This is a genomic window from Synechococcus sp. CCY 9618 (assembly GCF_019038415.1).
Lineage (GTDB): Bacteria > Cyanobacteriota > Cyanobacteriia > PCC-6307 > Cyanobiaceae > Cyanobium.
This window is the reverse complement of the sequence record NZ_JAFKRG010000010.1, coordinates 1-97,076: the sequence shown is the minus strand read 5'-3', so window position 1 is coordinate 97,076 and position 97,076 is coordinate 1. Positions and strand designations below refer to the sequence as shown.

General features: G+C 70.1%; 95 protein-coding genes, 4 tRNA genes and 1 other RNA gene. 55 read left to right on the top strand and 45 right to left on the bottom strand.

Going from position 1 to position 97,076, the window contains the following annotated elements; translation table 11 throughout:
- The first annotated feature begins 1,423 nt into the window (after positions 1–1,423).
- The gene (locus KUG41_RS03480) at positions 1,424–2,959 is read left to right on the top strand and encodes an APC family permease (RefSeq protein WP_216901137.1); all 1,536 of its coding nucleotides are present in this window, start codon (positions 1,424–1,426) and stop codon (positions 2,957–2,959) included.
- 67 nt (positions 2,960–3,026) lie between these two features.
- Here the strand turns inward: KUG41_RS03480 and KUG41_RS03475 are convergent, their stop codons facing one another.
- The 4 genes from KUG41_RS03475 to KUG41_RS03460 form a co-directional block, all read right to left on the bottom strand.
- Positions 3,027–3,197 carry a hypothetical protein gene (locus KUG41_RS03475; protein WP_216901115.1) on the bottom strand — a complete coding sequence of 57 codons (171 nt, stop codon included), beginning with the start codon at positions 3,195–3,197 and terminating at the stop codon, positions 3,027–3,029.
- 208 nt (positions 3,198–3,405) lie between these two features.
- Positions 3,406–3,642, bottom strand: coding sequence for a hypothetical protein (locus tag KUG41_RS03470; RefSeq protein ID WP_216901113.1), 237 nt, complete (start codon positions 3,640–3,642; stop codon positions 3,406–3,408).
- A gap of 348 nt (positions 3,643–3,990) precedes the next feature.
- On the bottom strand, positions 3,991–6,591 hold the full coding sequence (locus KUG41_RS03465; protein ID WP_216901111.1) for an arylsulfatase: 2,601 nt from the start codon (positions 6,589–6,591) through the stop codon (positions 3,991–3,993).
- Positions 6,584–7,573 (bottom strand): formylglycine-generating enzyme family protein, encoded by a 990-nt coding sequence (locus tag KUG41_RS03460; RefSeq protein WP_371734011.1) that lies wholly within the window; start codon positions 7,571–7,573, stop codon positions 6,584–6,586. The genes KUG41_RS03465 and KUG41_RS03460 overlap by 8 nt, the downstream gene beginning before the upstream one ends.
- Before the next feature lie 344 nt (positions 7,574–7,917).
- Here KUG41_RS03460 and KUG41_RS03455 point away from each other — a divergent pair, with 344 nt between their 5' ends.
- Together KUG41_RS03455 and KUG41_RS03450 are read left to right on the top strand one after the other, a co-directional pair.
- Positions 7,918–8,919, top strand: a complete 1,002-nt coding sequence (locus KUG41_RS03455; RefSeq protein ID WP_216901109.1) for a hypothetical protein — start codon at positions 7,918–7,920, stop codon at positions 8,917–8,919.
- A 202-nt stretch (positions 8,920–9,121) separates the two neighbouring features.
- A complete protein-coding gene (locus tag KUG41_RS03450; RefSeq protein WP_216901107.1) occupies positions 9,122–9,820 on the top strand; it encodes a hypothetical protein in 699 nt (232 codons plus the stop codon).
- Positions 9,821–9,826: 6 nt separating this feature from the next.
- Here KUG41_RS03450 and KUG41_RS03445 read toward each other — a convergent pair whose 3' ends face one another.
- On the bottom strand, positions 9,827–10,162 hold the full coding sequence (locus KUG41_RS03445; protein WP_216901105.1) for a helix-turn-helix transcriptional regulator: 336 nt from the start codon (positions 10,160–10,162) through the stop codon (positions 9,827–9,829).
- Positions 10,163–10,236: 74 nt separating this feature from the next.
- On the opposite strand from KUG41_RS03445, the gene KUG41_RS03440 reads away from it, so the two are divergent.
- The 4 genes from KUG41_RS03440 to KUG41_RS03425 are packed head-to-tail and all read left to right on the top strand — an operon-like array spanning position 10,237 to position 15,328.
- Positions 10,237–11,262 (top strand): ArsJ-associated glyceraldehyde-3-phosphate dehydrogenase, encoded by a 1,026-nt coding sequence (locus KUG41_RS03440; protein ID WP_216901103.1) that lies wholly within the window; start codon positions 10,237–10,239, stop codon positions 11,260–11,262.
- On the top strand, positions 11,259–12,515 hold the full coding sequence (gene arsJ, locus KUG41_RS03435; RefSeq protein ID WP_216901101.1) for an organoarsenical effux MFS transporter ArsJ: 1,257 nt from the start codon (positions 11,259–11,261) through the stop codon (positions 12,513–12,515). Before KUG41_RS03440 ends, arsJ begins: the two co-directional genes overlap by 4 nt.
- Before the next feature lie 54 nt (positions 12,516–12,569).
- On the top strand, positions 12,570–14,216 hold the full coding sequence (locus KUG41_RS03430; RefSeq protein ID WP_216901099.1) for a mechanosensitive ion channel family protein: 1,647 nt from the start codon (positions 12,570–12,572) through the stop codon (positions 14,214–14,216).
- 56 nt (positions 14,217–14,272) lie between these two features.
- Positions 14,273–15,328: a mechanosensitive ion channel family protein gene (locus KUG41_RS03425; protein WP_216901089.1), complete on the top strand. Its 1,056-nt coding sequence runs from the start codon at positions 14,273–14,275 to the stop codon at positions 15,326–15,328.
- 15 nt (positions 15,329–15,343) lie between these two features.
- Here KUG41_RS03425 and KUG41_RS03420 read toward each other — a convergent pair whose 3' ends face one another.
- Positions 15,344–16,879: an apolipoprotein N-acyltransferase gene (locus tag KUG41_RS03420; RefSeq protein ID WP_216901086.1), complete on the bottom strand. Its 1,536-nt coding sequence runs from the start codon at positions 16,877–16,879 to the stop codon at positions 15,344–15,346.
- Positions 16,880–16,947: 68 nt separating this feature from the next.
- Between KUG41_RS03420 and KUG41_RS03415 the strand changes: the two genes are divergently transcribed.
- The 3 genes from KUG41_RS03415 (at position 16,948) to KUG41_RS03405 (ending at position 18,642) form a co-directional block, all read left to right on the top strand.
- On the top strand, positions 16,948–17,289 hold the full coding sequence (locus tag KUG41_RS03415) for a phasin family protein (RefSeq protein ID WP_216901085.1): 342 nt from the start codon (positions 16,948–16,950) through the stop codon (positions 17,287–17,289).
- 40 nt (positions 17,290–17,329) lie between these two features.
- The gene (locus KUG41_RS15540) at positions 17,330–17,977 is read left to right on the top strand and encodes an FKBP-type peptidyl-prolyl cis-trans isomerase (protein ID WP_254216791.1); all 648 of its coding nucleotides are present in this window, start codon (positions 17,330–17,332) and stop codon (positions 17,975–17,977) included.
- Between the two features lie 65 nt (positions 17,978–18,042).
- Entirely contained in the window at positions 18,043–18,642 is a 600-nt protein-coding gene (locus tag KUG41_RS03405; RefSeq protein ID WP_216901083.1) for a superoxide dismutase, read from the top strand.
- A gap of 104 nt (positions 18,643–18,746) precedes the next feature.
- On the opposite strand, the gene KUG41_RS03400 is transcribed toward KUG41_RS03405, so the two are convergent.
- From KUG41_RS03400 to lipB, 7 genes are read right to left on the bottom strand one after another with little or no spacing between them, the layout of a single operon-like run.
- Positions 18,747–19,700: a phytanoyl-CoA dioxygenase family protein gene (locus KUG41_RS03400; protein ID WP_216901081.1), complete on the bottom strand. Its 954-nt coding sequence runs from the start codon at positions 19,698–19,700 to the stop codon at positions 18,747–18,749.
- 59 nt (positions 19,701–19,759) lie between these two features.
- Complete coding sequence (gene queA / locus KUG41_RS03395; protein WP_216901079.1) at positions 19,760–20,884, bottom strand: tRNA preQ1(34) S-adenosylmethionine ribosyltransferase-isomerase QueA; 1,125 nt, start codon at positions 20,882–20,884, stop codon at positions 19,760–19,762.
- Positions 20,884–22,737 carry an APC family permease gene (locus tag KUG41_RS03390; RefSeq protein WP_216901077.1) on the bottom strand — a complete coding sequence of 618 codons (1,854 nt, stop codon included), beginning with the start codon at positions 22,735–22,737 and terminating at the stop codon, positions 20,884–20,886. Before KUG41_RS03390 ends, queA begins: the two co-directional genes overlap by 1 nt.
- Before the next feature lie 20 nt (positions 22,738–22,757).
- Positions 22,758–24,098 (bottom strand): dihydrolipoamide acetyltransferase family protein, encoded by a 1,341-nt coding sequence (locus KUG41_RS03385; RefSeq protein WP_216901075.1) that lies wholly within the window; start codon positions 24,096–24,098, stop codon positions 22,758–22,760.
- Positions 24,099–24,143: 45 nt separating this feature from the next.
- Positions 24,144–24,587 (bottom strand): YlqD family protein, encoded by a 444-nt coding sequence (locus KUG41_RS03380; RefSeq protein WP_216901073.1) that lies wholly within the window; start codon positions 24,585–24,587, stop codon positions 24,144–24,146.
- A 47-nt stretch (positions 24,588–24,634) separates the two neighbouring features.
- Positions 24,635–26,572 (bottom strand): AMP-binding protein, encoded by a 1,938-nt coding sequence (locus KUG41_RS03375; RefSeq protein WP_216901071.1) that lies wholly within the window; start codon positions 26,570–26,572, stop codon positions 24,635–24,637.
- Between the two features lie 27 nt (positions 26,573–26,599).
- On the bottom strand, positions 26,600–27,316 hold the full coding sequence (gene lipB, locus KUG41_RS03370) for a lipoyl(octanoyl) transferase LipB (protein WP_216901069.1): 717 nt from the start codon (positions 27,314–27,316) through the stop codon (positions 26,600–26,602).
- Positions 27,317–27,380: 64 nt separating this feature from the next.
- Between lipB and hpf the strand changes: the two genes are divergently transcribed.
- The 7 genes from hpf to KUG41_RS03335 all read left to right on the top strand — a co-directional run bounded on the left by hpf (position 27,381) and on the right by KUG41_RS03335 (position 34,053).
- The gene (gene hpf / locus KUG41_RS03365; RefSeq protein ID WP_216901067.1) at positions 27,381–27,968 is read left to right on the top strand and encodes a ribosome hibernation-promoting factor, HPF/YfiA family; all 588 of its coding nucleotides are present in this window, start codon (positions 27,381–27,383) and stop codon (positions 27,966–27,968) included.
- Positions 27,958–28,635 carry a deoxyribose-phosphate aldolase gene (gene deoC, locus KUG41_RS03360; protein WP_216901064.1) on the top strand — a complete coding sequence of 226 codons (678 nt, stop codon included), beginning with the start codon at positions 27,958–27,960 and terminating at the stop codon, positions 28,633–28,635. The genes hpf and deoC overlap by 11 nt, the downstream gene beginning before the upstream one ends.
- Entirely contained in the window at positions 28,628–29,434 is an 807-nt protein-coding gene (recO, locus tag KUG41_RS03355; RefSeq protein WP_216901062.1) for a DNA repair protein RecO, read from the top strand. Before deoC ends, recO begins: the two co-directional genes overlap by 8 nt.
- On the top strand, positions 29,431–30,771 hold the full coding sequence (locus tag KUG41_RS03350; protein WP_216901060.1) for an MFS transporter: 1,341 nt from the start codon (positions 29,431–29,433) through the stop codon (positions 30,769–30,771). Before recO ends, KUG41_RS03350 begins: the two co-directional genes overlap by 4 nt.
- Before the next feature lie 52 nt (positions 30,772–30,823).
- A complete protein-coding gene (locus tag KUG41_RS03345; protein ID WP_216901058.1) occupies positions 30,824–32,008 on the top strand; it encodes a glycosyltransferase family 4 protein in 1,185 nt (394 codons plus the stop codon).
- A gap of 78 nt (positions 32,009–32,086) precedes the next feature.
- Complete coding sequence (locus KUG41_RS03340) at positions 32,087–32,551, top strand: response regulator transcription factor (protein ID WP_216901056.1); 465 nt, start codon at positions 32,087–32,089, stop codon at positions 32,549–32,551.
- A 14-nt stretch (positions 32,552–32,565) separates the two neighbouring features.
- Positions 32,566–34,053, top strand: coding sequence for a cell wall metabolism sensor histidine kinase WalK (locus tag KUG41_RS03335; RefSeq protein WP_216901054.1), 1,488 nt, complete (start codon positions 32,566–32,568; stop codon positions 34,051–34,053).
- Here KUG41_RS03335 and KUG41_RS03330 read toward each other — a convergent pair.
- Together KUG41_RS03330 and KUG41_RS03325 are read right to left on the bottom strand one after the other, a co-directional pair.
- Positions 34,047–35,915 carry a glycosyltransferase family 39 protein gene (locus KUG41_RS03330; RefSeq protein ID WP_216901052.1) on the bottom strand — a complete coding sequence of 623 codons (1,869 nt, stop codon included), beginning with the start codon at positions 35,913–35,915 and terminating at the stop codon, positions 34,047–34,049. The two genes, KUG41_RS03335 and KUG41_RS03330, sit on opposite strands and share 7 nt — an antisense overlap.
- Positions 35,916–35,940: 25 nt before the next feature.
- The gene (locus tag KUG41_RS03325) at positions 35,941–36,936 is read right to left on the bottom strand and encodes a DMT family transporter (RefSeq protein WP_216901043.1); all 996 of its coding nucleotides are present in this window, start codon (positions 36,934–36,936) and stop codon (positions 35,941–35,943) included.
- A gap of 104 nt (positions 36,937–37,040) precedes the next feature.
- Between KUG41_RS03325 and sppA the strand changes: the two genes are divergently transcribed.
- The 10 genes from sppA (at position 37,041) to KUG41_RS03275 (ending at position 43,711) form a co-directional block, all read left to right on the top strand.
- Entirely contained in the window at positions 37,041–37,853 is an 813-nt protein-coding gene (gene sppA, locus KUG41_RS03320) for a signal peptide peptidase SppA (RefSeq protein ID WP_216901041.1), read from the top strand.
- Between the two features lie 4 nt (positions 37,854–37,857).
- Positions 37,858–38,274, top strand: a complete 417-nt coding sequence (gene aroH, locus KUG41_RS03315; protein WP_216901039.1) for a chorismate mutase — start codon at positions 37,858–37,860, stop codon at positions 38,272–38,274.
- A 54-nt stretch (positions 38,275–38,328) separates the two neighbouring features.
- Positions 38,329–38,940: a DUF2808 domain-containing protein gene (locus KUG41_RS03310; protein WP_216901037.1), complete on the top strand. Its 612-nt coding sequence runs from the start codon at positions 38,329–38,331 to the stop codon at positions 38,938–38,940.
- Positions 38,941–38,968: 28 nt separating this feature from the next.
- Positions 38,969–39,106 (top strand): 50S ribosomal protein L34, encoded by a 138-nt coding sequence (gene rpmH, locus KUG41_RS03305; protein ID WP_216901035.1) that lies wholly within the window; start codon positions 38,969–38,971, stop codon positions 39,104–39,106.
- A gap of 18 nt (positions 39,107–39,124) precedes the next feature.
- A complete protein-coding gene (gene rnpA, locus KUG41_RS03300; protein ID WP_216901033.1) occupies positions 39,125–39,541 on the top strand; it encodes a ribonuclease P protein component in 417 nt (138 codons plus the stop codon).
- A complete protein-coding gene (locus tag KUG41_RS03295; RefSeq protein ID WP_216901031.1) occupies positions 39,498–39,962 on the top strand; it encodes a PH domain-containing protein in 465 nt (154 codons plus the stop codon). The genes rnpA and KUG41_RS03295 overlap by 44 nt, the downstream gene beginning before the upstream one ends.
- 75 nt (positions 39,963–40,037) lie before the next feature.
- On the top strand, positions 40,038–41,171 hold the full coding sequence (gene yidC, locus KUG41_RS03290; RefSeq protein ID WP_216901029.1) for a membrane protein insertase YidC: 1,134 nt from the start codon (positions 40,038–40,040) through the stop codon (positions 41,169–41,171).
- Positions 41,168–41,659, top strand: coding sequence for a DUF177 domain-containing protein (locus KUG41_RS03285; RefSeq protein ID WP_216901027.1), 492 nt, complete (start codon positions 41,168–41,170; stop codon positions 41,657–41,659). The genes yidC and KUG41_RS03285 overlap by 4 nt, the downstream gene beginning before the upstream one ends.
- Before the next feature lie 3 nt (positions 41,660–41,662).
- On the top strand, positions 41,663–43,153 hold the full coding sequence (locus KUG41_RS03280; protein WP_216901025.1) for an AAA family ATPase: 1,491 nt from the start codon (positions 41,663–41,665) through the stop codon (positions 43,151–43,153).
- 369 nt (positions 43,154–43,522) lie between these two features.
- Positions 43,523–43,711, top strand: coding sequence for a hypothetical protein (locus KUG41_RS03275; RefSeq protein WP_254216798.1), 189 nt, complete (start codon positions 43,523–43,525; stop codon positions 43,709–43,711).
- A gap of 612 nt (positions 43,712–44,323) precedes the next feature.
- On the opposite strand, the gene KUG41_RS03270 is transcribed toward KUG41_RS03275, so the two are convergent.
- Positions 44,324–44,518 (bottom strand): hypothetical protein, encoded by a 195-nt coding sequence (locus tag KUG41_RS03270; protein WP_216901021.1) that lies wholly within the window; start codon positions 44,516–44,518, stop codon positions 44,324–44,326.
- 2,436 nt (positions 44,519–46,954) lie between these two features.
- Here KUG41_RS03270 and KUG41_RS03265 point away from each other — a divergent pair.
- Positions 46,955–48,193, top strand: a complete 1,239-nt coding sequence (locus tag KUG41_RS03265) for an aminotransferase class V-fold PLP-dependent enzyme (protein ID WP_216901019.1) — start codon at positions 46,955–46,957, stop codon at positions 48,191–48,193.
- Here the strand turns inward: KUG41_RS03265 and aqpZ are convergent.
- The 4 genes from aqpZ to yidD all read right to left on the bottom strand — a co-directional run bounded on the left by aqpZ (position 48,160) and on the right by yidD (position 51,134).
- A complete protein-coding gene (gene aqpZ, locus KUG41_RS03260; RefSeq protein ID WP_216901131.1) occupies positions 48,160–48,882 on the bottom strand; it encodes an aquaporin Z in 723 nt (240 codons plus the stop codon). The genes KUG41_RS03265 and aqpZ overlap by 34 nt on opposite strands.
- A 96-nt stretch (positions 48,883–48,978) precedes the next feature.
- Positions 48,979–50,511: a UDP-N-acetylmuramoyl-L-alanyl-D-glutamate--2,6-diaminopimelate ligase gene (locus KUG41_RS03255; RefSeq protein WP_216901017.1), complete on the bottom strand. Its 1,533-nt coding sequence runs from the start codon at positions 50,509–50,511 to the stop codon at positions 48,979–48,981.
- A gap of 60 nt (positions 50,512–50,571) precedes the next feature.
- Entirely contained in the window at positions 50,572–50,853 is a 282-nt protein-coding gene (locus tag KUG41_RS03250) for a glutaredoxin family protein (RefSeq protein ID WP_254216789.1), read from the bottom strand.
- On the bottom strand, positions 50,853–51,134 hold the full coding sequence (gene yidD / locus KUG41_RS03245; RefSeq protein WP_216901015.1) for a membrane protein insertion efficiency factor YidD: 282 nt from the start codon (positions 51,132–51,134) through the stop codon (positions 50,853–50,855). Before yidD ends, KUG41_RS03250 begins: the two co-directional genes overlap by 1 nt.
- Before the next feature lie 92 nt (positions 51,135–51,226).
- On the opposite strand from yidD, the gene rpsD reads away from it, so the two are divergent.
- Positions 51,227–51,835: a 30S ribosomal protein S4 gene (gene rpsD / locus KUG41_RS03240; protein WP_216901013.1), complete on the top strand. Its 609-nt coding sequence runs from the start codon at positions 51,227–51,229 to the stop codon at positions 51,833–51,835.
- A 552-nt stretch (positions 51,836–52,387) separates the two neighbouring features.
- Here the strand turns inward: rpsD and KUG41_RS03235 are convergent.
- Positions 52,388–53,023: a TetR/AcrR family transcriptional regulator gene (locus KUG41_RS03235; protein WP_254216788.1), complete on the bottom strand. Its 636-nt coding sequence runs from the start codon at positions 53,021–53,023 to the stop codon at positions 52,388–52,390.
- A gap of 112 nt (positions 53,024–53,135) precedes the next feature.
- Between KUG41_RS03235 and KUG41_RS03230 the strand changes: the two genes are divergently transcribed.
- From KUG41_RS03230 to KUG41_RS03220, 3 genes are read left to right on the top strand one after another with little or no spacing between them, the layout of a single operon-like run.
- A complete protein-coding gene (locus tag KUG41_RS03230) occupies positions 53,136–54,227 on the top strand; it encodes an HlyD family efflux transporter periplasmic adaptor subunit (RefSeq protein ID WP_216901009.1) in 1,092 nt (363 codons plus the stop codon).
- Positions 54,224–55,417, top strand: a complete 1,194-nt coding sequence (gene devC / locus KUG41_RS03225; protein ID WP_216901007.1) for an ABC transporter permease DevC — start codon at positions 54,224–54,226, stop codon at positions 55,415–55,417. Before KUG41_RS03230 ends, devC begins: the two co-directional genes overlap by 4 nt.
- Entirely contained in the window at positions 55,417–56,112 is a 696-nt protein-coding gene (locus KUG41_RS03220; RefSeq protein ID WP_216901005.1) for an ATP-binding cassette domain-containing protein, read from the top strand. The genes devC and KUG41_RS03220 overlap by 1 nt, the downstream gene beginning before the upstream one ends.
- On the opposite strand, the gene trpC is transcribed toward KUG41_RS03220, so the two are convergent.
- From trpC to KUG41_RS03195, 5 genes are all read right to left on the bottom strand, one after another.
- On the bottom strand, positions 56,099–56,983 hold the full coding sequence (gene trpC, locus KUG41_RS03215) for an indole-3-glycerol phosphate synthase TrpC (protein WP_216901003.1): 885 nt from the start codon (positions 56,981–56,983) through the stop codon (positions 56,099–56,101). The genes KUG41_RS03220 and trpC overlap by 14 nt on opposite strands.
- A 1-nt stretch (position 56,984) precedes the next feature.
- A complete protein-coding gene (locus KUG41_RS03210) occupies positions 56,985–58,457 on the bottom strand; it encodes a dihydrolipoyl dehydrogenase (RefSeq protein WP_216901001.1) in 1,473 nt (490 codons plus the stop codon).
- Positions 58,458–58,493: 36 nt separating this feature from the next.
- Positions 58,494–59,273: a TrmH family RNA methyltransferase gene (locus tag KUG41_RS03205; RefSeq protein WP_371734012.1), complete on the bottom strand. Its 780-nt coding sequence runs from the start codon at positions 59,271–59,273 to the stop codon at positions 58,494–58,496.
- A gap of 77 nt (positions 59,274–59,350) precedes the next feature.
- Complete coding sequence (locus tag KUG41_RS03200; RefSeq protein ID WP_216900999.1) at positions 59,351–59,599, bottom strand: hypothetical protein; 249 nt, start codon at positions 59,597–59,599, stop codon at positions 59,351–59,353.
- Positions 59,600–59,609: 10 nt separating this feature from the next.
- A tRNA-Leu gene (locus KUG41_RS03195) sits at positions 59,610–59,693 on the bottom strand.
- Positions 59,694–59,911: 218 nt separating this feature from the next.
- On the opposite strand from KUG41_RS03195, the gene murA reads away from it, so the two are divergent.
- From murA to KUG41_RS03170, 5 genes are all read left to right on the top strand, one after another.
- Positions 59,912–61,213 carry a UDP-N-acetylglucosamine 1-carboxyvinyltransferase gene (murA, locus tag KUG41_RS03190; protein ID WP_216900997.1) on the top strand — a complete coding sequence of 434 codons (1,302 nt, stop codon included), beginning with the start codon at positions 59,912–59,914 and terminating at the stop codon, positions 61,211–61,213.
- Between the two features lie 12 nt (positions 61,214–61,225).
- Positions 61,226–61,307: transfer RNA gene (locus KUG41_RS03185), tRNA-Leu, on the top strand.
- A gap of 11 nt (positions 61,308–61,318) precedes the next feature.
- A complete protein-coding gene (locus KUG41_RS03180) occupies positions 61,319–62,497 on the top strand; it encodes an aspartate aminotransferase family protein (RefSeq protein WP_216901125.1) in 1,179 nt (392 codons plus the stop codon).
- A 15-nt stretch (positions 62,498–62,512) separates the two neighbouring features.
- Positions 62,513–63,817, top strand: coding sequence for a folylpolyglutamate synthase/dihydrofolate synthase family protein (locus tag KUG41_RS03175; RefSeq protein ID WP_216900993.1), 1,305 nt, complete (start codon positions 62,513–62,515; stop codon positions 63,815–63,817).
- Positions 63,818–63,849: 32 nt separating this feature from the next.
- Positions 63,850–64,365, top strand: a complete 516-nt coding sequence (locus KUG41_RS03170) for a pentapeptide repeat-containing protein (RefSeq protein ID WP_254216787.1) — start codon at positions 63,850–63,852, stop codon at positions 64,363–64,365.
- Here KUG41_RS03170 and KUG41_RS03165 read toward each other — a convergent pair.
- The 3 genes from KUG41_RS03165 to KUG41_RS03155 are packed head-to-tail and all read right to left on the bottom strand — an operon-like array spanning position 64,362 to position 67,547.
- Positions 64,362–65,807, bottom strand: coding sequence for an FAD-binding oxidoreductase (locus KUG41_RS03165; protein ID WP_216900991.1), 1,446 nt, complete (start codon positions 65,805–65,807; stop codon positions 64,362–64,364). The genes KUG41_RS03170 and KUG41_RS03165 overlap by 4 nt on opposite strands.
- On the bottom strand, positions 65,800–67,077 hold the full coding sequence (locus KUG41_RS03160) for an amidohydrolase family protein (protein ID WP_216900989.1): 1,278 nt from the start codon (positions 67,075–67,077) through the stop codon (positions 65,800–65,802). The genes KUG41_RS03165 and KUG41_RS03160 overlap by 8 nt, the downstream gene beginning before the upstream one ends.
- 35 nt (positions 67,078–67,112) lie before the next feature.
- Complete coding sequence (locus KUG41_RS03155; RefSeq protein ID WP_216900981.1) at positions 67,113–67,547, bottom strand: DUF4359 domain-containing protein; 435 nt, start codon at positions 67,545–67,547, stop codon at positions 67,113–67,115.
- Positions 67,548–67,589: 42 nt separating this feature from the next.
- Between KUG41_RS03155 and KUG41_RS03150 the strand changes: the two genes are divergently transcribed.
- Positions 67,590–67,662: transfer RNA gene (locus tag KUG41_RS03150), tRNA-His, on the top strand.
- 14 nt (positions 67,663–67,676) lie between these two features.
- Here the strand turns inward: KUG41_RS03150 and KUG41_RS03145 are convergent.
- Together KUG41_RS03145 and KUG41_RS03140 are read right to left on the bottom strand one after the other, a co-directional pair.
- The gene (locus tag KUG41_RS03145; protein WP_216900979.1) at positions 67,677–68,777 is read right to left on the bottom strand and encodes a DUF1611 domain-containing protein; all 1,101 of its coding nucleotides are present in this window, start codon (positions 68,775–68,777) and stop codon (positions 67,677–67,679) included.
- Complete coding sequence (locus tag KUG41_RS03140) at positions 68,764–69,843, bottom strand: enolase C-terminal domain-like protein (protein WP_216900977.1); 1,080 nt, start codon at positions 69,841–69,843, stop codon at positions 68,764–68,766. The genes KUG41_RS03145 and KUG41_RS03140 overlap by 14 nt, the downstream gene beginning before the upstream one ends.
- A 79-nt stretch (positions 69,844–69,922) precedes the next feature.
- Here KUG41_RS03140 and miaB point away from each other — a divergent pair, with 79 nt between their 5' ends.
- The 5 genes from miaB to ftsZ all read left to right on the top strand — a co-directional run bounded on the left by miaB (position 69,923) and on the right by ftsZ (position 75,057).
- Positions 69,923–71,332, top strand: a complete 1,410-nt coding sequence (miaB, locus tag KUG41_RS03135) for a tRNA (N6-isopentenyl adenosine(37)-C2)-methylthiotransferase MiaB (protein ID WP_216900975.1) — start codon at positions 69,923–69,925, stop codon at positions 71,330–71,332.
- 26 nt (positions 71,333–71,358) lie between these two features.
- Complete coding sequence (locus KUG41_RS03130) at positions 71,359–72,477, top strand: D-alanine--D-alanine ligase family protein (protein WP_216900973.1); 1,119 nt, start codon at positions 71,359–71,361, stop codon at positions 72,475–72,477.
- The gene (locus KUG41_RS03125) at positions 72,474–72,884 is read left to right on the top strand and encodes a hypothetical protein (RefSeq protein ID WP_216900971.1); all 411 of its coding nucleotides are present in this window, start codon (positions 72,474–72,476) and stop codon (positions 72,882–72,884) included. The genes KUG41_RS03130 and KUG41_RS03125 overlap by 4 nt, the downstream gene beginning before the upstream one ends.
- A complete protein-coding gene (locus KUG41_RS03120) occupies positions 72,881–73,753 on the top strand; it encodes a cell division protein FtsQ/DivIB (RefSeq protein ID WP_371734010.1) in 873 nt (290 codons plus the stop codon). The genes KUG41_RS03125 and KUG41_RS03120 overlap by 4 nt, the downstream gene beginning before the upstream one ends.
- Positions 73,754–73,968: 215 nt before the next feature.
- Positions 73,969–75,057, top strand: a complete 1,089-nt coding sequence (ftsZ, locus tag KUG41_RS03115) for a cell division protein FtsZ (RefSeq protein WP_216900969.1) — start codon at positions 73,969–73,971, stop codon at positions 75,055–75,057.
- A 33-nt stretch (positions 75,058–75,090) separates the two neighbouring features.
- On the opposite strand, the gene ffs is transcribed toward ftsZ, so the two are convergent.
- Positions 75,091–75,187: signal recognition particle sRNA small type (gene ffs, locus KUG41_RS03110), an RNA gene on the bottom strand.
- 44 nt (positions 75,188–75,231) lie between these two features.
- Between ffs and panB the strand changes: the two genes are divergently transcribed.
- Positions 75,232–76,065, top strand: coding sequence for a 3-methyl-2-oxobutanoate hydroxymethyltransferase (panB, locus tag KUG41_RS03105; protein WP_216901121.1), 834 nt, complete (start codon positions 75,232–75,234; stop codon positions 76,063–76,065).
- On the opposite strand, the gene hemW is transcribed toward panB, so the two are convergent.
- Positions 75,986–77,206, bottom strand: coding sequence for a radical SAM family heme chaperone HemW (gene hemW / locus KUG41_RS03100; protein WP_216900966.1), 1,221 nt, complete (start codon positions 77,204–77,206; stop codon positions 75,986–75,988). The two genes, panB and hemW, sit on opposite strands and share 80 nt — an antisense overlap.
- A gap of 92 nt (positions 77,207–77,298) precedes the next feature.
- Here hemW and KUG41_RS03095 point away from each other — a divergent pair, with 92 nt between their 5' ends.
- The 6 genes from KUG41_RS03095 (at position 77,299) to cbiB (ending at position 82,975) form a co-directional block, all read left to right on the top strand.
- On the top strand, positions 77,299–78,462 hold the full coding sequence (locus KUG41_RS03095; RefSeq protein ID WP_216900964.1) for a PIN/TRAM domain-containing protein: 1,164 nt from the start codon (positions 77,299–77,301) through the stop codon (positions 78,460–78,462).
- 31 nt (positions 78,463–78,493) lie between these two features.
- Positions 78,494–79,165 carry an ATP-dependent Clp protease proteolytic subunit gene (locus KUG41_RS03090; RefSeq protein ID WP_216900962.1) on the top strand — a complete coding sequence of 224 codons (672 nt, stop codon included), beginning with the start codon at positions 78,494–78,496 and terminating at the stop codon, positions 79,163–79,165.
- An 88-nt stretch (positions 79,166–79,253) separates the two neighbouring features.
- Positions 79,254–79,865 (top strand): ATP-dependent Clp protease proteolytic subunit, encoded by a 612-nt coding sequence (locus KUG41_RS03085; RefSeq protein WP_216900960.1) that lies wholly within the window; start codon positions 79,254–79,256, stop codon positions 79,863–79,865.
- 53 nt (positions 79,866–79,918) lie between these two features.
- Positions 79,919–80,914, top strand: coding sequence for a ketol-acid reductoisomerase (gene ilvC, locus KUG41_RS03080; RefSeq protein ID WP_216900958.1), 996 nt, complete (start codon positions 79,919–79,921; stop codon positions 80,912–80,914).
- 10 nt (positions 80,915–80,924) lie between these two features.
- Complete coding sequence (locus KUG41_RS03075) at positions 80,925–81,989, top strand: MFS transporter (protein ID WP_216900956.1); 1,065 nt, start codon at positions 80,925–80,927, stop codon at positions 81,987–81,989.
- Positions 81,986–82,975 (top strand): adenosylcobinamide-phosphate synthase CbiB, encoded by a 990-nt coding sequence (gene cbiB, locus KUG41_RS03070; RefSeq protein ID WP_371734009.1) that lies wholly within the window; start codon positions 81,986–81,988, stop codon positions 82,973–82,975. Before KUG41_RS03075 ends, cbiB begins: the two co-directional genes overlap by 4 nt.
- A 6-nt stretch (positions 82,976–82,981) precedes the next feature.
- Here cbiB and KUG41_RS03065 read toward each other — a convergent pair whose 3' ends face one another.
- Together KUG41_RS03065 and KUG41_RS03060 are read right to left on the bottom strand one after the other, a co-directional pair.
- A complete protein-coding gene (locus KUG41_RS03065; RefSeq protein WP_216900954.1) occupies positions 82,982–83,698 on the bottom strand; it encodes a sugar transferase in 717 nt (238 codons plus the stop codon).
- 65 nt (positions 83,699–83,763) lie between these two features.
- Entirely contained in the window at positions 83,764–84,957 is a 1,194-nt protein-coding gene (locus KUG41_RS03060) for a glycosyltransferase (protein WP_216900952.1), read from the bottom strand.
- Positions 84,958–85,064: 107 nt separating this feature from the next.
- On the opposite strand from KUG41_RS03060, the gene KUG41_RS03055 reads away from it, so the two are divergent.
- A complete protein-coding gene (locus tag KUG41_RS03055; RefSeq protein ID WP_216900950.1) occupies positions 85,065–85,307 on the top strand; it encodes a hypothetical protein in 243 nt (80 codons plus the stop codon).
- 37 nt (positions 85,308–85,344) lie between these two features.
- On the opposite strand, the gene KUG41_RS03050 is transcribed toward KUG41_RS03055, so the two are convergent.
- The 7 genes from KUG41_RS03050 to hisF all read right to left on the bottom strand — a co-directional run bounded on the left by KUG41_RS03050 (position 85,345) and on the right by hisF (position 90,656).
- Positions 85,345–85,429: transfer RNA gene (locus KUG41_RS03050), tRNA-Ser, on the bottom strand.
- 24 nt (positions 85,430–85,453) lie between these two features.
- Positions 85,454–87,451 (bottom strand): ComEC/Rec2 family competence protein, encoded by a 1,998-nt coding sequence (locus KUG41_RS03045; protein WP_216900948.1) that lies wholly within the window; start codon positions 87,449–87,451, stop codon positions 85,454–85,456.
- Positions 87,452–87,492: 41 nt separating this feature from the next.
- Positions 87,493–87,675 (bottom strand): hypothetical protein, encoded by a 183-nt coding sequence (locus KUG41_RS03040; RefSeq protein WP_216900946.1) that lies wholly within the window; start codon positions 87,673–87,675, stop codon positions 87,493–87,495.
- Positions 87,672–88,607, bottom strand: a complete 936-nt coding sequence (gene glyQ / locus KUG41_RS03035) for a glycine--tRNA ligase subunit alpha (RefSeq protein ID WP_254216786.1) — start codon at positions 88,605–88,607, stop codon at positions 87,672–87,674. The genes KUG41_RS03040 and glyQ overlap by 4 nt, the downstream gene beginning before the upstream one ends.
- Before the next feature lie 97 nt (positions 88,608–88,704).
- Entirely contained in the window at positions 88,705–89,406 is a 702-nt protein-coding gene (ubiE, locus tag KUG41_RS03030) for a bifunctional demethylmenaquinone methyltransferase/2-methoxy-6-polyprenyl-1,4-benzoquinol methylase UbiE (protein WP_216900944.1), read from the bottom strand.
- Between the two features lie 33 nt (positions 89,407–89,439).
- The gene (locus tag KUG41_RS03025; RefSeq protein ID WP_371734008.1) at positions 89,440–89,769 is read right to left on the bottom strand and encodes a hypothetical protein; all 330 of its coding nucleotides are present in this window, start codon (positions 89,767–89,769) and stop codon (positions 89,440–89,442) included.
- A gap of 95 nt (positions 89,770–89,864) precedes the next feature.
- Positions 89,865–90,656 carry an imidazole glycerol phosphate synthase subunit HisF gene (gene hisF / locus KUG41_RS03020; RefSeq protein ID WP_216900942.1) on the bottom strand — a complete coding sequence of 264 codons (792 nt, stop codon included), beginning with the start codon at positions 90,654–90,656 and terminating at the stop codon, positions 89,865–89,867.
- 43 nt (positions 90,657–90,699) lie between these two features.
- Between hisF and KUG41_RS03015 the strand changes: the two genes are divergently transcribed.
- From KUG41_RS03015 to KUG41_RS03005, 3 genes are read left to right on the top strand one after another with little or no spacing between them, the layout of a single operon-like run.
- Entirely contained in the window at positions 90,700–90,912 is a 213-nt protein-coding gene (locus KUG41_RS03015; protein WP_216900940.1) for a DUF2862 domain-containing protein, read from the top strand.
- 12 nt (positions 90,913–90,924) lie between these two features.
- Positions 90,925–91,941 (top strand): chlorophyll synthase ChlG, encoded by a 1,017-nt coding sequence (gene chlG / locus KUG41_RS03010; protein WP_216900938.1) that lies wholly within the window; start codon positions 90,925–90,927, stop codon positions 91,939–91,941.
- Positions 91,938–94,127 carry a transglycosylase domain-containing protein gene (locus KUG41_RS03005; protein ID WP_216900936.1) on the top strand — a complete coding sequence of 730 codons (2,190 nt, stop codon included), beginning with the start codon at positions 91,938–91,940 and terminating at the stop codon, positions 94,125–94,127. Before chlG ends, KUG41_RS03005 begins: the two co-directional genes overlap by 4 nt.
- A gap of 16 nt (positions 94,128–94,143) precedes the next feature.
- Here the strand turns inward: KUG41_RS03005 and KUG41_RS03000 are convergent, their stop codons facing one another.
- Positions 94,144–95,547 (bottom strand): 16S rRNA (cytosine(967)-C(5))-methyltransferase, encoded by a 1,404-nt coding sequence (locus KUG41_RS03000; protein ID WP_216900934.1) that lies wholly within the window; start codon positions 95,545–95,547, stop codon positions 94,144–94,146.
- A gap of 18 nt (positions 95,548–95,565) precedes the next feature.
- Complete coding sequence (locus KUG41_RS02995) at positions 95,566–95,943, bottom strand: MGMT family protein (RefSeq protein ID WP_216900932.1); 378 nt, start codon at positions 95,941–95,943, stop codon at positions 95,566–95,568.
- Positions 95,944–96,001: 58 nt separating this feature from the next.
- On the opposite strand from KUG41_RS02995, the gene trmH reads away from it, so the two are divergent.
- Entirely contained in the window at positions 96,002–96,691 is a 690-nt protein-coding gene (gene trmH / locus KUG41_RS02990; RefSeq protein WP_216900931.1) for a tRNA (guanosine(18)-2'-O)-methyltransferase TrmH, read from the top strand.
- Positions 96,692–96,718: 27 nt separating this feature from the next.
- On the opposite strand, the gene KUG41_RS02985 is transcribed toward trmH, so the two are convergent.
- The gene (locus tag KUG41_RS02985) at positions 96,719–96,955 is read right to left on the bottom strand and encodes a hypothetical protein (RefSeq protein ID WP_216900929.1); all 237 of its coding nucleotides are present in this window, start codon (positions 96,953–96,955) and stop codon (positions 96,719–96,721) included.
- Positions 96,956–97,076 lie beyond the last annotated feature (121 nt).

Below are 97,076 nucleotides of genomic sequence, written 5' to 3'. Positions count from 1 at the left end.
GAGCAAGACTCCCGGCGGGAAAGCCACAAGGCTCACAGCAGAACCCACTCTGCTCTGGAGGGTCTTGGAGCGGCGGCTATTTCAGCAGCCTCTTAGGGCGCGGGCACCGTCGTCGCGGCTCGCCCCGCTTGGGTCAACCAACTCCAGCGGCTGGGCCAGACGGTCTGGCTTGGGAGCAGCAGCGGTCTTTGTATTACGTTTCACGGCCCCCACATAGAGCCGCCCACCCCTTGGGTGGAGCACCCCTAGCTCTGCAGGCCTGAGTCCGAAGCAACCCACCAGCGCGACCGCCAGCCATAGCTCCGGGCGGATGGCCTCCAGGTGATCGAGCAAGGCGGCAAGGGCCTCTGGACTGATCGGAATTGTGGGCTCGGAGTGGGAGGCGCTTACACCCACCAGTTCGGCTATGTGGGCAGGAGATGGAGGCAACCAACAGATTGGCGCTCCCCGTCGCTCCACCGCCCAGCGTAGGAAGCGGGCGGCGTCGAGTAGCTGCCGCTTGCGCCCCTGGCCCCCCGGCGGGCAGCGGTCGAAGTGTTGACGTGCGAAAGCCTGCAACAGTTCGGGGCCATTGCGGGGTGTCGGGCGGCTGGCGAAAGTGACCAGCAGCCTCTCCAGTCGCGTCTTCAGATCCCTGAGGGTGGTTGGGCGCAGATCGCTGCGAGTCGCCTGGTGACTGGCAGCCAGGGAGGCCCAATCCACTGGACCTGTAGCGGGTGCGGCGGCCAGCAATTGAGCCGCAGCGGCCAGGCTGATTCCCCGTTCCTCCATGCGCTCCCGCAGGGCCGAAACGGTGCCGATCACAGCGGACATGCAATCACGCCGCCAGTTGATTGGAAGGGTGACGGTGGAACGGCTCCCGGTTGAGTCGCGGCGGGTGAGCCGCACCTGCCCGTGGGATGGGGCCACGCTCCAGCCGCGACCGTGCTCATGCCTGAGGGCATCGCGAAGGGTTTGGACCCAGGCCGGTTGACGGCTGGTGGCGGGCACCGAGGTGTGTGCAAAAACGTGTGCAAAACAGTGTAAAGCGTGTTGTGACACACCGTGCCAAATCGGCAAAGAAATAGCCAAGATCCATTGCCATAGCATGCGTTTTCTTAGCATTGACCACGACTTCGGGAAGCTCGATTTCCCTACATGGCATGCAGGGGGTCAGCGGTTCGAATCCGCTTGGCTCCATTTCAAGAACATCCCGGCAACGCTGGGGGGCTTCTTTGTTTTTGCTCCGCGCTGAGTGCGGAGCGTGCCCACGGAGCGGGGCGGCCCCGTGGGAAAGCGCCCCAGAGGACAGGGGCCCTTGGTCAGGATCACTTCGGTGCAGCCTGGCGTGGCAGCCCATTCGCCTGCAGGATGCCCCCAGCCCCGTTGCTCCCCAGCCTCGTTGAGCGACACCGGCCTCTCCCGCCAGCTCGGCCTCCGGTCGATGACGCTGGCCGTGGTCACCAGCACCATCGGTTCGGGCTGGTTGTTCGCACCGTTCTATGCGGCGCGCTTCGCCGGACCGGCCGCCCTCGGCGCCTGGTTGCTGGGCGGGCTGCTGGCCTTTGCCCTGGCCCTGGTGTTTGCCGAGCTGGGCTCCCTGGTGAGCAGTTCCGGCGCCCTGGCCCAGATTCCCCTGCTCAGCCACGGCCGCACCGCCGGCTTCATCGGCGGTTGGTGCGCCTGGGTCTCCTATCTGGCCCTGCCCAGCATCGAAGTGATGGCGGTGATGCAGTACCTGGCCAGCAGCGCCCCCTGGCTCACCGCTGACGCCGGCGCCGGCCAGGTGCTCAGCGGAGCCGGCCTGGCGCTGGCCAGCCTGCTGCTGGTGCTGCTGGCCTGGATCAACCTGGCCGGCGTGGGCTGGCTGGCCCGCTGGATCGACGGCCTCACCAGCTGGAAGCTGGTGGTGCCCCTGGTCGTCTCGATCACCCTGATGCTGATGTCCGGCCACTGGGGCAACCTGGTGCCCCTGGCCCAGCCGGCAGGCACCACCCTTGAAGGCATGGTGCGGGCCATCAGCAGCGGCGGCATTCTGTTTTCGCTGCTGGGCTTTCGCACCGCCATGGACCTGGCCGGAGAGGCCCGCCAGCCGCAGCGCACCGTGCCCATCGCCATGGCCCTGGGCCTGGGGATCTCGCTGCTGATCTACCTGATGCTGCAGCTGGCCTTCCTCGTGGCCGTGCCCCCCGACCAGCTCGGCGCCGGCTGGGCCGCCCTGCGCCTGAGCGCCCATGGCGGGCCGCTGGTGGCCCTGGCCCTGGGGCTGGGCCTGGGCTGGGTCGGCCGGTTGCTGCTCCTCGATGCGGTGATCTCACCGACCGCCACCGCCATGGCCTACATGGGGGCCGCCTCGCGGGTCGGCTGGATGATGGGCCGCTGCGGGCTGCTGCCCAACGTGCTCGGCCGGATCAATCGCCAGGCGGTGCCGTCGGTGGCCCTGCTGATCAGCCTGGCCCTGGGCATCGGCATGCTGCTGATCGGGCCCGGCTGGCAGAGCGTGGTGAGTCTGCTCACCGCGACCCTGGTCATCGCCCTGGCCATGGGCCCGGTGAGCCTGGCCGCCCTGCGGCGGCAGCTTCCCGGCCGACCCCGACCCTACCGCCTGCCCTGGGCAGGGCTGTGGTGCCCCCTGGCCTTTGTGCTGGCCACCTGGGCGATCAGCTGGTGCGGCACCACCTCCCTTCGTGGGGCCGTGCTGATCGTGCTGGTGCCGGCCATCGCCTTCGTGCTGCTCTCTCCCAGGAGTACGCCCCATCGCGAAGGGCAGAGCGGCGCGCCGCCCCAGGCCCCGCTGAACCTGCGCCAGGGGCTGTGGTGGTTCCTCTATCTCGGTGGCCTGGTGGCCATCACCGCCTGGCCGCTCCCGCTGGCCGCCGAGCTGATCGTGCTGGGGGTCTGGGCGCTGCTGGTGTTCCCCTTGGCGGTGCACTCCCGGCTGGCGGCGGTGTCTCCCTGGGCAGGGATCGGCGCCGACTGAAGGCCCAGGTCGCGTGATGGCGCTCGGCCGGGTGGAGGCAGGCGGTGGGGCTGCCCCGAAGCCACCCTCAGATCACAATCACCGTGGATCCGTAGTGCCGCAGCTGGCTGTCGGCGCTCAACTGCAGCATCGGCTCCACCAGGCTCTGGCACACCAGCAGGTGCGCGTTGCCGACCGGCAGCCAGCGGAAGCCCTGCAGCGGCACCTGGCGTTCCAGCTCCCCCAGATCCACCCGCAACCGCCCCACGAGTGCTTGATCGCATTGCCCACAGGGAGGCCTGGCTCACGAACATCGATGACGACAGCACAGCTCTCTCACGACCCGACGGGCCGAAACTGATCACGCAGGCTTCCGATCGTCTCGACGAAGGGGAAGATCAGTTGCGGGAACCGACTCTGCCTCCCAGCACCCCCTGGGAACGCCTGCCATGGCTGAGATTCCCCGCTCAGGCCGTGTTCGCCATGGTCAACGCCATCGGCCTTGCCGGAGCACAGCGTGTGGGAACCGTCCTGGACAGCACGGGGCGAGCCGGGAGCGAGGCTTCGGAGGATCCGATCGTCTCGCCGGTGGTGCGCATCAGTCCGGGCAGGAAAACCACCAGGAAAAGCATCGCCGGCAGACCGACGAACAGGACCATCACGAACCCGTAGCCAAGAATCATCTCGATGATTGTGCTGGTCATGGCAACCTCAACGTCTGGGAATCAGTGACTGCAAGGGATCGAATGGAAGCGCATCACTACGAGACATACCCTCCTGTACAGAACGTCGATCTACCGATGAATCCCCTTCCCTCGGGGTGGATCCGCATCTGAGCGCTGATCCACCCGCTCCCTTGCGCTGGGGTCAGTCTAACGCCGAGACACAGCTGATGATGCCTGGACGGGAAGTAGGGAGTAAACACCTAAGGATCGATCGGGAGGCCTGGATTGGGCGTCCCCCCTTGATCGATTCCGCAGCGCCCTCCCGGCTCGACGCCCCAATGCCCGTTCGGGGGAGCGGCGGGGGGGGTTGGCCTTGCCCTGCTGGCCTCACTCACTGACCGCCTTGGTGCGCATGGCCGCCTCCAGGCTCCTGATCTCCTCCGGAGACAACCGGGGCCGATCCAGCTTGAGGGTGAGCTTGTCGAGCGTGCCGGTGAACGTGTACGGCGGCTTGTAGTCGGCGTCGTTGACGCCGGTGAGGGTGTCGGAGCCGATGTCGAAGCTCTCGTCCCACTGCAGGATCATCGGCAGGGTTTTGGCCATGGTTTTGGTGGCCACCACCTTGCCGTCCACCTTGAGGGTGCCCGTGCCGGGGCGGCCGACACCGCTGAAGTTGTTGAAGGCCAGGGTGCCCGACCCCTTGCCGTCGTAGACGAAATCGAACGCCAACCGGTGCTTGCCGGGGGAGAGCGGCTCGGTGCCCTCCCACTTCAGGCGCTCCAGATCGACCAGGTTCCACAGCCACACCGGCCGGTTGTTCTTCAGGTAGAAGCCGTAGCCGCCGAAGCGGCCGCCGGAGGTGAGCAGCATGCCCTCGGCGCCGCCGGCCGGCACCTCGATGTCGGCGGTGACGGTGTAGGAGGTGTTGAGCAGCAGAGGCGAATCGCCCTGGGGCAGCCCCACCATCGGATGGGTGTAAACGAATTCGGTGCGCCCGGCGGTGATATTCGGCCGAGGCGCCACGATGCGCGCCGCCACCGAAGCATCGAGCGGAAACACCTGGTATTTCTTCGCTTCAGCGATGAAGACCTCTTTCATCTCCTTCACCTTCTGGGGATTGCCGGCCGCCAGGTCGGTGCTCTGGCTGAAATCATTGTTCAGGTTGTAGAGCTCGAGCACCTGGTTGTTCAGCGGATCCGGGTTGGCCGGGCCGAAGGCGTCCCAGGGGGCTCGGTTCACCTTGGTGCTCAGCAACCAGCCCTGGTCGTAAAGCGCCCACTGGCCCATCATCTCGAAGTACTGGGTCTTATGGCGGGTGGGCACCTTGGCGTTCCTGGCATCAAAGGTGTAGAGGAAGCTGGTGCCCTCGATCGGTTTCTGGGGGATCCCGTCCACCACCTCGGGCGCCTCCAGGCCAGCCGCCTCGAGGATCGTCGGCACCACGTCGATCACATGCACGAACTGTTCGCGCAGACCGCCCTTGTCCTTGATGCGCGCCGGCCAGGACACCACCATGTTCTGGTTGACACCGCCCAGCTTCGAGGCGTTCTGCTTGAACCAGGTGAAGGGGGTGTCGAAGGCCCACGACCAGCCGGCCGACATGTGGTTGTAGGTGAGGTCGGTCCCCCACACGTCGTAGAACTTCATCTGCACCTCAACGGGAAGTTTGTTGAGGCCATTGAAGAAAGCCACCTCGTTGGGGGTGCCCAACGGACCACCTTCGGCGCTCGTGCCGTTATCACCATTGATGTAGATCACCAGGGTGTTATCGAGCCTGCCGAGATCATCGAACTGCTGGATCACGCGGCCGATTTCAGCATCGCTGTAGGCGGCGTAGGCGGCGAACACCTCCACCTGGCGGATGAACAGTTTCCTGGCCTCCGGGATCAATTGGTCCCAGGGAGTGATCACATCGGCGGGCCAGGGCTCGAGTTTCGAATCCGCCGGGATCACCCCCAGGCGCTTCTGATTCTCGAAGATCCTTTCCCTGAGCTTCTCGTAGCCGTCATCGAACAGATGCATCGCATGGATCCGGTCGACCCACTCCTGGGTGGGATGGTGGGGCGCGTGGGTGGCGCCGGGGGCGTACTTGATGAACAGTGGCTTGCTGGGATTGATCTGGTGCATCCGGTTCATGTAGTCGATGGCGTCATCGGCCATGGCGGTGACCAGGTTCCAGGTGCCGGGCGTCTTGCCCTCGAAGGGATAGATCTGGGTGGTGTTGCGGAACAGGTTCGGCTGCCACTGGTTGGCATCCCCACCCACGAAGCCATAGAAGTATTCGAAGCCCATGCCAGTGGGCCAAAGATCAAACGGTCCGCTCTGGCTGGCCTGGAAGGCGGGGGTGTTGTGATCCTTGCCGAACCAGGCGGTGGAATAGCCGTTGTCCTTGAGCAGCCGGCCGATCGTGGCCTTGTCGCCCTCGATGATGCTGTTGTAGCCGGGGAAGCCCGTCGACTGCTCCGAGATCACCCCGAACCCGGCCGAGTGGTGGTTGCGGCCGGTGATCAGGGCCGCACGGGTGGGGGAGCACAGGGCCGTGGAGAACATGCGGTTGTAGCGAAGTCCCTCCCGGGCGATGCGATCCATGGCCGGCGTGGGGATCACGCCGCCGAAGGTGCTCGGCACTCCGAAACCGGCGTCGTCGGTGATGATCAGCAGCACGTTGGGGGCCTGCTGCGGCGGCACGATCCGCGGTGCCCACCACGGCTTGGACTGCAGGGCGCCGTCCCTGATCACGCCGCCGAAGGGCGGCGCCGGGGCCGGCAGCTGGTTGCCGGGGAGCGTGGTGGTGGCATTCGGGGCTCCCAGGGTGCCGGTGATCCGCTGGGCGGCGGCCGGCACCCAGCCCGCCTGCCAGCCCACCAGGGCCAGGGCCAGGGCCACCAGGAGCAGTCGCCGGCCCAGGCCCGAGGGGCCAGCGACGCCGAAGAGGCGGGCCAGACGAGCGGTCGCGGCGGTCAGGGCCTGGATCAGTCGTTCAGCCATGGGTCGTCAGGGAAGGGGAAACGAGACGGAAGCCGATGTGGGAGGTGCCGGTGTCGGGGCTTTCCGCTTCCCGGGCCGCGGGCCGGTAGCGGCTGCAGAAGTTGGGGGCGCAGAGGAAGGATCCTCCCTTGATCACGTGTTTGGCGACCCCCGGGTCCCGGGGATCGCTGCTGGCGGAGGGATCCGCCAGCCGGGGGTCCTCCTGCCCGGCGAGGCGTTCATGGCCCGGGCGGTACCAGTCCGCCGTCCACTCCCAGACATTGCCGGTCATGTCGTGCAGGCCATAGCCGTTGGCGGGAAAGCGGCCCACCGGGGCGGTGCCGAGGTAGCCATCCTCGCCGGTGTTGCTGAGGGGGAACTCCCCCTGCCAGGTGTTGGCCTGGCCGGGCTTCCAGGTGTCGCCCCAGCTGAAGGCCCGATCCTTCAGCCCGCCCCGGGCGGCGAACTCCCACTGGGCCTCACTGGGCAGGGCCGCGCCGGCCCATGCCGCATAGGCCTCGGCATCCTCCAGCGACACCTGCACCACCGGATGATCGAGCCGCTCCTCGATCGTGCTGCCGGGCCCCTCGGGGTGGCGCCAGTCGGCGCCGGGCACCCACCGCCACCAGCTGAGCTCCTGAACGGGCTCTCCGGGGGCAGGCGGATGGAACACCACCGACCCCGGGCGGCGCTCGGCGGCGGAGAGCTCCGGGAACGGCTCCGCCGGCAGGGGGCGTTCCGCCTGGGTCCGGTAGCCCGTGGCGGCCGCGAAGGCGGCGAACTGCCGGTTGGTGACCTCGGTCTGGCCCAGGCAGAAGGGCCGCAGCCGCACCGGCGCCTCCGCCTCCTCCGGCAGGCGACCTGCCGCACCGATCCGGTAGCGGCCACCGGGGATGGGAACCATCCCAGCAGGGCACATCTCCGCCGCCAGGGCGGGCATGGGCCGCACCACCATGATCGCCAAGCCCTGGCCCAGGGTCAGAAGGACGAGCAGGGCCGCCAACAACACGAGCTCCGGGCGATGGACGGGCACAGGTTGTTCGAGCTGGGCGGACGTGGACAGACGCTCAGTTGAAACGACACGGCGCCAGCTGAGTGTGCGGCGGGCCACAGTTTTCACACAGAGCCAACAACAGCCGGATCATCAGGTCGGCACGAGGACGCCGGCCGGCAAGCCTGGCGCTGGAGCACAGGATCGATGGCCTTGTCCTGATCCATGAACACGGCCGGAAGGAAGCTCCAGGCGCCCCGTCGAGAGTGGGATCCTCCAGGATTCCGGGCAGAGAACCATGCTGGGGCGATCCGCTGTCCGGCCCCGATCCTCCCCCCCCCTCCACGTTCTGCTCCATGCGATTCGGCCTCCTCTTCCTCACCTGCGGACTGCTGCCGTTGATCGCAGGGGCCACTCCGGCCCTGGCCGAGGGCCCTGGCGTTGAGGCGCCCGCCGATGGGGGAATCGACGACCCAACGCCGCTCCCCTCACACACCGAGGCAGAGACCAGGCCAGAGCCCGCCTGGGCCGGCACCGTGGAGCTTTACGGCTTCGGGCCCCTGCGCACCCGCGGCACCACCACCGTCCGGGGGGTGAACTCCGACTTCGACCTCGACCTGGATCAGGTGCTGCGGCCCCTCACCGGCATCGCCACCGTGCGCGGCAGTGTCGAGTACGGGCGCCTTGGCCTGCTCACTGACATCAGCTACCTGTCGATCAAGGGCTCTGAAGGCAGCACCAGGGGTGCCATCCAGGTGGATCGCAGCCTCGGTTCGCTCGATCGCCGCAGCGCCAGCCTCGACATCGGGCCACGCACCCGGAACGCCAGCCTCAGCACCATCCAGGGCATCTACGACCTGGCCCTGCGCTATCGCTTCGGCGACCGGGAGACGGCCGTGGCCCGCCCCGGCAGCTTCACGGTGATCCCCTACGCCGGGGTGCGCATCGTCAACGTCCAGTCCCAGGTCGGCATCGAAGCCCAGGGATCGGGGTCCGGCCTCACCTTCTCCGGCCCGCGCAACAGCATCAGCCTGGAGGGTCCCCCCCGCAGCTTCGTCCGCTACGGCAATTTCAACTCGACGGTCGCCCAACCGCTGCTGGGAACCCAGGCCATGGTGTTCCTGTCGCCGCGGCTGCGGATCTTCGGCCGCGCCGACATCGGTGGCTTCGGCATCGGCCAGCCCGACAACATTTCCTGGAATACCCAGGCCGGAGTTGGCTACGCCATCGGCAACAGCACCCAGCTCAATCTCTCCTGGCGACTGCTGCACCTGGGCGGAAGCAACGGCGCCACACCACGGAACGCCTACCTCATCAACGAAAACGGCATCGAAGTGGGTGTGAAGTTCTTCTTCTGAGGCCGACCCCTGCAGCCGTTCAGGGCCCATGGGAGCGACCTGGTCTGCCTTCGCCGGAGCTCTGCCTGCGGGTACGGCATCCGGTCCAGGTGGTCAACCCCGGCCAGGCGGCGGAGTCAACCCCGCCAGGAGCCCATCGCTACCGACAGGCCTCACCGCGCACAGCTAGAGCAGAGCCATCACCCGTTCCGCGCGCACCCCGATGTCCCCCTCCTTCTCCCAGGCGATCGAGGCCCTGAACGCCCAGGCCCAGAGCCTGATCGCAATCACGTCTGACGAGGTCGACAGCCTGCGCGAGGAGCTGGAGCAGGAGCGTCGCTTCCGCCGCCACCTGGAGGCCGCCGCCGCCACCCGGGCCCACGAATGGGCCGCCCGGGAGGAGGACTCCCGGCAGGCGAGGCAACGGCTCGAGGCCGAGCTGGCCGGGGCCCTGGAGGGTCGCCGCCTGGCGGAGGCGGAGGTGGAGCGCTTCCACGAGGCCGTGCGCCAGCAGATCGCCATCGCCGAGCAGGAGCAGACGGCGCTGGAGGAGGCGGAACGGGAACGGGAGCGCCAGCGGGAAGCGCAACTGGCGCAGCGTCTGCAGGAGGCCGCCGCGGCCGCGGCCCAGCGGGAGTGCGCGCTGCAGGAGGCCGCCGAACGGCAGCGGCAGGCACTGCTGCAGGAACGGGAGGCGGAACGGCGGCAGCGCCAGCGACTGGAAAGGCGGCTGGCCGGGGTGCGCCAGGCGGTGCTGGATCTGCTGGCGCCCACTAGCGCCGAGGACGGGGCCGAGGACGGAACCGCAGAGGCGGGAGCATCCGCAGAGCCCTCATCGGAAGACGGCGCCAGCCGCCTCGCCCTGCGCAAAGTGCTGGTGCCCCGCCCCTTTGGCCCGTTCTCCCAGCCCGCCCTCAGCTGATCCGGCTCAGGGGCAGGGCGGCGCCGGCTCCGCGCAGGCGCGGCTGAGGGCGGCCAGCCAGGCGCGCAGCTCCTCGATGGCCTCGCTGCGCAGCCGGTAATAGATCCAGCGGCCCTCCTGGCGGTCGGCCAGCAGGCCCGCCTGCCGCAGCACCTTGAGGTGGAAGGACAGCCGCGACTGGGCCAGGTTCAGGTCGGTGGTGAGATCACAGACGCAGCGCTCCCCCCGGCCGAGGGCCTCGATGATCTCCAGGCGGATCGGATCGGCCAGGGCCTTGAGCAGCAGGCGGGCCCCCTCGGCGGCCAGGGGCGGGGCGGCAGGGGACGTGACGGGGAGCACCATCAATCAAGTTTGGTTGATGTAATTTTCGGTCCTCCCCCATTTTCGCCCCCGCGTCCTTCGATGTCTGTGCTGCCATGAGGGTCGGCATCAACGGCTTCGGGCGCATCGGCCGCCTGCTCTTCCGCGTCCTCTGGGGCCGCCCCGGCATTGAGGTGGTCCATGTCAACGACCACGGCGGCGATGCCGAAGCCGCCGCCCATCTGCTCAGCTTCGATTCGGTGCACGGTCCCTGGACCCAGCCGGTGACGGCGGCAGAGACCGGCTTCCGGGTGGGGCCGCAGGCTGTCGGCTGGAGTCGCCTCAGCGATCCAGCCGCCGTGCCCTGGGCCGCGGCCGAGGTGGAGATGGTGCTGGAGTGCACCGGCGCCATCAGGACGCCCGAAACCCTGGCGCCCTACTTCGACCAGGCCGGCCTGAAGCGGGTGGTGGTGGCCTGCCCGGTGAAGGGCACCATTGCCGGCGCCGAGGCCCTCAACATCGTCTACGGCATCAATCACCACCTCTACGACCCCTCCCGTCACCGGCTGGTGACCGCCGCCTCCTGCACCACCAACTGCCTGGCGCCGGTGGTGCAGGTGGTGCACGAGACCTTCGGGATCCGCCACGGCGCGATCACCACCCTGCACGACATCACCAACACCCAGGTGCCGGTCGATGGCTTCCACAGGGATCTGCGCCGGGCCCGCAGCGGCCTCACCTCCCTGATCCCCACCACCACCGGCTCGGCCCGGGCCATCGGCCTGATCTTCCCGGAACTGGAGGGCCGCCTCAACGGCCACGCCGTGCGGGTGCCCCTGCTCAACGCCTCCCTCACCGATGCGGTGTTCGAGCTGGAGCGGATCGTGACCGCCCAGGAGGTGAACCGGGCCTTCGCCGCCGCCGCCGCCGGCCCCCTGCAGGGGATCCTCGGGTTCGAGGAGCGCCCCCTGGTGTCGGTCGACTACGTCAACGACAGCCGCAGCGCCATCGTCGATGGCCTCTCCACCCAGGTGGTGAACGGCACCCAGCTCAAGGTCTACGCCTGGTACGACAACGAGTGGGGCTACAGCTGCCGCATGGCGGATGTGGCCTGTCACGTGGCGGAGCGGGAGCAGCCATGACGCCCCTGCGCCAGTACGTGATCGTCACCGCCAACTACTGGGCCTTCACCCTCACCGACGGGGCCCTGCGGATGCTGGTGGTGTTCCACTTCCACCAGCTGGGCTACTCCACCCTGGAGATCGCCCTGCTGTTCGTCTTCTACGAGTTCTTCGGGGTCCTCACCAACCTCGGCGGCGGCTGGATCGGCGCCCGCTACGGCCTGCGTCTCACCCTCTGGGTGGGCACCCTGCTGCAGATCCTCGCCCTGCTGCTGCTGGTGCCCGTGGCGGCCAGCTGGCCCCGGGCCCTCTCGGTGCTCTACGTGATGGGGGCCCAGGCGATCAGCGGCATCGCCAAGGATCTCAACAAGATGAGTGCCAAGAGCGCCATCAAGACGGTGGTGCCCACCACCCCCGACGACGCCGCGCGGGGGGAGGGCCAGCTGTTCCGCTGGGTGGCCCTGCTCACCGGCTCCAAGAACGCCCTCAAGGGCGTGGGCTTCTTCCTCGGCGGGGTGCTGCTCAGCGGCCTGGGCTTCAACACCGCCGTGGCGGCCATGGCCGGTGGCCTCAGCCTCGCCTTCCTGTTCACCCTGCAGCTGCCCGGGGACATCGGCCGCATGAAGGCGAAACCCGCCTTGCGCACCCTCCTCTCCCCCTCGAGCGGCATCAACGTGCTTTCCCTGGCCCGCTGTTTCCTGTTCGCCGCCCGCGACGTCTGGTTCGTGGTGGCCCTGCCGGTGTTCCTGGAGGCGGCCCTGGGCTGGCGCTTCTGGGAGGCGGGCGGCTTCCTGGGGCTGTGGGTGATCGGCTACGGGATCGTCCAGGCCGCCGCCCCGGCCCTGCGCCGCTCCTGGGGCCGCGGCGCGCCGCCGGGGGTGGCGGCGGTGCAGTTCTGGAGCGCCGCCCTGTGCGCCATCCCGGCCCTGATCGCCGTGGCCCTCTGGCGCGGGGCCCATCCGGCCCTGGCGGTCTGTGGCGGCCTGGTGGCCTTCGGGCTGGTGTTCGCCATGAACTCCTCGATCCACAGCTACATGGTGCTGGCCTATGCCGGCACCGAATCGGTGAGCCTGGACGTGGGCTTCTATTACATGGCCAACGCCGCCGGCCGGCTGGTGGGCACCCTGCTCTCCGGAGCCGTTTTCCTGCTGGGGGGCACCCCCAGCAGCGGTCTGCAGGCCTGCCTGTGGTGCTCCGCACTGCTGGTGGCCCTTTCCTGGCTGGCCTCCCTGCGGCTGCCCAGCCCGGCCCGCCAGCCCCTGGCAGCCGCCTGAGACACACTCCGGGCGCCGGGATCGGCGGCAAGCTGGTCGCAGTGCCCCGTCCCCATGGCCCTCCCGCCCGCCGTGCCCCCGCGTCCAAGGCCACGCCGACGCCTCCGGCCCTGGGGCTGGGGTGCCCTTGTGGCGCTGGTGCTGCTGCTGGTGGCGGCACCACCCTTTCCCGCGGCCCGCGCCCAGACGACTCCGGCAGCTCCCGCCTTCCTGGAACTGGACGGCAACCGCCTGTTCGAGGTCACCCCCTCGAAGGACTACACGGCCGAGCAGCGGGTGGAGCGGGCCAACCGGCTGCTGCAGGAGGTCGTGGCCTCCGGGAAACCGGGCCGGATCGGGGTCGAGGAACTCAACAACCTGCCGGTGATCACCCTCGATGGCGAGGTGATCCTCACCGTCACCCGGCGCGACACCCCGGAGACCCTGGCAGTGCAGGGTCAGGCCGAACTCTGGCGGCGCAGCATTGCCAAGGCCATCGAACGGGGCCGCTCCGAACGCAAGGCCGCCTATGTGGCCCGCATGGTTCCGGTGTCCCTGGCGATCCTGGTGGCCGCCTTCCTGCTGCAGCGGCTGCTGTTGCTGCTGTGGCGCCGGTTCCTGCCTTCCGCCCTCACCCAGCCGCTGCCCAGCGACCCGGGCAGCGTCAAACCGCTGCGGGGCATGGACTGGCTGCTGCACGGACTGTTGGTGGTGCTGCAACTGGGGGGCTGGGTGGCGGCGATCTGGGTGATCGCCGGCTTCTTCCCCACCACCCGGCTGCTGGTGAGCCGCCTGTTCGATGCGATCACCGAAAGCCTGGGCTCCCCCTTCCTGCCCCTGGGGGGACGCAGCTATTCGGTGCTCGACGCCGTCATCCTGGTGGCGCTGTTCCTGGTGCTGGTGCGGGGCGTGGCGTTCCTCAAGGCCATGCTCCGCACCCGGGTGCTGCAGCGCACCGGCATCGAACCGGGCTCCCAGGAGGCGATCGCCTTCATCGTTCAGTACGGCCTGCTGTTCCTCGGCACCCTGGTGCTGCTGCAGCTCTGGGGCCTCGATCTCACCTCCCTGGCCCTGTTCGCCAGCGTGCTGGGGGTGGGCGTCGGTCTGGGCCTGCAGGGGATCGCCAAGAACCTGATCAGCGGCCTGATCATCATGTTCGAGCGGCCCATCCAGGTGAATGACTTTGTCGAGGTGGGCGACCTGCAGGGCACCGTGACGCGGGTCAATCTGCGCAGCACCGAAGTGGTGACTCTCGATCGCATCTCGATCATCGTTCCCAACGCGGAATTCCTCGAATCCCGGGTCGTCAACTGGAGCCATGGCAGCTCGGTCGCCCGGCTGCAGATCCCGGTGGGGGTGGCCTACGGCTCCGATTGCCAGCTGGTTCGCCAGGCCCTGCTGGAGGCCTGCCAGGGATACTCCGACATCATCCCGGCCCCGCCGCCCCGGGTGTTCTTCACGGGCTTCGGTGAGAGCTCTTTGGATTTCCGTCTGCTGGTCTGGATCAACCAGCCCCGGCGCCAGTACGAGATCCGCAGCGAGCTCAATTACCGCATCGAAGCGATGCTGCGCCGCCACGATCTGACCATCCCATTCCCCCAGCGGGATCTGCACCTGCGCAACGACCGGATCCAGGTGGCCCTCCCCCCCGACATCACCGACGCCCTGATGGCCCACCTGGCCCCGAACAAGCCGGAAGAGAGCACGGACACGGACGACTGAGGCGCGTCAGCGCACCGGCCGGATATGCAAGGGTGGCCCGAGCCGCATGCGAACCCATGACGACCCTGGGCGTCACGTTCCTCTCGGCCGCGATCCGTGTGCTGGGGGGTTCCGCCGTCATCTGGATGGCCACACGCGTCGTGCGGCGCCTGCTGCGGCGCCTCTCCGCCCGCACCGCCACCAGCACCGATGACACCCTGATCCGCCTGGTGCTGGGCACCCTCGCTCCGCTGGGCTATCTCGCCATGGTCCTGTGGGGCTGGCAGACCCTGGTGCGGGACATCGACGGGCTGCAGTTCGACCAGGGCCCCGACCGGTTCGTGAGCGCAGCCGTGGAGCTGGTGGCGATCGTGCTGGTGGTGCGGCTGGTCAACCGCGCCCTGCTGCTGCTGGTCAACCGCTCGATGCAGCGGCTGGGGCGGGAGGAGCAGCTGAGCACCCTGGACGGACTGGCCCCGATGATCGGCACGATCCTCTGGATCGTCGGCGCCCTGGTGTTCCTGCAGAACCAGGGGGTGGAGCTGGGTGCCGTCTACGCCTCCCTGGCCGGCGCCGGCATCGGCATCGGTCTGGCCCTGCGGGGGCCGTTCACCAACTTCATCAATTACCTGACGATCCTGCTGGACGAACCCTTCCAGATCGGCGATTTCATCCGCTTCGGCGATGTGCTCGGCCCGGTGGAGCAGGTGGGTCTGCGCTCCTCGATCATCCGCAGCCTGAGTGGCGAGCGGATCGTGATCAGCAACGAGGAACTGCTCAACCAGACGATCCACAACTTCAGCGACCTGCCCCGGCGGCGGGTGGCCCACACCATCGGGGTGCTCTACGAAACCCCGGTGGAGAAGGTGGCCGCCATCCCCGAGCTGGTGGCGCAGGTGGTGCAGGCCCATCCGCCAGCGGAATTCGACCGCTGTCACTTCACTGGTTTCGCCGACAGCGCCCTGGATTTCGAGTTCGTGTTCTTTGTCCCCGACGGCGACATCGTGCTGTTTCTCGATCTGCAGCAACAGATCAACCTCGGCATCCTGCGCAGCTTCGAGGATCAGGAGATCGGCTTCGCCTATCCCACCCAGACCCTCTATCTCGAGCAGGGCCAGCCGGCGGAGGCCTGAGCGAGCCCGGCGCTTTCAGGGGCGCCAGCGCCAGAGCCCGGCCAGGGCGGCGATCCCCAGCAGGGGCCAGTCCCCCCAGCGGTCGTAGGGCGTCAGGTCCGAACGCTGCCGCAGGCTCAGGATCCCGGTGACCGGCCGCCCCGCCGGCAGCTGGGCGGCCACCCGGCCGCCGGGGTCCACGACCAGGCTGGGGCCGGTGTTGGCGGAGCTGATCAGCCAGCGGCCGGTCTCGATCGCCCGCAGCTGGGCCAGGGCCCTGAACTGCCCCTGCAGCATCGCCGGATAGGGATCCAGGTTGGCGGTGGCCAGCAACCAGCGGGCCCCGTCCCGACTGGCGGCCGCCAGGGCGGAGCCGTCGGAGAGCTCGTAACAGATGGCCACCCCCACCGCACCGCCGGGTCGCTCCAGCAGCCGCGAGGCCGCTCCCGGCTCGATGCCGCCAACCGCCGAGAGGCCGCTCCAGCGCCACAGGCCCGCCAGCGGCACCCATTCCCCCAGCGGCACAACACGGTGCTTGTCGATCCAGGTGCCGGCCGTTCGCTCCCCGGGGGCGAAACGCAGCACGCTGCTGCGCTGCTCCAGCCCCTGGCGACGGAACCCGCCGCTGAGCACCTCCAGCGGCGCCGACTCCGGCAGGGGCTGGCCGAGGCTCAGAGCGCCCTCCGGCAGCAGCAGCCCCGTGATCGGCCCCCCACCGGGCCGCTCATCGGGGAGCAGGGCCTGCCGCTGGGCGGCGGCCAGCTGGCGCAGCAGCCGCTGCTGCTGGGCAGGCTGGAACTTCTGGCGGGTGGGAATGGCGGGCTGGACCACCAGCCATCGCTGGGGCGGCCCGCCCGCACTGTCCCCATCGGATCCGGCCGCAGGGACGGGCAGAGCGACCAGTGCCAGCCCAAGCAGATGGGCCGCCAGCACAGCGACCAGGCCCAGGCCCGACCAGCGCAGCCGGGCTGCCGCGGTCGCAGCCGTGATGGTGCGCCAGAGCCCCCAGCCGATCAGCAGCTGAAGTGCCGCCAGCAGGCCGGCCCCCCCCAGCGAGGCCAGACCGGCCAGGGCCCGGTCCGCCGGCAGGGCGGAGGCGCCCAGGCCTAGCCAGAACAGCGGCCCGCTGGACAGCCACACCTCCGCCAGACCCCAAAGGGCCGCCGCCAGCAGGGCCGTGCTGAAGCGGCGCCCGTCGAGCCGCGCCACCAGCACCCCCCAGCCCCCGACCAGGACGCCCGCCGCCAGGCCGCAGGCGAGCCAGAGGGCCAGGCAGATCGGCAGACTCAGGGGGCCGGGCACCCCGATCCAGTCGAGGGGGTGGAGCCAGAGCAGCCAGCGGTGACTGACCAGCACCGCCGCCAGCCCCCAGCCGAAGCCGGCCCGGAGCGGTGCCCAGGGCGATGGCCTGGGCACGGCAGCGGCGGCTCCCCCGCCAACGGCCACCAGCCCCCAGAGCACCGCCAGGGCGGGCCAGAGCAGCCAGGGCCAGCCGAGCGGCGGCAGGCTGAGGCCCGCCAGCAGGCCGGCCCCAGTGGCGACGATCCAGCGGGGCCGACGGTCATTGCCCATGGTCGGCGGGCGCCTGAGGCGCCAAGGTCATGGGAGTACCACGCCGTTTCCCCAAGGAAACCTCTTTCATGGACCAGGGCAATCTGCTGCAGATGCTGCTGCTGCGCGGCCTCGGCACCACCTCACTGGTGGCCGACCGCCTCAAGTACGTGAGTCAGGAATGGGTGAGCAGCGGCCGCCTCGACCCCAACCACGCCTCCGCCCTGGTCGAGGACGTGCTGCGGGCCCTGCGCGGCGAGACCCCGGAGGTGGAACAGCAGGCGGAACGCCAGCTGGAACGCAACCGCGACCAGTTGCTGCAGGACCTGGGCCTGGCCCGGCAGCGGGAGCTGGACGAACTGCGAGGCCGGATCGATCGCCTGGAGCAGACCCTGCGGCAACGCCAGAACGGCGGCGACGGCGCCGACTGACGTGCCTGGCAGAATCGACCGGCCCGGAGGACTTTTCCGCATGCGCGACATCCTGATCAGTTCGATGGTCTGCGTGGCCTGCCTGATGCTTGCGCTGGTCAGCCAGCTCGTCTCCCCCTCGGTGGTGGAGGCGGCCCCGCCCTCGGCGGCCGAGGCGGGCCTCCAGCAGGCGGTGGTCTCCTCCAGCCCTGCTGCTGCGCCACCGGCGGCCCGCCCCGCCGTGGCGGCGCCCCTCGAACTCGACCCCGACGTCCCCAACCCCACCCTGTTCACCATGGCCCCTGACGCCTCCGAAAACCTGGCCTCCACCGGCGCCGCGGCCCTGGGCGGCGAACTGGTCTCCCCCACCGAACGCACCACCCCCAGCGGTCTGCGGATCACCGACCTGACCGTGGGCGAAGGGGCCGAGGCCAGCTCCGGCCAGACAGTGGTGGTCAACTACCGCGGCACGCTCACCAACGGCAAGGAATTCGACAGCAGCTACGGCCGTGGCCCCTTCAGCTTCCCCCTGGGAGCCGGCCGGGTGATCCGTGGCTGGGACGAAGGTGTGGCTGGGATGAAGGTGGGCGGCAAGCGCAAGCTGGTGATTCCCCCCGACCTGGCCTACGGGGAACGGGGTGCCGGTGGTGTGATCCCCCCCAACGCCACCCTGGTGTTCGAGGTCGAGCTGCTGGAGGTGAAGGGCTGAAGAGCAGGGCATCAGCCGGCCTGCCTGTGACCTTCGTTACAATGGGGTAGACGAAATTTTCAGCCATGGCTCATCAGCTGCCCGAACTGCCCTACGGCCTCGACGCGCTCGAGCCCCATATCTCCCGGCAGACCCTGGAGTTTCACCACGGCAAGCACCACGCCGCCTACGTCACCAACCTCAACAAGGCGATCGAGGGCGGTGACCTTGAGGACAAGACCCTGGAGGAGGTGATCCTGGCGGTGGCCGGCGACGCCGGCAAGGCCGGCGTCTTCAACAACGCTGCCCAGGTCTGGAACCACAGCTTCTACTGGCAGTGCATGAAGCCCGGCGGCGGCGGTGCCCCCACGGGCGCCCTGGCCGACAGGATCAACGCCGACTTCGGCAGCTTCGACGCCTTCAAGGAGCAATTCAAGGCCGCCGGTGGCACCCAGTTCGGCAGCGGCTGGGCCTGGCTGGTCCTCGACGGCGGCAGCCTCAAGATCACCAAGACCCCCAACGCCGACCTGCCCCTGGCCCACGGCATGAAGGCCCTGCTCACCATGGACGTCTGGGAGCACGCCTACTACCTCGACTACCAGAACCGCCGTCCCGACTACATGACCACCTACCTCGACAAACTGGTCAACTGGGATTTCGTGGCCGCCAACCTGGCCGCCGCCTGATTCTTCGCCATCGTGCCTGATGCCGTCTGGGCTCCCCGGGGGAGTCGCAGACGGCTTTTTCATGGCATGGGAGGGGCAACGGGGAGCGAGGCGGCGGATCCCGTTCAGTTCACGGTGCGGATTTCCGTGAGTGCATTGCCGCTGCCCACCAGTTCCGGAGATCTGATCGCCGAAAGGCCGATGCAGAGGCCGCTGTAGAGCAGGGGGTGAATGGTGGCGGCCTTGAGGATCTTCTTGTGCCGCGACGTCGCCGGCTGGCGATGGTCGTAGATGGAGAACGACCGCTTGATCGGTTGATCCTGCACCGCCCTGCCGTGGCGATAGAAATGGGCCGTGAGGGACTTGCGGGTCTTGACGTCGGAGGCCGGCATGTCGGCCCCGTGCACCAGCAGGGAATCCCAGAGGATCACGTCCCCCTTGGCCGGCAGCAGGCGCACACAGCGCCCCTCGGGGTGATCGCACTGGAAGGCCCGGTCGTTCTCCAGATCGCCGAAGTCGTAGGCCCCAGGATCGATCCGGCCCCGGTTGGTGCGTTCGTAGATCTTGAAGGGACCGCAGTCCATCGTGATGTCCTCCAGGGCGATCCAGGCCCCGATCACACCGCCGGGGGGGTCGGTGTCGAGATACCAGCTGTCCTGATGGTTCCGGGTGCCGACGCTGCGATCGAACAGCATCGTCTGCCAGTTCACGTACACCCCCTCTCCGGCCTGGTCGTGCAGGCAGCGGTAGAGCGGCTCGGAGAAGATGATCGCCTCCACCTTCTGCTGAAATCCGGGCAGGGCCCCCAGCAGATGGGGATTGTGAATCGAATTTCTCAGGTTTCCATGGCCATCGAGGTTGGGAGCCTCGAAGGAATTGGTGCCCTGGGCGCGGAACCGGAATCGGCGCGATCGCTTGATCCGCCCGAGGGAGTCCAGCAGGGCATCGATGCGCTCCGCCGGAATGGCGCCCTTGATGAGCGCGTAGCCGTTGCGGGCCAGCGGGGTTGAAAGATTGCTGGAAAGGTTGCTGGCAACCGTGCCGGCAGAACTGGTTGCCTGGCTCGTCGCAGGGGCCATGGCCAAATGAAGCATCAACGCCGACCTTGACGGTAGGTCAGGACTCCGGCAGACGCCGCTCAGACCCGGGCCGCCTCCAGCACCGCCTCGGGCGGAACCCACATGGCATCGCCGTAGGAGAAGAAGCGGTACCGATGGGCGATCGCCTCGTCGTAGAGGGCCAGCAGCCGGGGACGGCCCACGAGCGCGCTGACCAGCAGCAGCAGGGAGCTGCGCGGCAGATGGAAATTGGTCAGCAGCCCCTGCACCACGGCGAAGCGGAAACCGGGCTGAATCACCAGATTGACCGGGCCCGTGTGGGGCACCAGCCGACCACCGTTGAGGGCCGCCACCCCCTCCAGGCTGCGCACGCAGGTGGTGCCCACGGCGATCACCCGCCCGCCCCGGGCCCGGCAGGCCGCCACCGCCGCCACCAGCTCGGGGCGCACCTCCACCCACTCACTGTGCAGCTCCAGGGCGCTGAGGTCCTCACTCTCCACCGGCCGGAAGGTGCCCAGCCCCACGTGCAGGGTCACTGTGGCCAGGAGGACACCCCGGGCCCGCAGGGCCTCCAGCAGCTCGTCGCTGAGATGCAGCCCCGCGGTCGGCGCCGCCACCGCGCCGGGCCGGGCGGCGTAGCGGGTCTGATAGCGGCTGTCATCCACCCCCTCCGGCGCCGCGATGTAGGGCGGCAGGGGCATGGACCCGTAGCGCGCCAGCAGGGGCTCGATCGCCGCCGCGTCGGTGCAGTCCGCCGGAAAGCGCACCAGCCGGCCTCCACTGGCCGGGTCGGTGGCCTCGATCCGCACCGGCAGGGGCGGCTGGCCCGCCGCTTCCAGGCGGAGCTCCTCTCCCTGGTGCAGCCGCTTCGCCGGACGTGCCAGGCAGAGCCAGAGGCCCTCGCCGCGGGCTTCCAGCAGCAGCAGCTCGACGGCGCCGCCGCTGGCCCGCCGTGCCGCCAGCCGGGCCCGCAGCACCCGGGTGTCGTTCACCACCAGCAGATCACCGCTCACCAGTTCCTCCTGCAGGTCCCACACCGTGCGGTGCCGGGCCGCCGCCGCATCGGTGTCCGTTCCGGCACCTTCCAGCACCAGAAGTCGGGCGGCATGACGGGGTTCGGCCGGCTGCTGGGCGATCAGGTCCTCGGGCAGGGCGAAGGAGTAGCTGGAGAGGAGCCCGTCGGCGGGATCGGGAGGGACGGACATCAGGCCGGCAGGAAGAAACGCACGAGGGTGAAGACCCGGTTGCGCTCGGCCAGCAGGGCCTGGCGCAGGTTCAGGCCCCGCTGGTTGAGCAGCAGGCCGTCGAGGGGGTAACGGGGGATGGCCACAGGCATGACGATGGTGTGGGAACGGTCGGGATGCAGGGCTTCCCGCTCGGCCACGAAGCCCACGAAGGGCTGGATCAGGGAGGCGTAGGGACTGTCCAGAATGGCCAGGCCCAGCCGGGGATCCTCCCCCACCCACTGGCGCCACTGGGCCCGGATCCGTTCCGGATCCTCCCGCTCAGCGCGCACCCACACCGCCGTGACCCGGTCCGACACCCGGGCGGCGTAGCGCAGGGCCTCCAGGGAGGGGCGGCTGAGCGAGGGGACCCAGACGATGCTGTCGTTGCCGATCGGTTCGCTGCGCTCCGGGATCCGGATCGGCCCGCGGTCGGCCTCGCCGGGGGCGATCGCCGCGTCCACCTGGCGGTACCGCCGCCGGATGCGCGCCAGGCCGGCCACGATCACCGGGATGGCGATCACCACCGCCCAGGCCCCCTCATCGAACTTGCTGATCACGATCACCACCAGCACCAGCAGGGTGGTGAAGGCCCCGGTGGCGTTCATCAGCAGCCGGCCCAGCCAGCCGCCACCGCGCCGGCGCCACCAGTGGACCACCATCCCCGCCTGGGAGAGGCTGAAGGCCAGGAACACCCCCAGGGCATAGAGGTTCACGGCCATGGTCGTGTCGCCGCGGCAGAGCAGGATGAACAGGGCGGTGCCCACCACCAGCACGGCGATGCCGTTCTGGAACACCAGCCGGTCGCCGATCCAGCCCATCTGGCGGGGCAGGAAGCGGTCCTCCGAGAGCATCGCCGCGAGCCGCGGAAAATCGGCGAAGGCCGTGTTCGCGGCCAGCACCAGGATCAGCAGGGTGGCGATCTGCAGCCCCCAGAGCAAGGGACTGCCCGCCCCGAACACCCGGGCCCCGATCAGGGCCATCACCGTGGTGCCCGGCCGCGGAGCAATCCCATACACGTAGCCCAGGCCACTGACAACCAGGAACATCGCCGACAGCATCAGGCCCATCACCAGCAGGGTGGAGCGGGCCCGGGCCGCAGCCGGCTCCCGGAACACCTTCACCCCGTTGGCGATCGCCTCGATGCCGGTCATGGCTGAGCAGCCCGAGCTGAAGGCCCGCAGGATCAGGAACAGCCCGAGAGGCTCCAGGGCCGCCACCGACGGCGGCGGGTCGGGGCGGAACCCGTGGGCCAGGAGCAGGTTGCCGAAACCGGCCAGGGCCAGCAGGGCCACCATCCCCACGAACGCGTAGGTGGGCAGGGCGAACAGGCGGCCCGCCTCCCGCACTCCCCGCAGGTTGGCCCAGCCCACCAGCAGCAGCAGCACCAGGGAGAAGGACACCTCGTGGCGCAGCAGATCCGGCCACAGCGAGGCCAGGGCACGGGTGCCGGCCATCAGGCTCACGGCGGCGGTGAGGGTGTAGTCGACCAGCAGGGCCGCCGCCGCCACCAGCGACGGAGCCGTGCCCAGGTTCTCCCGCGCCACCACGTAGGAGCCGCCCCCCTGCGGGTAGGCCTCGATCGTCTGGCGGTAGGAGAACACCACGATGGCGATCAGCACGACGATCGCGCCGGTGATCGGCAGGGACAGGCCCAGGGCGCCGCTGCCGGCCAGCACCAGCACCCCCATAGCCGCCTCGGTGGCGTAGGCCACCGAGGAGAGGGCATCGGAGGAGAGGATCGCCAGGGCCTGGAAGCTCGGCAGCCGTTCGCTGCGGGCGGCGGAGCGTGGCAGGGGGGGGCCGAAGAGCCGGCTGAGCAGCGCGACGGCCACGGCGGGGGGAGCGCAGGGACCTAGAGCGCCAGGCTGTCGGGGCGGTTCTCGATCAGGTCGGCCAGATCCTTGAGGAAGGCGGCCCCATGGGTGCCGTAGATCACCCGGTGATCGGCGGTGAGATTCACCTGCATCTGGCGCCGGACAGCGATGGAGCCGTCCTTGAGAGCCACGACCACCGGCCGGGAGGCGGCCACCGCCAGGATGGCGCCGGTGCCCGGCGGCAGGATCGCGTCGAAGCGGTCGACGCCGAACATGCCCAGGTTGGAGAGGGTGAAGGTGCCGGTGGAGTATTCCTCGGGCTTGAGCTGCTTGGAGCGGGAGCGGGCCACCAGATCGGCCCAGTTCCGGGAGAGGGAATAGAGGTCGGTGCTGTCGGCGGCCGCCAGCACGGGGGTGATCAGGCCACCGTCGTCCATGGCCACCGCCACCGCCACATTCACCGCCGCCGGATAGGTCATGCCGGTATCGGAGGCGGCGGCGTTCACCTGGGGATGGCGCGCCAGGGTGACGCCCACGGCCTTGGCCAGAAGGGCGGTCATGGTGACGCCCTTGGGTTTCACCTGTTTGTAGAACGCGTCGAGCCGGTCGGTGGTGATCGTGTAGCCGACGTGGAAGCAGGGGACAGCCAGGCTGACGTTCATGTTGCGAACGACGGCCTGCTGCAGGGTGTTGAAGGCCACCGTCTCACCGGGTCGCCCGAAGGTCTGGCCGGCGGGGGCGGCAGGGGCCGGAGCAGAGCCGTTGCCGGCGGCGGGCGCCATCGCGGCAGCTGTGCCCTCGGCCACCCGCGGCACGCTCACCGGCTGGCCGGCGGCCTGCTCCACGTCCTCGGCCTGGATGCGGCCGTTGGGACCAGTGCCCCGCACCGAAGCCAGGGCCACGCCGAGCTGGCTGGCCAGCTTGCGGGCCCGGGGGGTGGCCACCACGCGGCCGTCCGTGACGGCGGGTGCCGCCACCGGGGCCGGAGCGGCCGCCACGGGGGCAGGGGTAGGGGTGGCCGCAGGGGCCGGTGGCGGTGCGGCTGGGGTGACGGTGAGCGTCGGGGCAGCAGGAGCGGGGGCGGCAGCCGCAGCAGCCGGAGCGGGAGCCGCGGCCTTCGCCGCGGCGATCTCGGCTTCGCTCTCGACGATCAGACCGATCGTTTCGCCCACCGGGGCCGTGCTGCCGGCCTCCATCAGCACCGCGGCCAGAAAACCCTCCTGGAAGGCCTCCACATCCATGTCGGCCTTGTCGGACTCCACCACCAGCACCGACTCACCCCGCTCCACCCGCTCGCCGGGCTTCTTGAGCCACTCCACGATCTTGCCCTCCGTCATGGTGGAGCTGAGGGCCGGCATGAAGATTTCGTGGGTGGCCAACGGAGATCTGACTCTGTGATGGGGGGATTTTAGGCAGCGAAAGGATCAGCCCCCCTCGATCGCCTCGATCACCCCATCGCGCACCAGCACCGACACCTGCAGCTTCTGCACCAGGTTGTCGCCCACCTGCACGTCGCAGAAGCTCTCGATCTGCCCCTGCTCCACCACCTGCTCCATCTCCAGCTCTCGCACCTGGCGCTGCTGCTCGAGCACCTGCCGCTTCTGCTCCTCGAACTCGGCCCGCTTGGCCGCCACCTGCTGCTGCACCGAACCCACCTGCTCCTGCACCCGGGGATCCAGCGGATTGGCGCTCTGGCGGCGGATCTCGTCGATCAGGCGCTGGCCCTCCTGCTCCAGCTGGGCCAGCTGCTGGTCGAAGTTGGTAAGGGCATTGCTGAGCTCCCGCTCGGCATCCTCCTTCCAGCGGGGGGTCACCACCGCCCGCACCGTGATCGAACGCTTGATGCTGAGGGTGTTGCAGTCGGCCATGGGAGGTGAGGTGCAGGGGTCAGGCTGTCAGGCGGCGGGCGATCCGGTCAACCACCCGCATAGATCGCGGCGATGGCGGCCCTGTCCCGATCGGCGATGCGGTCCCGCCGCTGCTTGAGGGTCTGGGTGAGCAGGCCGTTGTCGATGCTGAAAGGTTCCACCAGGGCCACACCGCCCAGCCGCTCGTCCGGCCGGGAGCCTGGTCGGGCGGCCAGCAGCCGGTTGCACTCCCGGCAGAGAGCCCGCAGCAGGGCCGGATCGGCGGCACCGTCCCCGGGCAGGGGCAGCTCCGCCGCCGCCGCAAAGGCCTGCAGGACCTCCGGTTTCGGCACCAGCAGGGCACCGAGCTGCTTGCGGTCCTGACCCACCAGCATCACCTGCTCCACCAGGGGGGAGGCCACCAGGGCCTCCTCCAGGGGGCCCGGCTCGATGTTCTCGCCGCTGCTGAGCACGATGGTGTCCTTGGCCCGGCCGGTGAGCACCAGGGTGCCGTCGGGCAGCAGCAGGCCCAGGTCGCCGGTGTCGAACCAGCCCTCCCCATCGAGCACCCTGGCAGTGGCCTCGGGCTTGTGGTGGTAGCCGGCCATCACCTGGGGGCCGCGGGCCAGCACCAGTCCGCGCTCACCGCAGGCCAGGGTGGCGCCGCTGGCCGGGTCCACCACCTTGAGGGCCGTGTCCGGCAGGGGCTGGCCGGCGCTGCCGCGGCGGTTGCTCCAGGGCCGCCGGCAGGAGAGCACCGGACTGGTCTCGGTGAGGCCGTAGCCCACCAGCAGCTCGATGCCGACGGCCTCGAAGAAGCCATCGACATGGATCGCCAGGGCACCACCGCCGCTGATGGCCGTACGCAGACGTCCGCCCACCAGCTGGCCTCGCACCTTCGGCCAGAGCACGGCTCCCGCCAGAGCGTGCAGGGGCCAGACCAGCAGGGCGCCGGCAGCGGCCAGGACGCGACCGGGCACCGCCTCGGGGGCCAGGGTCAGATCCAGCGCCACCCGGCGGCGGCGGTGGTACCCCCGGCTGAGGGCAAGGGCCGTGCGCAGCAGCCGCTGGCGGGAGGGGGGCATGGCGGCCAGGGCGTCCTCGAAACCGGAGAGCAGGGCTTCCCACAGCCGCGGCACGCTGATCAGGTACTGGGGCCGCACCTTCTGCAGGTCGGAGCGCAGCTGCCTGAGGGTGGTGTAGGTCTGGCGGCAGCCGCAGCTCAGCAGGAAGTACTCGGCCGTGCGTTCGTAGGCGTGCCAGATCGGCAGCACGCTGAGCACCTGGTCGCCGGGGCTCGGGGCCACCGCCACCCCCAGGTTGCGCAACTGGTGCAGCAGGTTGGCGTGGCTGAGGGGCACCCCCTTGGGCTGGCCCGTGGTGCCGGAGGTGTAGAGCAGGCTGGCCAGTCGCTGGGGACCCCCGGCAGGAAGCGGCGGCGGCGGTTTGTCCGCTCCCCGTTCCAGCAGCTCCGACCAGGTGAGACAGGGCACCGGGGGCGGCACGGCGGGAGCCTCGCCCTCCAGCAGCACCACAAAGCGCAGCCGCTCCAGGGCCGGCCCGGCCAGCTCCAGGCGCTCCAGCAGGGCGGCCGATTCCAGCACCAGGCCGATGGCGCCGGCATCCTCGAGGATGTAGCGCAGCTCCTCGACCGGCGCTCCGCTGCCCCGCACCGCATCGGCGGCGCCGGCCCGCATCAGGCCCTGGTCGGCCACCAGCCAGCGGGGGCCATTCTCGGCGAACAGGGCGACCACGTCCCCGTCCACCGCCCCCAGATCGGCAAAGGCCGCGGCGGCCCGGTCGATGGCCTGGCGCAGCTCGGCGAAGCGCAATGTTTCCGGATGGCGGCCATGGGGGGCCTCCAGGGCGACCGCATCGCCGTAGAGACGTTCAAGCTCGGGCCAGAGGCCTTCGAGGCCCTCGAGCCGGCTCCAGTCGTGGCGAGCGGCCAGGGCGCGGCGGTCCTGGGGGCTGCCGCTCCATTGGATCTCGGCTCTGGCGTTCATGGGCGGCAGGCGCGGGAGAGCGGAAGCTCAGGATTCTCCCAGGCCTGGCCCGATCCCTCCAGCTCCTGCCCTCGCCAGTTCCTCCTCCGGCCGGGGCGACCGCAGCACCAGCCCGAACCGCCGGACGAAGGCCGCCAGCAGCAGCGGCGCCACCTGCTCCGGGGTGAGGCCGGGCCGCCAGTCGACCAGCCGGCCCACGGGCCGGTCCTGGATGCCGCAGGGAACGATCGCCCCGAAACCCTCCAGGGCACAGTCCACGTTCAGGGCCAGCCCGTGCTGGCTGATCCAACGCCGGGCGCCGACGCCGATGGCCGCCAGCTTGCGGCCCTCCAGCCACACCCCGGTGAGGTCCTCGACCCGCTCCCCTTCCAGCCCCAGGTCCCGCAGCACCGCCAGCACCACCTCCTCCAACGCCCTGAGATAGAGGTGCAGGTCGGCGCCGTGGCGCTGCAGATCGAGCACGGGATAGAGCACCAGCTGGCCCGGCAGGTGGTGGGTGACCTCACCGCCCCGGTCGATGCGGAACAGGGGCAGGGGGGGATGGGCGGGATCGAAGCCCAGATGGCGCAGGCTGGCCCCCCGACCCAGGGTGTAGCAGGGCTCGTGCTCGAGGAGCAGCAGAGCGTCTGGGGCGGCGGGATCGTCGAAGCGACGCCGCTGCAGCCGGCGCTGCCATTCCCAGGCCAGCGGGAAGGGAACCGGGCCCCGGGGTTCAAAAAGAATTGCGGGAGTGTTGGGGGCCATGCACCGGCGTTCCTAGCCTGAAAGGGACTCCAGAGTCCGCATTCCTCTGGAGGGGCGCCTCCGAATGAAACTGCTGATCCACGGCCGCAACCTCGACGTCACACCGGCGATCAGGGAGTACACCGAAACCAAGCTCAACCGCGCCATCAGCCATTTCAATGGCATGGTCAAGGAAGCCGACGTCCATCTGTCGGTGGCCCGCAATCCGCGGGTTCCCCAGCAGACCGCGGAAGTCACCGTCTTCGCCAACGGCATGGTGATCCGGGCCCAGGAACGCAGCGAGAATCTCTACGCCAGCATCGACATGGTGGCGACCAAGCTGAGCCGCCAGCTGACCCGTTACAAGGACCGGCTGCAGGAGCGCACCCAGGGGCCGGTGCACCGCTCCGCCGCCGCCGAGGAGGCCGGTGCGGCCAGCCTGCCCAGTCCAGGAGGCTCCCTCACCGATGGCCTGGAACCCGCGGTGCCCCATCGCGGCGTGCGCCGCAAGTACTTCGCCATGCCGGCGATGGAGCTGGAGGAGGCCCTGCACCAGCTGGAGCTGATCGACCACGACTTCTACATTTTCCGCGATGCGGCCACCGACCAGATCCAGGTGGTCTACCGCCGCAACCACGGTGGCTTCGGCGTCATCCAGCCCCGTGACGCCTGAGCGGACCGAGGAACGACCCGATCTCGCCCCCCTGATCGACCATGCCCTGCTGGATCCCCACCGGGGCGTGGAGGCGGTCCACCGCTGCTGCGATGAGGCCCGCCACTTCGGCTTCGCCGGGGTGTGCCTGGCCTCCCGCTGGCTTCCGGTGGCCCGCGAGCGGCTGCCGCTCGATGGGCCGGTGAAGCTGATCGGCGTGGTGGCGTTCCCCTTCGGTGCCGTGCCCACGGCCATCAAGCGGGCCGAAGCCGAGTGGGCCGCCGCCGCCGGCGCCGACGAGCTGGACGTCGTGCCGGATTTCGGCGCCCTGGCTGATGGGGACGGCGGCGCCGTGCTTGACGATCTGGCGGCCATCACCGATCTGGGCCTGCCGGTGAAGGTGATCCTGGAGGCCGGGCGCCTCGACCCGGAGGCCCTGGCCCTGCTGGTGGAGATCAGCATCGATGCCGGCGCCCGCCACCTCAAGACCGGCAGCGGCTTCGGTCCACCGGTCACGGCCGATCAGGTGACCCAGCTGGTGGCCCTGGCCCGGGGGCGGGCGGCGGTCAAGGCCGCCGGCGGTATCGCCGATCTGGACCAGGCCCTGGCCCTGGTGGCGGCCGGCGCCGGCCGGCTGGGCACGAGCCGGGGCGTGGCCCTGATGCAGGCCCTGCGGGCCCATGCCTGAGCGGAGCCTCGATGGCCTGGTGCTCACCGCGCGTCCCCTGGGGGAACACGACCGGCTGCTCACCCTGCTGAGCGAGGCGGAGGGGCTCACCCGCCTGGCGGCACCGGGGGCGCGGCGGCCGAAGAGCAGCCTGGCGGCGGCCGTGCCCCTGACCCACCTGCACCTGCAGGTGGGGGGCCGGGGCGGCCTGGGGCGGGTGCGCCAGCTGCGGGTGCTGCGCAGCTACAGCGGTCTGGCCCAGCGACTCGAGACCCTGGCCGCCGCCCAGGCTCTGGCCGAGCTGTGCCTGAAGCTCGTGCCCGGCGAGGCTCCGGCCCCGGGCATGCTCGCCGACCTGCTGCTGCAGCTGGGCCGCCTGGAGGGGGTGGTGACGGAGCGGGCGGAGCCGCTGGAGGCCCTGGCCGTGGCGGTGCAGGGGAGTGTGCACCTGCTCGCCCTGGGGGGTTTCGCCCTGCCGCTGCAGCACTGCTCCCGCAGCGGCGCCCCACTGGCGCCCCCGATCGGCGACTGGGACTGGCGCTGCAGCCTGCTGCCCAGCGAGGGCCTCGCCATCGGTGCCGTTCCCGGCGCCCGGGTGATGCTCAACGCCTCCGAACTGGCCCTTCTGCAGCGGCTTACGCGCCCCGCCCTGCCCCGCCGACGGGATGGCAACCTGATGGGGCCTGAAGCGGTGTGGCTGCACCTGCTGGCTCTGGTGGAGGCCTGGTGCGGCGAGCATCTCGGCCAGCGACCGCGAGCCTTCAGACTGCTGCGCACTGCCTGCGAACCCATGGCCCCGCAACCGTCCGAGCCCACATGAGCCCGAGCGGGCCCAACGAGAGGGGGCTGGCCGGGGTCCTGGCCATGCCGGGCTTCCGGCGACTCTGGATCGGCCAGGTGTTCTCCCAGCTGGCCGACAAGTTCTACATCGTTCTGATGGTGTTCCTGATCGCCCAGTACTGGGTGACGGACACCCCCCAGAGCAATGAGGCCCTCGCTGAGGCGGCCGCCGCCATCCGGATGAGCTTCGAGACCCGGGCCCAGATGATCACGCTGCTGGCCACGGGCATCTACGTGGCCAACACCGTGCCGGCCATGCTGCTCGGCACGGTGGCGGGCGTCTGGGCCGACCGCTGGCCGAAACGCACCGTGATGGTGGCCTCCAACGGCCTGCGCGCCGCGCTGACGCTCCTGGCCCCCTTCTGCCTGCTGCCCGGACCGATGTGGCTGGGGCTCAGCTGGGGCTACTGGGCGCTGCTGGCCATGACCTTCGGCGAGTCGGTGCTGACCCAGTTTTTCGCCCCGGCCGAGCAGGCGGCCATCCCCCTGCTGGTGACCAACCCCCAGCTGCTGGCGGCCAACTCGGTGTACCAGGCCACCAGCATGGCGGCCACCATTGTCGGATTTGCCCTGGGCGACCCGATCCTGCGCCTGCTGCGCTCCCTGCTGGCCCAGGTGGGGATCCCGGGAGGAGAGTTCGTTCTGCTGCCCCTCTGCTACGGAGCGGCGGCGGTGGCCATTGCCGGGATCCGGATCCCCGAGCCGCCCCGGGAGCCCCGGTCCATCTCCGTCTGGCAGGAGATCGGGGAAGGGCTGCAGGTGCTGCGGGAGAGGCCCAACGTCCGCAACGCCATGCTGCAACTGGTGCTGCTCTACAGCCTGCTGGCCGCCCTCTACGTGCTCGCCATCAGCCTGGCGGCGGCGATCGGCGGCCTGGGGCCCACCCGCTTCGGCACCCTGCTGGCCATGAGCGGGCTGGGCCTGGCCCTGGGGGCCGTCGCCATGGCCCAGCTCGGTGACCGCTTCAACCGGCGCCTGCTGGCCAGTGCTGGGCTGGGAACCATCGCCTGGTGCCTGGTGCTGCTCGGCCAGCTGCGCGGCAACCTGGTCTTCACCCTGCTGCTCTGCGGGCTTCTGGGGGTGGGCGCGGCCCTGCTGGCGATCCCCGCTCAGACGACGATCCAGGAGGACACACCGGAGAACCAGCGGGGACGGGTGTTCGGCCTGCAGAACAACCTGATCAACATCGCCCTGAGCCTGCCCCTGGTGCTGGCGGGTGCGGTCGTGAGCCGCTACGGACTGCTGCCGGTTCTCTGGGGGCTGGCGGCGATCGCGGCCGTCGCCGCCCTCAGCGGGCGCCCCTGGAGAAAGGGCTGAGGATCCTCGGAACCACTGCTAAATTCTGCTGTTGCACGAGGCCGTACAGGTAATGCACATTGCCTGGCTGGGCAAGAAATCCCCGTTCTGCGGCAACGTCACCTACGGCCTGAGCACCACCGAAGCCCTGCGGCAACGCGGCCATTCGGTGAGCTTCATCCATTTCGACACACCCACACCCTCCCTGGGCCGGCCGGATGCGGCGGGGAGCGATCCGAGCGTCAGCGCCGAGCCGCTGGGCAATCCGGAGGTGGCCCTCCCCTACCTGGTCAAATCGCAGGTCTACACGATCCCTTCCCCCGGAGCCCAGCGGGAACTGCGCGAGTCCCTGGCCCGGCTCCGGCCCGACCTGGTGCACGCCAGTCTCACCCTTTCCCCGCTCGATTTCCGGCTGCCGGACCTCTGCCAGCAGCTGGGGTTGCCGCTGGTGGCCACCTTCCATCCCCCCTTCGATGCCGGGTTGCGCAATCTCACCGCCGGCACCCAGCAGCTCACCTACCAGCTCTACGCCCCCTCGCTGGCGAAGTTCGACCGGGTGATCGTCTTCTCCGAACTGCAGGCTGAGGTGCTGGTGCGCCTGGGGGTCCGCCGGGAGCGGCTGGCGGTGATCCCCAACGGGGTCGACACCGACACCTGGATCCCCGCGGCCCCCGGCAGCGAGACCGATCTGGCCCAGCTGCGTCTGCTGGTGGGTGGTCGGCGGGTGTTCCTGTACATGGGCCGCGTGGCCACCGAGAAAAACGTCGAAGCGCTGCTGAAGGCCTGGAGACTGGTGCGACCCAGGGGCTGCGTCCTGGTGATCGTGGGGGACGGCCCCCTGCGCTCTTCGCTGCAGTACGGCAACGAAACAGATGTGATCTGGTGGGGCTACGAGCCCAATCGCGACCGACGGGTGGCGCTGCTGCAGCTGGCGGAAGTGTTCCTGCTGCCTTCCCTGGTGGAGGGGCTGTCCCTGGCCCTGCTGGAAGCGATGTCCTGTGGGACCGCCTGCGTGGCCACCGATGCCGGAGCCGATGGGGAGGTGCTGGAGGGCGGTGCCGGCATCGTGATCAGCACCCAGGGCGTCACCACTCAGCTCAGGACGCTGCTGCCGGTGCTTCGGGACCAGCCGGTGCTGACCGCCGAACTGGGGCGCCGGGCACGGGAAAGAGCCCTGGAGCGTTACACACTCACCGGCAACATCGATGCCCTGGAACGACTTTACGAAGAACTCTGCCCGCAACCGGTGGCGGCCTGATCACCCCCTGCTCAGCCATTTTTAAGCCATGACGAGTCTGCTGATTCACGTCAAGATGAGGCACGGTAAAAGGGCTCCATGACTTCACCCTTCCCCAGTGAGAGCCGATCGGCGCAGCGGGCGATGGTGTCCACCACCTCCCAGCCCCTGACCTGCTCGGAAAGGCCCACCGTCTCGATCGTCGACGACGACCCGCACATCCGGGCGATGGTGGCCGACGAGCTCACCGATTCCGGCTGCTTCGTGCTCTCCCTCCAAAACTGCCTGGCCCTTGACGAGGTGCTGGCGGACGGGGGGGTGGACCTGGTCTTCCTTGATGTGCAGATGCCCGGTTGCGACGGCATCGAGTGTCTGCGGGATCTGCGCTCCCGGGGGTTCACCATGCCGGTGGTCATCTTCACCTCCCTGAACGAACCGGAGCGGCGCCGCCAGGCCCAGGAGGCCGGCGCCAATGATTACGTGCTCAAGCACGAACTGCTCGACCGGCTGCCCGGCCTGCTGCAGCGGCTCCTGCCCCAGAGGCTCGAGAACCCCTGCCTGTGACGACGACGCCACCGATGGCCTCACCGGCGGGGGCGCCTCAACCGGGCTGGCGAGAGCGCCTGTTCGGCAGCCTGCTGGGCCAGCTCCGTCTGGCGGCCTTCGCGTCGGTCCTGCTGGGCTTCACCGCCGCCTCCGCCTTCACCCTGCTGCTCAACCAGCAGTGCCTGCTGCGTCAGCAGAAACGCCAGATGCTCGTCACAGCTGGCCTCCTCAATGCATCCCTCGACCAGCTCAGCCTTGATCCCTCACCGGAACGGACCCGGCAACTGCAGCTGGCGCTGGAACGTCAGAGCTCCCCTGGGAGGCTCTTCTGGGTGGAGCGCAGCGATGGTTCCCTGCTGCTGCCGATGCCGCCCACCGGGAACGGGGCTTCCCTTGCCCACCTGGCGGAGCGCACCCTGGCGGCCCACGGCAGCTCCGGGCCCGTGGCCGCCAGCCTCCACCTGCTGATCGGAACAGACCAGAAGCTGGTGCGGGGGATGGGAGGCCTGACCTTTCTCACCCATCCCGTGCATCAATCCCCCGATGGCAGTGCCCTCTGGGCCGCTGATGACATCAGCGGCAACCTCGCCACCCTGCGCTCGATGCTGCTGGGTCTGGTCGTGGTGTGGAGCCTCTGCCTGCTCCTGACCCTGGTGGCGATCTCCCTGCTGACCCGGCGCATCATCCAGCCCCTGCGGGATCTCAACCGCATGGCCGCCGGAGTCACCTCCGAGAGCCTGGCCAGCAGCCGCCTCAGGTTCGACCACGCCCCGCTGGAAGTCCAGGAGCTGGCCAGGGCCTACAACGGCCTGCTGGACCGGCTGTCCATGGCCTGGTGCCAGCAGCGGCAGTTCGTGGGCCTGGTGTCCCATGAACTGCGCAACCCGCTGATGATCATCGGCGGCTACCTGCGTCGCCTCCAGCGACGTGGCCAGAACCTGGATCCGGAGCAGATGCGCGCCCTGGCCACCACCGAGGCCGAGACCCACCGGATCACCCGCATGCTCAACGACCTGCTGGACCTCTCTCGCAGCGAATCCGGCCAGCTGCAGATGGTGCTGGCCCCCGTGGCGGTGGATGAGGTGCTCACCACCGCCTGCGATCTGGCCCGCAGCCAGCTGTCCCGTCCCCTGCTGCTCAACCTCCCCAAGGAAGCGGCGGAGGGACCGATCAAGGCCGTGGCCGAAACCGACCGCCTCCAGCAGGTGCTGCTCAACCTGATCGAGAACGCCGACAAGTATTCCCCTCCGGGACGGCCGATCACCCTGGACCTGGCCAGGGATGACAGGGGGCTCTGCATCAGCGTCCGTGACCAGGGCATCGGCATCGCCCCCGAGGACCTGCCCAAGGTGTTCGACCGCTTCCACCGGGGCCGCAACGCCGTCGAGCATGAGCGCGGTTCGGGCCTCGGGCTGTCGGTGGTGAAGCTGCTGGTGGAGGCCATGGGTGGCACGATCGACGTCGAGAGCCAGATGGATGTCGGCAGCCGCTTCGACATCCATCTGCCGGCGGCTCAGTAGCGCTCCGGCCGGGGCCTGTCCCAGTCAGGGGAGAGGCCCTGCAGGCGCAGGCGGTCTGCCGACGCCTCCAGACGCCGTCGGTCCAGTCGCCAGAGCCGGTAGACCCCGGCTCTGGCGATCACGGTGGGTCCGAGGTTTTGCCAGACGGGGGCGCGGGCGGTGGTGTGATCGATCACCATCAGCAGGGTGGGCTGTTGCTCCGGAGTGCTGGGCACCTGACCGTCCCGATGCTCGCGGCGCAACCGGTCCGCCAGGTTCACGGGCCCGAGGGCGCCCACCCCCTGGTAGATCACCACCCGCCTGGCGTAATAGAGCAGGGATGGCTTGAGGATGCCCACCATCGCCACGGGCTCCCCCGGACGGCCCTGGCGCTGCACCGCCGCCGCCATCCGGCGCACGGGCTCCCCCCGCAGCCGATCGCCGACGCTCCACAGGGGAACCAGTCCGGCGGGCACGAACACCGCGAGCGGCAGCTGCAGCATCAGCAATCGCAGGGGCGACCGATGGCGGCGCCAGAGCCAGCCCAGCAGGGCCGCCAGCAGCCAGCAGCCCGCCACCAACGGCACCAGGGGACTGGCCTGAAGCTCCTCCGCCAGGCCAGGCATCTCCGGATCCCGGATCAGGGGCAGCCAGAGGGGCGCCAGCAGGAACGCCACGCCCAGCAGCGCCGCCAGAGCCAGGCTCAGGCCCCAGGCCCAGCGCTCCCAGGGCCGACCGGTGGCGTCGGCCCAGCCGGCCTGGGCCGCCAGGGCGATCAGCAGGGCGGCCGCGGGGGTGGCCGGCAACCAGTAGCTCGGCAGCTTGGTGGCGGCGGCGGTGAAGAACAGCAGCACCGCCAGCAGCCAGCAGGCGGCGAAGCGGCCCAGGGAGGCGGCCGGGGGCAGGGGGACCGTGGGACACCAGGACCGCCGCCGCAGGGGCCCGATGGCCCGGGCCAGCCCCACCAGCAGCAGCGGCGACACCGGCAGGCTGGCCACCAGCAGCACCGGCAGGAAGAACCACCAGGGCTGCAGATGGCGGTTCACCACCTCGGTGAAGCGCTGCAGGTTGTGGTAGCCGAAGAAGCTGTCCCAGAAGGGGCGGCCCTCACTGTGCAGGGCCAGGAGATACCAGGGCAGGGCCACCAGGGCGGTGAGCACCAGGCCCCGCAGGGGCCGCAGCCGCCGCCAGAGCCCGACCAGATCGGCCTGCAGCCAGCCGAAGAGCAGCAGGGTGAGCGCCACCAGCACCACGGCCACGGGCCCCTTGGCCAGCACCGCCAGCCCCAGCACGGGCCAGGGCCGCCACCAGGGCCGCACCGGATCGGCGTAGGCCTGCCAGCAGAGCAGCAGGGTGAGGGCCACCAGGCCGCTGAAGAGGGAATCGCTCACAGCCGTGCGACCCCAGGCCAGCATCAGCGGCGAGAGCCCGAAGGCCAGGGCGGCCGTGAGGGCCGTCACCCCGGGGCGCGGACCGGAGGCGGGCTCCTGCCCTTGCCCTTCGGGTCTGCCCGACGGGGCCAGGGGCTGGGGCCAGCGCAGCAGGGTCTGGGCCAGGGCCAGCATCACGCCGATCGCGGCCAGGGCGGAGGGGAAGCGGGCAGCCCAGGTGCCGAGGGGATTCCACTGCTCCTGGCCCGGCAGGGCGTAGACGAGCCCCATCAGCCAGTACACCAGGGGCGGCTTGTCGTAACGGGGCAGACCGTTGACACGGGGAATCAGCCAGTCGCCCGTGTCGGCCATGGCCCTCGCCGACGCCGCGAACAGCGGCGGTGTCTCATCCACCAGCCCGGTGCTGCCCAGCTGCCAGGCGAACAGGACCAGTCCCAGCAGCAGCGTGATCAGCAGCACCCGGCGGCGCTGGGGGCGGGGCAGGGCAGGCAAACCGGGCAGGCGGGACGGATGGAACCTATCGCTCCCCGCCGCCCGCACCAGCCCCTCCGCCCCGCCCCGTCGCCCAGGCGGTGGCTTCGGGGTGCCACAGCCTGGCCCGCTGGTTGATCAGCAGCACGGAGACCAGGGCCAGCAGGGCGCCGAGCCACTGCAGGGGCTCCAGCCGCTCGTCCAGCAGAAGCAGCCCGCAGAGGACGGCGAACACCGGCGTGAGAAAGGTGAGCGCGGTGAAGCCGGTGAGGTCGCCGCTGCTGGCGAACCAGAAGAAGAGGCCGTAGGCCAGGGCACTGCCCAGCAGGGCGGCATAGGCCATCAGGCCCCACTGGATCCCGTCCCACTGGGGCCAGAAGGGCACGGTCTCAGCGCCCAGAAGGGATTCGACGCCGGCCACCAGCACCAGGGGCACGCCTCCGAGGAGCATGTGCCAGCCGGTGATGGCCACCGGATCGCTGCGGCGGGTGGCATAGCGGCAGAGCACGGTGCCGCCCGCCATCGCCGCCGCCGCCCCGAGCATCCAGCCCTCCCCATGGCTCCAGGCCGCCGCCTGCAGGGCCGGGGGACCCTGCAGCCACCAATGACGCAGCACCTCCCCCGGCAATCCCAGGCAGAGGATGCCCAGCAGGCCGATCAGCAGGCCCAGCCAGCCCACCGGATTGATCGCCTCCCCGAAGAGGCTGCGGGCCAGCAGGGCCACCAGCAGGGGCTGGGAATCGATCAGAACCGAACCAAGGCCGGCGCCGCTCTCGCCCAGGCCCCTGGCCAGCAGGCCCTGGAACAGGCTGCCGTCGACGGCGGCGAACAGCAGCAGCCAGGGCAGGTCGAGCGGGTCGACCCGCCAGGACCGGTTCAGGAGCCTGGCCGCCAGCAGCAGCACCACCCCGGCCGGCAGCAGCCGCAGGCTGGCCAGCATGGCCGGAGAGGCCCCCGCCAGCAGGGGCTTCATCGCCGCCATCGCCGTACCCCAGAGGGCGAAGGGAAGGAGCATCAGTACCCAGCGCAGGGTCCTGGGCATGGGGTGATGGGCCGGGGGTCGGTGGTGGGAATGAGGCGAAATGGAACCGGGGAAGGGCCATCCCTGGCCTTCTTTTTAAGATCCAGCCACCGCGCATCTCCACAATGCCCTGGCCCTGGTGCCGCAAGTCCCGTCGAACTCTGGCGCGCATCGCCATCGAGGGACCGATCGCCGGGGGCACCCGCACCCGGGTGCTGAAGGCGATTGAACAGGTGCACCAGCGGGAGTGCCCCGCCCTGCTGCTGCGCATCGACAGTCCCGGCGGCACCGTGGGCGACAGCCAGGAGATCCACGCGGCGCTGACGCGGCTGCGGCAGAAGGGCTGCCGGGTGGTGGCCAGCTTCGGCAACATCTCCGCTTCCGGAGGGGTGTACGTGGGGGTGGCGGCGGAGAAGATCGTCGCCAACCCCGGCACCATCACCGGCTCGATCGGGGTGATCCTGCGCGGCAACGACCTGTCGCGGCTGCTGGAGCGGATCGGCATCCGCTTCGAGACCGTCAAGAGCGGCCTGTACAAGGACATCCTCTCCCCCGACCGGGCCCTCTCCGAGGGGGAACGCCAGCTGCTGCAGGAGCTGATTGATGCCAGCTACGGCCAGTTCGTGGCCGCGGTGGCCAGCGGTCGGGGTCTGGAGGAGGAGGCGGTGCGGGCCTTCGCCGACGGACGGGTCTTCAGTGGCTCCCAGGCCCTCGACCTGGGCCTGGTGGATGCCCTGGGCGACGAGGACAGCGCCCGCCGGCTGGCGGCGGAACTGGCGGGGCTGGATCCGGAGAAGACCCGGCCGCTCACCTTCGGAAAGCCGCCCAGGAAACTGCTCGGCCTGCTGCCGGGAACCCGCCTGCTGCGTCAGGTGGCCCAGTCCCTGACCCTGGAGCTGGCCTGGAGCGGCCAGCCGCTCTGGCTCCACCGCCCCTGACGCCATGAACCCTGCTCTCGAGCTGCGGGCCCTGCGGGGAGCCACCACCGCCAGCGCCAACACTGCGTCGGCGATCGCCGACGCAGTGGGGGAACTGATTGAGGAACTGCTGGCCCATAACGATCTGACGGGAGAGCGTGTGCTCTCGGTCACCTTTTCGGTCACCGCCGATCTGGACGCCTGCTTTCCGGCGGCCATCGCCCGGCGCCGGGCCGACTGGGATGGCGTGGCCCTGCTCGACTGCCAGCAGATGGCCGTGGCCGGGGACCTGCCGCGCTGCATCCGGCTGCTGGCCCACGCCTGGATGGAGGCCAGCCGTGAGGTGATCCATCCCTACCTGAGGGAGGCCGCCCGGTTGCGACCCGACCGGCTGCCTGCCCGGCACCTGCCACACCAGGCCAGCTCCCCCGCCGACCACTGAATCCACGCCAGGCGCATCCGCCTGCTGAGACTTTCACTATTCACGCGCCGCGCCATGACTTTCTCTCGCCACCAGGGTGTCCACCCCGGGAGCCGGACCGCCGCCCTCGGTCGCTCCGTCCTCGGCGCCCTGGCCCTCGCCACCGCCCTCTCCCCCCTCGCTGCCGCTCCGGCCCTCGCCCAGGGCACCCCCGGGTTGATGGAGTTCCGCTGGGAGAACAACAAGGACTATCGCAAGCTCTACTTCTTCATGACGGACACGACACGCATGCAGCGGTCGGAGTACTACCTGATGTTGCGTCCGAAGGATCGCAAGACAGCGATTCTCAAGCTGAGCATCAGCGTTCCCAGCTACTTCGACGCCAAGATCGACGCCAAGCAGATCAAACTCTGCAAGATGAGCGAAGGAGGGATGCTCAAGAAAACCCGCTGTGAGAAGACCATTCCGGCCACTATCGAAGTGTCGGACAATGGCAAGGCCATCGAGATCTTCCCCGAGACCCCCGTCTCCGACAAGGACACCATCGGTGTCTACATGAACCTCTTCAACCCCTTCAACGCCGGCATGTATCAGTTCAACGCCCTGGCCCAGGCCCCAGGCGACATTCCGGTCTCCGGCTACCTGGGCAGCTGGCTGATCCAGATCGATCCCAGTGGCTCCAACTGATAGGGTGGCCAGCTGAGCAGCCAGCAACATGACGAAGCGCACCCTGGGAGGCACGAGCCGCAAACGCAAGCGGGTTTCCGGTTTCCGCGTGCGGATGCGCACCCACACCGGCCGCCGCGTGATCCGCACCCGCCGCCGCCGCGGGCGCGCCCGCCTGGCGGTCTGACGACGGCCGGACAGGCCTGTGGCCCTTCCCCAGCAGCACCGTCTCCGGGGCCGTCGGGTGTTTGATCGTCTCTACCGAGAGGGCCGTCGGCACCAGGGTTCCGCCGTCGTGTTGCGCGTCCTCCCCGCCAATCCCGCCCTGCTGCCGCCTGGCACACCCCCCGCCGCCAGCCCCTGGCGCTGCGGTGTGGTGATCAGCAGCAAGGTCAGCAAGCTGGCCGTGCGGCGCAACCGGCTGCGCCGTCTCATTCACGACCACCTGCGGCGTCATCCGCCGACGACGCCATCCCCCCAGTGGCTGCTGATCACCCTCAAACCCGGCTGCCTGGAGCTGGACGACGAACGGCTGCTGGGAGAATGCAGCCAACTCCTGCGCCAGGCAGGATTGCTCCTTGACCCCGGAGGACAGGGTGGAGAACAAGCTCGAGATCAATGAATCGGTCTTCTACGAGGGCGGTCCGGCCAGAGGCGACCTGATCCTGAATCTGCTCTTCGGACTCACTCTGATCGGCATCCCCTTCGCCGTGGGCGCCATTGTCCGGGCCCTGTGGCTGCGCTTCCGCATCACCAGTCGCCGCATCAGCGTCAGCGGCGGCTGGCTCGGCCGCGACCGCACCCAGGTGGTCTACAGCCAGATCCGGGAAGTGCGCTCCGTGCCCCGGGGCTTCGGTGCCTGGGGCGACATGGTGCTGGTGCTCAACGACGGCGCCAGGCTCGAGATGCGCGCGGTGCCGCGGTTCCGGGAGCTTGAGGCCTACATCGAGGAGCGTCGTGAAAGCCGCGGCAAAGGGGCCGGCCGCAGCCCCAAGGAGCCGGGGCCAGCCGGCTTCGCCCCCCCTGCCCGCGAAAGCGCCTGACCACCGCGGCCCCATCCGGTCTCCCCGGTCGGGCACACTGGCAGCCGAGAGTCCCCACCCCAGCGCACCCCTGCCGTGATCGGCTACATCTCCGACAACCTGCTGCTCCCGATCCTCGATTTCTTCTACGGATTGGTGCCCAGCTACGGGCTCGCGATCGTGGCCCTCACCGTGGTCATCCGCCTGGCCCTGTTCCCGCTGAGCGCCGGCTCGATCCGCAGCGCCCGGCGCATGCGCATCGCCCAGCCCGTGATGCAGCAGCGCCAGGCGGAGATCAAGGCCAAGTACGCCAACAACCCCAAGAAGCAGCAGGAGGAACTGGGCGGTCTGATGAAGGAGTTCGGCAGCCCCCTGTCGGGCTGCCTGCCCCTGCTGGTGCAGATGCCGATCCTGTTCGCCCTGTTCGCCACCCTGCGCGGATCCCCCTTCGCCGATGTCCCCTATCCGATCAACCTGAAGGTGCTGCCGGCCGAGGAGATCGCAGCGGTGGAAACCAAGCCCTTCAACAGCGCCAGTCACTCGATCTTCATCACCGAGACCGACCACGTGCCGGTGATTGCCTCTCTGGAGAGCGGCACCAAGCTCGGCGTCGGGGAGAGCTCCCAGGTGGCGCTGCACACCAAGGAGGGGGCCAGCTTCGCCTCCCTGCTCAGCGACGTGGAGCACGGCGACAGCTTCACCCCCAGCTGGGAGGTGACCAAGGGTGAGAACGTCGTGAAGGTCGACGATCAGGGGCACATCACTGCCCTGGCCCCCGGCGACGCCACCGTGGAGGCCCGGATTCCGGGCCTGGCCGCCCGCAGCGGCTTCCTGTTCATCAAGGCCCTGGGCCAGGTGGGCTTCTACACCGATGGGGCCGTGAACTGGGACATCGCCATCCTGGTGGGGGCCTTCGGCGCCACCCTGTTCGCCTCCCAGCTCCTCTCCGGCATGGGGATGCCCCCCAATCCCCAGCAGGCCACCGCCAACAAGATCACCCCGGTGATGATCACGGCGATGTTCCTGTTCTTCCCCCTTCCCGCCGGCGTCCTGCTCTACATGGTGGTGGCCAACGTCTTCCAGGGGCTCCAGACGTTCCTGCTCACCCGTGAGGCCCTGCCCGACAACCTGCAGGCGATCCTCGACAAGCAGGTCGCCCAGCAGACGGTGACGGCAACGGCCGGCAGTGGTGGCGGCCGCCTGCCCTTCGAACCCAAGGCCAAGAAATGAGCTCCCGGCTGCGCCCGCTGCCCCTGCAGGAGCTGCGGCTGCAGCCGGAGGGCCGGACGTGGCAGGTGGACCAGTCCATCGACGGCCTCGCCAGCCTGACGCCGGTTCGGGGTCAGCTGCACGCCCGGCACCATGGCAGCGCCCTGGAGGTGGACGGCAGGGCGGAAACAATCCTCACCCTCTGCTGCGACCGCTGCCTGCAGAACTACAACCACTCCCTGGCCGCCACGGCCCGGGAGCTGATCGAAATCGGCGGCGCGGAGCCCGAGGAGGAGGAGGTGGTGTTTGCGTCCGCAGACCCGGTGGAGCGCCTCGATCCCGGCAGCTCCTTCGATCCGGAGCGCTGGCTCTATGAGCAGCTGAGCCTGCAGCTGCCCCCGGTGAACCGCTGCGGCGCCGACTGCCCTGGCCCGCCACTGCCCCGGCAGGACGGGAGCGACGACCGGAACGGCGACCCCCGCTGGGCGGCCCTCCGCACCCTGCGCTGAGCCATGGCGCACGACCTTGCCGATCAGCTGGACCTGCTGATCCGCTCCCGAACCCCGATCATCTGGATCCGCAGCCTGGAGGAGGAGCGGGTGGAGGCGCTGCTGGTGCGGGCCGCCGAGCGGCTGGGCGGGCGCACCCTGCTGCGCTGGGACTTCATCGGCGGACTGGCCGGAGCAGCGAGCCTGCAGGGCCAGGCCGTGCGACAACCGATGGCGGCTCTTGACGGGCTCAATGGGCTCCCCGCCGAGCAGGGGGCCATCCTGCTGCTCAAGGACTTCCATCGCTACGCCGATGACCCGGGGATCTGCCGGCGGCTGCGCAACCTGGCCGCCAGCCTGCGGCAGGTGCCCCACACCCTGGTGATCAGCGCGCCGGAGTGGCAGTTGCCGCGGGAACTCGAGGACAGCGTCACCCTGCTGGAACTGCCCCTGCCCGAGGCCCGGGAGATCGGCCGGCTGCTGCGGGCCATCGCCGAAGCCAGCGGCCAGCCCCTGGAGCCGGGGGTCCTGGAACAGCTCACCGCCGCCTGCCACGGGCTGAGCGAGCAGCGGGTACGCCAGCTGGCGGCCCGGGCCCTGGCCCAGCGGGGCCAGCTGGGGGCCTGTGACCTGGCGGAGGTGCTGGAGGAGAAGCGCCAGGCCATCGCCCGCAGCGAGCTGCTGGAGTACTGCCCCACCGAGGCCACCCCTGCCGACATCGGCGGCCTGGAGGCGCTCAAGCACTGGTTGGAGCAGCGCCATCGGGCCTTCGGCGAGGAGGCCCAGCGCTACGGCCTGCCGCTGCCCAGGGGGGTGCTGCTGATCGGCCCCCAGGGCACAGGCAAGTCACTCACCGCCAAGGCGATCGCCCACAGCTGGGCCATGCCCCTGCTGCGGCTCGACGTGGGCCGCCTGTTCGCCGGCCTGGTGGGGGCCAGTGAGGCCCGCACCCGGGAGATGATCCAACGGGCCGAGGCGATGGCCCCCTGCGTGCTCTGGATCGATGAGATCGACAAGGGCTTCGGCGGCGGTGACGGCCGCAGCGACGGCGGCACCAGCCAGCGGGTGCTGGCCAGCCTGCTCACCTGGATGGCGGAGAAGACCAGCGCCGTGTTCGTGGTGGCCACCGCCAACGCGGTGGAGCGGCTGCCGGCGGAGCTGCTGCGCAAGGGCCGCTTCGACGAGATCTTCCTGCTGGAGCTGCCCGACGCCGAGGAACGCCGGGCGATCCTCGATCTGCAGCTGCGGCGCCGGCGGCCGGCCCACACGATCCCCCTGGAGGTGCTGGTGGATCGCACCGCCGACTTCTCCGGCGCCGAACTGGAGCAGACGGTGATCGAGGCCATGCACCTGGCCTTCGGGGAGGGCCGCGAGCTGGGGGAAGCCGACCTGATCGCCGCCGCCAGCCAGGTGGTGCCGCTCTCGCGCACGGCCCGGGAGCAGCTGGAGGCCCTGCGCAGCTGGGCCAGCAGCGGCCGGGCCCGGCCTGCGTCAGCCGCCGGGCGGCCGTCCTGACCCGCCCGACCGCCAGCCCAGAGACAAGGAAGAATCCGAAGAGAATCGATCGGAACATCCACAGAAATTCTGGAGATTGCGCCGACTTGACACCGAGAGCCCCCCCGAAGCTGCAGCAGACGTCTTCAACAACAGGCCACCCCGTCAGTCAACAGCGGAAAGCCTCGTCAGCACTGGCGGCCAAGTGGATTCGGCTGAATCCGTTCCTGCAGGCGAGCAATGGATTCAGCCACTTCATGGCAAGAGGGACCGATCCGGATGTAACGGCTTCATGAAGAACAACCACGCCTGGTAACAGCTTCCCGGCTGATGCCGTGCCGGACGAATCTGTGCCCGTAGCGTCATGCGAACTCCCCGATGGAAGCCGCCGTGACTCCGAGCCCCAGCCCCCGCTCCGGCAGCGAACTCACTTCCCAGCTCGCGGTGGCCAGCCTTGGTGCCGGCGTGATCACCACCCTGGCCGTGGCCCAGGGCCAGAGCCCTCTCACAGCCCTCGCGATCACCCTGTTCTCGGCCGTGGCCGCCGTGGTGGTGGGTCAGGTGATCTCGCACAACTGAACCTGGTTGCCTGAGGCGGGCCCCAGGCCGGGTGCAGGCCATCCCAGGGCTGCCCGCCGCCTCCCGGGAGCTGACCCCCACCAATCGCGCCAAGCCCAACGCCGTGCTGACGCAGGAGCTGCTGGGGCAGGTGCAGCAGTCCCAGGACCGGTTGATACAGCGCCTCAACGCCGTACCCCCATCAACGCAGAACCCCTGTTCAGGGAAAGCCTGCGGCTGGCGATCACATCCCTGGCCTATGCCTTCGCCAGCGGTCCGCTCACAAAGATCCCCCCCTGCGCCTTCCCGGCAGGAGAGGCAGACGCAGGGGCCTCGACCCCGCCTATCTGCAGGACGTGGCGGAATCCCCCTGAACTCAGCCTGGGAGCCGCCAGCCCCTTCCTCCCGCAGGCATGACGCCGCTCAGTGCATGGCACGACCCGTTGCAGAGAGGGACGGAAATGGGGCCGTGCAGCGCAGAGGTTGCTAGAGAAGGTCGTCCCCTGAGCGCAACCGGCCATGAACAGAGTCTCTGCCGTCGCCTGGCTGATGGTCTGCTCTGTGGCCCTCGCCCCGATCATCACCGATGGGGCACGGGCACGGCCGAATCCGGGCGGTCTTGGCGGCCCTGCCTCAGGGGCAGGCCTGGCCCCGGGAGCGGGCTTCGGCGCGGCTGGGGCCGGCCTCGACCGGGAACCGGGTGTGGGTGAACCCGGCCCAGGGGTGGTAGCCGATCCCGTCGTGAATCCAGGCGGTCTCGGGGGGCCTGCCTCCGGAGCCGGTGTCCGTCCCGGCGCAGGCTTCGGCGCTCCGGGGCCTGGCCTGCATCGGCACTACTGATCGACCTCCGAGTCGAACGTTCCTCGGAGGTGGTGATTCGCTGCCAGGCTTGCCTGTCAGCCTGAGAAACTCCTTGCCCGTCGAGCCACGCCACTCCCTGCGGGATCAACTGCCCGCCCTGGCCAACAAGACCTGTTTCAACTGGGCAAGTCCTTGCCTCGGCCTGGTCATTGCAGTGGGTCTGATGCCATTGGGAGGGGGGTTGGGCCACGCCTTTGGCCACGCTCCCTGCCCCAAGGCATGAACTCATGTGCGCCTGCGCTGGAAACAGAGGCAGCGACCAGAACAAACTCGAAGACATCGGCTATCGCAAGCGCTTTGACGTGGGGAAGGGAAGGGTTAAGAGTCTGAAATATCCTGGCAGGGGAACCGAAGGCGAGACAATGCAAAATGCGCACACGCCACCTCCAACAAGAGGAGGCCTCTGCGCCGCCCTTAGCCACAGCTAAGAATTCATGGCGGCAGCTCCACTCCAGGATCAGTCGCTTCACGGAAGAGTTTGCTTTCTTTGCTTGAGCGTGGTGCTGGAGAAGTCCATCTTTACCAGGCTTGTCGTGAAAGTTCAGCTTTATTCTGTTGGCCGTCTTCGCCACTCTTATAACAGATTAACCTCAGAAGTCTCATGGTATATATTGATTCCCAGAGCAAGGATAGCAAGCTGAAAGCAGCCTGATTCGCTTTCTTTGGAGGGATGCCTAAGGAAGACCAAACAGGTCTCGGGGAGGCACCATGAGACCAAACCATCTTCCACCCGTCCGTCGTGAACGAAGTCAGGGACTAGGTTTGACAAAGAAAGGCCTTCCACTTCACACTCCAGTCCCTCTATTTCCTCCTTCAAGGCCATCACACAGCCGCAACAACGGAAACCGAAGGCTCAAGGACCATGCTTTGGTCAAAGCAGCGATCAAGGCTGCCAAGAGAAGTGGCTCTGCTCTCATCTCACAAGGCGGCCAACTCCTCCGGAAGTTCAGCAAGGCTGCCGCCACGGGCTTACGGGTCATTCAGAACTGTAGGCATCGGAATAGCAGAAAAACATCATCACGGTCAAGCCAAATGCTTTCGTGACTTAGGTCAACACAGTTTTATCGATCCAAGCTGTCATTACCCACCCCAGCCAATGAGCTGGAGAGCCCTCAGGCCCGATGAGGGGCCTGTATTCGTCTTTCTACGGTCAATGCAGTAATTCCGAAAGATCGTGAGGACATCTCGGTCGCTGGCAGTTTCATAAGTGTGAGCTTCGTGCTCAGTCAAGAGCCCGTACTGGCCTCCAACATGATGCCGATAGGTCCCAACATGCTGACCTTGCTTGGGCACACTGGTCCCATCGTCTGAAATCGGCAAGAAGCCACGCGTCTCATTGTTCTCTGCTTTACAGAATTGAGCGGCGTGAATCATTTCATGACGGAACTCTTCACTCAGCCCTGCTACTCCCCGCTTGAACGCACTCGTACAGATTGTCATGCTTCCAATAGAGACTGGACGCGGACTGAACTGGACAAGAACCCCTGGCTCACAACGATCAACTTTCACAGGGATCCGTGCTCTTGCGAGAAAAACGGTCATTCCCCGGACACCCAACATATGCAATGGAAGTGAACAGCCCCTCTTGGGATCGCAATACGTGGCCGCAGAAGCCGGAGAAAGGGCGAAGAAAACAACACAAGCAACAAGGAAGCGTCGCATCAGAGCGAAGAGGCTTGTGGTAAGCGTACATCTACCATGAAGTCTCGTCGACCAGAATGGGATTTCCTTCCCAGGACCTGATCAAGAGAAAGGACCAAAGACACACCAGGAAAGGTGCCGCCAAGGCGACAGAAATTTCAACGAAGACCATCGCAGGTTGTTTTCTGTCTCCTATCCCATGGCTTCAATCCTTAGCCAAACACTTGAGTACCACCACATGAGGCCGAGATTCCGAACAGTCTGATGCAAGATTTATCGCCCGATGGGGGGCAGAAGAGAATCCATGGATTACAAGGACTTCGCCCTAGACTCATCCTCTGTGATTGCAAGAATCCACCACCCAAGAGTCCACCGCGTGGCTCTGCACAGGCCATTCCATCTTCAATGCGAAAACAAACGCAAAGCACAGGGTCCTTCGAATCAAAATCCACTGATTCCCTAAATCCAGACGGATATCATCATGCAGAACCCATCGAAGATCCTCCAAAACATCTCAGCGCAGGCCAACACCAGGTCAACAGCAGATGCCTCCTGATCCGGTGGATCCTTGGATCGTGTCAGAAAAGTCTTGATCACGCTCCGGCAACGAGCACGAACGTTCTGCTCGTGCCGCCTGTAGATCGTGGGGTTCCGACGTCGCCAGTCAACCAGTGCTTAGGGACGCCCCGCTGGATCCGGTAGCCCACCCGCCCCTTGCGGATGTAGCTGGCATGCTTCCTGTACGTCAAGATCACACGCTGAATGACCGACCCTGGGCCACGACTTAAGCAACGCTCAGAGCCCCAGCGGCCAGTCCCCCTGCGGGATCAACTGCCCGCCCTGGCCAACAAGACCTACTTCAACTACGGCGGCCAGGGGCCGCTGCCGCAGAGCTCCCTGGCGGCGATCACCGATGCGTTCGCCACCATCCAGGAGCTGGGACCGTTCAGCGACAATGTCTGGCCGTACGTCAACCGCACCGTCACCGGCCTGCGCCAGCGGCTGGCCGACTGGTTCGGGGTGGCACCGGAGCGGCTGGCCTTCACCGAGAACGTCACCTCCGGCTGCGTGTTGCCCCTCTGGGGCCTCCCCTGGCAGGCCGGCGATGAGCTGCTGATCGGCGATGCCGAGCACTACGGGGTGGTGGCCGCCCTCGAGGAGCTGGTCCACCGCCATCAGTTGCGGATCACCTCCCTGGCGGTGGCGGACCTGACCGGTGAAGCGGAGGCCACAGCGGAGGCGGTGGGCGAGCGGCTGGAGGCGGCCCTCACCCCCCGCACCCGGCTGGTGGTGCTCTCCCACCTGCTCTGGAACACCGGCCAGCTGATGCCGATCGCGGCGGTGGCGGGCCAGCTGGCCGCCCATCCCGGCCACCCCTGGCTGCTGGTGGATGGGGCCCAGTCCCTGGGCAGCCTGCCGGTGGCCGCGGCCGCCGCCGCCGCCGACATCTATGCCTGCACGGGCCACAAGTGGTGCTGCGGGCCTGAAGGCCTGGGGGCCGTGGCCCTCTCCAGCCGGCTGCTGGCCACCAGCAGCCCCACCCTGGTGGGCTGGCGCAGCCTCGCCCACGACGGGCCCGGTGCCGGCGGCTACCACGGCGATGCCCGCCGCTTTGAGGTGGCCACCTCCTGCACGCCCCTGTTCGCCGGCCTGGCCCGCTCCCTGGAGCTGCTGGAGGCCGAGGGCAGCGCCGAGGAGCGGCTGAGGGCAATCCGGGAGCGCAGCGGCCAGCTCTGGCACGGCCTGCAGCGGATCCCCGGGGTCCGCAGCCTGCTGCAGGTGCCGCCCCCCGCCGGCCTGGTGAGTTTCACCATGGCCGCCCCCGGCGGCGCGCCCCTGGATCCCGCCGCGGTGGTGGGGCGGCTGGGGGCGCAAGGCAGCTGGCTGCGGACCCTGGAATCGCCCGCCTGCATCCGGGCCTGCACCCACCTGGTGACCACCGCCGCCGAGGTGGACCGGCTGCTGGATCAGCTCTCGGTGGCGGCGAAAACCGCCTTGTAGAACAGACCGGCCAGCAGGGCACCGGCGATCGGCGCCAGCCAGAACAACCACAACTGGCCGATGGCATCGCCGCCCACCCAGAGGGCCACGCCGGTGCTGCGGGCCGGATTCACTGAGGTGTTGGTGACCGGAATGCTGACCAGGTGGATCAGGGTAAGGGCAAGCCCGATCGGGGCGCCGGCGACGGCACTGAGCTCCTGCTTGTGGGTGGCACCAAGAATCACCAGCAGGAAGATGAAAGTGAGGATCACCTCAATCACCAGGGCGGAGAGCAGGCCGTAGCCCCCCGGTGAGTGGGCACCGAACCCATTGGTGGCCAGGGGATTGCTGCCCGCCAGCTCAAAGCCCGGGCGGCCATTGGCCACCAGCAGGATCACTCCACCGGCGATCACACCACCGAGCACCTGGGCGCCGATGTAGGGAAGCAGACCGGAGCCAGGGAATTTCCCGCCGGCCCAGAGGCCGAAACTCACCGCAGGGTTGATGTGGCAGCCAGAGATATGGCCGATGGCATACACCGCCGTGAGCAGGGTGAGACCGAACGCCAGGGAGACACCCAGAAAACCCAGGCCGAGGGGGTTCGCAACAGGACTGTCATAGGGAAAGACAGCGGCCAGTACGGCGCTGCCGCAACCGCCCAGCACCAGCCAGAAGGTGCCGATCAGTTCCGCCAGGAACTTTTTCGGCATGGGAATGGAGGAAGACATGCAACCGAGATGCGACACGCCGATTATTTCCGGCCGTGCCCCTTCAGGACGGATCGCAACAACACATGCGAGAAAACTTCAACCGGCAGCCCGCGCCTGAAGCGCCCGCTGGGCTTCCTCCCGATCATCGAAATGCACCTTGGTGGTGCCGAGGATCTGGTAGTCCTCGTGACCCTTGCCGGCGATCAGCACCAGATCCGCCGGCGCCGCCGCCGCGATCGTCGCCGCGATTGCGGCGGCCCGGTCGCCCTCCACCACCAGCTCGGTGCCAGCGGGAATGCCGGCCACCACGTCGTTGAGGATCCGCTGGGGGTCTTCGGTGCGGGGGTTGTCGGAGGTGACCACCACCGCATCGGCCAGGCGGGCGGCGATGGCCGCCATCTGGGGGCGCTTGCTGCGGTCCCGGTCGCCGCCGCAGCCGAACACGCAGATCAGCCGGCCGCCGGTGAAGGGCCGGCAGGCCGCCAGGGCGTTTTCCAGGCCGTCGGGGGTGTGGGCGTAGTCCACCAGGACCGCTGGCAGGGGGGGGCCCGCCGGCCCGGGCACCCGCTCCATGCGCCCCGGCACTCCCCGGAAGCTGGCCAGCCCCTCGAGGAGCGCCGGCAGGGGCAGACCCTGCTGCAGCAGGGCCCCCACCGCCTCCAGCAGGTTCATCAGGTTGAAGCGGCCCACCAGCGGCGAGCGGAAGGTCCCCTCTCCCACCGGGCTGTGCAGCCGGCCGCTCACCCCGTCGGCGCCCATCACCAGATCGCTGATGCGCAGCTCGGCGGCCGGGTCGCTCAAGGAGCAGCGCCAGCAGGGGGCAGGGCCGTCGCCCCCTTTTCCGGAGGGCCGCAGGCGTTCGGCCAGGCGGGCGCCCCAGGGGTCGTCGCTGTTCACCACCGCGCCCCCCTCCAGCAGCTCGGGTGCGAACAGCAGGGCCTTGGCCTCGAAGTAGGCCTCCATCGAGGGGTGGTAGTCGAGATGGTCCTGGGTGAGGTTGGTGAACACGGCCCCGGCGAAGCGGCAGCCTGCCACCCGCTGCTGGTCGAGGGCGTGGGAGCTCACCTCCATGGCCGCGATGGCGCTGCCGGCCGCCGCCGCCTGGGCCAGGTCGGCCTGGAGCAGGTCGGCGAAGGCGGTGGTGTGGGTGGCGGTGGCGCTGTGGCCGGGCCAGCGGTTCTGCAGAGTGCCGAACAGGGCAGCCGGCTGGCCGCAGGCCTCCGCCAGGTGCTCGATCAGGTAGGTGGTGGTGGTCTTGCCGTTGGTGCCGGTGACGCCGATCAGGGCCAGGTGCCGGCTCGGCTGACCCCAGAATTCGGCCGCCAGCAGCCCGGCCCAGCGGGCCAGGGGCGGCTCCACCACCAGCACCGGATCCCCCGGGGCCGGGGGACAGGCGGCCGCCGCCGCCGGCCCGATCACCGCCGCCAAGGCACCGGCCTCCAGCGCCCGGGGCCAGAAGCTGCCCCCATCCACCGCCGTGCCGGGCAGACCCACGAACAGGCTGCCGGGGCCGACGCGGCGGGAATCACAGCTGACGCCACTCACCTCGGCGCCGGCCAGGGCACCGTCGGGGTCTTCCAGAGGGGGAAGACCCACCTGGTGCAGGAGCGGCAGGAGCAGCTGGGCCATGGCGAATCGGGTGTCCCCCCGGCTGGCGGGACGAAGCTGGCGCCTTTCTAAGCGTGGCGCTCAGCCCACGCCCTGCTTGCTCAGCCAGGCCCGCAGCTGGGCTCCCGCCAGCCGGGGGGACACCCGCGGCAGCTCCCGCAGCGGCCGCCCGCCGCCGGGCCCGGCCAGGGCCAGCACCGGCACGGTGAACCCATAGCGAGCCTGCAGGGCCGGGTCAGTGTCCACATCGATCACCCGCAGGGGCTGGGGCGGATCCAGCGCCTGCAGCTTCTCCTCCAGCCCCTCGCAGAGGCAGCAGCCCTGGCGGGTGAACAGCACCAGTTCGGCGATCCGTTCGGGCATCAGTCCGGCACCGGGTCGCAGCCGCAGGGGGTGAAGGGGTGGCAGCGGCCGATGCGCCTCAGGGTGAGCCAGCCCCCTCTCCAGGGCCCGTGGCGGCCGATCGCCTCCAGGCCGTAGGCGCTGCAGCTGGGGATGAAGCGGCAGCGCGGCCCCAGCAGGGGCGACAGCCAGCGGCGGTAGGCGCCGATCAGGCCCAGCAGCAGGGCGGCCACCGCGGCCGACAGCCGGGCAAGGAATGCCGGAGGTTCGCCGGCGTCTAGGGTGGGTGGTTGGCGCTGCACGCGCGGGCATCCGGGTCAACCCAGCATGCCGCAGCCGTGGGCTCCGCCGTTCGGCCTCCGGGCCGCACGATCCACCTCCGTCACCTTCCCTTATGTCTCGCTACCGCGGCCCTCGCCTGAGGATCACGCGGCGCTTGGGGGACCTTCCCGGTCTCACCCGTAAGGCCGCCAAACGGTCTTATCCCCCCGGTCAGCACGGCCAAGCCCGTCGCAAGCGCTCCGAATACGCGATCCGTCTCGAAGAAAAGCAGAAACTGCGTTTCAACTACGGCATTTCCGAACGTCAGCTGGTGCGCTACGTGAAGAAAGCCCGTGCCCAGGAGGGTTCCACCGGAACCAACCTGCTCAAGCTGCTCGAGGGCCGTCTCGACAACATCTGCTTCCGCCTCGGCCTCGGCCCCACCGTCCCCGGCGCCCGCCAGCTGGTGAACCATGGCCACGTGACCGTGAACGGCCGGGTGGTGGACATTCCCAGCTACCAGTGCCGGGCCGGCGACGTGGTCGCCATCCGCGAGCGCAAGTGCAGCAAGACCCTCGCCGAGGCCAACCTGGCCTTCCCCGGTCTGGCCAACATTCCGCCCCATCTCGAATTCGACAAAGCCAAGATGACCGCCAAGGTGGGCGGCCGCATCGAGCGCGAATGGGTGGCCCTGGAAATCAACGAACTGCTGGTGGTGGAGTTCTACAGCCGCAAGGTCTGAACTCGCCCAGACTTCAGCCCCCTGGCCCTCGCCCTGCGGCGGGGGCTTTTTCATGCCCCTCCCCAACGGGGCAGGAGGGGAGCTCAGCTGGGCTGGTGACACCGATCAAGTTGATGGGGCGGAGATCGGAGCCAATCTTCCTTGCTCCGCGGGAACCCACCTCTCCCGGTCCATCGAAAAACGCTGGCCGCGAACGCCTGGCCAACAGGAGAAACCGGCTCATACGCCCGGAACCCAGCAGCCCCCTATTTCCCTGAGGATCCACTCCACAACCTCCCCATGGAGACCCTTGCCAGAAAGGAGAAAAGCGAGAAAGTCGAAGTCGTTCATCAGTGCTTGGTGCGACAGCAGCAGGAGAGCGCCATTCGGCTCATGGGCCGATCCTGATGAAACGGCACCCCTCCACCACGGTGGTGTGCCGCCGGGCGATGACACGCCCATCCCATGGACGCCAGAGACCCGGATCTCCTGCCTCGGGCAGGACATCAAGCAGGCCGCTCCCATCCGGCCGCAAGGCCTGAGCCCCCGCCCTGCTGGCGGTGGGCGGTCCGATCAGTCCGGGGGGCCAGATCCGTCCTGGGGACAAACCGGACAGAGCAGGTCCACCAGGCCCGCGGCGAAGGCCTCCCTGTCGATCGGCAGCACCTCCCGGCCGTGGAGCATGTCCTGGCCCATCACCACATGGATCAGGGAGCCCAGGAAGACCATGGCCAGCAGGGTGGGGTCTCCCTGAGCGCGGCCTGGACAGCCGCTCACCAGTTCGGTCACCGCCAGGAAGCTCTTCTGGTGGACCTGGGTCATGAACCCCTGCGCCAGGGCCGGAAAGCGATCCGATTCCCCGATCAGCAGGCGCAGGAAGGCCAGGAACTCCGGCTGGGTGGCATGCACCGCCAGCATCCGCCGGGCCAGCGCCTGCAGGGCCTGGCGGGGATCCGGGGGCAGCGCCGCCACCTGATCGCCGCCGAACAGCAGGGCGAAACGGCGCTCGATCAGGTGGCGGCTGAGGGCCTGGAACAGGGACTCCTTGTCGGCGTAGTGGCTGTAGACGGTGGCCTTGGAGACGCCGGCGGCACGGGCCACCCGGTCCATGCTGGTGGCGGCGTAGCCCTGGGCCAGGAATTCCTGCATGGCGCCGGCCAGGATCGCCGCCGCCTTTGCCTCCGAGAGCTGGCGGACGGGAGGGACCAAGGCACAGGCAGCGAATGGATCCATGGTGGCGCCCGGCAGGCGGCCAGGGAAACGGGCTTGCCAAAAACCAGACTAGACGGTTTAGTTTTATTCGTTGTCCGGTCCCCCTCCCATGGACCAGCCCCTTTCCCTGCGCCGGCCGCTGCGGCCCTGGCTCGCCACCGCCACCACCGTTGCCCTCGGCATCGGCGTGGCCGTCCTCGTGCACCGGGGCGGCGCGGCGCCCCGACCGGCGACCTCAGCCGCCCTGAACCCGGAGTCGCCCCCCACCAGCGTCACCGCCCTCGGCCGCCTGGAGCCGGTGGGGGAAGTGATCACCGTGGCACCACCGGCCGCCTCTCCGGGCGGTGCCCCGGCCCGGCTGCGCCAGCTGCGGGTGGAGGAAGGGGATCGGGTCGAGAGCGGCAGCGTCATCGCCGTGCTTGACAGCCAGCCGCGCCTGGAGGCTGCCGTGGGGGAGGCGACGGCCCAGCTGCGGCTGGCCGAGGCGCGTCTGGAGGTGGCCGTGGCCGACCAGCGCCGTGAACAGCAGGTGCAAGCGGCCCGGGTGGCGCGCCTGGAGGCCGAATTCCGCACAGCCCGCCTGGAGGAGGCCCGCCACGAGTCCCTGTTCGCGAACGGCGCCGTCTCCGCCTCCCTGCGGGATGCCAGGCGCCTGAGCCGCGAAACGGCCCAGGCCCAGCTGGCCGAAGCCAGGGCCGTGCTGCGCCGTTTCCAGACCTCCCCGGGCCTGCCCGGCGCGGACGGACCCGATGTGGCGGCGGCCCGCCGCCAGCGTGAACAGGCCGGCGCCGCCCTGGTGCGGGTGCTGGCCGAGCGGGAGGACAGCCTGGTGCGGGCGCCCATCAGCGGCAGGATCCTCTCGGTGCTGACCCGGCCCGGAGAGGCCATCGGCAGCGAAGGCCTGGTGCAGATGGGCCGCACCGAGGCCATGCAGGTGGTGGCCGAGGTGTACCAGAGCGATCTGCGGCGGGTGCGCCTCGGCGCCCCGGTGACCATCACCAGTCCGGCCCTGGCCCAGCCGCTGGAGGGCCGCATCAGCCGCATCGGGGCCCTGGTGAAACGCCAGAGCCTGATCAACACCGACCCCAGCGCCAACAACGACAGCCGGGTGGTGGAGGTGCAGGCCCTGCTCAGCCCGGCCAGCAGCCGCCGGGCCGCCGCGCTCTCCCAGCTGCAGGTGACGGCCCGGATCGAGCGATGAACCTGCCCCCCCGGATCGCGGCCCTCGTCCGCCGCAGCCGCCGGCGCCTGCCCCTCGGCTGGCGGCAACTGCGCCACGACCGCGGCCGCCTGGCCGTGGCCCTGGCCGGCATCGCCTTCGCCAACGTGCTGATGTTCACCCAGCTGGGCTTCCAGGCCGCCCTCTACGACGCCAACACCCTGCTCAACCGCACCCTGGTGGCCGAGCTGGTGCTGCTCAGCCCGAAGGCCCAGAACCTCCAGAGCCTCTCCACCTTTCCGCGCCGGCGCCTGCTCCAGGCCAGGGATGTGCCCGGCGTGGCCGATGGGCAGGGCCTCTACCTCCAGAACCTCAGCTGGCGCAACCCCCAGACCCGCCGGAACGCCACCGTGCAGGTGCTGGGGGTGGACCCTGACGCCCGGGTTCTGAACCTGCCGGAGCTGAACCGCCAGCGCGACCGGCTCAAGCTGACTGACACCGTGCTCTTCGATCGCCTGGCCCGCGGCCCCTACGCCGAGACCATCGCCCTGCTGGAGCAGGGCCAGAGCGTCAGCACCGAAGCCGAGCGCCGCAGCCTCACCATCGCCGGCCTGTTCTCCCTCGGGGCGTCCTTCGGCGCCGACGCCACCCTGGTGATGGGGGACCAGACCCTGCTGCGGCTGTTCCCGCACCGGGATCCGGGCAGCCTCAGCCTCGGACTGCTGCGGCTTGAGCCCGGCGTGGACCCCCGCCGGGCGGCGGCCGCGGTGCAGCGGCATCTGCCGGAGGACGTGCGGGTGCTCACCCTGGCCGATTACGTGCGCTTCGAGGAGAGCTACTGGCGCACCGCCAGCCCCATCGGCGTGATCTTCGGGCTCGGCACCGCGATGGCCTTCCTGGTGGGGGTGGTGATCGTCTTCCAGGTGCTGACCACCGACGTGAACGCCCATCTGGGCGAGTACGCCACCTTCCGGGCCATGGGCTTCCGCCAGCGCTACCTGCTGCTGGTGGTGGTGGAGCAGGCCCTGGTGCTGGCGGCCCTCGGCTTCCTGCCCGGCGCCGCCCTGCAGCTGGGCCTCTATGCCCTGGCAGCCCGGGCCACCGCCCTGCCCATCGCCATGACCGCCCCGCGGGCCCTGCTGGTGTTTGGCCTCACCCTGCTGATGTGTCTGGCCTCCGGCGCCATCGCCAGCCGCCGGCTGCAGGCGGCCGATCCGGCGGAACTGTTCTGATGGCGCCTCACCCTGGAGCGGAGCCGGTGGTGGCCATCGCTGGCCTGGAGCACCACTTCGGCACCGGTCCCCTGCGCCGCCGGGTGCTGGACGGCATCGACCTGGAGATCCACGCCGGCGAAATCGTCCTGCTCACCGGCCCCTCCGGCTCCGGCAAGACCACCCTGCTCACCCTCATCGGCGGGCTGCGCTCCGCCCAGGCCGGCAGCCTCCGCATCCTCGGCCGTGAGCTGAAGGGGGCCGGCCCGAAGCAGCTGACCCTGGCTCGGCGGCGGCACGGCTACATCTTCCAGGCCCACAACCTGCACCGCAGCCTCACCGCCCTGGAGAACGTGCGGATGGCCCTGGAGCTGGACGGCAGCCTGGACGCCGACGCCATGGCGGAGCGGGCCGGGGCCATGCTCGCCGCCGTAGGACTCGACGCCCACCGGCAGGCCTACCCGGGTCAGCTCTCCGGCGGTCAGAAGCAGCGGGTGGCCGTTGCGCGGGCCCTGGTGAGCGCGCCGCCCCTGGTGCTGGCCGATGAACCCACCGCCGCCCTCGACAGCCACTCCGGCCGGGAGGTGGTGGGCCTGATGCAGCGCCTGGCCCGGGAGCAGGGCTGCACGATCCTGATGGTGACCCACGACAGCCGCATCCTCGATGTGGCCGACCGGATCGTGGCCGTGGAGGACGGCCGGCTCAGCCCCCGATGAGAGCCTCCAGGGCCGCCGTCACATCGTCCTGGCGCATCAGCGCCTCCCCCACCAGCACCGCATCGGCCCCGGCCCCCACGGCCCGGTCCAGGTCGGCGCGGCTGAACAGGCCCGATTCGCTCACCAGCAGGGCGCCGCGGGCACGCACCTGTTCGCCGTAGCGCTCCATCAGCTGCTCGGTGGTGGCCAGATCCACGCTGAAGCTGGCCAGATCGCGGTTGTTGATGCCGATCAGCTCCACCCCCTCCAAGGCCAGCACCCGCTCCATCTCGGCGGCGTCGTGGACCTCCACCAGCACCGCCAGCCCCAGGCCCCGGGCCACTTTGAGCAGGTAGGCCAGGTCCTGGTCGGTGAGGATCGCCGCGATCAGCAGGGCCGCGTCGGCCCCGGCGGCCCGGGCCTGGAACAGCTGGTAGGGAGTGAGGATGAAGTCCTTGCACAGCAGCGGCAGCTCCACCGCCTCCCGCACCGCCACCAGCACCTCAAAGCCCCCCTGGAAGAAGCGCTTGTCAGTGAGCACCGACAGGCAGCTGGCGCCGCCGCCTTCGTAGCCGCGGGCGATGGCCACCGGCTCGAAATCCTCCCGGATCACCCCCTTGCTGGGGCTGGCCTTCTTGATCTCGGCGATCACCGCCGGCTTGCGGCAGCTGGCCCGCAGGGCAGCCCGGAAGTCCCGGGTTGGGGGCAGGTCGGCCACCTGCTGCTTGAGGGCCTCCAGGCTCACCCGCTCCCGGGCGGCGGTCACCTCCCGGTCCTTCTCCCAGACGATCTCCTCAAGGATGTGGCGGGGGCTCTCCTCGGGATGGGGCGTGCCGAATTCCAGGTGGGCCACCCGCACCGAGGGGTTGGGGGGCCGGCGGCGGATCTCCATCTCAGGCCCCCACCGGCGCGGCCAGGCTGGCGGCGGCCTGCTTGTAGGCCACTTCCACCACCTCGCTGAGGGTGGGGTGGGTGTGCACCTCGCTGGCCAGCTGCCGCACCCCCTGGCGCCGGGCCACCGCATTGGCGATCTCCTGGATCAGGTCGGCGGCGTGGAGTCCGTAGATGTGGGCCCCCAGCACCTCGCCGGTGTCCTTGCGGAACAGCAGCTTCAGCAGTCCGTCGCTCTCGAGTTCGGCCAGGGCCTTGGAGTTGGCCTTGAAATAGCTGCGTACGCTGCCCAGGGCGAAACCCTCCGTCTCGGCCAGCTCCTTGGCATCGGCCTCCGAAAGCCCCACCGAGCTGATCTCCGGGTGGGTGAAGGTGGCCGCGGGAATCGAGCGGTAGTCGATGCGGCGGCCGTGGCCGAGGATGTTCTCGATCGCCACCGTGCCCTGGGCGGCGGCGGTGTGGGCCAGCATCATTTTTCCGGTCACATCGCCCACGGCCCAGAGGTGAGGCACCGGCTCGCCGTTGGCCAGCACCCGCAGGCCGTCGTCCACCGGGATGAAGCCCCGGTTCGTCTCCACCCCCACGCTGGCCAGATTCAGCTCCTTGCTCACCGGCACCCGGCCTGTGGCCACCAGCACCGCATCCACCTCGAGGGTTTCCACCGGCTCCCGGGTAGCCATGTCAACCAGCTCGATCGTCACCGGGCAACCCGGGATGATCCGGCTGGCGAGCACGCCGGAGCGGGCATCGATGTCGCGGCCGTCGATCAGATGGCGGGCGGCGATCTTGGCGATGTCCGGATCGAAGGTGGGCATTACCCGATCCAGGGCCTCGATCATGGTGACCTCACAGCCCAGGGCCGTGTAGACGTCGGCGAATTCCAGGCCGATGTAGCCGCTGCCGATGATCGTGATCCAGCGGGGCAGCCATTCCAGGTTGATGGCCTCATCGCTGGTGAACACCGTGCGGCCATCGGTCTCGATGCCGGGCGGCACGAAGGGATCGGAGCCGGTGGCGATGATCACCTCCCGGGCGGTGTGGACCCGCTCCACCCCGCTGGTCTCCCGCACCGCCACCCGCTGGGGCCCATCGAGCCGGCCTTTGCCCCGCAGGATCGTGGCGCCGGAGCGCTCCAGGGTCTTGGTGAGATTGGTGCGGATCGTGGCCACCAGCTGGGCGGCGTGGTCGGCGATCTTCTGGCGCTCGAAGCGCACCGGCGCGGCGTGGATGCCGAAGCCTTTGAGGTGCTCGGCGTCGGCCAGTTCCCGCACCCGGCCGCTGGCCGCCAGCAGGGCCTTGGAGGGCACGCAGCCCCGGTTGACGCAGGTACCGCCCATGTCGCGGGATTCCACGATCGCCACCTTCAGGCCGTGCTCGGCCCCGTGTTTGGCCGCATCAAAGCCGCCATAGCCGGCGCCGATCACGATCACGTCGAAATCGAAGCCGGAGGGGGGGGAAGCGGGCGCTGCGGTCACCGTCTACTGCTGCAGGGATCGGGGCATTCTCCCCTGTCAGGGCCCGGGTCGGCCGTGGGCCTGGCGGGAGCGCTCCAGCAGCAGCAGGGCCGCCGCCGCCGCCACGTTCAGCGACTCCACCGCCGGGCTGTGGGGGATCGTCACCCGCCGCTCGGCCAGCCGGGCGAGTTCCGGATCCAGCCCGGCCCCCTCGTTGCCGAGCAGCAGGGCCGTGGGCCGCCGCCAGTCCAGGTCCCAGTAGGGGAGGGCGTCCCCGTCCGCCTCCGGCACCACCGCCGCCACCAGCTGCAGCCCAACGGCCCGGCCCGCCGCCAGCCGTGTCCGCAGCTCTGCGGCCGTCAGCCGCTCCAGCGGCAGGGCCAGGGCCGCACCGCTGGACGCCCGCAGCACCTTGGGCTGGAGCGGATCGGCCCCCTCCCCCAGCCACACCCGTTCCACCCCCGCCGCCAGGGCCGTGCGCAGCAGGGTGCCGAGGTTGCCAGGGTCCTGGAGCCGATCGAGGGCCAGAACAAAGTCGGGAGTCGTGGTCCCCGGGGCGGGGAGGGCGCCGGTCGCCAGGGTGAGCAGCACACCATCCGGGTGGCGGGTGGTGGCGGCGGCGTCCAGCACCACATCGGTGCAGGTTTTCAGGGGCACTGCCGCAGGCAGTCGGGCCAGCAGAAGACCATGCGTCCCGAGCCAGGACGGAGTGGCCAGCACCAGGTCCGGCACAAGCCCCTGACGCAGGACTTCCTGCAGCAGGTGGGTACCCTCCAGCAGCAGCAGCCCCTGCTCGATCCTGCCTGCGGAACGATGCAGCCGCCGCAGCGCCTGGATAAGAGGGTTGCGGATGCTGCGGATGGGCTCGAGGGCCTCGGGAAAGCCGCGAGGATCAGCAGCGGATCCGGCGGTCGTCAGATGGTCTTCCGGCGCCGGATTTTGAGCCGGTCGTGGATGACCAGGTCATCATCCTGGAGGTCCAGCCCCTTGACCGCCGCCACCTCACCCCGGATACCTTCGGCCTTGAGATTCGCCGCCAGACGATCGATGACGATGTCCTCAACCTTGTTCTGGTCGTAACCGTCAGGTGTCAGGCGTTCCAGAAATTTGCCGATGTTTGAGGCAACGACGTCGGAAGCGTTGGTGATCTTGAGAACAATCATGGATAAATCATGCGGATGGGGAGACTTGAACTCCCACGACATTGCTGCCACTAGTACCTGAAACTAGCGCGTCTACCAATTCCGCCACATCCGCGGGCGAGTAGCCGCCACGGAGTCGTGGCGTCGGTGGGAGCATAAATCATCACCGGTGCCGTTTCCGTCGCCAGGGCCGCTGATCAAGGCCGTCCCCGGATCAGGGGCGGGAACGATTGGACGCGGGGACAACCAAAAGCCAGTTTGGGCGGCGGCCCCTAGACGACAGCAGCATTCGTTGTCAAGATGCCCCAGAAATTGATACCAGGACTCCTGTCCATGACTGTATCCCCCATGCCTGTCAAGGCCATCGCCGCCAGCAGGCTGGAGATCAGTGGTGGACGGCGTCTGGATGGGGAGCTCAGGGTCAGCGGCGCCAAGAATTCGGCCCTTGTGCTGATGGCCGCCTGTCTGCTCACTGAAGACGGGTTGCGACTCAGCAACGTGCCGCCCCTGACCGACATCACCGCCATGGGCGAAATCCTCTCGGCCCTTGGGGTGAGGGTGCAGCGAGGGGGCGACGCGATCGTGCTGCACGGGGATCACATCGCCACGTCCTCCCCCCCCTACGAGCTGGTCAACAGCCTGCGGGCCAGTTTCTTCTGCATCGGCCCCCTGCTGGCCCGCATGGGCATGGCCCAGGTGCCCCTTCCCGGGGGCTGCCAGATCGGCACCCGCCCGGTGGTGGAGCACGTCAAGGGCCTCAAGGCCCTCGGGGCCCAGGTCACCATCGAACACGGCGTGGTCACCGCCGTCGTGCCCGGCCGCAAGCGCCGCCTCACCGGCGGCCACATCCACCTCGACTGCCCCAGCGTCGGAGCCACCGAGACCCTGATGATGGCGGCCGCCCTGGCCGACGGCGAAACGGTCATCGACAACGCGGCCCAGGAGCCCGAGGTGATCGACCTGGCCCGGCTGCTGCTGGCCATGGGGGCCAAGGTGCGCGGCGCCGGCACCCCCACCATCACCATCGTCGGAGTGGAGACCCTGCACGGTGCCGACTACGCCGTCATCCCGGACCGCATCGAAGCCGGCACCTTTCTGCTCGCCGGAGCCATCACCCGCTCGCGGCTGCGGGTGTTCCCCGCCCTTCCGGAGCATCTGGGTGCGGTGATCACCAAACTGGAGGAAGCGGGCTGCCGCATCCGGGCCGATGGCACCGGCCTGAACATCACCGCCGACAAGATCCGCGCCGTGGATCTGCGCACCCAGCCCTTCCCCGGCTTCCCCACCGACCTGCAGGCCCCGTTCATGGCTCTGCTGGCCACGGCCGAAGGCACCAGCATGGTGGTTGAGAACATCTTCGAGAACCGCCTCCAGCACGTGGCCGAGCTGCAGCGGATGGGCGCCTCGATCCGCATGCAGGGCAACACCGCCTGCGTCGAGGGGGTGGCCCGGCTGAGCGGCGCCCCCGTCCACGGCACCGACCTGCGGGCCTCCGCCGCGATGGTGCTGGCCGGGCTGGCGGCCGACGGCATCACCACCGTGCGAGGTCTGGAATACCTGGATCGCGGCTATGCGGATCTGGAAGGCAAGCTCAACGCCGCCGGCGCATCGATCCGCAGGATCGCCGCCGCCTAGAATTCCCCCTGCGGGAGCGTGCCGGAATTGGTAGACGGACTCGACTCAAAATCGAGCGCCTTCGGGCATGTGGGTTCAAGTCCCACCGCTCCCATCCCCCCGGTGATGGACACCTACGGCCGGTTTCCCCTGGCCCTGAAGCGCGGCCGGGGGGTGTGGCTGTGGGACGAAGGCGGCCGGCGGTATCTCGACATGGTCGCCGGCATCGCCGTCTGCACCCTGGGCCACAGCGACCCGGTGTTGCGGCGCCGGCTCTGCGACCAGCTGGGGCAGCTCCAGCACGTCTCCAACCTCTACCGGATCCCGGAACAGGAGGAGCTGGCGGCGGCGATCGTCGCCCGCAGCTGCGCCGACCGCGTCTTCTTCTGCAACTCCGGCGCCGAGGCCAACGAGGCCGCCATCAAGCTGGCCCGCAAGCACGGCCACCAGGTGCGCGGCATCGCCGATCCGCTGATCCTGACCGCCGAGGCCAGCTTTCACGGCCGCACCCTGGCAGCGGTCACCGCCACCGGCCAGCCCAAGTACCACCAGGGGTTCGAACCCATGGTGTCGGGGTTCCGCTACTTCCCCTACAACGACACGGCGGCCTTCGAGGCCCTGCTGGAATCCTGCGAGGCCGATGGTCCCCGGGTGGCGGCCGTGCTGCTCGAACCGCTCCAGGGGGAAGGGGGCGTCAACCCCGGCGATCCCGCCTTCTTCCGGCGGGTGCGGGAACTCTGCGATGCCCACCGCATCCTGCTGATCTTCGATGAGGTGCAGATCGGCGTCGGCCGCAGCGGCCACTGGTGGGGGTACGAGCAGCTGGGGGTCGAACCCGATGCCCTCACCATGGCCAAGGGCCTGGGCGGCGGCATCCCCATCGGCGCCCTGGCGGTGAAAGCGGCGGTGGATCATTTCCGTCCCGGCGACCACGCCAGCACCTTCGGCGGCAACCCCTTCGCCTGCCGGGCCGGCCTCACGGTGATCGAGGAGATCGAACGCCGCGGCCTGCTGGCCAAGGTGGCGGCTCACGGCGCCCTGCTGCAGACGCTGCTCCAGGAGCTCGTGGCACGCCATCCCGAGCAGCTGGCGGGGGAACGGGGCTGGGGGCTGCTGCGCGGCCTGGTGCTCCAGCCCGGCGGGCCCACCGCCCCGGAGCTGGTCAAGGCCGCCATGGCCGAAGGGCTGCTGGTGGTGCCCGCCGGCCCTGGCGTGGTTCGCTTCGTGCCCCCCCTGGTGATCAAGCCGCGCCAGCTGCGCAAGGCGGTGAAGCGTCTGGAGAAGGCCCTGCTCACCCTGGCCTGATCCGGCGCCCCACCCTTGCCCTCCCTGCTGCCACCTCCCGTCGAGCTGGGCGACCTGCTTGAGCCCTTCGCCCGCCGCGGCATCGACCTGGGCCTGGACCGGCTGGTCGGCGCCCTGGCCGCGGGGGGCCATCCGGAGCGGCGCTTCGCCGCGGCCCAGGTGGCCGGCACCAACGGCAAGGGCTCGATCAGCACCTTCCTGCACGCCATCCTTCGGGCGGCCGGGGTGCGGGTCGGCACCTACCGCTCCCCCCACCTGGTGAGCTGGTGCGAGCGGATCGAGATCGATGACGCCTGGATCGCCCCGGCCACCCTGCGTGGCGATCTGGCCCGCTGGCAGCCTCTGGCCCGCCGCCACCGGCTCACCCCCTTCGAGCTGATCACCGCCGCGGCCTTCGACCGTTTCGCCCGCGAAGGGGTGGACCTGGCGGTGCTGGAGGTGGGCCTGGGGGGCAGGCTGGATGCCACCACGGTGCATCCGCGCCGGCCCGTGGTGGGCTTCGGGGCTATCGGCCTCGACCATCGCGAGCACCTGGGCGACACCCTGGCGGCCATCGCCGCCGAAAAGGCCGCCGTGATGGGCCCCGGCTGCCGGGCCTTCAGCGCCGCCCAGGCCCCCGAGGCCCGCCGGGTGCTGGAGGAGGAGGCCCACCGGCGGGGAGCCCGCCTGCACTGGCTGGATCCCCTGCCCGCCACCACCGACGGCGGACCCGTGCTGGGTCTGGCAGGGGAGCTGCAACGGCACAACGGGGCCGTGGCCGTGGCGATGGCCCGGGCCCTGGTGGCTCCGGACGGCCCCCTGGCCGGCTGGCCCCTGGACGAGGGGATGGTCCGCGCCGGGCTGGCGGCGACCCGCTGGCCGGGACGGCTGCAGCGATGCCGCTGGCGGGGCCGGGAGCTGCTGCTGGACGGGGCCCACAACCCACCGGCGGCGGCGGCCCTGCGCAGGGAACTGGACCGGCTCGACGGCGGCCTGCCGCGCCGCTGGCTGCTGGGCATCCAGCGCCACAAGGAGGGGCCGGTGATGCTGGAGCAACTGCTGCGACCCGGCGATCGGGCGGCGGTGGTGGCGGTGCCGGACCATGCCAGCTGGACACGGCAGGACCTGGCTGCGGCCTGTCCTGATCTGGCCGATCAGCTCCAGACGGCCCCGGAGCTGGCCGGCGGACTCATGGGGCTGCTGGCGCCCGGCCCCCTGCCGGTGGTGGCGGGCTCCCTGTTCCTGCTGGGCGCAGCGCTGCCACTGCTCGACGGACCGCAGGCTGACGAAGCTGCCGCGCCGGGCCAGCCTGAAGAGGTACCCCCCAGCCAAGGCCCATGACGACGGTGCTCGGATCCGAAGCTCCCAGGCCCATGGCAGAGACCCGCCGGCCCCGATGGCGATGGGTCCGGGCGGCGATCCTGCCTCTGCTGCTGACCCTGCTGCTCGTGGCGCCCCCCGTGGCGCGGGCCGACGATCAGGACCGGGTGGACTACACCCTCACCAACCAGAGCGGCAAGGACTTCAGCGGCGAGCAGCTGGCAGGCAGCTCCTTCGCCGGCGCCACCGGCCGCCAGGCCAACTTCCAGGGGGCCGACCTGCACGGGGCGATCCTCACCCAGGCGGCCTTCCCGGAGGCCGACTTCAGCGGCGCCGACCTCAGCGACACCCTCATGGACAAGGTGGACATGAGCGGCGTCGACCTGACCGGTGCGGTGCTGCGGAGGGCGATCGCCTCCGGCAGTGATTTCACCGGCGCCACGGTCACCGATGCCGATTTCACCGATGCCCTGATCGACCGGGTGGATCAGCGCATCCTCTGCCGGGACGCCCGCGGCTCCAACCCGGTCACCGGAGCCGACACCCGCCAGAGCCTCGACTGCCGCTAAGGCCCCTGCCAGCCCCTGAGCTTGCCCGGATTCATCAGTCCGGCCGGGTCGTAGGCCGCCTTGGCCGCCACCTGGTCGGCGTCCACCACCCCCAGGCCGCCGTCCTCGACGGTGACCACGTGCGGATTGAACAGCACCGCCCCCAGGTCCTGGCACTGGGCGATCAGGTCCGCCAGGGCCTGGGGCCCCTGCCAGCGCAGCAGGGGCAGGGCCACCAGCCGCGGGGTCCCCTGCTGGCGCACCCCCTCCAGGTGCCAGAGCACATCGGCCCCCCAGCGCCGGCGCACCGCCTCCAGCAGGGGGGCCTCCGGCCGGGGCAGCAGCAGCTGCAGGTAGGTCCAGTCCTGGGCCCGGGCACGCCAGTGCAGGGTGGTGTGGTTCCAGGTGAGTTCCCAGAGGGGAAGTGTTCGCCCCCGGGCCCCCTTCGGCGTCCCAGCCTCCGCCGGCGGCCCCTGCCAGCGCAGCTGCCCCCCCCGGGCCGCCAGCCACCCCGGCAGCACCTCCATGGTGTCGGGGGCGGCGTGCAGCAGCAGGCGGTGCTCGCCGGGGCCGGCGGCGGGGCAGCCCGACGGCCAGGGCATGCGGACCGCCACCGGAGCCTCCAGCAGGCAGAGAGCGTTGAGCAGCAGCGCCGTGGCGGGCAGCTCCCGGGCCGCCTCCAGGGCCGCCTCCCAGCCGTCGAAGCCCACCACCAGCTGCTGCCAGGCCACGGTCTCGGTGGTGGCCAGCCGCAGGGCGGTGAGGATGCCGTTGGTGCCGTAGGCGTGATTGAGGGGAGCGCTGGCGGCGGCGTCGAGCCGCAGCAGCCGGGGCTCGGCCTCCAGCGTCACCACCTCCAGTCCCAGCAGGTGGCCCGGATCGCGCAGGAACCCCCAGCGCAGCGATCCGAGGCCCCCTGATCCACCGGCGATGAACCCCCCCAGGGTGGCGGTGCGGTAGGTGCTCGGCGCCAGCCGCAGCGCCCGGCCGTGGGGTGCCAGCAGACCATCCAGGTCGGCCAGCACGCAGCCGGGCTCCGCCTCCGCCACGCCGCTGGCCGGGTCCACGGACCGCAGGCGGTTGAGGCCGGTCAGGTCGAGCACCAGGCCACCGGCCAGCGGAACGCACTGGCCATAGTTGCCGCTGCCGGCGCCCCGCACCGTGAGCGGCACCCGGTGGCGGGCGCAGGCCCCGGCCACCGCCAGAACCTGCTCCACACGGTCGGCCCTCACCGCCAGCTGGGCCCGCTTGCCCTCCAGCAGAGGAACCAGCAGAGGTGAATAGTCGTAGGAGTCGGCTGAGAGGGGGGTCAGCTCGGCGGCGGACAGGATCGGGGCGATCCCGAGCGGGCTGGCGGCCAGCTCGGCCACCAGCGCCTGAATCCGGCTGGGATCCACCAGGTCGGAGAAGCCCGCCGGGGTGATGCTGCTGGCGGGGATGCTGCTGGCGGGGATGTCATCCATGGCAGGCGACCAGCAGGGGAGACGGCTCCTCGGAGGAGGGTGGCTCAAGCCAGCGGCCGGAGCGCAGCACCCGGCGCCGGGGGGGGCGGGCCAGCAGGTCACCCCATGACGACGCTCCGAGCACCACGAGGTCAGCAGGCGCACCCTCCCGCAGCACCCCGTCCCAGTCAAGGTCGAGCAGCTGGGCCGCGGCGGTGCTGAAGGGACTGAGCCCGAGCCGCCGCCAGGGCGCCAGGTGGCTGGAGGCGAGGCTGAAGCGCAGCAGGGCGATGGGGTCGAAATCCCCGCCCGGGAACCAGGGGTCCTGCACGTTGTCGCCCCCCACCGCCACGGTCACCCCGGCCTCCTGCAGCTGGCGGATCGGCGCCTGGGGCCGCAGGGACGGGGTGCGCCCGGGGCGCTTGCCGAGCAGCCACAGATTGGTGCTGGGCAGGGCCACCACCCCCACCCCCGCGGCCGCCATCGTCTCCGCCAGCTGGCGGCAGGGTCGGTCGGGCAGCAACCCCATGCTGCTGGCGTGGCTGCAGGTGAGCGGCACCGCGATGCGGTGCTCCAGCAGCAGGCCGCTCACCAGGGCCACCCCCCGGCCGTGGTCCTCCACGCTCTCGTCGACGTGCAGATCCACGCCGCAGCCGTGACGCTCCGCCAGCCGCAGCAGCGCCAGCAGGCCGTTCCGGTCGGCCGGTGTGGACCGGAACGGCGCGCCGAGCACCCCTCCCAGCAGACCGCCCCGGCAGGCCACCCAGGCCGCCAGCGCCTCACCTTCGGCCGTGGACCAGTGGCCGACGGGCACCAGCGCCACCAGTTGCAGCTCGACCCGGCCGCGCCACTGACGGCGGAGCTCCACCAGCACCTCCCAGCTGGGAGCGGCCCAGGGGCCCAGGCTGTCGATGTGGCTGCGGATCGCCCGGAGCCCATAGCGCCAGGCCCGCGCCAGGGCCCGTTCCCCACGCTGGTGCACCACCTGGGCCCGGCGGCTGCCGGCCTCCCGCCGGTTCGCCTCCATGGCGGCGGCCATGGTCCCGTCGGGGTTGGGAAAGGCCTCGCCGCTGAAGGCCTTGTCCAGGTGGGCGTGGGGCTCCACCAGGGGGGTGAGCGCCAGCGGCAGGGGATGCGGATCCGACAGCGACTCCTCCGCGGGGCCGGCGGCCACGGCATGGATGGCCTGGATCCGACCGTCGGCGTGCTCCAGTCGCACCGCCACCAGCCCCTGATCATCGGCGGCCGGCAGACGGCAGCGGGGATCGAGCAGGGCCCTGGGAATGCGCATCGGCGGCAGGGTCCCTGTCGGGGGCGATGCCCCGGTCATGGCGTGGAGCTGCCGGACTCGCTCTCTCCGGCGGTGAGCAACAGGAAGTGGCCCGCCACCGCCAGGGTGAGGGCGTCGTAGCGGGGGATGCGCCAGGTCGGCAGCACCTGCTCACCGCCCAGCCGGGTGCGGTAGAGGCTCAGCAGGCCGAAGTTGTAACGGCGCGAATGTTCGCGGGCAAGGCGGCCCAGCACCTTGCGCTGGGACCGCACCAGCTCCGGGCAGTGATGGATCAGCAGTTGGGCCATCAGAGGCAGCCCATCGCTGCGGCAGAGCTCCTCGCTGGCCAGTTCGGTGAGTTTCTCGGCGGCGAACTCCTCGAAGGCCGCGGGACCGGGGTTGGTCACGGCCAGACCGAGCAGGCCGCCCGCCACGGCGGCCAGACCCAGCAGACCGGAGACGGTGCGGGTGGTGGCGGAGGGGGGGGGCAAGGAGGGCCGGCAGGCTCGCTTGATACATTGGCAAAGATCGCGGCGGGCGTCGCCAAGTGGTTAAGGCAGTGGCTTGTGGCGCCACCATTCGGGGGTTCGAGTCCCCTCGCTCGCCCTTGAGGCCCGGCGCTACGGCGTCGGGTCTTTTTTCTGGCCCGACCCTTCCCCCTTCCTGGTGAGGGCCTCCAGCAGGCCCTCGCCGCCCTGGCGCACCGGATCGCAGCAGGGCAGGCCCGTTTCCGCCGCCGTGGCCGCCAGGGCCGCCGCCGCCGCCGGCCCGTCCAGGTGGGCGGTGTTGAGGGCGATGGCCTCCACCCGCGGGGGCGGCAGAAACGGCTCCGCCGGCCGGGCCAGGGCCGCCAGGGCTTCAAGGGCGGTGATCAGCTGATCCAGGGGCGGCAGGGGAATCGACTCCAGCCGCTGGATCGTGCGCTGGCCGGCCCGGTGCACCAGCAGCAGACCCGTGGGCTGGCTGCCGCGGATCAGGGGCAGGGTGGCGCTCGAGCCCGGGTGGCAGAGGGACCCCTGCCCTTCCACCAGCACCAGAGTGGCGGGGCCCGCCGCGGCCGCCGCCGCCAGCACCGCCGCCTCCACGGCCCCGGCGGCGTAGTCCACCCGCACGGCGTCAAGGGCGACACCGGAGCCACTGATCAGGATGCCGGCCTGGCCGGTGCCGACGAAGCGGACATCCAGCCCCCGGCGTCGGGCCGCGGCATGCAGCTCCAGGCAGGCGCTCATCTTTCCCACCGACATGTCGGTGCCCACCGCCAGCAGGCGGCGGCCCTGCAGCGCGGCGGCACGCCCGGCGGCCACGGTCAGATCGGGCGGCTCCCGGCGCAGATCCCAGATCCAGCGGCCCGGCTGCACCAGGGCGGCCAGGGCGGGATCGTCCCCCAGGCGGCTGTGCAGACCGCTGGCCAGCGAGAGTCCTGCCGCCAGGGCGGCGACCACATCCACGGCCATGTCCTCGGGCAGCCGGCCCCCCGAGGGGGCCAGGCCCACCACCGCCACCGCCGGAGCGAAGGGCAGGGCCTCGGGCAGCGACCCCACCACCGGAACGGCCCGGTTGATTCCGGTGACCGCCTGCAGGTCGGCGCCCGCATGGACCGGATCCACCACCGCCACGATCGGTCCGGGGCGGTAGCGGAGCATCGCCAGGCCCGTCTTGCCGCTCAGGTTGTCCAGGCCCCGGTGCTGCAGCAGCACGATCGGGGCATCAGCGGCGAGCAAGACTCACCCCCAGCCCGGCACCCAACGGCGGCACCAGCCGATCCCCGTCCAGGCCCAGTCCCTCGAAGGGATCGTCCACCAGGTTGAGGTGGCTGTCGAGATCGGGCCAGCGCGTCAGGGGCAGCAGCTGGGCGGCGGCCCCGTTGAGCAGGGCGCTGTCGGAGTAGCAGCCCAGCATCACCCCCAGGCCCAGGCGCCGGGCCGCCCGGGCCATCAGCAGGGCCTCACTCAGGCCGCCGCTCTTCAGCAGCTTGATGTTCACCCCGTCGACATAGGGGGCGAGCCGCACCAGATCGGCCAGGTTCCAGCAGCTCTCATCCGCCACCAGGGCGATGGGACAGTCCAGCTCGAGGGCCGCGAAGGCGGCGCTGTCGGCCTCCGGATCCGCCAGGGGGGCCAGGGGCTGCTCCACCAGCACCACCCCCTGCTCCGCCAGCCAGCCCAGCATCGGCCGGGCCTGCTCCAGGCTCCAGCCGCCGTTGGCGTCCACCTGCAGCTCAAAGGCCATGCCGTGGCTCTGGCGACGCCGCTCCAGGGCGCCGGCCACGGCCTGCACCAACGAGCGGTCGTGGTCCACTCCCTCCGGACTGCCCAGCTTGAGCTTGATGCGGCTGGCGGGCAGCTGGGCCCACCAGCGGTCCAGCCGCTCCAGCACGGCCGTCTCGCTGCCCAGGCCGAGGGTGACGCTGGTGGCGCTGATGGCGCCGTCGTCGAGCCCCCAGATCCGCCGCAGGGGCTGGCCGAGCCGCTGGCCCCACCAGTCGTGCAGGGCCAGGTCCACGGCGCAGCGGGCCGGCGGCGAGAGGCCCGCCAGCAGGGGCTCGAGGGCCTGGAGCGGTTCCGGATCATGGGCCTCCAGCCGGGGCAGCAGGGCCTCCAGTTCGGTCGCCAGCGCGTCGGTGGCGTAGGCCCGGTGGCCGGTGTCGAAGCCGCCGGTCTCGCCCAGGCCCGTGAGGCCCCCGTGCTCCACCTCCAGCAACAGGTGCTCCACGGCGGCGGTGGTGCCCCGGCTGATCGCCAGGGGGACGACTTTGGTGAGGGGAAAGCGGCTCAGGCGGCAGCGCATGCCAGGAAAGGGCCGGGATCCTCACGCTGCCACAGCTGTCCCATTGGCGCCGGCGGGGCGATGGCGGAAACTGGATCCCATGACAGCCACCGTTTCCGGCCCCCCGGCCGACCAGGCGCCCTCGGCACGGCGCGGCAGCTACTGGATCACCACCTTCGGCTGCCAGATGAACAAGGCGGATTCCGAGCGCATGGCCGGGATCCTCGAGGCCATGGGCTATCGCCCGGGCAGCGACGAGCACACGGCCGATCTGGTGCTCTACAACACCTGCACGATCCGCGACAACGCCGAGCAGAAGGTCTACAGCTATCTGGGCCGCCAGGCCCGGCGCAAGCGCATCAACCCGGCCCTCACCCTGGTGGTGGCGGGCTGTGTTGCCCAGCAGGAGGGGGAATCGCTGCTGCGCCGGGTGCCGGAACTGGATCTGGTGATGGGCCCGCAGCACGCCAACCGGCTCGAAGCCCTGCTCACCCGGGTGGAGAACGGCCAGCAGGTGGTGGCCACCGAGGAGCACCACATCCTCGAGGACATCACCGCGGCCCGGCGGGACAGCGCCGTCTGCGCCTGGGTGAACGTGATCTACGGCTGCAACGAGCACTGCACCTACTGCGTGGTGCCAGCGGTGCGGGGCCGGGAGCAGTCCCGCCGCCCTGAGGCCATCCGCGCCGAGATGGCGGAGCTGGCGGCCCGGGGCTTCCGGGAGATCACCCTGCTGGGGCAGAACATCGATGCCTACGGCCGCGACCTGCCCGGTATCACCAGCGAGGGCCGCCGGGCCCACACCCTCACCGACCTGCTCCACGCCGTGCACGACGTGCGCGGGATCGAGCGGATCCGCTTCGCCACCAGCCACCCCCGCTACTTCACCGACCGGCTGATCGATGCCTGCGCCGACCTGCCCAGGGTCTGCGAGCACTTCCACATCCCCTTCCAGAGCGGCGACGATGAGGTGCTGCGGGCCATGGCCCGGGGCTACACGGTGGAGCGCTACCGGCGGATCATCGACCGCATCCGGGATCGGATCCCCGATGCGGCCATCAGCGCCGATGTGATCGTGGCCTTCCCGGGCGAGACCGACACCCAGTACCGCCGCACCCTCGACCTGATCGAGGCGATCGGCTTCGACCAGGTCAACACCGCCGCCTACTCCCCCCGGCCCGGCACCCCCGCCGCCGACTGGCCCGACCAGCTGCCGGAGGCGGTGAAGGTGGAGCGGCTGCGGGAGATCAACGCCCTGGTGGAGAAGGTGGCGGGGCAGCGCAGCGCCCGCTACCTGGGCCGTAGGGAGCAGGTGCTGGCCGAAGGGCTCAATCCCCGGGATCCCTCCCAGCTGATGGGCCGCACCCGCACCAACCGCCTCACCTTCTTCGCCGCCGACCCCGGCGATGGCCGTCTCCACAGGCCGGGAGATCTGGTGGACGTGGTGATCGAGGCGGTGCGTCCGTTCTCCCTCAGCGGCCGTCCCCTGGGCCGGGGCGAGGTTCGCTGATACCTTTGGCGCTCTTTCCCGCGCCGATGGCTCCCGTTCCCACCCGCGTCGGCCTGGTGTTCGGTGGAGCCTCCGGCGAACACGCCGTCTCGATCCTCTCCGCCCGCACCGTGCTGCGGGGGCTGCGCAGCGGCGCCAACAGCGGGCGCTACCGCGTCAGCTGCTTCTACATCGACCGCCGCGGCACCTGGTGGCCCGAGGCTGTGGCCGCAGCGGTGCTGGAGAAGGGCCAGCCCGCCGACAGTGAGGATCGGCCCGGTTCGCCGGCGTCGGGAGGCTTCCAGGGGTTTCCCGAGGGAGCTCTGGAGGTGGAGGTGTGGTTTCCGGTCCTGCATGGCCCCAACGGGGAGGACGGCACGATCCAGGGGCTGTTCACCCTGATGGGGGTGCCCTTCGTGGGCTCCGGGGTGCTGGGATCGGCCCTGGGCATGGACAAGCAGGCCATGAAAGCCGCCTTCGCCGCCGCTGGCCTGCCCCAGGTGCCCTACGTCTGCGTGCAGGCCGCCGACCTGGCCGGGGACGGCGGGGGGGGGCCGGAGGGGCTGCTGGAAAGGATCGAGCACCAGCTCGGCTATCCCTGCTTCGTCAAGCCGGCCAACATGGGCTCCTCGGTGGGCATCAGCAAGGTCACCGATCGGGCCGGCCTGCGGACCGGTCTTGCGCTGGCGGCCGATCTCGACCGGCGCCTGGTGGTGGAGCGAGGGGTGAAGGCACGGGAACTGGAGTGCGCCGTGCTGCAACGGGCCGAGGGCCCCGGCGACGGGCTGAGCGCCTCGGTGCTGGGTGAGATCCGCTTCGACGCCGACTGGTACGACTACACCACCAAATACAGCGAAGGGCTCAGCCAGACGGTGATCCCCGCCGCGGTGAGCGACGCGGTGAGCGAACGGGCCCGGGCGATGGCCCTCGCCGCCTGCCGGGCGGTGGCCGCCGGGGGACTGGCCCGGGTCGACTTCTTCTATGACGACGCCGAGGACAGCCTCTGGCTGAACGAGATCAACACCCTGCCGGGTTTCACCAGCCAGAGCATGTATCCCATGCTGTGGGAGGCCAGTGGATTACCACTCCCGGACCTGGTGCATCAATTGGTTCAGGGCGCGGGAGGATGGCAGTCCCGGATGTCAATGGAAGGAACGGCGCCATGATCCATGGCCTGCTCTGGCTGCCCCTGCTGGCGGTCTTCGTGCTCCTGGCGGCCCTCGGCTGGATCGAGCGGCGCCGGCAGCACCTGTTCCGTGAATGGGCCAGCGGTGCGGAACTGGCCAAGCTGGATGGCTGTGGCGCCGCCCGGCTGGTGGACGGCGAACTGAGCTGGAGCCGCTTCGTCGCCGGCAGCTTCCAGCCGGAGGGCTGCTTCACCATCAAGCGGCTGGAGATGGTGGAACTGCTCTCCCTCAGCTCCGGCGAGGCCCCCCTCACCGAAGAGAGCGAAGGGGCCTGCCGGCTGCGTCTCGTGGGCTGCGGTCAGCAGGACGACCTGCCCTTCGCAGATGCCCGCCGGGCCCGTCTCTGGATGGATGAACTCATGGCCCGTTCCCGCTGCGAGCTGTGAAGCGGGCCCCCAAGCCCCCGGGAGCGCCGCTGCCTCCAGGGGTCCTGCGCCGCAAGGAACTGCGCCGGCAGCGCCGCGGCGAGCGGCTGCGTCAGCTGTGGCGCATCCTGGTCTTCAGCGGCCTTTCCGCCGGTCTGGGCTACCTGCTGCTGCGCCAGGGCTGGACCCTGCGGGAGCCAGCCCAGGTGGAGGTGCTCGGCAGTGCCGTGGTCAGTCGCGACCAGGCGATCAACGCGGCGGGCCTGCGCTTCCCCCAGCCCCTGATGGGGCTGCAGCCCCGCCAGGTGGCCAGCGACCTGATGGGAGCCCTGCCGGTGGAGCAGGTGAAGGTGAGCCGCCTGATGTTGCCGCCGCGGCTGCGGGTGGAGCTCAAGGACCGGGAGGCGGTGGCCCGGGCCGAGCGTCGCACCGATCGCGGTCCGGAGGTGGGGTTCGTCGATGGGCTGGGCAACTGGATCAGCATCCGCCAGCACCAGGGGGTGCGCAGCAAGGGGGACCTCTCCTTGCTCGTGGTGGGCTGGAACGCCCGCCACCGGGCCGTGCTGGCCCAGGTGCTGAAACAGCGGCAGCTGCTGGGACCGGGGCTGCGGGAGATCCGCTTCGAGCCGGACGGCAGCCTCTGGCTGGTCACCACCCAGCTGGGTCGGGTTCGCCTCGGCCCCCCCGACGCCCGCCTGAACCGGCGCCTGGAGGTGGCCGCCCATCTCGGCCGCACCCTGCCGGCCCGGATCAAGGGATCCCCGCCCCAGCTGATCGATCTGAGCGATCCCGAACAGCCCGAACTGAGTCTCACCGGCAAGGACGTCGCCCCGGCCGCGGCCCCTGGAGCGACGGCCGGACCCACCACGCCTCCGGCGGGGGCCCAGTGAGCAATCCCGCCCACAGGAGACCGACGAGACATTCCTCACAGGCCGTTGCGCCCTGAAGCGATTCGGTCCAATGTGATCTATCCGCAACTTCGGCTGAGCTGGCCACCGACATAATGCAGCCGCAGATCAACGGCCACACACCCCCTCCCGCGATGACGCGCGAACAGGACCGCCCATCCACCGTCGATCTTTCGTCCCCGCAGGAGCACCACGCGATGAGCCAGATCTCGCCCAGCAGCAACGGCATCGTTCCGAGCCAGTCGGCACGGATCGAAGTGATCGGCGTGGGGGGAGGCGGCAGCAACGCAGTGAACCGGATGATTGCCACCGATCTCAAAGGGGTGGGCTACCGGGTGCTCAACACCGATGCCCAGGCCCTGCTGCAGTCCGCGGCCGGCCAGCGCATCCAGCTGGGCCAGAAGCTCACCCGCGGCCTCGGCGCCGGCGGCAACCCGGTGATCGGCCAGAAGGCCGCGGAGGAATCCAGGGCGGATCTGCAGCAGTCCCTGGAAGGGGCCGATCTGGTGTTCATCGCCGCGGGCATGGGGGGCGGCACGGGCACCGGCGCGGCGCCGATCGTGGCGGAGGTGGCCAAGGAATGCGGCGCCCTCACCGTGGGCATCGTGACCAAACCCTTCGGCTTTGAGGGCCGCAAGCGACTGCGCCAGGCGGAGGAAGGCATCGCCCGGCTGGCCGAGCACGTCGACACCCTGATCATCATCCCCAACGACCGGCTGCGGGATGCCATCGCCGGCGCTCCCCTTCAGGAGGCCTTCCGGGCCGCCGACGACGTGCTGCGCATGGGCGTCAAGGGCATCACCGACATCATCACAAGGCCGGGTCTGGTGAATGTCGACTTCGCCGACATCCGCTCGGTCATGGCCGACGCCGGCACCGCCCTGCTGGGCATCGGGGTGGGCTCCGGCCGTTCCCGGGCCATCGAGGCGGCCCAGGCCGCCATGAGCAGCCCCCTGCTCGAATCCGCCCGCATCGATGGCGCCCACGGCTGCGTCATCAACATCAGCGGCGGCAAGGACATGACCCTGGAAGACATGACCACGGCCTCCGAGGTCATCTACGACGTGGTCGACCCGGACGCCAACATCATCGTGGGCGCGGTGGTGGACGAGACCTACGAAGGCGAGATCCACGTGACGGTGATCGCCACCGGCTTCGAGAGCGGCGGCCATTACCGGCCGGAGCGCAGCACGGCCACGTTCACCGACAACCTCACCCACTCCGCCGAGGAGCGGGGAGCCATGATCCCGCCGTTCCTGATCAACCGTCAGAACCGGGTCGACTGAGGCCGCCGCTCAGAAGGGCGGGCCCGGAAATGGGGTGACCCGGAGTCCACGCCTGCCCTGAGCATCCCGTGTGGCTGCTCCCTTCCGGTCCTGACCAGATTTGGGCGTCAGAGCCGCGTGGGTCCGAGTCGCTGTGATGCTAGCAATGGCCCCTGCGAACCCTGTGCCGTGCCCCTGCGACCCGCTGATCTGACACGGCGCAAGCAGGCGGGCCTGCCGATCACCGTGCTTACCGCCTGGGACGCCCTGTCCGCCGCGGTGGTGGCCGGCGCCGGTGTGGATGCGGTGCTGGTGGGGGACTCCCTGGCGATGGCGGTGCTCGGCCACGCCACCACCCTGCCGGTGACCCTGGAGGAGATGCTGCACCACTGCCGCGCCGCCGGCCGGGGGCTGGCGGCAGCCGCGCCCAACGGTTCGCCTCTGCTGATCTGCGACCTCCCCTTCCTGACCTATCAGTGCGGGCTGGAAGAGGCGCTGGCGGCGGCGGGCCGGGTGCTGAAGGAAACCCCCGCCGTGGCGGTGAAGCTGGAGGGGGCCGAACCCGAGACCCTGGCCGTGATCGATCGGATGGTGCGCAGCGGCATCCCCGTGATGGGTCACCTGGGGCTGACGCCCCAGTCGGTGCATCAGCTGGGCTACCGCCGTCAGGCCGGCGATCCGGTCAGCCAGGAGCGGCTGCGGCGCCGGGCCCTCGCCCTGCAGGAGGCCGGCTGCTTCGCCCTGGTGCTCGAGCACATACCGGCGGAGCTGGCCACCGAGCTGAGCCTCCGCCTGGCGATTCCGGTGATCGGCATCGGCGCCGGGGACGGCTGCGACGGCCAGGTGCGGGTGACGGCCGACCTGCTGGGGCTCACCAGCCGCCAGCCGCCCTTCAGCCCGCCCCTGGTGGACGGTCGGGCGATCGCCGGGGAGGCCCTGGGGCGCTGGGTCAGGGAGCAACGGGCCCCTGCGGCGCCTCCTGCAGCTCCTCCCACCAGGCCAGCATCTCCCGCAGCACCCCATTGCTGAGGGCCAGCCCGGCCGGATCCGCCAGCCGCCAGCGGGGCCCTTCGATGCACAGCAGGCCCCGTTGCTCCTGATCCCTGAGCCGCCGGCGCAGGTCCTCCACCAGGGCCGGATCCAGACGCTGCCGGCGGGCCAGTTCCCCCAGATTCACCCCCTCCCGCCGGCGCAGGCCCACCAGCAGCAACTCATCGAAGGGCATTCCCTCGGAGTGCGGCCCGTCCTGGTCATCGGCCGACAGCGGCGCCGGTGACGCCAGGGCTGCGGCATAGCCGGCCCGGGTCCGGGGATGGGCCCGCCGCCGGCCCCGGGGGGCCCCGGTGGCGCCCATGCCGAACCCCCACCAGCCGGCGCCGCTCCAGTAGACGCGGTTGTGACGCGACGCGTGGCCGGGCAGGGCGTAATTGGAGATCTCGTAGTGGCCGTAGCCGGCGGCCGTGAGCCGCGCCCAGGTCCGCTCCATCAGATCGGCGGCCAGATCCTCCGGCGGCAGCGCGAGTGCGCCCCGCTCCTGACGCCGCTCGAAGACCGTGCCGGGTTCGACGATCAGGTCGTACACCGACAGGTGCGGGGGCTCCAGGGCGATGGCCTGGTCCAGCTGGCCCTCCCAGTGGGCCGCGCTCTGCCCCGGCAGGCCCTGGATCAGATCCAGGCTCCAGCTGGCCAGCTCGCCCCGGCATCGGGCCCGGCGCAGCCAGCCGGCGGCCTGGCCCAGGTCAGCAGCCCGATGGCGGCGGCCCAGGTCGGCCAGCACCCGGTCGTCGAAGCTCTGGCCCCCCAGGCTCACCCGGTTGATGCCCGCCGCCAGGTAGCCCGCCAGGCGGGCCTCATCGAAGCTGGCCGGATCCAGCTCCAGGCTCAGCTCCGCTCCCGGGGCCAGGCCGAAGCGGTGCGAGAGGGCCTCCAGCAATCCCCCCACCTGGGCTGGGGTGAGCATCGAGGGGGTTCCCCCGCCGAAATAGACCGTGGCCAGCGGCGGCCCGCCGGGGGATGCGGCGATCTCCCGCTGCAGCAGCTCCAGGTAGGCGGCAATCGAGCCGGACCGACTCCCGTCGGCCCGGTCTCCGAGGGGCACCACGGGGAAATCGCAGTAGAAGCAACGGCGGTGGCAGAAGGGGATGTGGACATAGGCGGATCGGGGATCCATCACGGGCGGTAATCCCTGGAGGCCAAACGGAGAAAGATCGGCCAAGCTGTTTGGCGGACCTGCAGGGCGCCAAGGCGTCGGCACTTCGAAGCATGGTGGACACCCTCATCTTGCTGCTGTTCCTGATCTCAGGAGCCGCCACCGGCTGGCTTGGTGTCGACCTGCTGCCCGAGCAGCTGCTGATCGAGGTCACCAACCAGGAAGGCCTTCGCTGGGTGATGGGCGGCTTCGGCGCCTTCTTCGGCCTGATCGCCGGCATCTTCTTCCAGCAGCTGCGTCGCCGCCTGATGGCCCAGGTGCGCAGCATGCCCACCGATCTGCTGGTCAGCCGCGCGGTGGGGCTGATCCTGGGCCTGCTGGTGGCCAACCTGCTGCTGGCCCCGATTCTGCTGTTGCCCCTGCCCTGGGAGGTGGTGCTGATCAAGCCGCTGGCGGCGGTGCTCAGCAACGTGTTCTTCGGCGTGCTGGGGTACAACCTGGCGGAGGTGCACGGCCGCACCCTGCTGCGTCTGTTCAATCCGGCCAGCACCGAGGCCCTGCTGGTGGCCGATGGGGTGCTGCAGCCGGCCAGCGCCAAGATCCTCGACACCAGCGTGATCATCGACGGCCGCATCCGCGGCCTGCTGGCCTCCGGCCTGCTGGAGGGTCAGGTGATCGTGGCCCAGGCGGTGATCGATGAACTTCAGGCCCTGGCCGACTCCTCCAACGGTGAGAAGAGGGCCAAGGGGCGCCGGGGCCTGAAGCTGCTCACCGAACTGCGGGAGGCCTACGGCCGCCGGCTGGTGGTGAACAGCACCCGCTACAGCGGCAACGGCGCCGACGACAAGCTGCTCAAGCTCACCGCCGACACCGGCGGCACCCTGCTCACCGCCGACTACAACCTCGCCCAGGTCGCCCAGGTGCAGGAGCTGAAGGTGATGAACCTCAGCGAACTGGTCATCGCCCTGCGGCCAGAGGTTCAGCCGGGCGACGGGCTGCAGCTCAAGATCGTGCGTGAAGGCAAGGAGGCCGACCAGGGCGTGGGCTACCTGGAGGACGGCACCATGGTGGTGGTGGAGGATGCCAGCCAGTGCATCGGCGAACGGCTGCCCGTGACCGTCACCGGCGCTCTCCAGACCCCAACCGGCCGCATGGTGTTCGCCCGCTGCGACCGCCATCAGGACCGCCACGGCGAGCGGGGCAACGGCAAGTCCCCGGAGAAGCAGGGCGGGAAACCCGTCGCCGTGCGGGAGCACCAGCCTCCGGGCCCCGGCTAGGCTCCTGCCTCATGCCTGATGGTGAGTGCGGATGACGGTGTCGGCCCCCTACTACGGCGATTCCGCGGTGATGCGCACGCCGCCGCCTGATCTGCCGTCCCTGCTGCTCAAGGAGCGCATCGTCTATCTGGGCCTGCCCCTGTTCTCCGATGACGACGCCAAACGGCAGATGGGCATCGATGTCACCGAGCTGATCATCGCCCAGTTGCTGTATCTGGAATTCGACAATCCGGAGAAGCCGATCTTCTTCTACATCAACTCCACCGGCACCAGCTGGTACTCCGGCGACGCCATCGGCTTCGAGACCGAAGCCTTCGCCATCTGCGACACCCTGCGTTACGTGAAGCCACCGGTGCACACCATCTGCATCGGCCAGGCCATGGGCACCGCCGCCATGATCCTGTCGGCCGGCACCAAGGGCCAGCGGGCCGCCCTGCCCCACGCCTCGATCGTGCTGCACCAGCCCCGCTCCGGTGCCCGCGGCCAGGCCAGCGACATCCAGATCCGGGCGAAGGAAGTGCTGCACAACAAGCACAGCCTCCTGGAAATCCTCTCGGAGAACACCGGCAAAACGGTCGAAGAGCTCTCCAAGGACTCCGACCGGATGACCTACCTCACCGCCGAGGAGGCCATGGCCTACGGCCTGATCGACCGGGTCCTCACCAGCCGCAAGGAGCTGCCGACGGCCGCCACCGTGGGCTGACCCCCGGCATCCGCCCCGCTGCGGCGGACTGGTCGCCCCTCCCCTTCCACCCTTTCAACTCTCCAGCTCCGAAGAGAGCCTTCCCTCCATGCCCATCGGCACTCCCAGCGTTCCCTACCGTCTTCCCGGCAGCCAGTACGAGCGCTGGGTCGACATCTACACCCGTCTCGGTGTGGAGCGGATCCTCTTCCTCGGCCAGGAGGTGAGCGATGGGATCGCCAACAGCCTGGTGGCCCAGATGCTCTATCTGGATTCCGACGACAGCTCCAAGCCGATCTACCTGTACATCAACTCGCCGGGCGGTTCGGTGACCGCCGGCCTGGCGATCTACGACACCATGCAGTACGTCAAATCCGACGTGGTGACCATCTGCGTGGGCCTGGCCGCCTCCATGGGCGCCTTCCTGCTGGCGGCCGGCACCAAGGGCAAGCGGCTGGCCCTGCCCCACAGCCGGATCATGATTCACCAGCCCCTGGGCGGTACCAGCCAGCGCCAGGCCAGCGACATCGAGATCGAGGCCCGGGAGATCCTGCGCATCAAGGACATGCTCAACAAGTCCCTGGCGGACATGTGCGACCAGCCCCTGGAGAAGGTGACCAAGGACACAGACCGCGACTACTTCCTCAGCGCCGCCGAGGCCAAGGAGTACGGCCTGATCGACCGGGTGATCTCCCACCCCTCGGAGGCGGCGGCCGGCTGAGGCCTGCGCGGACGCACATCTACAGTCTGCGTTTGCCCTGCCCGCCGACCGGAATGGCCCAGCTCTTCTACGACTCCGACGCCGATCTCGGCCTGCTGACCGGCAAGACGGTGGCCATCATCGGCTACGGCTCCCAGGGCCACGCCCACGCCCTGAACCTCAAGGACAGCGGTGTGAATGTGGTGGTGGGCCTGTACGAGGGCAGCCGCTCGGCCGGCAAGGCCCGGGCCGACGGCCTCGAGGTGCTGAGCGTCGCCGACGCCTGCGCCAAGGCCGACTGGATCATGGTGCTGCTCCCGGACGAAGCCCAGAAAGCGGTCTATGAGAAGGAGATCGCGCCCCATCTGAGCGCCGGCAAGGTGCTCAGCTTCGCCCACGGCTTCAACATCCGCTTCGGCCTGATCCAGCCCCCCGCCGACGTGGACGTGGTGATGATCGCTCCCAAGGGCCCGGGCCACACGGTGCGCTGGGAGTTCCAGAACGGTCAGGGGGTGCCTGCCCTGTTCGCCATCGAGCAGGACGCCTCCGGCCATGCCCGCGCCCTGGCGATGGCCTACGCCAAGGGGATCGGCGGCACCCGGGCCGGCATCCTCGAGACCAACTTCAAGGAGGAGACCGAGACCGACCTCTTCGGTGAGCAGGCCGTGCTCTGCGGCGGCCTCAGCGAGCTGGTCAAGGCCGGCTTCGAAACCCTGGTGGAGGCGGGCTACCAGCCGGAACTGGCCTACTTCGAGTGCCTGCACGAGGTGAAGCTGATCGTCGATCTGATGGTCAAGGGCGGCCTCACCGCCATGCGCGATTCGATCTCCAACACCGCCGAATACGGCGACTACGTCAGCGGACCCCGGCTGATCACCGCCGACACCAAGGCGGAGATGAAGCGCATCCTGGCCGACATCCAGGACGGCACCTTCGCCCGCAACTTCGTGGCGGAGTGCGAGGCCGGCAAGCCGGAGATGGCCAAGGCCCGCCAGCGGGACGCCGCCCATCCGATCGAGCAGGTGGGCAAGGGCCTGCGTTCCATGTTCAGCTGGCTCAAGGCGGCCTGAGTCCATCCCGATGCAGCGCCGTCTGCTGTCCGTCGCCTGGGGCAGCAGCCAGGCCGGGGTCAGTCTCACCATCGGCGCCACGGCCTGGCTGCTCAGTGGCCTCACCAGCTCACCGCTGATCAACGGACTCCTGCCGGCCCTGGCCACCCTGCCCCTGCTGCTGCCCCTGCCCCAGCGGATCCGGCTGGGCTACGCCATCCAGCTGCTCAGCCTGGGGCTGCTGCTGCTGGTGGCGGCAGGCGTCACCGGCCGTTCCCTTCTGGGGCCCCTGCTGGGCATCAGCCTGCTGGCCACCGGCCTGCGGATGGCCCAGGAACCCCTGCAGCGCCAGCTGCATGGCCCAGGGGGCCTGCCGATCGGCGAACTGCGGGCCGGCGCCGAGGCCGGGCGTCTGCTCGGCAACCTGCTCACAGCCCTCCTGTTTCCCATCGGCAGGGCCCTGCTCCAGTTCGGCAACGCCCTGGTGCTGCTGCTGCCCCTGGCTCCGGTGATCGCTGCGCTGCAGGCACGGGATCAGCCCCACGAGCAGCCTGCCGGGGGGAGCAGCCCGGACGGGACGATCCGGGGGCAGTCGGTGGTGCCCAGTGGTCTGCTGCAGGGCCTGCTGTTCGGCGGCCTCTTCGCCCTGCTGCCGCTCTGGGTGCGCCAGCAGGCGGAGGGGAACTGCTTCGATTTCGGCCTGGTGCTCACGGCCTACGGGCTGGGGCGCACCGGTGCCGAAGCCTGGGGCCAGCGGCTGAGGCTTCCGCCCCCGTTGCCCTATCTGCTGATGGCCGGGGTGCTGCTGGCGACCCAGTGGGCCAGTGGCTGGGGGGCGGTGCTGCTGTTCCTGCCCTTCGGGCTGCTGGCGGCCGTGGCGGACGCCCGCCTGGCCATCGACCTCGATCCGAGCGGAGATCTGCAGCGGAACTGGCACACCCTGGAGCGGTCCTCGGCCCTGGGGGGCCTGGCGGGCTGTCTGGGGATGGGGCTGGTGGCCCAGATGATCGGACTGGCGGCGAGCCTCCCCATCCAGCTGGTGGGCTTCGTGGGTGCCGGTGCCCTGCTGCCCCTGCTGGCCAGACCGGGGCGGTGAGCCTTCCTGCGCTGCTGCTGCTGGCCTGCCTGCTGGATCGGCTGGTGGGGGATCCGCTCTGGTGCCCCCACCCGGTGCAGGTGATGGGCGGGGCCATCTCAGGCCTGCATCGGCTGGCCGAGGCCTGGGCCGGCGACCGTCCCCGGCGCCTGCGCCTGGGCGGGCTGGTGCTCACCCTGCTGGTGGTGGCGGGCAGTGGCCTGGCGGGCTGGGGGATCGAGATCCTGGCCCGCCAGGATCCCGTGCTGGGGACACCCTTGCTCCTGCTGGGCCTGGCCAGTGCCCTGGCAGGCGGCAGCCTGGGGCGGGCGGTGCGGGCCGTGCTGCGGGCCCTGCCGGACCTGGTCCTGGCCAGGGCGCGCCTCGCCGGGATCGTGGGCCGTGAGGTGAGCGGACTGCCCGCTGCGGAGATTCTGCGGGCCGCCGCCGAAACCGCCGCCGAGAACGCCGTCGACGGTCTGTTCGCGCCCCTGTTCTGGATGCTGGCGGGGGCGGCCCTGAACCGGCTGAATCCCCATCTGCCCGGCCCCCTGGCCCTGGCCTGGGCCTACAAGGCGACCAGCACCCTCGACTCGATGCTGGGCTACCGCCACGGTCGGCTGCGCTGGCTGGGCACCGCCGGTGCCCGCCTCGACGACCTGCTCACCTGGATGCCCGCCCGGCTGGTGGCCCTGACCCTGCCGCTGGCCGCAGGCCGCCCCCTGCAGACCCGCCAGCTGCTGCTCGCAGCCCTGCGGGACGGCGCCGCCGATCCTTCCCCCAACGCCGGGGTGTCGGAAGCCGCCTTCGCCCATGCCGCCGGCGTTCGTCTCGGCGGAACCAACACCTACCCCGATGGTGTCCGCAGCAAACCGATCCTGGCGGCCTGGGGCCGCCCCGCCGATCCTGAAGGGGTGAAGCGCATCCTCAGCCTCGGGGATCGGCTCGAGCTGCTGTGGTTGCTGGTGGCGTTGCCGTGGCTCGCCGGTCCGGGGGGCTGGGGCTGAGCCGCTTCAGTAGGCGCCGCGGTCGCGGGGATCCAGCATCACGCTGATGGTGCGCACAATGATGCGCAGATCCATCAGGAAGTTGCGGCAGCGCGCATAGCGCACGTCCAGCTGCACTCTTTCGGGGTAGCTCAGGTTGTTGCGGCCGGACACCTGCCAGAGGCCCGTGAGTCCTGGCCGAACGGCCAGGACTTCGTCCATGCGATCGCCATAGCGCTCCAGTTCCTTGTTCACAATCGGGCGGGGGCCCACCACGCTCATTTCCCCCCGGAGCACATTGAGGAACTGGGGCAGTTCGTCGAGGCTGGAGCGCCGCAGAAACTTGCCGAGTCGGGTGATGCGGGGATCGTTCCTGATCTTGAAATCATTGCGGAACTCCTCGTCGAGATCGGAGGATTCGGCCAGGAGTTTGGAAAGCACTCGATCGGCATCGCGGCGCATGGTGCGGAACTTGATGCAACCGAAGCTGCGGTAATCCCGTCCCACCCTCTGCTGCACGTAGAACACAGGCCCCCGGGAGGTGACCTTCACCAGCAGGGCCAGGACAAGCAGCACAGGTGCACCGAGGCTGAGCACGGCGAGGGAGAAGACGATGTCGCCACTGCGCTTGAGGACGCGATCACGCTTGGACTGGAAAGCGATCAGCTCTTCAGCGGTGAACACCTGCGCCGGAGCTGTCACAAGCTGCGAAGAGGCGTAGGGGGTCCCGATGGAAGAGAGCATGGGGGCCTGCTGTGTTAGGTGAAGTTAAAGATCCACTGGACCGGAACTCCATCCCCGGGGGCCACTCAGACCAGAGGCACAGGTCGACGGAGGTGCCGCAGGTGCTGCTCCCAGAGACGCTCCAGCAGCCCGTCCATGCGCCGCCGGAAGACCTCGGGGGCGAAGCACTCCGCACGACGGCGCTGACCCTCCGCCGGCAGGGATCGCCACAGCCGGCCCGCCTCGAAATGCTCCAGCGCCGCCGCCAGGCTGGCGGCGCTCTGCTCCGGGAACAGCAGACCGGTGGGGGGCCGCTCCTCCCCGCTCAGGCAGCTGACGCTGTCGAGAATCCCGCCACGCCCGAAGGCGATCACCGGGGCACCGGCGGCCATCGCCTCCACCGGAGCGATGCCGAAATCCTCCAGCCCCGCATACACGTAGGCCCTGGCCCGCTCCAGCCAGCCGGCCGTCTCCGGGTCCGGCAGGCGACCGAGGAAGCGGATCGTGGACCCCGCCATGGCCTCCAGCCGGCGCCGCTCGGGGCCGTCACCGAGCACCACCAGGGGCAGACCTGTGCGGTTGAAGGCCTCCACCACCACATCGACCCGCTTGTTGGGCACCAGCCGACAGAGACTCACGTAGACGTCATCACGGGGCCGGTCCCAGCGGAACCGCTCCACCGCCACGGGGGGATGCAGCACCTGGGCGCGACGGCGCCAGAACGACCGGATCCGGCGGGCGGTGAAGCGGGAATTGGCCACCAGCGCATCCACCCTGGCACTGCTCACCACATCCCACTGGCGCAGCTGGTGCAGCTGCAGCCGCACCAGGGGGCCCAGGGGGCCACGGGCCAGGCCCGAGCGGGCCAGATAGGTGTGCATCTGGTCCCAGGCATAGCGGACCGGTGTGTGCACGTAGCTGACGTGCAGCTGGTCGGGGCCGGTCAGCACCCCCTTGGCCACCAGATGGCTGCTGCTGATCACCAGGGGGTGGCCGGAGAGGTCCAGCTGCTCGATCGCCAGGGGCAGCAGCGGCAGGTACTGCTGCACGTGGCTCACCCCCCAGGGCAGCCGCTGGATGAAGCTGGTGTGGACCGTCCGTCCCGCCAGCCAGCTGCCGGGCCGGCCGCTCTCGCCGTCCACCAGGGCGAACAGCGTCGGCGTGGTTCCCCGCCCGGCCAGCAGACTGTCCAGCTCCTGCACCACCTGCTCGGAGCCCCCCGCGGCCCGGGGCGTGAACCACTCGTGCACCAGAGCGATCGAACGGGGAAAGGCCGTCATGGCAGGCACGGTAGGCGCCTGTATCACGAAAACTCTCAGCCGATTGCCCTGGCGGGGCTATCTGTCGAAGCTAAGGCGACGACTGGGATGGCGAGAGCCGGGACACGATGGCGATCCGAGAGCTTCTCGAAGATGCCCTGCAGGAGCCCTCGATCGGCACCACACCCTGCTTCCGCTGGCATGCCACGCCTGTGGGGATCGCAGCACTCTGGTGCGACGGCAACCCTCCCACGCCTCCGCCCTTCGATGTGGCCCTCCGGGAGGGGCTGCAGGTGGGGCTGGACCTCAGCCGGGAGGAGAGGGAGTTCCACCAGGTGAAGTCCGGCCTGGTGCTGCTGTTCCACTCCTGATCGAGCCACGGCCTCCAGGGCCGGAGCCAGGGGAAAACGGAGAGGGTGGGATTCGAACCCACGGAAGGTTTCCCTTCAAACGATTTCGAGTCGTTCGCTTTCGACCACTCAGCCACCTCTCCAAGGCCTTGCGGCCGCCCATCACTTTACGGAGCGGTCAGCGCTCCGCTCGGCCCGCTGGCCCGCCACCCGTGCGGCAGGGGCGGGCCGGCCGGCTCAGCGCCGCTGAGCCACACCTGCCGTGGCCCATGGGCCAGCAGGGCACGGCGCTCGGCCGCCCGGGGCACGAATCCCAGCCACAGCGCCTCGTCGCCCCGGACACCGCGGCTTGTGCCGGAGCGCCAGGACACCAGGGACTGCCGATCCGGGAGCAGCTGCCAGCGCCAGGGGCCCAGGTGCAGCCGCAGGGCATGGCTGTCCATGGCCAGGGCCTCCACGGCCAGGCCCCGGCTCTCCAGCCGCTGACCTGCCGCCAGGGGCGCCCCCCCTGCGCCGTAGGCCACCACCCGGCCGGCCTGGCGCCGCCAGCAGTCGGGGTCGGCCGCCGCCACCGGATCCAGCAGCAGGGCCCAGTCGAAGCGCTCCACCCCCAGTCCCTGGGCCAGCTGGCCGGCCTGCCGGCAGCTGAGCCCATCGGCACGGCTGCTGACCAGCGCCGCCCGGCCCCGGTGCCGGGCCAGCAGCAAATCGCGGGCGGCGCCGGCCCCGTCCTGGTGCACCAGCAGCAGCTGGTCGCCCGTGAGCAGCACCAGATGCAGCGCCAGCACTGCGGCGGCCAGGCTTGCCGCCAAGAGCCGCAGGTGCCGGTCGAGCCCGGGCAGCACCAGGCCCAGCAGGGCCAGGGCGAAAGCCAGCACCAGAAGCGGCAGGGGACGGCCGCTCTGCCACTGGGCCAGGGGAAGACCGGCGACGGCATGGGCCAGCCCGAGCAGCCCGCCCGCCAGCCAGCCCAGGGGTGCCAGCAGGGGCGCCAGCAGGGGGGGCACGAGCACGGCCGCCCCTGCCAGGGCCATCGCCCCCAGGGTGAGGGGTGTGAGCAGGGGGGCCGCCAGCAGGTTGGCCGGCACGGCGTAGAGGGGCACCACCCCGAAGTGGAGCAGCTGCAGAGGCAGGGTCCAGAGACTGGCCGCCACCGGCACCGCCAGGGCGGGGGCCAGCCAGCCCCGCCACCAGCCGGGGGCGTCAGGGGGGCCGCCCGGCAGGCGCCGGGCCAAAGCCTGCTCCAGGGGACGGGCCGTGAGCACCAGGCCGGCGGTGGCGGCGGCGCTCAGCTGAAAGCCGACGTCATGGAGCCAGGCCGGCCGCAGCAGCAGCATGCCCGCCAGGCTGAGGGAAAGGATCCCCAGGGGGCGGCCGCGCCGGCCGGTCTCCAGCAGCAGCAGGGCGATGGCCCCCATCAGCACCGCCCGCACCACCGAGGGCTGGGCGCCGGCCAGCAGCAGGAACAGGCCCATGGCAGCGCCGCCCAGGGCCAGGCGCAGGGGACGGCCCAGGCTCCGGCCCAGGGCCAGCACGGCCCCCAGCAGCACGCTCAGGTGGAAACCTGAGGCCGCCAGGGCATGGGAAAGGCCCGCGGCGCGGAAGTCGGCGCGCAGGTCGGCCGGCAGAGGCACCACGGCGCTGCCCAGCACCAGGGCCGCCAGCAGGCCGCCCCGCTCGGGGCCCGCCGCAGCCACGAAACGGGCAGCGATGCTGCGGCGCAGATCGGCGATGGGGGTGGCCGGCCGGTCCAGCACCTCCAGTCGCTGCACCGACAGCCGGGTCCAGCTGCCCTGACGGGCCAGCCGCTCCGCCGGCCCCGCCAGCAGGGGGTGGGGAGCCGGCCGGGGGCGCCGCAACAGGCCGGACACCCGCACATGCCAGCCCTCCTGCAGGGACAGACAGGGGTCGAGAACGAGTTCGCTGCGGCCGCCGGCGGTCTGCAGCAGCACCCGACAGGATCCGGTCCCCTCCGGCCGCGCGTCGGCAGGGGAGACCGCGGCGATCGGATCCCCCATCAGGCGCCCCTGCAGCAGCACCGGCCGGGGACCGTCCTGCCCGGCCAACAGCCGCAGCGGATCCGACGCCCCGGGCTGGAGGGGCCGCAGCTGGGCCTGCAGGAGCACCACAAGCAGCAGCAGGGGCAACGGCGAAAGGCGGGGCATGCCCCAAGGGTTCCCGGCGCTGGTCGACGCCGGGTTGCCGATCAGAACCGGGGAATCTTCAGCATCAACTCGCAGAGCTCGGGGCTGGGCAGCTCCTGCCCCAGAAGGGGGGCCACCAGAACAGCGATCGGCCTCAGGCGACAGGGCCAGATGGCCCGTTCGGTGAGCCGGCCGGCCTGGAAGCTGCCGGCGATCAGCACCAGCGCCAGCAGGCTGCGCTTCACCGCCCGACCGCCACCGGCTGGGTCAGCTCCGAGGCTGCGGCGGCCAGCCAGCGGTCGCGCGGCTCTCCCTTCAGCAGGGGGAACCCCAGGGCACGGCGCTCCGCCAGCCAAGCCTCGGCCACCTGGCGGGCCAGATGGCGGATCCGGCCGATGGTGGCGGTGCGTTCGGTCACCGAGATCACGCCGCGGGCCTCCATCAGGTTGAAGGTGTGGCTGCACTTGAGCACGCAGTCGAGGGCAGGCGCGGGCAGGCCGGCCGCCACCAGATCGGCGGCCTCGGCCTCGTGGATGGCGAACAGCTGCTGCAGGCGCTCGGGGTTGGAGGCCTCGAAGTTGTACGTGCACTGCCCCTTCTCGAAGGGCAGCCAGATGTCGCCGTAGGTGCGCTCGGCGTTCCAGTGCAGGTCCCAGATGCTCTCCACGTCCTGGAGGTACATGGCCAGGCGCTCCAGGCCATAGGTGATCTCGATCGACACCGGCCGGCAGTCGAGGCCGCCGCACTGCTGGAAGTAGGTGAACTGGGTCACCTCCATGCCATCGAGCCACACCTCCCAGCCCACGCCCCAGGCCCCCAGGGTGGGGGACTCCCAGTTGTCCTCCACAAAGCGGATGTCATGGTCGGCGGCGCGGATACCGAGAGCCTCCAGAGACGCCAGATAGGTCTCCTGGATGGCATCCGGGGAGGGCTTGATCAGCACCTGGTACTGGAAGTAGTGCTGGGCCCGGTTGGGGTTGTCGCCGTAGCGGCCGTCGGTGGGGCGCCGGCAGGGCTCGGGATAGGCCACGGCCCAGGGCTCCGGACCGATGGCCCGCAGCACGGTGTGGGGGCTCATGGTGCCGGCCCCCTTCTCGGTGTCGTAGGGCTGCAGGATCAGGCAGCCCTGGTCGGCCCAGAACCGGTTGAGGCTGGCGATGATGTCCTGGAAAAGCATGGCTGGCCGCAGGAGTCCCGACCAGGACGGCTGGGGAGGTGCGACCGATGCTGGCATGGTGCCCGGAGCCTTGTGCCCCCGGGAGGAGGTCTGGGCGTCAGGCCACCAGTTCCAGCAGCCCCATCAGCCCTCCGGCCAGGGGCCGATGGCGGGCCCGGCTGAACCCCACCGAACGGGCCAGGGCTTCCTGGGCGGGGGCGGTGGGGAAGCGGGCCAGGCTGCCCTCCAGGTAGGCGTACTGCTCCGTCAACCCCATGGCACCGGCGGCGGGCACCACCAGGCGACGCAGATAGAAGCGCTGGAAAGCCGCCGGCAGCGAAGCGGGCTCCGGGCGGTTGAAGTCCAGCACCGCCGCCCGGCCACCGGGCCGCAGCAGCCGCCGCAGTTCCGCCAGGCCGGCGGCGGGATCGGGCAGGTTGCGCAGCCCGTAGGCCATCACCGCGCCATCGGCCCAGCCATCGGCCAGCCCCGTGGCCAGGGCATCACCCTGCCGCCACTGCAGAGGCAGCCAACCCTGCCGGGCGGCCCGGCGACGGGCGATGGCCAGGGGGGCCTCGGCGGCATCGAGGCCCAGCACCAGTCCGCCGGGACGGACCCGGGACGCTAGCACAAGAGCCAGATCGCCGGTGCCGCAACAGAGATCGAGCAGGCGCTGGCCCGGCCGGGGACGGATCCAGGCCACGGCCTGACGCTTCCAGAGGCGGTGGATCCCCAGGCTCAGCAGATCATTGAGCCGGTCGTAGTGCGGCGCGATCGACTCGAACAGATCGCGGACATGCTCCGGGTTGGGGGTGGCCACCGAGCGATACCTCCAGCGTGCGGCGGTGAGACCTCAGGAGAGATCTCCCAGGGCGGCGGTCTCATCCCAGGGCAGCAGGATCGCATCCAGGCTGATGCCGGCCGTCGCCTCTGTGTCAAGGGGAAGCAGAAGCCCACGGGCTTCGAGACGGCCGGGGCTTGTGAAGGTGAGCACCATCACCGTGGCCAGACCGACCGCCGCGGAACAGACCATGCAGCCGGCCAGCATCAGCGAAAATTCCCTCCGCTCGGTGGCGGCCTGCATCAGCTGCAGGGCCCAGGCCACAAGAGCGATGACCAGGACCATCACCAGCAGGGCGATCACGGTGAGCATCGGTGCAGGCACTAGCAGAAAAGCATTCACCTGGGCACCAGGAATTGCGGAAGATTTGTTCCCCAATGTTACGGGGGATGAAGGGGGCAATGCGTTGGGGGTTGCCCCCGGCGCTCGCCCGGCCCTCAGGCCGTCGGAGCCAGCAGCGGACGCACAGGCAGTCCCTGCCGCAGCAGTCCGGCCTTGATCTCCTCCACCGTGAGAATCCCATCATGGAGCAGGGAAGCCAGCAGGGCAGCCGCCGCTCCTCCGTCCTGCAGGGCGGCGGCGATGTGATCGATGCTGCCGGCGCCGCCGGAGGCGATCACCGGAACCTCGACGGCCTCCACCACCGCCCGGGTGAGTTCCAGGTCGTAGCCGGCCTGGGTGCCGTCACCGTCCATGGAGGTCAGCAGGATCTCTCCGGCACCGAGTTCCACCACCCGCCGGGCCCAGGCCACGGCATCCAGGCCGGTGTTCTCCCGCCCGCCCTTGACGAACACATCCCAGCCCGGACCCTCCGCGGAACCGGGCTCGCGGCGGCGGGCGTCGATGGCCACCACGATGCACTGACAGCCGAAGCGGTCGGCGCCGGCCGCCACCAGGGCGGGACTGCGGACCGCCGATGAATTGAGGCTCACCTTGTCGGCACCGGCCCGCAGCAGCTCGGTGATGCCCTCCACGCTGACGATGCCGCCACCCACGGTGAAAGGGATCGTCACCGCCTCGGCGGTGCGGCGCACCAGCTCGACCAGGGTGGCGCGGCCCTGGTGGCTGGCGGCGATGTCCAGGAAGACCAGCTCGTCGGCTCCCGAAGCGCTGTAGCGACAGGCCAGCTCCACCGGATCGCCCGCATCCCGCAGACCCACGAAGTTGACGCCCTTCACCACCCTGCCGCCGGCCACGTCGAGGCAGGGAATGATCCGTTTGGCGACCATGGGTTGACTGTTAAGGTTGCGCCACTTTCCCATCGCGCCGGACATGGCCCAGGCTGGCATCACCATCGGATCGAAGGTGCGGGTCACCCGGGTTCGCGATCGCATTCCGGCCGATCTGGTGGCTGCCCTCAAGGCCGATGCCACCGGCACGGTGAAGGATTTCCGCCTCACCGACGGCACCGGCATCGGCGTGGTGGTGGAACTGAGCGGAGGCACCACCAGCTGGTTCTTCGACGATGAGATCACCCCAGCCTGAGAAGGCGCCGCCATGACCCAGCGCCCCGAACCCAGCGCAGGCTCCGCGGGCGTGTCCGGTGGCGCGAGGCAGCTGCTGGGGATGAAGGGCGCCTCCGGCAGCTCCGACATCTGGAAGATCCGGCTGCAGCTGATGAAACCTGTCACCTGGATCCCCCTGATCTGGGGGGTGATCTGCGGGGCGGCGGCGTCGGGCAATTTCCACTGGACCCTGCCGGAGGTGGGAGCCTCGGTGGCCTGCATGCTGATGAGCGGCCCCCTGCTGGCCGGGTACACCCAGACGATCAACGATTACTACGACCGCGAGATCGACGCGATCAACGAGCCCTATCGGCCGATCCCCTCCGGCGCCATCCCCCTGGCCCAGGTCCGTCTGCAGATCCTGGTGCTGCTTGCGGCCGGACTCGCGGTGGCCTGGGGCCTGGACCGCTGGGCGGGCCACGCCACCCCTGTGCTGCTGCTGCTGGCCCTGGGCGGATCCTTCGTCAGCTACATCTACTCGGCTCCGCCGCTGAAGCTGAAACAGAACGGCTGGCTGGGCAACTACGCCCTCGGGGCCAGCTACATCGCCCTGCCCTGGTGGGCCGGCCAGGCCCTGTTCGGCCAGCTCACCTGGGCCACGGCCCTGCTCACCCTGGCCTACAGCCTGGCCGGGCTTGGCATCGCCGTCGTCAACGATTTCAAGAGTGTCGAAGGAGATCGGGCCCTGGGCCTGCAGTCCCTGCCCGTGGTGTTCGGCATCGAGCGGGCCAGCTGGATCAGCGCCGGCATGATCGACCTGTTCCAGCTGGCGATGGTGGCGGTGCTGATCGCCATCGGTCAGCACTTCGCCGCGGTGCTGCTGGTGCTGCTGATCATTCCCCAGATCACCTTCCAGGACATCTGGCTGCTGCGCGATCCGGTGGCCTTCGACGTCAAGTACCAGGCCAGCGCCCAGCCGTTCCTGGTGCTCGGCATGCTCGTCACCGCCCTGGCGATCGGCCACAGTGACCTCATCCAGACCGCTGCCCTGTCGGCCCCGCTGCCATGACCAGGGTGGGCCAGCCCACAGCCACCGCCGGCCCGCATCCACCCGGTGAGCCATCGCCCAGGCGCCGGAACCGACGCTCGCGCTGGCGCCTGATCGTCCCGGCCGTGGCGGCCGCCGCCGCCGGCGGACTGGTGGCCCTGGGCCAGACCAGCCTGGTGAGCAGCCTCGACGCGATGCTTCCCGATGCCGGCCGCATCAACAGCTTCAACCGGCCGGGAACGATCACCATCCTTTCCAGCGACGGCAAGGTGGTGCTCAAGAAGGGCCCGGCCACCCGGGAGAAGCTCCCCGCCGGCAAGATGCCGCTGCTGATCCAGCGGGCCTTCGTGGCCGCGGAGGACCGGCGCTTCTACCAGCACGACGGCATCGACCTGCTGGGCATCAGCCGGGCCCTGCTGCGCAACCTGCAGCAGGGGGCCGTGGAGGAGGGTGCCAGCACGATCACCCAGCAGCTGGCCCGCACCGTGTTCCTCAGCCAGGACCGCACGATCGTCCGCAAGCTGAAGGAAGCGGCCCTGGCCGGGAAGATCGAGCGCCAGCTCAGCAAGGCCCAGATCCTCGAGCAGTACCTCAACTACGTCTATCTCGGCTCCAGCGCCTACGGGGTGTCCGATGCCGCCTGGATCTACTTCTCCAAACGTCCCGACGAGCTGACCCTGCCGGAGGCCGCCATGATCGCCGGCCTGCCACCGGCCCCTTCGGTCTATTCACCGCTGGTGAACCCCGAGCTGGCCCTGCGGCGGCGATCGATCGTGCTGGGCCGCATGCGGGAGGCGGGCTTCATCGACGACGCCCAGCTCCGGCAGGCCGATGCCAGCGGCCTGGACCTCAAGCCCGCCGAGCCCAAATATTTCGCCAACCCGGCCCCCTGGTACACCAGCTGGCTGGAGCAGGAGCTGCCCAAGATCCTCACCAAGGAGCAGCTGGAGGTGGGCGGACTGACCATCCGCAGTGGCCTCAATGCGGCCTGGCAGATCCAGGCCCAGAAAACCATCGACACCTATGCCAGCGGCAGCATGGAGGGGGCCCTGGTGGCGATGGAGCCGGGCACCGGCCTGGTGCGGGCGATGGTGGGGGGCAAGGACTGGGAGAAGACCCAGTTCAACCGGGCCTCCCAGGCCCTGCGGTCACCCGGCTCCACCTTCAAGCTCTTCATCTACCTCACCGCCCTGCAGAAGGGCATGAAACCCGAGGACACGGTGGTCGATTCCGCCCGCTGCTTCGGCAAGTACTGCCCCAAGAACTTCGGCAACCGCTACATGGGCAAGGTCAGCCTGGCCACGGCCCTGCAGAACTCCCTCAACGTGGTGGCGGTGGGTCTGCTGCAGAAGATCGGCTACGACCCGGTGATCGCCACCGCGAAAAGCCTGGGCATCCACAGGGAACTGGGGCGCTACCTGTCGATGGCGATCGGAGCCAACGAACAGACCGTGCTCGACATGACGGCGGCCTATGCGGCCCTGGTCAACCGGGGTGTCTACATCCAGCCCACCCCCTTCGAAGAGATCTACGGACCGGAGGGAGAAGTGCTGTGGTCCCGACGGAGCAACGGTCCCAGGGGCAGCCGGGCGGTGAACAGCGACATCGCCGATGCGATGGTCTGGATGCTGCAGCAGGTGGTGCGGGGCGGCACCGGCGGTGGAGCGGCCCTCGGCGACCGGCCGGTGGCCGGAAAGACGGGCACCTCCGAGGGGGGCCGGGACCTCTGGTTCATCGGCTCCATTCCCCAGCTCACCACGGGCGTCTGGCTGGGCTACGACAACAACCGGGAAACCGGCACCACCAGTGTGCTGGCCACCTACGCCTGGCGCACCTTCATGGCACCGATCAGCAAGGGGCTGCCGGTTCAGCAGTTTCCTCCCAAGCCGGTGCTCACCGGCAGTTTCAAGCCCCTGCCCACGCCGAAGAAGGACGCGCCACGGGACGCCACCCCGGACGAGGGAGCAACCCGGGAGAGGCCCACGGAGTCGCCGCCGGAATCGGAGCCCAGCCGCACCTCAGCCCCCGACAGGGAACCGCCCAGGACTGAGCCACCGGCCGAGCCCGCCCCGACCGAGACGCCAAGGCCTGAACCTCCGGCTGCTCCCCGCTCCCGGGAACCGGCGGTGCCACCACCGGCACCCCAGCCGGCGGCTCCTGCCGCTCCGGCACCGCCCCCCCCGATCGGAGCCCCGCCGCCCCCCTGAGCGCCGGAACCACCGCTCAGGGCCCGGTGGCCGCGGGCCCCTCGAGCACCGCCGCGTAAAAGCCATCGCCCCCCCCCCGTTCTCCCGTGGCGGGCTGGGGCCACCACTGGCGTTCCTGGAGCAGCCGCCAATCCGGATGGTCCCTGAGCAGGGCGCTGATCAGGGTGCCGTTTTCCATCGGGTGCACCGTGCAGGTGGCGTAGACGAGTCGTCCCCCCGGGGCCAGCAGCGGCAGCAACCCTTCCAGCAGCTGGCGCTGGAGCGGCACCAGCCCTTCGATCGCCCCGGGGGTGATCCGCCAGCGGGCATCGGGATGGCGGGCCAGGGTGCCCAGCCCCGAGCAGGGTGCATCCAGCAGGATGCGATCGAAGGACGCCCGCCAGTGGGGCTTCGCCTCCCCCAGGGCGGTGGCATCGGCGGCCAGGGAGCGGATCGAACCCAGGCCGAGGCGCTCGGCGTTGCGCTCGAGGCGCTGCAGCCGGGCAGAGGAGCGATCCACCGCCCACACCTCCCCCCGGTCGCCGCTCAGCTCCGCCAGGTGGGTGCTCTTGCCGCCGGGGGCGGCACAGGCATCCAGGATCCGCTGGCCGGGCAGGGGATCGAGCAGGGGGGCGATGCACTGGGCACTGCGGTCCTGCACGCACCAGAGCCCCTCCCCGTAGCCCGGCAGATCGCGGGGATTCCCCACCCGCTCCAGCAGGGTGATGCCGTGGGGGGCTTCGCTCAGGGGGCGGGCCGGCACCCCGGCGGCGGTGAAGGCATCGAGCAGGGCCTGCCGGGTGGTGCGCATCGGATTGACGCGCAGGTCGAAGGCCGGAGCGCTGTTGCAGGCCACGCCGAAAGCCTCGGCCTGCTCCGGGGGCAGCCAGCCCAGCAGCTCCGTGGCCAGCCAGGGGGGCAGGGAGCGACGCAGGGCCAGGGAGGCGGCGGGATCGGCCGGCAGGGGGAGCCCGTCCCAGGGATCGGCAGCGGCGAGACGGTCCCTGCGGCGCAGCAGGGAGCGGAGCAGCCCATTGGCCATCGGCGCCAGCCGCCCCAGACCGCCGCGCTTGGCCAGGGCCACCGTGGTGCTGACCGCCGCCGAAGGGGGCACCCGGCGGCTGAACAGCAGCTGGTAGAGCCCCACATGCAGCAGCCAGCGCAGGGTGGGAGGCTGGCGCAGGGCCGGCACCTTGCCCAGCTCGTCGATCCAGCCGTCGAGCAGCTGCCGCTGCCGGATGGTCCCGTAGGTGATCTCGGTGGCCAGGGCCCGGTCGGCCGGTGACAGCCCACCTCCCCGGCGCACCAGCTCCCGCTCCAGGGCAGCATCCGCGTAGGCACCGGCGGCCACCGCCTGCAGCACCTGCCAGGCCAGCTGCCGCGGGGCCAGGCCGGGGACGACGTCGCTCGCGTGAATCGGCGCTCTCCCCTGGACGTTCATCCCTTTGTACAGGAGGGCTCAGCGCTGCATGGGGTCGGGCGGGGCCGAGACAAGCGAAAGGGGGGGCCGCCAGCGGTGCCGCGCCAGGGGAAGCCGACCATCGGCGGCCACCGGGATCCCCTCGGCCAGCAGCAGTTGCCGCTGCATCCAGTCGCTGCCCTCCCGGCCAGGACTCATGGCGATGCGCCCCTGGGCATTCACGACCCGGTGCCAGGGGACCTGGGAAGGCAGGCTGAGCCGCCGCAGGGCCCAGCCCACCTGCCGCGCACAGCCCCAGGCCCCGATCAGCTCGGCGATCTGGCCGTAGGTGGCCAGCTGGCCGTGGGGAATCCGCTCGACCATCGCGTAGACCCGATGGTCGAAGGGGGGGCCGGTCTCGACAGCGACCTGGGCCATGGCAGGCGACGGCTGGGGACAGGAAGGGGAGCACCGATGATGGCGTTTTGGGAGGTCGATGCCCCTGCTCCCCCGCCGCTACGAGCGCCTGAAGGCGGTGCTGGATCGCCGCATGGGTGATCTCACCGTGCTGCTGGAGCATGTGGACAAACCCCACAACCTCTCGGCGATCCTGCGCAGCTGCGACGCTGTCGGCGTGCTCGAGGCCCATGCCGTCTGCCTTCAGGGACGGCTGCCCACCTTCAACAGCACGGCCCTGGGCAGCCAGAAATGGGTGCCGCTGAAGCGCCATGACCGTGCCGACGAGGCCATCGCGGCTCTGAAGGCGGGGGGCTTCCGCATCTACGGCACCCACCTGGGGGCCAGGGCCATCGACTACCGCCGCTGTGACTTCACCGGGCCCACCGCCTTCGTTCTGGGGGCGGAGAAATGGGGGCTGAGCGAAGCAGCCGCCGCCCAGATCGACCAGGCGATCGTGATTCCGATGCAGGGGATGGTGCAGTCGCTGAACGTGTCGGTGGCCGCGGCGACCCTGCTGTTCGAGGCTCTGCGGCAAAGAGAAGCGCGAGGTTGTGCGCCCACCCGCGGCGAGGGAGTGGCGCCCGAGCGCTACGGCCGTCAGCTGTTCGAGTGGGCCTACCCGGAGGTAGCCGACTGGTGCCGCCGGGAAGGACGCGCCTATCCACAGCTCAGCCCTGAGGGGGCCATCCTCGAGGATCTGCCCCGCGGCGTCCGCATGCGGCACTGAGCAGCGTCAGCGGCCGTGGGCTCCAGCTCAGCCCTGACGGTCGACGGGACCCTCATCGAAGCGGGCGGCACTGGGCATCCAGAACGTGATGGAGAGCACCAGGATCTCCAGGAGCACCTGGCGCCCTCCCAGGAGCACCACCACCACCGCCACGAAAGCCAGAAACTTCTGGAAGACGCTCCAGACGTCATCGGGTGTGTTGGTGGCCTTGTTCCAGAGGAGCACGGCCACGACCAGCAGCACCAGATCCAACCACCAGGGCATGGTGCCAGTTGATCAATCTCGCCATCCTAGGAGGCTGCTGAAATAGCCGCCGCTCCAAGACCCTCCAGAGCAGAGTGGGTTCTGCTGTGAGCCTTGTGGCTTTCCCGCCGGGAGTCTTGCT

Excerpts from the sequence above, each read along its gene's own strand:
- KUG41_RS03125 (WP_216900971.1), top strand. The coding sequence starts at position 72,474 with ATGATCCATGGCCTGCTCTGGCTGCCCCTGCTGGCGGTCTTCGTGCTC.
- KUG41_RS03400 (WP_216901081.1), bottom strand. The coding sequence starts at position 19,700 with ATGGCCCCTGCGACGAGCCAGGCAACCAGTTCTGCCGGCACGGTTGCC.
- KUG41_RS03165 (WP_216900991.1), bottom strand. The coding sequence starts at position 65,807 with ATGGATGACATCCCCGCCAGCAGCATCCCCGCCAGCAGCATCACCCCG.
- KUG41_RS03345 (WP_216901058.1), top strand. The coding sequence starts at position 30,824 with ATGCACATTGCCTGGCTGGGCAAGAAATCCCCGTTCTGCGGCAACGTC.
- KUG41_RS03430 (WP_216901099.1), top strand. The coding sequence starts at position 12,570 with ATGGCCCTCCCGCCCGCCGTGCCCCCGCGTCCAAGGCCACGCCGACGC.
- KUG41_RS03060 (WP_216900952.1), bottom strand. The coding sequence starts at position 84,957 with ATGACGGCCTTTCCCCGTTCGATCGCTCTGGTGCACGAGTGGTTCACG.
- KUG41_RS03440 (WP_216901103.1), top strand. The coding sequence starts at position 10,237 with ATGAGGGTCGGCATCAACGGCTTCGGGCGCATCGGCCGCCTGCTCTTC.
- KUG41_RS03415 (WP_216901085.1), top strand. The coding sequence starts at position 16,948 with ATGGACCAGGGCAATCTGCTGCAGATGCTGCTGCTGCGCGGCCTCGGC.
- KUG41_RS03250 (WP_254216789.1), bottom strand. The coding sequence starts at position 50,853 with ATGCCCGAACGGATCGCCGAACTGGTGCTGTTCACCCGCCAGGGCTGC.
- KUG41_RS03340 (WP_216901056.1), top strand. The coding sequence starts at position 32,087 with ATGACTTCACCCTTCCCCAGTGAGAGCCGATCGGCGCAGCGGGCGATG.
- KUG41_RS03465 (WP_216901111.1), bottom strand. The coding sequence starts at position 6,591 with ATGGCTGAACGACTGATCCAGGCCCTGACCGCCGCGACCGCTCGTCTG.
- KUG41_RS03255 (WP_216901017.1), bottom strand. The coding sequence starts at position 50,511 with ATGGCCCAGCTGCTCCTGCCGCTCCTGCACCAGGTGGGTCTTCCCCCT.
- KUG41_RS03480 (WP_216901137.1), top strand. The coding sequence starts at position 1,424 with ATGACGCTGGCCGTGGTCACCAGCACCATCGGTTCGGGCTGGTTGTTC.
- KUG41_RS03455 (WP_216901109.1), top strand. The coding sequence starts at position 7,918 with ATGCGATTCGGCCTCCTCTTCCTCACCTGCGGACTGCTGCCGTTGATC.
- KUG41_RS03065 (WP_216900954.1), bottom strand. The coding sequence starts at position 83,698 with ATGCTCTCTTCCATCGGGACCCCCTACGCCTCTTCGCAGCTTGTGACA.
- KUG41_RS03265 (WP_216901019.1), top strand. The coding sequence starts at position 46,955 with ATGACCGACCCTGGGCCACGACTTAAGCAACGCTCAGAGCCCCAGCGG.
- sppA (WP_216901041.1), top strand. The coding sequence starts at position 37,041 with ATGCCCTGGCCCTGGTGCCGCAAGTCCCGTCGAACTCTGGCGCGCATC.
- aqpZ (WP_216901131.1), bottom strand. The coding sequence starts at position 48,882 with ATGCCGAAAAAGTTCCTGGCGGAACTGATCGGCACCTTCTGGCTGGTG.
- KUG41_RS03220 (WP_216901005.1), top strand. The coding sequence starts at position 55,417 with ATGGCGCCTCACCCTGGAGCGGAGCCGGTGGTGGCCATCGCTGGCCTG.
- KUG41_RS03375 (WP_216901071.1), bottom strand. The coding sequence starts at position 26,572 with ATGAACGCCAGAGCCGAGATCCAATGGAGCGGCAGCCCCCAGGACCGC.
- KUG41_RS03285 (WP_216901027.1), top strand. The coding sequence starts at position 41,168 with ATGAGCTCCCGGCTGCGCCCGCTGCCCCTGCAGGAGCTGCGGCTGCAG.
- KUG41_RS03280 (WP_216901025.1), top strand. The coding sequence starts at position 41,663 with ATGGCGCACGACCTTGCCGATCAGCTGGACCTGCTGATCCGCTCCCGA.
- KUG41_RS03450 (WP_216901107.1), top strand. The coding sequence starts at position 9,122 with ATGTCCCCCTCCTTCTCCCAGGCGATCGAGGCCCTGAACGCCCAGGCC.
- trpC (WP_216901003.1), bottom strand. The coding sequence starts at position 56,983 with ATGGAGATCCGCCGCCGGCCCCCCAACCCCTCGGTGCGGGTGGCCCAC.
- KUG41_RS03380 (WP_216901073.1), bottom strand. The coding sequence starts at position 24,587 with ATGGCCGACTGCAACACCCTCAGCATCAAGCGTTCGATCACGGTGCGG.
- KUG41_RS03170 (WP_254216787.1), top strand. The coding sequence starts at position 63,850 with ATGGCAGAGACCCGCCGGCCCCGATGGCGATGGGTCCGGGCGGCGATC.
- miaB (WP_216900975.1), top strand. The coding sequence starts at position 69,923 with ATGACAGCCACCGTTTCCGGCCCCCCGGCCGACCAGGCGCCCTCGGCA.
- hisF (WP_216900942.1), bottom strand. The coding sequence starts at position 90,656 with ATGGTCGCCAAACGGATCATTCCCTGCCTCGACGTGGCCGGCGGCAGG.
- queA (WP_216901079.1), bottom strand. The coding sequence starts at position 20,884 with ATGTCCGTCCCTCCCGATCCCGCCGACGGGCTCCTCTCCAGCTACTCC.
- ilvC (WP_216900958.1), top strand. The coding sequence starts at position 79,919 with ATGGCCCAGCTCTTCTACGACTCCGACGCCGATCTCGGCCTGCTGACC.
- KUG41_RS03335 (WP_216901054.1), top strand. The coding sequence starts at position 32,566 with ATGGCCTCACCGGCGGGGGCGCCTCAACCGGGCTGGCGAGAGCGCCTG.
- arsJ (WP_216901101.1), top strand. The coding sequence starts at position 11,259 with ATGACGCCCCTGCGCCAGTACGTGATCGTCACCGCCAACTACTGGGCC.
- rpsD (WP_216901013.1), top strand. The coding sequence starts at position 51,227 with ATGTCTCGCTACCGCGGCCCTCGCCTGAGGATCACGCGGCGCTTGGGG.
- rpmH (WP_216901035.1), top strand. The coding sequence starts at position 38,969 with ATGACGAAGCGCACCCTGGGAGGCACGAGCCGCAAACGCAAGCGGGTT.
- glyQ (WP_254216786.1), bottom strand. The coding sequence starts at position 88,607 with ATGCTTTTCCAGGACATCATCGCCAGCCTCAACCGGTTCTGGGCCGAC.
- KUG41_RS03445 (WP_216901105.1), bottom strand. The coding sequence starts at position 10,162 with ATGGTGCTCCCCGTCACGTCCCCTGCCGCCCCGCCCCTGGCCGCCGAG.
- KUG41_RS03095 (WP_216900964.1), top strand. The coding sequence starts at position 77,299 with ATGGTGGACACCCTCATCTTGCTGCTGTTCCTGATCTCAGGAGCCGCC.
- KUG41_RS15540 (WP_254216791.1), top strand. The coding sequence starts at position 17,330 with ATGCGCGACATCCTGATCAGTTCGATGGTCTGCGTGGCCTGCCTGATG.
- KUG41_RS03075 (WP_216900956.1), top strand. The coding sequence starts at position 80,925 with ATGCAGCGCCGTCTGCTGTCCGTCGCCTGGGGCAGCAGCCAGGCCGGG.
- KUG41_RS03140 (WP_216900977.1), bottom strand. The coding sequence starts at position 69,843 with ATGCGCTGCCGCCTGAGCCGCTTTCCCCTCACCAAAGTCGTCCCCCTG.
- KUG41_RS03230 (WP_216901009.1), top strand. The coding sequence starts at position 53,136 with ATGGACCAGCCCCTTTCCCTGCGCCGGCCGCTGCGGCCCTGGCTCGCC.
- KUG41_RS03270 (WP_216901021.1), bottom strand. The coding sequence starts at position 44,518 with ATGCAGGCCAGGCCCCGGAGCGCCGAAGCCTGCGCCGGGACGGACACC.
- KUG41_RS03405 (WP_216901083.1), top strand. The coding sequence starts at position 18,043 with ATGGCTCATCAGCTGCCCGAACTGCCCTACGGCCTCGACGCGCTCGAG.
- KUG41_RS03015 (WP_216900940.1), top strand. The coding sequence starts at position 90,700 with ATGGCCCAGGCTGGCATCACCATCGGATCGAAGGTGCGGGTCACCCGG.
- KUG41_RS03090 (WP_216900962.1), top strand. The coding sequence starts at position 78,494 with ATGACGGTGTCGGCCCCCTACTACGGCGATTCCGCGGTGATGCGCACG.
- KUG41_RS03055 (WP_216900950.1), top strand. The coding sequence starts at position 85,065 with ATGGCGATCCGAGAGCTTCTCGAAGATGCCCTGCAGGAGCCCTCGATC.
- recO (WP_216901062.1), top strand. The coding sequence starts at position 28,628 with ATGCCTGAGCGGAGCCTCGATGGCCTGGTGCTCACCGCGCGTCCCCTG.
- devC (WP_216901007.1), top strand. The coding sequence starts at position 54,224 with ATGAACCTGCCCCCCCGGATCGCGGCCCTCGTCCGCCGCAGCCGCCGG.
- KUG41_RS03350 (WP_216901060.1), top strand. The coding sequence starts at position 29,431 with ATGAGCCCGAGCGGGCCCAACGAGAGGGGGCTGGCCGGGGTCCTGGCC.
- KUG41_RS02995 (WP_216900932.1), bottom strand. The coding sequence starts at position 95,943 with ATGGCCCAGGTCGCTGTCGAGACCGGCCCCCCCTTCGACCATCGGGTC.
- KUG41_RS03310 (WP_216901037.1), top strand. The coding sequence starts at position 38,329 with ATGACTTTCTCTCGCCACCAGGGTGTCCACCCCGGGAGCCGGACCGCC.
- KUG41_RS03160 (WP_216900989.1), bottom strand. The coding sequence starts at position 67,077 with ATGCGCATTCCCAGGGCCCTGCTCGATCCCCGCTGCCGTCTGCCGGCC.
- ftsZ (WP_216900969.1), top strand. The coding sequence starts at position 73,969 with ATGAGCCAGATCTCGCCCAGCAGCAACGGCATCGTTCCGAGCCAGTCG.
- aroH (WP_216901039.1), top strand. The coding sequence starts at position 37,858 with ATGAACCCTGCTCTCGAGCTGCGGGCCCTGCGGGGAGCCACCACCGCC.
- KUG41_RS03045 (WP_216900948.1), bottom strand. The coding sequence starts at position 87,451 with ATGCCCCGCCTTTCGCCGTTGCCCCTGCTGCTGCTTGTGGTGCTCCTG.
- KUG41_RS03425 (WP_216901089.1), top strand. The coding sequence starts at position 14,273 with ATGACGACCCTGGGCGTCACGTTCCTCTCGGCCGCGATCCGTGTGCTG.
- KUG41_RS02985 (WP_216900929.1), bottom strand. The coding sequence starts at position 96,955 with ATGCCCTGGTGGTTGGATCTGGTGCTGCTGGTCGTGGCCGTGCTCCTC.
- chlG (WP_216900938.1), top strand. The coding sequence starts at position 90,925 with ATGACCCAGCGCCCCGAACCCAGCGCAGGCTCCGCGGGCGTGTCCGGT.
- hpf (WP_216901067.1), top strand. The coding sequence starts at position 27,381 with ATGAAACTGCTGATCCACGGCCGCAACCTCGACGTCACACCGGCGATC.
- KUG41_RS03130 (WP_216900973.1), top strand. The coding sequence starts at position 71,359 with ATGGCTCCCGTTCCCACCCGCGTCGGCCTGGTGTTCGGTGGAGCCTCC.
- KUG41_RS03420 (WP_216901086.1), bottom strand. The coding sequence starts at position 16,879 with ATGGGCAATGACCGTCGGCCCCGCTGGATCGTCGCCACTGGGGCCGGC.
- trmH (WP_216900931.1), top strand. The coding sequence starts at position 96,002 with ATGCCCCTGCTCCCCCGCCGCTACGAGCGCCTGAAGGCGGTGCTGGAT.
- KUG41_RS03200 (WP_216900999.1), bottom strand. The coding sequence starts at position 59,599 with ATGATTGTTCTCAAGATCACCAACGCTTCCGACGTCGTTGCCTCAAAC.
- lipB (WP_216901069.1), bottom strand. The coding sequence starts at position 27,316 with ATGGCCCCCAACACTCCCGCAATTCTTTTTGAACCCCGGGGCCCGGTT.
- KUG41_RS03470 (WP_216901113.1), bottom strand. The coding sequence starts at position 3,642 with ATGACCAGCACAATCATCGAGATGATTCTTGGCTACGGGTTCGTGATG.
- KUG41_RS03325 (WP_216901043.1), bottom strand. The coding sequence starts at position 36,936 with ATGCCCAGGACCCTGCGCTGGGTACTGATGCTCCTTCCCTTCGCCCTC.
- KUG41_RS03005 (WP_216900936.1), top strand. The coding sequence starts at position 91,938 with ATGACCAGGGTGGGCCAGCCCACAGCCACCGCCGGCCCGCATCCACCC.
- KUG41_RS03000 (WP_216900934.1), bottom strand. The coding sequence starts at position 95,547 with ATGAACGTCCAGGGGAGAGCGCCGATTCACGCGAGCGACGTCGTCCCC.
- murA (WP_216900997.1), top strand. The coding sequence starts at position 59,912 with ATGACTGTATCCCCCATGCCTGTCAAGGCCATCGCCGCCAGCAGGCTG.
- KUG41_RS03085 (WP_216900960.1), top strand. The coding sequence starts at position 79,254 with ATGCCCATCGGCACTCCCAGCGTTCCCTACCGTCTTCCCGGCAGCCAG.
- KUG41_RS03180 (WP_216901125.1), top strand. The coding sequence starts at position 61,319 with ATGGACACCTACGGCCGGTTTCCCCTGGCCCTGAAGCGCGGCCGGGGG.
- hemW (WP_216900966.1), bottom strand. The coding sequence starts at position 77,206 with ATGGATCCCCGATCCGCCTATGTCCACATCCCCTTCTGCCACCGCCGT.